Origin of the sequence: Variovorax paradoxus, from assembly GCF_030811855.1 — a bacterium.
GTDB classification, from domain to species: Bacteria; Pseudomonadota; Gammaproteobacteria; order Burkholderiales; family Burkholderiaceae_C; genus Variovorax; species Variovorax paradoxus_L.
Genome location: NZ_JAUSRN010000022.1, coordinates 1 through 86,843, shown reverse-complemented (window position 1 = coordinate 86,843; position 86,843 = coordinate 1). Strand labels below are relative to the sequence as shown.

Below are 86,843 nucleotides of genomic sequence, written 5' to 3'. Positions count from 1 at the left end.
AAGGGACGCAGACAGTAGGGGTCGCCTTTCTTTGCTTACTTTCTTTGGCGAAGCAAAGAAAGTGAGTCGCCCGCCGGGGCGAGACCCGGCCTCGGAAAAACAAGGGACTACCAATCCTCCTTAACAGCAAGAACCACATCCCTCCCAGCAGCCGCCCTCCCAGCCATCCAAGCAGTCACCGTCCCCGCAGCAACGACAGCAGCACAAAGAATCAACAGCCGACCCCAAGGCACCAGCAAATCCATCGTCCAGTGAAAGCTCTGCGGATTGACGACCTTCACCAGCACCACCGACACCGCAAGCCCGAGCAAGAGCCCGGCGACGGCACCAATCGCGGTCCATGCGGCGCCTTCGCCCGCGACCACCGCCAGAACCTGCCGCCGCGTAAAGCCCAAGTGCGCAAGCAGACCGAACTCCTTGCGCCTGGCCAGCACCTGCGCACTGAAGCTTGCTGCAATGCCGAACAGGCCAATGGCAATGGCCACGGCCTGCAACCAATAGGTCACGGCAAAGCTGCGGTCGAAGATGCGCAGCGAAGTCGCGCGAATCTGCCCGACCGACGAGATCTCGATGTTCGAACCGGATTCGCCGCTCGCGCCAACTCTCCGCGTCGCAAGCTCGCGAACCGCGGTCTGCACTGCGCCCTCGGATGCGCCCGGCGCAAGCCACAGCGCCACGTCGCTGACCTCGCGCTCGCCCGTCACGCGCTCGAAGTCGCGCGCGTCCATGGTGATGGCGCCGAACTGCCGCGCATAGTCGCGCCACACGCCCGCCACGAAGAATTTCGCCGGCCCGGAACCGCTGCTGCTGCCCAAGGCCGACGAAAGCGGCGCGAACAGATCGCCCGGCTTCGCGCCGTACAGCTCGACCATTGGTTCGCTCACGTAGATGCCGACCTGCCCCGCCGGCACTGGCAGTGCGGGCCCGACCAGCGGCAGCGCCTGCGCCGCGCCGCTTTCGAGGCTCCGCGAAATCAGCGTGACCGAAGGCTGCGCCGGATCCAGCTGGAGCGAGCGCGTGCGCAGCGTACCGGTGCGTGCCACGCCGGGCAGTTGCGCAAGCGCCTGCACGAAGGCCGGCGAGAAGGTGGCGGTGTCGCTACTGCTCTGCGTACCTGAATTGCCGGAGCGGCCGCTCGACGTGGCGCGAAGATAGAGATCGGCCGGCAGCACCACGTCGAGCCAGCGCGTCACTGAATCGCGAAAGCTCGCGACCATGACCGTGAGCGCCACCGCGAGGCTCAGGCTCGCGACCACGCCGCTGACCGCCACGGCCGCGGTGCCGCGCATGCGCCTTGCGCGCTCGATGGCGAGCATCGGCAGCACCCGCTGCGAAAACACGGGCGCCACACGGTCGTAGAGCAGCGCAATGAGCCAAGGCAGCGCGGTGATGCCGCCCACCAGCAGGCAGCCCACGGAGAGATAAGCGGCGATGGGGATGCCGCCGACAGCCGGCATGTTGGCGAGTGCCGCACTCGCGGTAATGAGGCCGAGGGCCAGCCAGTGGCTCCTGGTTTGGACTGGCGCGGCGCCCAGGCCCTTGAGGGTCTGCGCCTCGGGCAAGGCCTCTGCCGCGCGCGCGGGCCACCAGCCGCCCACCAGTGCCGCGATCACGCCAAGCCCGCCGTACAGCAAGGCCGATGCGGTGCTCCAGTGCAGTGCGGGCGCCACGCCTTCGAAGTAGCCGCCGCCCAGGTCGCCGCCGAGCACGCGCAATGCAAGGGCTGCGAGCGCCGTGCCCAGCGCCAGGCCGGCGGCGCTTCCTATCAGGCCCAGCACCAGCGATTCGAGCAGCACCAGACGCAGCCGCTCGCGCGGCGTCAGGCCGAGCACGCCGAGCAGCGCGAACTGCTGGGCGCGCTTGGCCACGCTCAGTGCCAGCACCGAGAACACCAGAAAGGCCCCTGTGAAAAGCGCCACCAGCGCCAGCACCGTGAGGTTGACACGGTAGGCGCGCGAAAGATTGCTTACGCGCTCCGCCGCGTCGCCCGGCTCGGCAAACTGCAAGCCGCCGGGCCAGCCTGGCGAACCCTGGAGCGATGCAATGAAAGCGGCCCGATCGGTGCCCAGTGCCAGCCTCAGGTCGACACGGCTGAGGCGCCCGAGCTTGTCGAACAGGTCTTGTGCGACGGCGATGTCCATCACTGCCAGAGCCGTGCCGCTGGCGGCGACATGGCCCGCGACCTCGAGCCGCTGCCATGCACTGCCGCTGCGCAACTGGACCGACTCCGCACCGCCTTCCGTCGCTTCTACCGGCAGACCGAGCAGGTTGCGCGCCGCGGTGTTGAGAAACACATGGCCCGGCGCCAGTATCGCGAAGCGGTCGGCGTTCTTACGTGGCTGCGGCATCAGCGCCGGTGCAATGGTGGGCAGCGCCAGCGCATCGATGCCGATCACGCGCATCGGCACTTGGCGCTCGCCGGCCAGCGCGAGGCCCTGGAACTCGAGCACAGGGCTCGCAAGCGTCACCTGCGGATGCTGCGCCAAGCGCGCGAATACGGCTTCGTCGAAGCTGCCTTGCACGGCGCGCACTTCGAGATCGGGCTGCCCATTGACCGAACGCACGGCGCTCGAGAATTCGTCTAGCGCCGAGGCGTTGATCAGCTGCACCGAGAACGCTAGCGCAACACCCAGCATCACGGCCAAAACGGCCGCGGCGTTGCGCCAGGGGTGGTGGCGCAGTTCCTGCCATGAAAAGGTGGTGAGCAAGGCGCGCATGACGTGATTGTGGCTGGCGCCCGATTGCCACGTTTTGGCGGGCTCTTGAAGAAGAGCCGAAATCAGAGCCGATCGGCCATCCCGTTGAGATAAGCGCGCACCACCGGGCTTGCGCTCAAGCCGATCGCGCGGTCGAAAGCCTGGCGCGCGGCCGCGTGCGCACCATCTGCCGCGAGCAGATGCGCACGTGCCGCCCAGAAGGGCTGATAGCTCGTCACCTCATTCGCGGGAATGGCATCGAGCGCCTGCAGGCCGATGCCGGGACCGCGCACTTTGGCCAGGGCGCAGGCGCGGCTCACCTGTGCGCCGATGCTGGGCCGAAGGGCCAGCAAGCCGTCGTACAGCGCAACCATTGCGTCGGGTGGTACCGGCGCGCCAACGCGGCGCTCGCAATGGGCCGACTGGATGGCGGCCTCCAACTGGTAGGCCCCGAGCATGTTCATGCCCGACGCGTGGTGCAGGCAGCGCTCGGCCTGCGCGAGCAGGTCCGGGTTCCAGCGCGCCATGTCCTGCAGATCGAGCGGCACGTAGGCGCCTGAATCGCTGCGCCGCGCCGTGGCCCGGCTCTCGCAGAACAGCATCAGCGCCAACAGCCCCAGGGGCTCCGGCTCGTTCGGCATCAGCGCGCAAAGAATGCGGCAGAGCGCAATGGCTTCCGCCGTGAGGCCGCGGGACAGGGGATCCGCGCCGTCGACGCCGTCCCAGCCGGTGCCATACGCCGCATAGATGCCGTCGAGCACGTCCTGCAGCCGCTGCGGCAGGTCACTGGCCTGCGGGTATTCGAAGGGAATCCCCGCGGCGCGGATGCGGGCCTTCGCGCGCACGAGGCGCTGGCCGAGCGTGGAAGGCGAGGTCAAGAAGGCGCCGGCCATGCGGGCCACGTCGAGACCGAGCACGGTCTGAAGCATCAGCGGTGCGCGCGCTGCGGCGTCGATGGCGGGATGCGCGCACACGAAGAGCAGCCGCAAACGCTCATCGGGCACGGCCGCACCATCGGCGGCGCTCGCATCCACTTCGCCGGCCAGCGGCAGCAGGGTTTGCGCGGCCGCATCTTGTACGCGAGTGTGGCGCCAAGAGTCGAGCGTGCGGTGTCGCGCCACGCTCAGCAGCCAGGCATCGGGCTGGTCGGGCACGCCATCGATGGGCCAGCGCTCGAGCGCGCGCGCAAAGGCATCGGCCAGCGCATCTTCGGATGACGCAATGTCGTGCGTGCGCGCCGAAAGGATGGCGAGGAGCCGCCCACACGACTCGCGTGCCGCCCGTTCGGCGGCCCGATGAGCCGCTGGGTCGGTCACGCAGTGGCTACCGCCGTCGCGGTGAAGACGGGGCGCACTTCCACGCCGCCGCTGGTAGCGCACGGCGCCCGCGCGGCCCATTCGAGCGCGGCATCCAGGTCTGGCACGTCGATCACGAAGTACCCGCCGAGCTGCTCCTTGGTGTCGGCGAAGGGGCCGTCCTGCACCTGGCGCTTGTCGCCGCGCACGCGCAGCGTGGTGCCGGTCATGGGCGGGAACAAGCCGTGGCCGCCCAGCGAAATGCCTGACGCGCGCACGGCGTCGGCATAGGCCATCCAACTGGCCCGCAAGGCTTGCGAAGACGCATCGTTGCGCTGCTCGAACTCGGCTGCGGGTTGGTAAAACATCAACATGTACTGCATGGTGTCTCTCCGTCATGGAAAAGGTGCTGAGCAGGATCGCTCACCCCAATGACGGCCCGCAGCCTGTCATTTCGACACGAGGCGGTGTCGCGCGGGATTATTTTTTACGCGATCGTCGTTCGGCGCAACGGTTCGCGCCAAATAACGGAACGGCCGGTCATCCGCGAGTACCGGGTTTTTGCCCATCGGGCTTCAACGAATCGCAAGCCGCCGCTAAGCTCGACCCATGCAACTACCTACCTACGACGACGTGATTGCCGCGGCTGCGCGGCTCGAAGGCCATGCCCACCGCACGCCCGTGCTGCGCTCGCAGACGGCCGACGAGCGCTGGGGCGCCAGGTTCTTCTTCAAGTGCGAGAACTTGCAGCGCATGGGTGCGTTCAAGTTTCGAGGTGCGTTCAATGCGCTGTCGAAGTTCAGCGCCGTGCAGCGCAAGGGCGGCGTGATCGCGTTCTCATCGGGCAACCACGCGCAGGCCATTGCGCTGTCGGCCCGGCTGCTGTCGATGCCGGCCGTCATCGTCATGCCCAAGGACGCGCCGGCCGCGAAGGTCGCAGCCACGAAGGGCTATGGCGCCGAAGTGGTGATGTACGACCGCTTCACCGAAGACCGCGAGGCGCTGACGAAGCGGCTGGCGCAAGAGCGCGGCATGACGATGATTCCGCCCTATGACCATCCGGACGTGCTCACGGGCCAGGGCACCGCGGTGAAGGAACTGATCGAGGAGACCGGCCCGCTCGACCAATTGTTTGTGTGCCTGGGCGGCGGCGGGCTGCTGTCGGGTTCGGCGCTGTCAGCGCGCGCACTGGCGCCCGATTGCAAGGTCTACGGCGTGGAGCCCGAAGCGGGCAACGACGGCCAGCAGTCTTTCCGCGCCGGAAAGATCGTGCACATCGACACGCCCAAGACCATTGCCGACGGCGCGCAGACGCAGCACCTGGGCGAGTACACCTTCGGCATCATCCGGCGCGATGTGGACGACATCTTCACCGTGACGGACGCACAGCTCGTCGAGGCGATGCGCTTCTTTGCCGAGCGCATGAAGATCGTGGTGGAGCCGACGGGCTGCCTCGCTTTCGCGGGAGCCATCGCGGCGGGCAAGGCCATTGCCGGCCGGCGCATCGGCGTCGTGGTGAGCGGCGGCAACGTCGACCTCGCGCGCTACGCCGCGCTGCTCGCGTAGCTCAGGCGCGGATTCCTTCCGCCGTCAGATGCAGCAGGCGGTCCGCGCGGGCCGCCGCGCTCTCGGAATGCGTCACCAGCACCAGCGAGGCGCCGTGCTCGCGCGTCTGGCCGATCAACAGTTCCATCACCTTGGCCGCGGTGCCGGGGTCGAGGTTGCCCGTGGGCTCGTCGGCCAAGAGCAGGGCGGGGCGGTGCACCAGCGCACGCGCGATCGCCACGCGCTGAAGCTGCCCGCCCGACAGCGTCTGCGGCAGGCGCGCGCCCATGCCGGGCATGCCCACCGCATCGAGCATGTGCGCGACGCGGCCATCGTCCTTTTGCCGGCCCAGCAGCATCAGCGGCAGCGACACGTTCTGCGCCACGTCGAGGTGCGGCAGCACGTGAAAGGCCTGGAACACGAAGCCCACGTGGCGCCGCCGCCAGAGCGCGCAGGCTTCGCCGTCGAGCGCGCCAATGTCGGTGCCCTCGTGCGTGACGGTGCCCGCGTCCCAGCTGTCGAGCCCGGCCATGCAGTTGAGTAGCGTCGATTTGCCCACGCCCGATTCGCCGACGATTGCGACGAACTCGCCAGGCTTGACGGTCAGCGTCACGTTCTCGAACACGGGTACGTCGCCGTAGTGCTTGGCGAGCTTGGAAATGTGCAGGGTCATGCGGCGGCCGCAATGCGTTGGACGGCGGTGTGCACGGCGTCGGGCGCATCGCAGGCAATGACGGTGCGCGCCGGCATGCTGCGCAGCCAGGTGATCTGCCGCTTGGCAAGCTGTCGCGTGGCCGCGATGCCGCGTTCGCGCAACTCGTTCATGGCCTCGGCGTCGGGATTGGCGCCGCCACAAGCGTCGAGCATTTCCCACGCCTGCCGGTAGCCCACGCAGCGCATCGAGGGGAGCTCTGTGGAGAGGTCGCCGCGCGCGCGCAGCGCCTTGACCTCTTCGAGGAAGCCGGCGGCCAGCATGGCGTCGAAGCGGTCGGCAATGCGCGCATGCAACCAGGCGCGGTCGGCGGGTTCGAGCGAGAAGAGCACGCCGCCCGTCAGGCCCTTCGCCGCCTTGTTCGCGACCGCATGAAAGCTCGACAAAGGCTGCCCGCTGCTCTCCCAGACCTCGAGCGCGCGCTGGATGCGCTGGCTGTCCTGTGGTGCAAGGCGCGCGGCCGTCACGGGGTCGACCTTGGCGAGCCGCGCATGCATGGTGGGCCAGCCCACCGCGGCCGCTTCGGCATCGATACGCGCGCGCACCGTAGCGTCCGCGGCAGGCATGGCATCGATGCCGTCGAACAGTGCCTTGAAATAAAGCATGGTGCCGCCCACCAGAAGCGGCAAGGCGCCGCGGGCGCGGATCTCGTCGATCAGCCGCGTCGCATCGGCCACGAAAGCCGCAGCGCTGTAGCTTTCGGCGGGATCGAGGATGTCGATCAGGTGGTGGGGAACGGCGGCCTGTTCGGCGAGGCTCGGCTTGGCGGTGCCGATGTCCATGCCGCGGTAGACGAGCGCGGAATCGACGCTGACGATCTCGACCGGCCGCTCGCGCGCCACGGCGAGCGCCACCGCGGTCTTGCCGGAGGCGGTCGGCCCCGCGAGCGCTATGAACTTCAGGTGATCAGGACGGCCGGTGGCGGCAACGGAGGGCGGCATAAGCGCCCGAGGGTAACAACAAAAACGAAGCCGGGCCTTGCCGTCAGATGGCCTGCGCGCTGGCGGCGGCCTTGGCGCGTGCTTCTTGCGGCAGAGCGGCCGAATCCGCGCCCTGAGGCGGCGGCAATACGGGCACCGGTTGCGCGGCGCGCGTCACGGGCATGGGCATGCCTTCCGTCTGCCGCGCGGCCAGCGTGGCCTCCGGCTTCATGCGGAACAGCTGCGAGAGCGCCGAGCGGTACTGGGCCTCGCCGACCGAATTGGTGTTGTGGTGCGACCCGCCTTCCACCAGCACGAACAGCTTTGGCACCGTGGCTGCGTTGTAGAGCTTGCGTCCCAGCGTGGGGTTGATGAGGCTGTCGGCGGTGCCATGCACCACCAGCAGCGGCGCGCCGATGTCCTTGACACGGTTGATGGCCTCGAAGCGCTGCGTGATGAGCGGGCCGAACGGCAGCCAGCCCCACTTGAAGCCGCTCACCACGTCGGCAATGGAGGTGAAGGTGCTTTCGACGATGGTGCCGCTCTCGTCGTTGACGCTCGCCGCCAGGTCGATGCCAATGGCGCCGCCCAGCGAGTGACCGAAGATGTAGCGGTGCTGCCTTGGGTGTCGGGCGGCCAGCCAGGTCCAGGCGGCGCGGGCGTCTTCCCGTGCCGATTCTTCGGACGGCAGGCCCTTGGAGCTCTTGCCGAAGCCGCGGTAGTCAATGGCCAGCACCGAAAAGCCGAGTTCGTGCATGCGCTGGATGCGCGGCGCAGAGCCGGCCACGTTGTATCGGGCTCCGTGCAGGTACAGCATCACGGGCCGGTCGGTGGTTTCGGGCTCGCCGCCCAGCCAGAGGCCGTGCAGGCGTGCCGGTTCGCCGGTGATGGACGACTGGAAGTCGATCCAGACGTCCTGCATGCCCTCGGTCATGGTGGCGGTGTTGCCCCAACTGCGGTCGCTGGGTTGAAAGATCCACTCGCGTTGCTGCTCGTCGAATGTGGAGCAGCCGGCGGCCAGAAGGGCGCACAGCGAAAGAACGGAGGCAAGCAGGGACCAGCGTTTCATGGGCTAGAGGGACAGCGAAGCCGGCAGAAAGTTCATATGCTTTCAGCTGAAACGCGCCGACACTGCGCCCCAGCACCCCTCCCGTCAGTGCTCACGCGGCACTTAGTTCTATACATGCAACGCCCGTGCCCGCTTCACGGATGACTGCAGAAAACTCCGGAAAAACCCTCAAAAGCGTGCGATTTACTATCTGCCGCGCATAAAAAGCGCATCCAACTCGCGAATGGACAGCTGCCGCCAAGTGGGGCGGCCGTGGTTGCATTGATCCGAGCGCTCGGTGGCTTCCATCTGACGTAACAAAGCGTTCATTTCGTCCAGAGTGAGCTTGCGGTTGGCCCGCACCGCGCCATGGCAAGCCATGGTGGAGAGCAATTCGTTCTGTGCGCGCTGCACAACGCTGCTCGCATCGTGCTGGGCCAGTTCGGCCAGCACGCTGCGCGCGAGCTCGACCGGGTCGCCATCGGCCAGGGTGCCCGGCACCGCACGCACCGCAAGGGTGCGCGGCGAAAAGGGAGTGATTTCCAGGCCGAGCGTGGGCAGCACCGCAGCGCAGGCCTCGGCGGTGGCTACTTCTTGGGGCGTCGCCGCGAAGGTGGCCGGAATCAGCAGGGGCTGGCTGGTGATGGAGGCACCGTCGAGCTGGGCCTTGAGCCGCTCGTAGACGATGCGCTCATGCGCTGCGTGCATGTCGACCACGATCAGGCCCTGGCTGTTCTCGGCCAGGATGTAGATGCCTTGCAGCTGCGCCAGTGCCCGGCCGAGCGGCCAGGCCTCTTCATTGGTGGCAGGGGCCTCGGGGGCGTCACCTGGCAGGCCGAGCGGCGCGCGGAACGGCGACGGCGCCATGCCAGCAGCCTGCCAGCCGGAGGCGGCCGGGGCGGGGGGTGCTTCCTCCGCGCGCGGCGGCCACATGGCGTCGAAATCTCCGGCGCCGCGCTCCCTGGCCGTGAAATGAATGGCAGGCTGGGACCAAGTGGCGCCCGATGCCGGCACGTTCGGTTTGAAGAAAGGCTGCTGCGCGCTGGCCGGCACCACGGCATCGCCGGCGCGCGGCGCCGCAAGCGCGTTTTCAATCGCGTGCCGCACCGCCTGGTGCACCTCGCGCCCATCACGAAAGCGCACCTCGATCTTGGTCGGGTGCACGTTCACGTCGACGCGCGACGGATCGATGTCGAGGTAGAGCGCGTACACCGGCTGGCGCTGGCCGTGCAGCACGTCTTCGTAGGCGCTGCGCACGGCATGCGAGAGCACCTTGTCGCGTACAAAACGGCCGTTGACGTAGAAGAACTGCTGGTCTCCCCGCGACCGCGCCGCGTCGGGAATGCCGGCCCGCCCGACCACGCGCACCGGTCCGCCGACGTGATCGACGGCCACGCTCTGTGCCACGAAGTCGTCGCTGAGCGCATCGGCCAGCCGCTGTTCGCGCTGGTCCGCGGCGCGCCACTGCTCAATCAGTTTGCCGTCGTGCCACACCGAAAAGCCGACTTCGGGCCGCGCCAGCGCATGGCGCCGCACGGACTCGATGCAGTGGGCCAGCTCGGTGGCGTCAGTCTTCAGGAACTTGCGGCGCGCCGGCGTTGCGAAGAAGAGTTCGCGCACCTCGACCGTGGTGCCCACCCCGCGGGCCACCGGCCGCAATTCGCCGGTGCGGCCGTCGAGCGCAAAGGCACCGTCGGCACCCGCAAAGCGCGAAAGAATGCTGAGCTCGGCAATGGCGTTGATGGCCGCGAGCGCTTCGCCGCGAAAGCCCATGGTGCCCACGGTTTCGAGGTCGTTCAGGCTGGCGATCTTGCTGGTGGCATGGCGGCGCAGCGCCACCGTGAGCTCTTCGCGCGGAATGCCTTGGCCATCGTCCTCGACCGAGATCAACCGCACGCCGCCCGAAGCCAGCCGAACCGTGACCTGGCGTGCCCCCGCATCGAGCGCGTTGTCCAGCAGCTCGCGCACCACCGATGCCGGCCGTTCGACCACTTCACCGGCCGCGATCTGGCTGATCAGCTCATCGGGGAGCTCGCGGATGGGACGTCGCTCAAGGGGGGGGATGGAAGAGGGAAGGGCGCTCACGCAATCATTCTAGAAGCCCCGACCGGATGTATCGATCTGTCATCCGGGGTCTCTGAATCCCTCACCGGAGGGCAGGTCGCACGCAGCACGGATAATCCGCCACCATGGAAATCATCAGCTTTCTCGTCGACTTCATCCTGCACGTCGACAAACACCTCGAGGCCTTCGTCGTCGCTTATGGCCCGTGGGTTTATGCGTTGCTCTTCCTGATCGTTTTCGTGGAGACCGGCGCGGTGGTGATGCCGTTCCTGCCCGGAGACTCGCTGCTTTTCATTGTGGGGGCTCTTTGCGGCGTGGGGCTCATGAGCTTTCCGATCGCGTGTGCGGTGCTCATTGCCGCGGCCATCTTGGGGGACCAGTGCAACTACAGCATCGGCCGCTACTTCGGGCCCAAGGTATTCAAGTGGGAGAACTCGCGCTTCTTCAACCGCAAGGCCTTCGACCAGGCGCACGCGTTCTACGAGCGTTACGGCGGCGTCACCATCATTCTTGCGCGCTTCATGCCCTTCATTCGCACCTTCGCGCCCTTCGTGGCCGGCGTGGCCGAGATGAGCCGCGCCAAGTTCACCATGTTCAACGTGGTCGGCGGGTTGATCTGGGTACTTGGCATTGCGACGGCGGGCTACTTCTTCGGCAACCTGCCCTTCGTGCGCGAGCACCTCGACAAGATCATCTGGGCGCTGATCTTCGTGCCTGGGCTGATTGCCATCTTCGGCGCCTGGCGTGCGTCGCGCGCTGAAAAGGTGCGCGCGCAATTGCCGTCGAAGGCCTGATCGGCACTCAAGAAAAAAGCGCGCCGGTGGTGGCGCGCTTCTCAGTAGAGGGATCAGAACGGGTCAGTAGGTCGGACCGTTGCGGGGATAGTAGGTGTTCGGCGGATAAACGCGCTGGCTCTCGTAGTAGTTGCGTTCGTCCACACTGCGGCCCACCTGGTTGCCGATCACGCCGCCAATGGCTGCACCGCCCAGCGTGCTGGCGGTGTTGCCGCCGATGGCGTGGCCCACTGCCGCGCCGCCGAGTGCGCCGACCCCGGTGCCCAGGTTCTGGTTGGGACCGGATGCGCAACCCGCCATTGCCATGACCGTGGTAGCCGCCGCAGCAGCCATCCAGATTCGTGTCTTCATCATGTCGTCCACCTTTCTAGAGTGATGGAGTCATGATGGGCAAAAGGGGGCTGTCAGCGTTGTAGGAGCCTGCCGCGCCTGGGTGTGCGGTGCCACGGGCCGCCCGGCGTGGGACAGCAGGGCGGCGCAAGGCAGTCAAAGCTGACGGCTGCGCGCCAGCGGCGGGTTCTGCGCAAAGTAGCGCTGGATGCCGCGCATCAGCGCGTCCGAGAGACTTTCCTGGTAACTCACGCTGCGCAGGTTGGCTTCTTCTTCGGGGTTGCTTATGAATGCCGTTTCGACCAGCACGCTCGGAATGTCGGGCGCCTTGAGCACGGCGAAACCGGCCTGTTCGACTTGCGGCTTGTGCAACCGCGCGCCGATGCCGCGGATCTCGCCGAGCATGGCGCCACCGAGCTTGAGGCTGTCGTTGATCTGCGCCGTGGTGCTCATGTCGAGCAGTGCGCGCTGCACCTGCGCTTCGTGGTTGCCGACGTTCACGCCCCCCACCTTGTCGGCTTCATTTTCCTTGTTGGCGAGCCAGCGTGCGGCGCTGCTGGAGGCGCCGCTCTGGCTCAGCGCGAACACGCTCGCGCCGCGCGCGGCGGGCGTGGTGAATGCGTCGGCATGAATGCTCACGAAAAGGTCGGCCTGCACGCGCCGCGCTTTTTGCACGCGCACGCCCAGCGGCACAAAAAAGTCCGCATCACGTGTGAGAAACGCTCGCATCGGATTGCCGTTGACACTGCTCGCGTTGATGCGGTCGCGAAGGCGGTGCGCGATTTGCAGCACGATGTCTTTTTCGCGCGTGCCGTTGGGGCCGATGGCACCCGGGTCTTCGCCGCCATGGCCGGGATCGAGCGCCACGATGATGATGCGGTCGGTGCGGCTGGCGGTAGCGTTGCCGCGTGCGGGCGCGGCAGGTGCGACAGGCGCCGCGGGCATGACTGGCGCAACAGGCGTTGGGGGCGCAACCGGGCCGGGCCGTGTCGACTGCTGCGCCATCAGCTCGCCGAGCGGATCGGGTGCGGGCGCGGCTGTTGCAGCAGGCGGCCGGGCAGGCGGCGCGCCGTTGCTGCCGGGCAGGGGACGCGGCGCGGGCACGCTGGGCGAAGGCCGCACGAGAATCGGCGGTCCGCCATCGGGCGCGACGGTGGAAGAGGGCGCGGCCGGCGGCGGCACCGCTGGTGCGCTGGCCACGGAGGTGTCGTTGCCGGTGCTGCTTCCGGTGCCGCTGCGCGGCGCCTCGCGCAGGCGCTCGGTGATCAGCGCTTCCATCGGATCGATGGCTTTCTCGGGGTAGAGGTCGAGCACCAGCCGGTGCCTGTACGCGGCGATCGGCGCCAGCGAAAAGACCTGCGGCACCACGGCCTGCTTGAGGTCGAACACGATGCGCACCACCTTCGGTGCGTTCTGCCCGACGCGCAGCCCGTTGATGTACGGATCGCCTGGCTTGATCTTTCCGACCAGCTCGCGCAGTTCGGGGTTGAGGTCGATGCCCTCGATGTCGACGGCCAGCCGCGGCGGGCTGCCGACCACGAGCTGCTGCGAATGAAGGCGCGCATCGGACTCGATGGTCACGCGCGTGTAGTCGGCCGCAGGCCAGACGCGCACCGCGAGAATGGTGGCGCCGCGCGCAATCTGGTGCACGCCGAGCATCAGCGCAATGCTGCCGCCCTGCAGCAGCACTCGCCGCTTGAGGCCAGTGGCCTTCATGCGCCGATGCGCGCCAGCAGATTGCTGCCGCGCGGAGTGTTGGCCAAAAGGGTCACGCTGCGTGTGTCGTCTGTCATTGCTTCTATTTTAATAGCGAGGTCGGCAATTGGTGTGCGGCCTGCGGCGTTCTCCGGCCATTCGGCAAGCTTGAGCCCCGGTCCGGCAAAGATGTCCCGGAAACCGGCGTCATCCCATTCGCGGGGATCGTTGAAACGGTAGAAATCGAAATGGAAGATCGCGAGCCCGTCGGGCGCCTCGTGCGGCTCGACCACCGCATAGGTGGGGCTCTTGATGCGGCCCTCGATACCCAGCGCGCGCAGCAAGTGCCGCACGAAGGTGGTCTTGCCGGCGCCAAGGTCGCCATGCAGCGCAATGAACGCATCGCGCAACGCGGGCGAGGCCGCGAGCGTGCGTGCGAAGGCCGCGGTATCGTCCTCGCTGCGCCAGTGCAGCGTGCGGCCGGCGTTCTTCGGAATTTCTACAATCGGCAAGTGATCGTCAGCCATCCACTCGTTGCTCGTATTCAGGCATTGGCCCGGGAACTCGGATTCTCCCAAATCGGAATCGCGGGCGTCGATCTATCGAGCGCCGAGGAAGGTCTGATGCAATGGCTGGCCCATGGGTTCCATGGCGAGATGAAATACATGGCAACGCACGGCACGCGCCGCGCGCGGCCCGCAGAGCTGGTGCCGGGCACGGTGAGCGTCATCACGGCCCGCATGGACTACCTGCCGCGTGACACGCCGCTGGACGATTGGCAGGCCGTCGAATTCGACCGTCTCACGCGCCCAGGCGAGGCCATCGTCTCGGTGTATGCGCGGGGCCGCGACTATCACAAGGTGCTGCGAGCGCGGCTCGCAAAATTGGCCGAGCGCATTGCCGAGGAGGTGGGGCCCTTCGGCCATCGGGCTTTCACCGATTCGGCCCCTGTGCTCGAAGCCGAACTCGCCTCGCGCAGCGGCCAGGGCTGGCGCGGCAAACACACGCTGGTGCTGGACCGCAATGCAGGCTCGATGTTCTTTCTCGGAGAGATTTACGTCGACATGGCGCTGCCCGCAAGCGAGCCGGTCACCGCGCATTGCGGCAGTTGCAGCGCCTGCATCGACGTGTGCCCGACGAAGGCCATCATTGCGCCTTATCGGCTCGATGCGCGGCGCTGCATTTCGTACCTCACCATCGAGCACGGCGGACCGATTCCACTGGAGCTTCGGCCCTTGATGGGCAACCGCATCTATGGGTGCGACGACTGCCAGCTGGTCTGCCCCTGGAACAAGTTTGCGAAGAAAAGCGCGCTGCCCGACTTCGATGCCCGCGAAGGCCTGACGGGTCAGGGGCTGGCTTCTCTCTTCGCCTGGAGCGAGGAAGATTTCCTGCGCTTTACCCAGGGCAGCCCCATCCGGCGCATCGGCCATGAACGCTGGCTGCGCAACATTGCCGTTGCGCTTGGCAATGCACTGCGTGCTGGCGAAAGCGGCACCGCAGAGGCATTGGCCACACGGGCTGCCCACCCCAGCGAATTGGTGCGGGAGCACGTGGCATGGGCGCTGGCGCAGCGGCCCGCGCGCGCTAGCGCGGCAACGCCAGAGCAAACGGCAGGCTCGCCATACCCAGCAACGTAGACAGGGTCACGAGCCCCGCCACATAAGGCCCGTTGTAGCCCATGCGCGCCGCCAGCACATAGGCGCTCGAGGCCGTGGGCACGGCTGAAAACGCCATCAGCACGGACGCTTGTGTGGCGTCCAGGCGCAGCGCCCACGACAGGCCCCAGGCGACCAGCGGCAGGATCAAATGCCGGATGGCCAGTATCGAAACCGCTAGCACCTTGCCGCGCCCCAGCGTAGCGAACTGCATGCCCGCTCCCGCCGCCAGCAGGCCGAGCGCAAGCGATGCGGCGCCGATGCGCGTGAGCGTCGGCGTGGCCCAGTTCGGAACGGTGAAGCCCAGCACGTTCGCAAGCAGCCCGGCCAGTGTGGCGACGATCAGCGGATTGCGCACCAGCTGCCGCGCGAAGCCGGTCTTGGCGTGCCGCGCCATCGGCCAGACGGCCGCGATGTTGAACATCGGCACGCACACGCCGATCAGCACCGCAATCAGCAACAGGCCTTGCGGGCCGGCCAGCCGTTCGGCCAGCGCAAGGCAGATGAAGGAGTTGAAGCGGAACGCGATCTGCGCGCTCGCGGCGTGATCGCGGGGGTCGATGTGCGTGCGCAGGCCCGGGATGAAGGGCAGAGCATAGGCCAGGGTGATGCCGCAGATGCCGATGCCCACACCCGCGGTGAGCAGGCTCGAGGTGGCGCCAAAATCGAGCGGGCTGCGCACAATCGAATGGAACAGCAGTACCGGAAAAAGAAAGTAGTACACCAGGCTTTCGACCTGGTCCCACACGCGGCGGTCGAGAGCGGTGTAGCGGCAAAGCAGCCAACCGATGGCAATGAGAGAAAAATCCGGAAAGAGCAGCTGGGCGAAGTTCACCGCTTCGAGCATAAACCGCGGCGGACCATGGGTATTCCACAGCACGGGCCCGGTGCGAAGCCGCTAGCATCCGGGGCTTTGCTTTTTCGACACAGTCAATCAAGGAGTTTTCGATGCAACGTCGTCAATGGGGCGCCATGATGGGTGCCGCCGCGCTGGTCGCGGTCGCTGGCCAGAGCTTCGCGCAGGGCTATCCCAACAAGCCGGTCGAACTAAGCGTGCCCTTTGCACCGGGCGGCACCACCGACATCGTGGCGCGCGTGATTGCCGATCCGCTGGGCAAGGTGCTGGGCCAACCGGTGGTGGTGATCAACCGCGCGGGTGGCGGCGGCATCGTGGGTGCGGCCGAAACCGCGCGCGCCACGCCCGACGGTTACAAGCTCGGCGTGGCCACGGTCTCGAGCACGGCGGCCAACCCGGCCATCAACCCCAAGGTGCCGTACGACCCGATCAACGACTTCACGCCGATCATCAACATCGCGGCCACGCCCAACATCATCGCGGTGAACCCAAGCTTCCCGGCCAAGAACTACGCGGAGTTCGTGGCCGAGCTCAAGAAGAACCCCGGCAAGTATTCGTATGCCTCGTCGGGCACCGGCGGCATCGGCCATCTGCTGATGGAGCTCTACAAGAGCCTCACCAACACCTTCGTCACGCACATTCCGTATCGCGGCGCGGGCCCCGCGCTCAACGACGTGGTGGCGGGCCAGGTGCCGATCATTTTTGACAACATTCCCTCGGCCATGCCGTTCATCCAGAGCGGCCGGCTGGTGCCCATCGTGGTGTCGGCGCCGCAGCGCCTGGCCGCGCTGCCCAACGTGCCGACCTTCAAGGAAGTGGGGCTCGAGCCGGTCAATCGCATGGCCTACTACGGCATCCTGGGCCCCAAGGGCCTGCCGAAGGAAGTGGTCGACAAGATCAACGCCGGCGTGAAGAAGTCCGTGGAAGATCCGGCCGTGAAGAAGCGCATCGAAGACACGGGTTCGCTGATCGTGGCCAATACGCCCGAACAGTTTTCCGCGCAGATCAAGGCCGAGTACGACGTCTACAAGCAGGTGGTTGCCAAGCAGAAGCTGAAGCTCGACTGAGTCGCTTTCCCCCGAGCAAAGCCGCCCGCAACCGGGCGGCTTTTTTCTTTTTGTTATCTTGCAGCGCATGACCGAGGCCGCCGCCACACAAACCCCCGAGATCGACGACTTCATCGATGCCCTGTGGCTCGAGGACGGGCTGTCTAAGAACACGCTGGCCGCCTATCGGCGCGACCTGGCGCTGTTCGCGCAGTGGCTGCGCAAGGAACGCAGCGGCGTGCTGCTCGACGCCGCGAAGGAGAACGACCTGCAGGCTTACATGGGCGTGCGCCTCTCCACCAAGGGCAAGGCCACTTCGGCCAACCGGCGGCTCACCGTTTTCAAGCGCTACTACCGCTGGGCGCTGCGCGAGCGGCGCATATCGGCCGATCCGAGCCTGCGGCTCGCGCCGGCGCGGCAGATGCCGCGCGCCATCAAGACCTTGTCCGAAAAGCAGGTCGACGACCTGCTGGCCGCGCCCGACGTCGAAACACCGCTGGGCCTGCGCGATCGCGCCATGCTTGAGCTCATGTACGCGAGTGGATTGCGCGTGAGCGAGCTCGTGGCGCTCAAGGCGATCGACATGAGCTTGAACGACGGCGTGCTGCGCGTTCTGGGCAAGGGCAACAAGGAGCGGCTGGTTCCGTTCGGCGGCGAGGCGCGCCGCTGGATCGAGCGCTACCTGGAGGAGTCGCGGCCCGCCATCCTCGACGGGCAGCAGACGCCCGACCTGTTCGTGACAGCACGGGGCGCGGGCATGACGCGCGTGATGTTCTGGATCATCGTGAAGAAGCAGGCCGCGGCGGCCGGCATTCACGTACCGCTGTCTCCGCACACCTTGCGTCATGCGTTTGCCACTCACTTGCTGAACCATGGCGCCGACCTGCGCGCGGTGCAGCTGCTGCTCGGCCACGCCGATATTTCGACCACCACCATCTACACCCACGTGGCGCGTGAGCGGCTCAAGCAGATGCACGCCAAGCACCATCCGCGCGGCTGAGGGTGCACGCAAATGAACCGTGCCATGTCGCCGTCGCTGCTGCGCATCGGTTGCGCGGGCTGGAGCCTGCCGCGGGTGTCGTGGCCCGATTTTCCTGCCGAAGGTTCGCATCTCGCGCGCTATGCGCAGCGCTTCGATGTGGTGGAAATCAACAGCTCGTTCTACAAGCCGCACCGGCGCGAGACGTATGAGCGCTGGGCTGCCAGCACGCCCATCAACTTTCGCTTCGCGGTGAAGCTGCCGCAAACCATCACGCACGAGAGCCGACTGGTCGACGCCATGCCGGCCTTCGAGACATTTCTTGCGCAAGTGCACGGACTGGGCGGAAAGCTTGGCTGCCTCGTCGTGCAGCTGCCGCCCAGCCTCGCGTTCGATGCACGCATTGCAAAGCGATTCCTGGCGGCGCTGCGAAAGAGGTTCGAAGGCGCGGTGGCTCTCGAGCCGCGGCATCGCAGCTGGTTCGTGCCGCAGGCGGAAGCCTTGCTCTCGCAGTTTCACGTGGCCCGCGTGCTGGCCGACCCGGTCCTGTTCGACGAGGCCGCGGCCCCAGGTGGATGGCCGGGGCTGGTGTATCTGCGCCTGCACGGTTCACCGCGCCGCTACTGGTCGGCCTACGACGACGCACTGTTGCAGCGGCTTGCGGTGCGCTTGCGCCAAGCCAGCGAGGAGGAAGGCGCCGCATGCTGGTGCATCTTCGACAACACGGCCAGCGGCGCAGCCGCGGGCAACGCGCTGACGCTCGTGCGCATTGCTTCAAAATCGGTGCCTCCCTCCATGGGACATCCATGAACTTCTCCAGATTCGACATGCATTTTTCGTTCAAGCCTACGTGGTTCCTTGCCGGTGCAGCACTCTGCGCGGCAGCGGCCGGTGCACAGGCCCAGACCGTTCCCAAGACCATCCGGCTCATCGTCGCGTACCCCGCAGGAGGCGTCAGCGACGTGGTCGCACGTGCGCTCGGCGACAAGCTCGCCACGCAGCTGGGAACCACGGTGGTGGTGGAAAACCGCGCCGGCGCCAGCGGCGCCATCGGCATGGACGCAGTGGCCAAGGCCACGCCCGATGGCGCCACGCTGGGCTTCTCGGCCATCAGCCCGCTGGTGCTGAGCCCGCACCTCGGCAAGCTGCCCTTCGATCCGCAGAAAGACATCGCGCCCGTGGCGAGCGTGATGTATTCGCCGGTGCTGCTGATCGCCACGCCGGCCAGCAAGTCAAAGGATTTCCGCGCGCTCATCGCCGATGCCAAAACGCAGCCGGGTGCGGTGCGCTGGGCCACTTCGGGTCCGGCGTCGCTCGGGCACATCGTGCTGGAGCAGGTGAGGGCGGCCGCGGGCGTGGACATCACACACGTGCCCTACAAGGGTGGTGGCCAGCAGCTCAACGACGCCTTGGGCGGACAGTTTGAAATTCTCTCTAGCAACGCGAGCCCCACGCTCACTTCGCACATCCAGTCCGGCAAGCTGCGTCCGCTCGCGGTGGGCGCCCCCGCGCGGCTTGACAGCCTGCCGCAGGTGCCCACGCTGGGCGAGCTGGGCTACAACGCAGCCAACATCAACTCGCTGTTCGGTGTCTTCGCGCCCGCGGCAACACCGCCCGCGCTCGTTGCAAAGTACAACGCGGAGATCAACAAGGCGCTGGCCAGCCCCGAGTTGCGGGCCAAGCTCACGGCCACCGACAACGTGCCGACCGGCGGAACCCCCGCGGCCTTTGCCAAGGAGATCGCCTCGGAATTCGAGAGCAACGGGCGCATCGTCAAGGCCGCGAACATCAAGGCCGATTGACCTGCGGTCTGGGGCTCTGAAAGTTCGAGAATGTGCGCAGGCACTACAAGGAACTCCCATGGTGGCACTCCCTGACGACACCGGCGCGAAGCGCGCGCTGTACCTGGAAGACCTGTCAATCGGCGATCGCTTCCAGAGCGGCGAGCATTTGCTGGACGCGGCTCAGATCAAGGCCTTTGCGCTCCAGTTCGATCCGCAGCCTTTTCACACCGACGAAGAGGCCGCGAAGAACACCTTCTTCGGCAGCCTTGCAGCGAGCGGTTGGCACACGGCGGCGCTCACGATGAAGCTGCTGGTGGAGAGCGGCATTCCGCTCGCCGAAGGCGTCATCGGTTCGGGCGGCGAGCTGCAATGGCCCAAGCCCACGCGGCCCGGCGACGTGCTGCACGTGGTGAGCGAGGTGCTCGACATCACGCCCTCGCGCTCCAAGCCCGGCCGCGCCATGGTGACGATGCGTTGCCGCACGCTCAACCAGCGCGGCGAGGTGCTCCAGTACTTCACGCCCAAGCTGCTGGTGCACGCCCGGCCGGCGTAGGGCTTTGTCTATTCAGCCTTTTCAGCCTTGCCGCCGGCAGAGAGCACGCGCAGTTCCTCGGCGCTGAAGCCGGCCCGTCCGCGGGCTTCGAGATTGAAGGGCGGCTTGAGCCGCGGCGCTTCGTAGCGCGCCACGAGTTCCGGATAAGTCGCCTCGGGATCGAGACCCTCGCGCTCGCAGAGCCAGCGGTACCAGTGGTTGCCGATGGCCACGTGGCCCACTTCGTCGCGCAGGATGATGTCGAGGATCTCGACCGCGCGCAGCGCGTCGGGCGTGTCGACGCGCTTCAGCTTGGCCTGGATCAGCGGCGTGGCGTCGAGCCCGCGGGCCTCGAGCGTGCGCGGCACCAGCGCCATGCGCGCCAGCACGTCGTCCCTTGTTTTCTCGCACATGCTCCAGAGGCCGTCGTGACCGGGAAAGTCGCCGTAGCGCCAGCCCATGTTCTGCAGGTGCGCATGCAGCAACGTGAAGTGCTGGGCCTCTTCATCGGCCACGCGCAGCCAGTCGCGGTAGTAAGCCTCGGGCATGCCGTCGTAGCGCCACATCGCATCGAGCGCGAGGTTGATGGCGTTGAACTCGATGTGGCAGATCGAATGGATCAGCGCGGCGCGGCCTTCGGTCGTGAAGGGCGAGCGCTTTTGCACAGCCGTGGCGGCCACGCGCACGGGCTTTTCGGGCCGGCCCGGCACGCCAAGATCGTCCCCTTCGGTGCGCAGGGGATCGATTGCTATGGAATCAGTAGCTGCCAGTGCAGCAACTGCGCGTGTCGCAGCGACCTTGGCTTCAGGATCTGTCAGTCGCAGCGCGGCCAGCGCGCTCAATCGGGGGTGCATCCCTACAATTCTAGTTTTTGCCCCCGGAGACTCCACGATGGCCCTCTATGAACTCGACGGCGTTGCGCCGCAACTCGGCACCGGCGCATGGGTCGCCGACAGCGCGGAAGTGATCGGCAACGTGCAGCTGGGTGAAAACGCGAGCATCTGGTTTGGTGCAGTGCTGCGCGGCGACAACGAGACCATGACCATCGGACGCAACAGCAACGTGCAGGACATGTCGATGCTGCATTCCGATCCCGGCAGTCCGCTCACCATTGGCGAGAACGTCACCATTGGCCACCAGGTCATGCTGCATGGCTGCACCATCGGCGACAACTCGCTGATCGGCATCCAGGCCGTGGTCTTGAATAACGCGAAGATCGGCCGCAATTCGATTGTCGGTGCCGGCAGCGTCGTGACTGAGGGCAAGGAGTTTCCCGACAATTCCCTGATCTTCGGTTCGCCCGCGAAGGTGATGCGCACGATCAGCGACGAAGACGCCGCCCGTTTGCGCCACGGCTCCGACCACTACGTCAACAACGCCATTCGCTACGCGAAGGGCCTCAAGAAGATTGCCTGACAGCGCGCAGGCCCAACAGAAAGAAGAATCCGTTTTGAGCGAGCTGCACAAATTCCTGTTCGATGGCCTGCCGGTGCGCGGCATGATCGTGCGCCTGACAGATGCGTGGCAGGAAATCCTGGCGCGGCGCGCCTCCAACACCGCCACCGGCGCGTATGCGCCGCCTGTGGCCGAGCTGCTCGGCGAGATGACCGCCGCGGCCACGCTGATGCAGGCCAACATCAAGTTCAACGGCGCGCTGATCCTGCAGATCTTCGGCGACGGTCCGGTGAAGGTGGCCGTGGCTGAGGCCAAGCCCGACCTGAGCCTGCGCGCCACCGCCAAGGTGATTGGCAACCTGCCGGCCGATGCGCGCCTGCCGGAGATGGTGAACGAGAACAACAAAGGCCGCTGCGCGATCACGCTCGACCCCAAGGACAAGCTGCCGGGCACGACGCCATATCAAGGCGTGGTGCCGCTCTTCGACGACGAGGGCGAGAAGCTGGGCAAGCTGAGCGACGTGCTGCAGCACTACATGCTGCAGAGCGAGCAGCTCGACACCACGCTGGTGCTCGCGGCCGACGACAAGGTGGCGGCCGGCCTCTTGATCCAGCGCCTGCCGGTGAAGGGCGAGGGCAACCTCGAAGGCCAGTCCGGCACCTCCGTCAGGGACCATGACCAGGCCAACCAGGACCAGATCGGCCTGAACGAGGACTACAACCGCATCTCGATTCTCGCTTCGAGCCTTACGCGCGACGAACTGCTCACGCTCGACATCGAAACCATTCTTCGCCGTCTGTTCTGGGAAGAAAAGCTGCTGCGCTTCGAGCCGCAAGCGGGCCTGCTGGGGCCTCACTTCGCATGCACCTGCGGGCGCGACCGCGTGGCGCAGATGATTCGCGGGCTCGGCGTGGAAGAGGCCGAGGAGATCCTCGCCGAGCGCGGCGACATCGAGGTGGGATGCGACTTCTGCGGCAAGCAGTACCGCTTCGATGCGGTCGATGCGGCGCAGATCTTCAGGCCGCCAGGCGACCAGGTTCCGGGCAGTACGGTCGTGCAGTAAAACGCGAGGCGGTTAGCGCGGCGCCTTGTCGTCGTCGAAGCCGCCGAACACGATGTCGGGTGCGCTGGTGTTGTGCCGCGAAGGCAGGCTGCGCCCGAAGCGCAGGTGCGCGCCGCTCAGCGTCTTCAGATCCGACAGGGACAGCACCTGCTCCGCGGCCTCGGGCGACTCCTGCCACCGCACCTCGCTCACGTCGGCGTTGTCGGGTGTCACGTACATCGAACGCAGCACCGCGAAGGGGCGCGCATTCGCCGTCGGCGAAGAGAGCCGCACGTCGAGTGCGGTTCGCGTGCGGCTGATCTCGGACACCTTGGCCACCGCGCTGCCGCCGCCCACAAAGCGCAGGTGGATGGCCAGCGGCTTCGGCACGATGCGGATCGACGCGATGTCGACCACCGGCCGGCTGCCCTGTTCGACCGGGCCGAGCAGAAACGACGAGCCGTACACCCCATCGCCGAAGCGTTCTTCCGGCAGCGGCTTGATGCGCCAGTAGCCGTCGGCCGGGTAGAGCACCAGTGCTTCAAGCGCCTTGCCGTCTTCCTTGCGGAAGATCTGCAGCATGTGAAAGCCGCGGTCCGTGCGCGCGCCGACCCGTACCGGCACCTGCTGCGGGCGCCAGAAACTCGGCAAGGTCATGCCGACGATGCGCCACTGCGCGTCGTCGAGCAGCACTACGCGGCGGGGCTTGAACTTGTGCGCCGGGTCGGTGGGATGCGCACCGCCGTCGAAGTTGCAGTTCGAGAAGTCGGGCGCAGTGGTGTCGTTGCCGATGCTGTCCAGGTAGGCCGGCTGCAGCGCCTCGATGCGCATGCGCCGGATGCCTTCGCCGCGCAGCACCAGCGAGACGTTGTCTTCCTCTGCACAGGCCGTGGGCGTGGTGGCGTTCTCCACGGTTGCGGCAACGGGCGCGGCCATGGTGGCGCCAGCCGCGAGCAGTGCGGAGACCAAAACACTGGTGCAGACAGAAAAATGAGAGAAGCGAAGCGGGAACATCAGATCTCCGAACTGGGTAGTGGCGTGTTGTCGCGGCGTCCGATCAGGTCGCTGAAAAGCCGATGTTCGCACTCCGGGTCGGAGCACTTCTCGCAAGGCCATGTCCACGCGGCCGGTTTCGAATCGAAGCGGCCTCGTGCCCTTGGCCGGCCTTCGCTGGCAGCAATGGAGTTGATGGCGTTCCAGGCACTGGAGAGCCTTTCGCTGCCGGTGCCGTGCACCACCGCGAAAGACAGCCCGGCGCCCCCCAATGCCGCGCGCAGCAGCGCGTCGGTGGGCTCTCGCGCGTGGTCGCCATCGCGCAATGCGTCGGCAACCCAGGGGATGTCGAGCGCCGTCAGCAGCGTGATGGCGTAGCGGGCTTGCGCCGCCAGTGCTTGGGCATGGAGCGAGGTGTCGCCGAACAGTTGCTCGCTGTAAACCGCGGTCATGAGGGCTGTGGTGTCGGCCACCACCACGCCCGTGGCCGCCGCGACATCGATGCGGCGCATCTGCTCGTCGGCGATCGCGCGCTGCTCGTCGGGCCGCGGCGTGCGGCCTTCGCGGTTGCACCATTCGCGCAGGTATTCGCCCACCATCGTGGTAGCGATTCCGCGCTCTTGCAGGCGCTGCGTGAGCGCGCGCGCGAGTTCGGTCTTGCCGGTGCTCTCGGCACCGAGCAGCGCGATGACGCATCCCGCCGGCAGCACGGGGGTCATGCGCGCGCCCCCTCGTGCATGCGCGTGCGCCATGCAAGAAAACCCGCCACGCTGAGCAGCGCGAACACCGCGTACAGGCCGACCGTGAGCCACAGGCCCTTGTGGATGAACAGGCCCACGCTCACGGTGTTCACCGCAAGCCACACCAGCCAGTTCTCGATGAACTTGCGCCCGAGCAGGAACTGGCCGACGAGGCTGAGCCCGGTCGAGAACCCGTCCCACCAGGGCACGTCGGTGTCGGTGAAGCGGCGCAGGAAGAGGGCGACAGCGGGCCAGGCCACAGCGCAGGCCAAGAGCGCCAGCGCGGTGCCTCGTGGCGACAGCTGACTGACCCGCAATGCACTGCCATCGGCACGATGGCCCCGCAGCCACTGAAACCAGCCCCAGAGCGCGACGATCGCGAAGAACACCTGGAGCGAGGCATCGCCGTAGATGCGCGCCTTTGCGAACACGGCCACGTAGAGCAGCGAGCTGACGATTGCAAGCGGCCAGCCCCAATGGACTTCGCGCATGTTGCAGCCGACCATCGCCAGCGCCAGCACGGCGGCCACGATTTCGAGCCAGCTGACGGGTGAGCCCCAGAGCGCGAAGGCGGGGGCCGAGAAGAACTCGGGCATCAGCGGCGCCGTTTCGTTCAGTGGGTGACTTGAACGAACACTTCGTTGGGCTTGACCATGCCCAGCTCTTGCCGGGCACGCTCTTCGACCATTTCGAGCCCGACCTTGAGGTCATTGACCTCGGAGGCCAGTCGCTCGTTGGTCACCGCGGCCTTGGCATTGGCCTCTTTCTGCTCGGCCAGCTTGGTCTGCAGCTGCGACACGTCGCGCACGCTGCCGCGCCCGTTCCACAGCTGCCACTGCAGGACGACCAGCAGCAGCAACAGCACGATGGGTGGAACGAGGCGCGAGCGCATTGCCGCCGGCTTCGGGCGCTACTTCAGGTTGTAGAAAGCGCCGCGGCCGGGGTAGCTGGCGATGTCGCCAAGGTCTTCTTCGATGCGCAGCAGCTGGTTGTACTTGGCGATGCGATCGGAGCGAGAGAGCGAACCGGTCTTGATTTGGCCGGCGTTGGTGCCCACCGCGATGTCGGCGATGGTGCTGTCTTCGGTTTCGCCCGAGCGGTGCGAGATGACGGCCGTGTAGCCCGCGCGCTTGGCCATCTCGATGGCGGCGAAGGTTTCAGTCAGCGTGCCGATCTGGTTGATCTTGATCAGGATCGAGTTGGCAATGCCCTTGTCGATGCCTTCCTGCAGGATCTTGGTGTTGGTGACGAACAGGTCGTCGCCCACCAGCTGAACGCGCTTGCCGAGGCGGTCGGTGAGCAGCTTCCAGCCGTCCCAGTCGCCTTCGTGCATGCCGTCTTCGATGCTGATGATCGGGTACTTGTCGACCCAGGTGGCCAGCATGTCGGCCCAGTTGCCAGCCGAGAGCGTGAGGTTTTCGCCGGCCAGCACGTAGTTGCCGTCCTTGTAGAACTCGCTGGCGGCGCAGTCGAGGCCGAGCGCAATCTGCTCGCCCGCCACGTAGCCGGCCTTGTCGATGGCTTCCAGAATCAGCTGGATGGCTGCTTCATGGCTCTCTACGCTGGGCGCGAAGCCGCCTTCGTCGCCCACCGCCGTGCTGATGCCGCGGTCGCCCAGGATCTTCTTGAGCGCGTGGAACACCTCGGCGCCGTAGCGCACCGCTTCGCGGAAGCTTGGCGCACCCACGGGGATGATCATGAACTCTTGCAGGTCGAGGCTGTTGTTGGCGTGCGCGCCGCCGTTGATGACGTTCATCATCGGCACCGGCAGCTGCATGCCGCCCATGCCGCCGAAGTAGCGGTACAGCGGCAGGCCCGACTCTTCGGCAGCGGCGCGTGCCACGGCCATCGAAACGGCGAGGGTGGCGTTGGCACCCAGGCGGCCCTTGTTGTCGGTGCCGTCCAGGTCGATCATCGTGCGGTCGAGGAAGGCCTGCTCGCTGGCGTCCAGGCCGAGCACGGATTCCGAGATTTCGGTGTTGATGTTCTCCACGGCCTTGAGCACGCCCTTGCCGAGATAGCGCTTCTTGTCGCCGTCGCGCAGCTCGATGGCTTCGCGCGAACCGGTCGATGCGCCCGAGGGAACGGCCGCGCGGCCCATGGTGCCCGATTCGAGCAGCACGTCGCACTCGACGGTGGGATTGCCGCGGCTGTCGAGGATTTCGCGGCCGACGATGTCAACGATTGCACTCATGCGTTTCTCTTTCTTTTCAGTTCAGTCTCGAATTCAAATGATCAAACACCTTCGACCGCAATCATGCGCATGACGGCGGCACCGGCACGCGCGTCGCGAGCCTTCAGGTATTCGGGTGATTCATAGAAGGCCTTGGCCTTCTCGAAGCTGGGAAATTTCAAAATGACGACGCGCGAAGGCGACCAATCGCCCTCGAGCACTTCGACCTTGCCGCCGCGCGCGCACACTTCGGCGCCATGCGCCTGCATGGCCGCGCTCGACCACTTCTTGTATTCCTCGTACTGCGCCGGGTTGGTGACCTCGACGTTGGCGATGACATACCCACTGCTCATGATTGGAAGACGTCCTCCAGGAATGCGTTTTTCTTGGTGACCCGGTCGAGCGCCACGAGCGTCTCGAGCAGGGCCTTCATGTGCTTGAGCGGCACGGCATTGGGGCCGTCGCTCAGTGCCTTGGCGGGGTCGGGGTGCGTCTCCATGAAGAGCCCGGCCACGCCCACGGCCACCGCAGCGCGCGAAAGCACCGGCACCATTTCGCGCTGCCCGCCCGAGCTCGTGCCCTGGCCGCCCGGCAGCTGCACCGAATGGGTGGCGTCGAACACGACGGGTGCGCCAGTCTCGCGCATGATCGCGAGCGAACGCATGTCCGACACCAGGTTGTTGTAACCAAAGCTGGCACCGCGTTCGCAGGCCATGAAGCTGTCTTCAGGCAGGCCGGCCTCCTTGGCGGCCGCGCGCGCCTTGTCGATCACATTCTTCATGTCGTGCGGTGCAAGGAACTGGCCCTTCTTGATGTTCACCGGCTTGCCCGACTGCGCCACTGCGCGGATGAAGTCGGTCTGGCGGCAAAGGAAGGCGGGAGTCTGCAGCACGTCGACCACCTTGGCGGCCTCGGTGATGTCGTCTTCGGTGTGCACGTCGGTCAGCACCGGCAGGCCGAGTTCGCGCTTCACCTTCGCCAGGATCTCCAGGCCCTTCTCGCGGCCGGGGCCACGGAAGCTGGTGCCCGACGAACGGTTGGCCTTGTCGAAGCTGCTCTTGAAGATGAACGGAATGCCGAGCGAGGAGGTGATTTCCTTCAGCGTGCCGGCCGTGTCCATCTGCAATTGCTCGGATTCGACCACGCAGGGCCCGGCAATCAGGAAGAAGGGCTGGTCAAGCCCGATGTCGAATCCGCAAAGTTTCATGCTACCGCCTTCAGGTTCTTTGCACCGCCCGCACTGCGGGCCTTGTGCTCGAGCGCCGCCTTGATGAAAGCGTTGAAGAGCGGATGGCCGCTCCACGGCGTCGACTTGAATTCGGGGTGGAACTGCACGCCCATGTACCAGGGGTGCACGTCCTGCGGCAGCTCGACGATTTCGGTCAGGTGCTCGCGCTGCGTCAGCGCGGAAATCACGAGGCCCGCGGCGCGCAGTTCGTCGAGATAGTTGACGTTGGCTTCGTAGCGGTGGCGATGGCGTTCGGTCACCACGTCGCCGTAGATGCTGTGGGCCAGCGTGCCGGCCGTAACGTCGGAGCTTTGCGCGCCCAGGCGCATGGTGCCGCCGAGGTCGGACTTCTCGTTGCGCGTCTTCACGGTGCCGTCGGCATCCTTCCACTCGGTGATCAGCGCGATCACGGGGCAGGGCGTCTCGGGGTCGAACTCGGTGCTGTTCGCGTTCTTCAGGCCCGCCACGTGGCGCGCGTATTCGATGGTGGCCACCTGCATGCCCAGGCAGATGCCGAGGTAGGGCACCTTGCCTTCGCGCGCAAAGCGGGCGGCCGAGATCTTGCCCTCGACGCCGCGCTGGCCAAAGCCACCGGGCACCAAGATCGCGTCGTACTTGGCAAGCCGCGAGACGTCTTGCGCCGAAATGGTTTCGGAATCGATGTAGTCGATCTTCACGCGGGCATGGTTCTTCATGCCGGCATGGCGCAGTGCTTCGTTCAGCGACTTGTAGCTGTCGGACAGGTCGACGTACTTGCCGACCATGGCGATGCTGACTTCCTGCTTCGGGTGTTCTACCTCGTAGACCAGATCGTCCCAGCGCTGCAGCTTGGCCGGCGGCGTGTTGATGCGCAGCTTGTCGCAGATGAGGCCGTCCAGGCCCTGCTCGTGCAGCATGCGTGGCACCTTGTAGATGGTGTCCACGTCCCACATGGAGATGACGCCCCATTCGGGCACGTTCGAGAACAGCGAGATCTTGGCGCGCTCGTCATCGGGAATCGGGCGGTCGGCGCGGCAAAGGAGGGCGTCGGCCTGGATGCCGATGGCGCGCAATTCCTTGGCGGTGTGCTGCGTGGGCTTGGTCTTGAGCTCGCCGGCGGCCGCGATCCAGGGCACGTAGCTTAGATGCACGAAGGCCGAGTTGTTCGGGCCCATGCGCAGGCTCATCTGGCGCACGGCTTCGAGGAACGGGAGCGACTCGATGTCGCCCACCGTGCCGCCGATTTCGACGATGGCCACGTCCACTTCATGCGCTGTGCCGAGGCCGGCGCCGCGCTTGATGTATTCCTGGATTTCGTTGGTGATGTGCGGAATCACCTGCACCGTCTTGCCGAGGTAGTCGCCGCGGCGCTCTTTTTCCAGCACGGTCTTGTAGATCTGACCGGTGGTGAAGTTGTTGGCCTTGCGCATCCGCGTGGTGATGAAGCGCTCGTAGTGGCCGAGGTCGAGGTCGGTTTCGGCGCCGTCGTCGGTGACGAAGACTTCGCCATGCTGGAAAGGCGACATCGTGCCGGGATCGACGTTGATGTACGGATCCAGCTTGATGAGGGTGACTTTGAGGCCGCGCGATTCGAGGATCGCAGCGAGAGAGGCGGAGGCGATTCCCTTGCCAAGGGAAGATACGACACCACCGGTGACGAAGACAAATTTGGTCATGCCAGTTCCGGACGCGAGGACCGGGCAGTGGGAAATGCTGATTGTATATGGCCCGACTGCGTGCTCCGCGCACCTGCGCGCTTCTCCTTCGCTCTTCTGGGGGCGCATTGGCGGCTTCGGACGGCCGTGCACGCGGCCCCTGCGTGGGGGCTGTGTCATTACACTTCTGCGATATGCAAGATCTCGCCGGCAAACACATCGTCCTGGGCCTCACTGGCGGCATCGCCTGCTACAAATCGGCCGAGTTGTGCCGCCTGATCGTGAAGGCTGGCGGCACGGTACAGGTGGTCATGACCGAGGCAGCCGAGCAGTTCATCACGCCGGTCACGATGCAGGCGCTGTCGGGGCGCGCGGTCTACACCTCGCAGTGGGACGCGCGCGAGCCCAACAACATGCCGCACATCAACCTGAGCCGCGAGGCCGATGCCATCGTGCTCGCGCCGTGCAGCGCCGACTTCATCGCTCGGCTGGTGCAGGGAAGGGCAGACGAACTGCTGAGCCTGATGTGCCTGGCCCGTCCGGTGGACCGCGTGCCTCTTTTGATCGCACCCGCCATGAACCGCGAGATGTGGGCGCATCCCGCCACCCAGCGCAACCTGATGCAGGTGGCAGCTGACGGTGCCACGGTGCTGGGCGTGGGCAGCGGCTGGCAGGCCTGCGGCGAAACCGGCGACGGGCGCATGCTGGAGCCGGCGCAGCTGCTCGAGGACATCACGACCTTCTTCGCACCCAAGCTGCTTGCGGGGCACAAGCTGCTCGTGACCGCCGGACCCACCTTCGAGCCGCTCGATCCGATTCGCGGCATCACCAACCATTCATCCGGCAAGATGGGTTTTGCCATTGCGCGCGCCGCCCACGAGGCCGGCGCCGAAGTGACGTTGGTGGCTGGCCCGGTGCACCTGCCCACCCCACGCGGGGTGAGCCGCATCGACGTGCTTTCCGCAGCAGACATGCTCGAAGCGACCCTGCGGGCGGCGCGCTCCGCTAGCATTTTCATAGCGACGGCAGCTGTCGCGGACTGGCGGCCCGCAACCCACAGCGAACAAAAGATCAAGAAGGACGGCAGCGGCAAGACGCCGGTGCTCAGCTTCGTCGAGAACCCAGACATTTTGCTGGCCGTGGCCAAGAGCGAGCGCGCACAGGCGCGCAAGCTGTTCTGCGTGGGGTTCGCGGCCGAGAGCGAGAACCTCGTCGAGCACGCCAAGGCCAAGCGCGAGCGCAAGGGCATTCCGCTCCTGGTCGGAAACATCGGGCCGCTGACATTCGGCCAGGACGACAATGCGCTGCTGCTGGTGGACGCAAAGAGCACGCGCGAATTGCCGCGTGCGCCCAAGCTCACCTTGGCGCGCGAACTCATGACCGAGATCGCCGCCCGCCTGCCCGACTGGAGGGTCTGATGAATCCCCAATGGAACACCCCGCCCAATGGCGATTTCGCCAGCTACGTGGAACGGCTTTCGGCCCAGGCGGCATTGCCCAAGCGGGCGGCGCACGAAGGCGACCATGGGCTCGACGTAGGCATGACCCCTGCGCCGGGTGCACCGGGCGCGCAGGGCCACGCAGCTGCGGCGGCGCAACGACGCGAATCCTCGAATGGCGATACCTCGGCACCAGGTTTAGGAGCGTTCCCGCCTGCGGTGCTCAAGATCATGGGCGTGGTGGGCGCGCTCGTCCTCCTGGCGCTGTGGTCGGCCGGCGTGTCTGCCGTCGTGCTGGTGTTCCTGGCTGGTGCGGCCCTCTGGCTCGCAAGCAAGTTGAAGGGCCTGAAGCTTTCACCTGGTGTCGCCAAGTGGCAGCAGGTGCTCGAGGAAGCCGCCCGCAAGCAAAGAGAACAGCAACACAAGCAAGGCAAGTAGAAGTGAAAGTAGACGTCCGAATCCTCGATCCACGCATGGTGGATCAATTGCCCGCCTATGCCACCCCCGGCAGCGCGGGCCTCGACCTCAGGGCCTGCCTCGATGCACCCATCACGCTGGAGCCCAACGGCTGGCAGCTCGTGGGCACCGGCATCGCGATCCACCTAGGCGACCCGGCCTATGCGGCAATGATCCTTCCGCGCTCGGGCCTTGGTCACAAGCACGGCATCGTGCTCGGAAACCTCGTCGGCCTGATCGACAGCGACTACCAGGGCGAACTGAAGATCAGCGCCTGGAACCGCAGCGACACGCCTTTTGTGCTCCAGCCGATGGAACGGCTCGCGCAGCTCGTCATCGTGCCGGTGGTGCAGGCGCAGTTTCGAGTGGTCACAGAATTTGCAGCCTCGCAACGCGGCGAAGGCGGCTACGGGTCCACAGGCAAGCACTGACCGATTGCCCTCGTATCGGGCCGGTAAAGATCGGAACCGCGAAGTTCGCGGCCTGCTCCTACGTTTCGGTGTGTGTCAGGCGTCATCCCCGCTGCGGGAAAGGCGTTAGACACAGGCTTGGTGCATCTGGATGCACCCCAATTCTCGAGGAGCCTTCAACATGAAAATTTCAACGCGCTTCATTTCCATCGGCGCTTCCGCGCTGGCGATCGCCACGCTCACGGCCTGCGTCGCTCCCGCGCCGGTCTACCAGACCACACGCTACCCTTACCAGGCGCCGCCACAGGCCGTGCAGTACCAGGAAGCGGCGTATGTCGAATACGGCCACGTTGCCAACATCGAAGTGCTGCGCAGCGAGACCGGTGGCACCGGCACCACGGGCGGTGGCGCCGTGGCGGGTGGTGTCGTCGGCGGCGTGGTGGGCAACCAATTCGGGCATGGCAGCGGCCGCGCCGCGGCCACCGCCCTGGGCATCGTGGGTGGTGCACTGCTGGGCAACACCATCGAGGCACAGCGCAACGGCCCCCGCGCCTACGAGAGCTATCGCATTTCGGTGCAGACCGACCGCGGCGGCTATCGCGCCTTCGACGTGCAGAACCCGGGCGACCTGCGCATCGGTGACCGCGTGCGCATCGACAACGGGCAGATCTCGCGCATGTAATCTGCCCACGGGCAGCTATCGCAAGCAACAAAAAGCCGGGCAGTGCCCGGCTTTTTGTTGTTGGCTGTCGCGGTTTGCCCGCCTTGAGGTCAGTGCAGCAGATCGTTGCCGGGCGCCGTTGGAGGCACCTTGAAAAAAGCTGTACCGGCCGTACCGCTGCCGACCTCTTCTTCGGTCGCCTCGCGAACAGAGCGCACCGTGATGTCGAGCCGGATTGCGATGCCCGCGAGCGGATGGTTGCCGTCGAGCACCAGGTGCTCCGGGTAGATTTCGGCCACGGTGTAGATCACGTCCTTGGGCATGGCGTCGCTCACGCCCTGGGGCAGTGCGGCGCCGTCGAAGGTCATGCCTTCCTCGGTGCCTTCGGGAAACAGCGAGCGCGGCTCCAGAAAGAGCAGCTGGTCGTTGAAGTCGCCGAAGCCTTGCTCGGGCTCGAGCTGCAATTGCACCCGGGCGCCGGGCTCGTGGCCCTGCAGGGCGGCTTCGATCACGTCGAAGAGGTCATCGCCCCCAACCATGAATTCCACCGGTTCGTCGAGCACGTCCAACACTTCGCCCAGAGTGTCTTTCATCGTCCAGGTCAGGCCGACCACGCATTGTTCAGAGATTTCCATTGCAGAATTCTCCCATGGAGACTACACAACCGCTGCCGTTGCTCGGCGGCCTGAGCGCCGCGCAGTTCATGCGGCGGTATTGGCAGAAAAAACCGTTGCTGGTGCGCCAGGCCATTCCCGCCATGGTGCCACCGATCGATCGGAGCGCGCTGTTTGCCCTGGCGGAGCGTGAGGACGTGGAATCGCGCCTCATCCGACATGGCAAGGCCGGTTGGACGCTCAAGCACGGGCCGCTCGCACGGCGTGCGCTGCCGCCGCTGAAGCAGCCCGCATGGACCCTGCTGGTGCAGGGCGTCGACCTGCATCACGATGGCGTGAATGCATTGCTGCAGCAGTTCCGCTTTCTGCCCGACGCACGGCTGGACGACCTGATGATCAGCTACGCGAGCGATCAGGGCGGCGTAGGGGCGCATTTCGACAGCTACGACGTGTTTCTGCTGCAGGCGCAGGGCACGCGGCGCTGGTCGATCGGCAAGCAGAGCGACCTGCGCCTGCAGCAGGGCGTGCCGCTCAAGATCCTCGAGCATTTCGAGCCCGAGCAAAGCTTTGTGCTGGAGCCGGGCGACATGCTCTATCTGCCGCCACGCTATGCGCACGATGGCGTGGCGGTCGGTGACGACTGCATGACCTGCTCCATCGGCCTGCGGTCGTCGGCAGTGGGCGAGCTTGGCGCCGACCTGTTGTCCCGCATGGCGCAGGCCTATTCGGAAGCGCTCGAAGATGCGGGCCCGGCCGAGCTGGCTCGCTATCGCGATCCGTCGCAGCCCGCGGTCGACGCGCCAGCCGCCATGCCGGCCGCGCTGCAGGCCTTTGCGCGCAAGGCCGTCGATGCCGCGCTGCGCGACCCCGATGCAATTGACCGTGCCTTGGGCGAATCGCTCACGGAGCCCAAGGCCAATGTCTGGTTCGACGAGGGCACCGAAGCGCCGGATGCATTGAACCGCGTGATGCTCGACCGGCGTACGCGCATGCTTTACGACGCGCGGCACCTCTACATCAATGGCGAGAGCTTTCGCGCGGGCGGGGCCGATGCCACGCTGATGCGGCGGCTGGCCGACCGGCGCGCGCTCGGTCCGCGCGAGCTCTCGCGCGCGAGCGAAGGCGCGCTCGCGTTGCTGGCCGAGTGGTGCGAAGCGGGGTGGGTGCATGCCGAGTGACACACCAGTGCCTGTGGAGCCCGCCTTGCCCGAAGGCCGCTTCGATGGCCGCGAGGCCTTCGACGGCATCGTGCGCATCGCGCTCGAGAACGCGGCGCGGCAGGGCTGGAAAGAACTGGTTCTCAGCGACCCAGACTTTGCCGACTGGCCGCTAGGGGACCGGGCCAGCATCCAGGCGCTCCAGGCCTGGTCGGCCACGGGCCGCCGCTTCCTTCTGCTGGCGCAGCGCTTCGACGTCATCGAGCGTGCCCACACGCGCCTCGTGCCGTGGCGGCGCATGTGGGACCACATCATCGAATGCAGGGCGGTCCGGCCGGCAGCGGGCAGCCCGGGGGTGCCGAGCGCCATCTGGACCCCCGAGTGGTTTGCCCACCGTGCCGATCCCGAGCGCAGCCGCGGCGTGTGCGGCTTCGATCCGCGTGCGCGGCGCGAACTCCGCGAAACCATCGATGAGACGTGGCGGGCGGGGCGGCCGGCGTTTCCGGCATCGACACTGGGCTTGTAAGCCAATGCCGCGAATGGGGCTGTGAGACATAAACCAGCGGTGATGCGGGTCTAGAATTTTTTCGTTCAGATATCCATTGCCAAAGGAGTTTCCATGAAAAAGTCGTCATCCGTCCTGCTCGCTTCGTTGATCGCCGCCGCCGCACTCGTGGCTTGCGGCAAGAAAGAGGATGCCGCGCCGGTCGTTGTGACCCCTCCGCCCGCTCCGGTGACCGAGCCTGCGCCTCCGCCGCCGCCTGCTGTTGTGGTGACACCGGCGCCGTCGACCGGTTCCGCGGCCACGGCGCCTTCGCCGGCGGCCTCATCGGCCCTGGACGCGGCCAATGCGGCGACCGAGGCTGCCAAGAAGAACGAAGCGCCCAAGCAGTAGGCGAGGTCAGCTTAGGGCGTTTCGTGCGTTTCGTGCGTCCGGCAAAAAGCCGCCCTCGGGCGGCTTTTTGCATGGTGCTCTGAAGAAGCAGGGCGGACCGCGCCCTCAGACGTCCAGCCAGGGCGAGCCTTCCGACGCACTGGCCGTGAGCATCTCGGCCTCGTGCCCGCCAAGGGCGTCGGCCATCAGGCGCCGCACGATCTCGGGACGGTTGTTCTGTTCGCTCAGATGCGCCGCGACCACATGGCGGAGACCCTCGTGGCGCACCGCGCGTGCAATGTCCGCGGCCGCCATGTTCGATAGGTGGCCATGCTTGCCGCCAACGCGCAACTTGAGAAATGCCGGATAGGCCGAGTTGGCCAGCAGCTCGCTGTCGTGGTTGAACTCGAGCAGCAGCGCATGCACGCCGCTGAGCCTGGAAAGTACGTGGGCCGTGGCATGGCCTAGATCGGTGAGCACGCCCAGGGTGCGGGCGCCGTCGGAGCATCGCAGCTGCAGCGGCTCGCGCGCATCGTGCGGCACGGTAAAGGGCTGCACCGCGATATCTCCGACTGCGAACTCCGAATCGTCTCGAGCCAGATTGAGTCGGCCTTCGAAATCCCGGCCGCCCGTGGCGAGCCATGTGCCTTCGCTCATCCAGACCGGAATGCGGTTGCGGCGTGAGAGCGAATGGGCGCAGCCGATGTGGTCGCCGTGCTCGTGGGTGACGAAGATCGCGTCGATGTCGCTGGCCGCGAGACCCGCCTTGGCGAGCCGCAGATCGAGCTGCCGCAAACCAAAGCCGCAGTCGACCAGGAGCCGCGAGGTGCGCCCGCCGCTGGTCGCTTCGACCAGCGCGGCGTTGCCCGTGCTGCCGCTGCCGAGGCTTCGGAAGCGGAGCATGCGGGTTACTTCAGGTCGTCGGCAATGACCTGGACGATGCGCTGTGCGTTGGCCGAGGTTTCGGGCGCGCCGGATTCGTTCAGGACCGAGACGGTGGTGCTCTCGCCCTGGCCGCCCTTCACGAGAATGCGGAACTTGATCGGCGCCTCGTTCTTGCTCGAGCTGCTGAACAGCTTGCCGAAGAAGCCGGGTTCCTTCTTGTCGGGGTTGGGGGTCACGTAGCGCACGTAGTAGATGCCGGCGGTGCGGTCGCGGTCTTCCACGGTGAAGCCGGTGCGGTCGAGTGCCAGGCCCACACGGCGCCATGCGCGGTCGAAGCCTTCGCTGATCTGCACCACGGGCTGGCCGCTCACGGAAGCGACGGTGGCGGTCTTGGTCGGCGCGGTGGTGGCGGCCAGGATCTTCGACTGTTCTTGCGAGACGCCTAGCTTGACCATCAGGCGGCGCAGGAATTCGGTTTCGAGTTCAGGATCGCTCGGGCGGGGCTGCCACACGGTCTGGTCCTGGCGGCTGTTGTTGTAGACCTCCTGCATGCCGCGGTGGCTGATGAAGATCTCGGTGCCAGTGGGCGTGCGCTCCAGGCGGGTGCGGAAGCGGTCGAGTTCGCCGGTCGAATAGACCGAATCGACCAGCTTGCCCAGCGTGCCGCGGATGATGTCCTGCGGCAGCTTGGCGCGGTTCTCGGCCCAGTCGGTTTCCATGATGCCGAGATTGCGCTGCTCGGTGGTCAGGAGAAAGCCGCTTTCCTGCCAGAAGTCTTTCACCGGATCCCAGAGCTGGTCGGGTGCGCGGTTGATGACGATCCAGCGCTGTGTGCCCGAGCGCTCCATGCGCACGTCGCCGATGTTGGCCACCGCGGTCGGAACGCCCGGGGCGTTGGCAACGCCGGCCTGGTAGGCGTTGGCCGTGACCGCGCCGCCCGGCACCGCATAGCGGTTTTCGCGCGAGAGCTGCGAGAGGTCAGGCGGAACTTCGAGCGTCGGTGCCTTGCCGGCGCTCTTGTAATCGATCTTGTCGCTCTCGAGGACGGAGCAGGCGGCGAGGCTGACAACGATTGCCAGCAGTGCGAATCGCGAGATGTGCGAAAGGTTCTTCAACGTCGTCTTCCTTGTTGGAATGGGTTCGGTCTATCTAGGGGCCGCATTGCCCGCACTCTCTGAGCACGGTTCGGGCAAAAGGTTGCTTGACCTTGATGCGGCAGGCGAAAAAGAGGTGGGGGTTGGAGGAGCGGCGGAACGGCTCAGCCCTTGAGCAGGCCGGTGGCGCGGAGGGCAGCCTCGACCACGGGCCGGTTGGATTCGGCCAGCTCGGTGAGCGGCAGCCGCAACGTGCCGCCGCAGAGTGCGAGCCTGGACATGGCCCACTTGACCGGGATCGGGTTGGGCTCGACGAACAGGTGGCGATGCAGCGGCATGAGCTCGAACTGGATCTCCATGGCGCGCCGCACGTCGCCCGCAATGGCCGCAACGCACAGCTCGTGCATCTTGCGCGGCGCGATGTTGGCCGTGACGCTGATATTGCCCTGGCCGCCGCAGAGCATGAGGGCCACGGCGGTGGGGTCGTCGCCCGAATACACGGCAAAGTGCTTGGGCAGATCGCGAATCAGCCACTGCGCGCGTTCGATGTTGCCGGTGGCTTCCTTGATGCCGATGATGCCCGGCACCTGCGCGAGGCGCAGCACGGTGTCGTGCGCCATATCGGCCACGGTGCGGCCGGGCACGTTGTACAGCACGGTGGGCAGGTCGCCCACGGCTTCGGCAATGGCCTTGAAGTGCTGGTACTGGCCTTCTTGCGTCGGCTTGTTGTAGTAGGGCACGACCTGCAGCTGCGAATCGGCGCCCACGCCCTTGGCGAAGCGGGCGAGCTCGATGGCTTCCTTGGTCGAGTTGGCGCCGCAGCCGGCCATCACGGGCACGCGGCCCTTGGCCTGCTCAACCGCCACGCGGATGATTTCGCAATGCTCTTCCACGTCGACCGTGGGCGATTCGCCGGTGGTGCCGACCACGCCGAGGCAGTCGGTGCCTTCGTCGATGTGCCAATCGATCAGCCGGCGCAGGGCGGGATAGTCGACACTGCCGTCGTCGTGCATCGGCGTGACGAGAGCGACGATGCTGCCTGTCAGTTGCTCCAAGGGGGAATCTCTCTGTCGGTGGACGAAAGCGCCGATTCTACTGACTCCGGGGTCGGCGGAAACCGGCCCCCCGGTGGGGTCAGTTTCCCCGCAGCGGATGGCGTGCGGGCTGGGCCGGATCGGCCGCGCCGGCACGCACGGCGGCAATGCGCTGGACGAAGCGTGGCGGCTCGTCCAGAAAGCCGTCTTCATAGGCCACCACGCGCAGCTCCCGGCAGGCGGCCAGCAGTTCGCCCGGCTGCAGCAGGAAGTCCGGCCGCGAGGGCTTGCCCACGCTTTCGTTGCCGGCCGCAAAGGTTTCGTAGAGCAGCACGCCACCCGGCGTGACCGCGGCCACGATGTCGGCCATGCGCGGCCGCCACAGGTAATTGGTGACGACCACCGCGCCGAAAGCCTGACCGGCAAAGGGCCAGGGGCCGGACTCGATGTCGGCGGTCAGGGTGCGGCCGTAGGCGCTCGCTGCTTCCGTGGCCTCTGGAGCGCGATCGACGCCCGTGACCGCGTGCCCGTGCGCCGCGAACCACTGCATGTGCCGCCCGTGGCCGCAAGCCACGTCGAGCACGGTGGCGCCAGGCGCCAGAAGGTGCGACCAACGCACGATCCATTCCGACGGCGCCAGGCCGGCGTGAAGGCTCGAGACGTCTTCTTTCGTGGCCATCAAAAGCAGGACCAGACCTGGTCAACCAGCGTCACGAGAAAGCTCGGATGGACGTAGAGCGCGAAAACGCCGCCCAGCACCGCCAGCGCCGCGGCGAGCGAGCCGGCGTGTAGGAGGCGATGGCGCGTCTGCGAAGTCATGTCAGTTTCCATTCTCTCTATGCTCAGCCGGGAACGGCGGCCGGCGCCGTGCCGCGCGCAATGGCACCTTCCTTGACCGGCAGATTGATCAGCGCCGCGAACACGCCCAGGGCGATGGCGATGTACCAGACGATGTCGTAGCTGCCGGTGGTGTCATACAGGTAGCCGCCGAGCCAGACCCCGATGAACGAGCCCACCTGGTGGCTCAGGAACACGAAGCCGCTGAGCATCGACAGGTGCGACACCCCGAAGATGCCCGCGATGATCGCATTGGTGGCAGGCACGGTCGAAAGCCAGAGAAAGCCCATGGCCGCAGAAAACACATACACGCTGAGCGGTGAAATCGGCACCAGCAGGAACAGCATGATGGACACCGCCCGCGCAAAGTAGATGGCCGCCAGGATCTTGCGCTTGGCCAGCTTCTGCCCTAGCAGCCCGACCGTGTAGGTGCCGAAGACGTTGAAAAGCCCGATCAGCGCCAGCGCGTAGCCCGCCACGTCGGCCGCCAGGCGCTGGTCGCGCAGGTAGGTCGGCATGTGGATGCCGATGAACGCGAGCTGGAAGCCGCAGACGAAATACCCGGCCATCAGCAGCCCGAAGCTCGGGTAGCGGAAGGCCTCGCCCACCGCCTGCAGCACCGATTGGTCACGGTGCCCAGCCAGTGCCTCGCGCTGCGGTTCGCGCAGGCCGAAGGCCAGCGGCACGATCACCAGCGCCAGCACCGCCACCACGGCCAGCGCGGTCTGCCAGCCCAGGTGGCCGATCAGGCGGCCCTCGATGGGCGCCATCAGGAACTGGCCGAACGAGCCTGCCGCCGCCGCCACGCCCATGGCCCACGAACGCCGCTCAGCCGGAATCTGGCGCCCGATCACGCCGTAGACGACGGCATAGGTGGTGCCCGCCTGCGCAGCGCCGATCAGCACGCCAGCGCTCAGCGTGAACAAGAGCGGCGTGGGCGAATACGCCATGCCCAGCAGGCCCAGCGCATAGAACGCCGTGCCCGCGATCAGGACCCGGAACGCGCCGAAGCGGTCGGCCACCATGCCCGCGAACACACCGAAGATGCCCCACGAGAGGTTTTGGACTGCCAGGGCGAACGAGAAGGTCTGGCGGGTCCAGTCCTGCGCCTGCGTGATCGGCTGCAGCCACAGGCCGAAGCCATGGCGAATGCCCATCGAGAGCGTGACGATCATGGCGCCGCAGATCAGCACCTGCTTGACCGAGAGAGTGGGAGCGGAGGCTTGCATGGCGTCGAATGTAGCGACTTGCATCCCTTGGCAGTCGAAGGGGCTCCAAGCCATTGATGATTTATGGCGGGTGCTTTGATGCGCTCCAGGCATCAAAGCGAACGAGAGTTGCGACCGCCGTCGAAATTCGATGGCATGGAGCTGCGGTCGGACGATGCTGCTGTATGGGTATCCAGTCATTTGGATTCGACTGACTACAATCCGCCCCCATGGCGACTCCCCTCAAGACTCCCCCCAGCCCATCGTCCGCGTCCTCGGGCTATTCGGAAGGTTCCATCCGCGTGCTCAAGGGCCTGGAGCCCGTGAAGCAGCGCCCGGGCATGTACACCCGGACCGACAACCCGCTGCACATCATCCAGGAAGTGCTCGACAACGCGGCCGACGAGGCGCTGGCGGGCTACGGCAAGAAGATCAAGGTCACCCTGCACACCGACGGCTCGGTGAGCATCGAAGACGATGGCCGCGGCATTCCGTTCGGGCTGCACCCCGAAGAAAAGGCCCCGGTGGTCGAACTGGTGTTCACCCGCCTGCACGCGGGCGGCAAGTTCGACAAGGGCTCGGGCGGCGCCTACAGCTTCTCGGGCGGCTTGCACGGCGTGGGCGTGTCGGTGACCAATGCGCTTTCAAAGCGGCTCGAGGTCGTTTCCCACCGCGAAGGCTCGGTGGCCAAGCTGGCCTTCAGTGCCGGCGACGTGATCGAGGCGCTCGAAATCCGCAAGCTCGAAGCCGGCGAGCGCCGCCAGGGCACCACCGTGCGCGCCTGGCCCGACGCCAAGTATTTCGAGACCGCCGCGTTGCCCATGAGCGAACTCACGCACCTGCTGCGCAGCAAGGCCGTGCTGATGCCGGGCGTGAGCGTCACGCTCACGGTCGAGAAGACCAAGGAAACGCAGCAGTGGCTCTACAAGGGCGGTCTGAGCGACTACCTGATGCAGACGCTGAGCGGCGACCCGGTGATTCCGTTGTTCGAAGGCAGCGGCCATGCCGACAAGAACGCCGACAACTTCGCCGAAGGCGAGGGCGCCGACTGGTGCGTGGCCTTCACCGAAGACGGCCAGCCGGTGCGCGAGAGCTACGTCAACCTGATTCCCACCAGCGCCGGCGGCACGCATGAAAGCGGCCTGCGCGACGGCCTGTTCACGGCGGTGAAGGGTTTCATCGAACTGCACTCGCTGCTGCCCAAGGGCGTGAAGCTCTTGCCCGAAGACGTGTTCGCGCGCGCTTCGTACGTGCTGAGCGCCAAGGTGCTCGACCCGCAGTTCCAGGGCCAGATCAAGGAACGGCTCAACTCGCGCGATGCGGTGCGGCTGGTGTCGAGCTTCGTGCGACCCGCGCTCGAACTGTGGCTCAACCAGCACGTCGATTACGGCAAGAAGCTCGCCGAACTGGCCATCAAGGCCGCGCAGACGCGCCAGCGCGCGGGCCAGAAAGTCGAGAAGCGCAAGGGCTCCGGCGTGGCAGTGCTGCCCGGCAAGCTGACCGATTGCGAGAGCAAGGACATCAGCCACAACGAAGTCTTTCTGGTCGAGGGCGACTCGGCCGGCGGCAGCGCCAAGATGGGCCGCGACAAAGAGAGCCAAGCCATCCTGCCCTTGCGCGGCAAGGTGCTGAACACCTGGGAGGTTGAACGCGACCGGCTCTTCGCCAACACCGAAATCCACGACATCTCGGTGGCCGTGGGCGTCGATCCGCACGGCCCCAACGACTCGCCCGATATGAGCGGCCTGCGCTACGGCAAGATCTGCATCCTCTCCGATGCCGACGTGGATGGCTCGCACATCCAGGTCCTGCTGCTCACGCTGTTCTTCCGACACTTTCCGAAACTCATCGAAGCGGGCCATGTGTATGTCGCAAAGCCGCCACTATTTCGGGTGGACGCACCGGCGCGGGGCAAGAAACCGGCTTCCAAGGTCTATGCGCTCGACGAGGGCGAACTGACTGCCACCCTGGATAAACTGCGCAAGGACGGCGTGCGCGAAGGCGCCTGGAACATCAGCCGCTTCAAGGGCCTGGGCGAGATGAGCGCGGAACAATTGTGGGAAACCACGCTCAATCCGGACACCCGGCGCCTGATGAAGGTTCAGCTGGGGCGCTTCGACTTCACGTCCACCCAAGGGGAGATCACCAAGCTCATGGGCAAGGGCGAGGCAGCGGCTCGGCGCGAGTTGATGGAACTGCGCGCCGACGATGTCGACATCGATGTTTGACCACTCTCGTGAAAATCTCAGATTTCATGCGTCCGTTGTTCCTGGCCTTGCTGCTGCTCTGCACGCAGCACGGGCTGGCGCACGCCGCTGACATCTACGGCTACATCGACAGCAAGGGCGTGGCCCATTTCGCCGCGGAAAAGATCGACGAGCGCTACCAGATCTTCTTTCGCCGCGGGCAGAGCTTTGACACCTCGCAGGGCGTGGCGCCGTTCGGACGCGGCGGGCGCAAGCTCGACGGAAAGGTGCCCCAAGCGTCGCAGACCTTGCTCGCTCTTTTCGAGGCCTCGCCCAGCTACAAGACCGCGAAGGCCGCGCTGCGCGATGCGGCGGACAAGCATTCGATCGACTACGAATTGCTGCAGGCGCTGATCGCCACCGAGTCGGGTTTCGACGCGCAGGCCGTTTCGCCCAAGGGCGCGATGGGGCTCATGCAGCTCATGCCGGGCACCGCGCAGCGCTACGGCGTCTCGGCGGACAAGCGCAGCAGCATCGAAAAGAAGCTGTTCGATCCGCGCATCAACATCGCCGCCGGCTCGCGCTACCTGCGAGACCTGATCGCCATGTTCCCGGGCCAGATCGAACTGGCGCTGGCCGCCTACAACGCCGGCGAGGGTGCCGTGCAGCGTGCAGGCAACAAGATTCCTAATTACAAGGAAACGCAGAACTACGTTCAGACGGTGCTGCAGCTCTATGCGTATCTCAAGCCTTCGGCGGGACTGGGCGGCGGCGGCAGCAACGCGCGCGGCGGCAAGGCGCCGGGGCGCATCCGCATGGAGCTCACGGTGCCGAAGGGCGGCGCTCTTGGCCGTGGCAACCTGCCGCCCGATTCGCCCACCGGCATGCCGACCATGCCCGAAATGCCCGAGCAGCCGACGGTATCGGACGGCGCGGCGGAAGTGCCGCTGTCCTGAACATGCCGCATCCGCGTTTTCGTCGCCGATCACTGGGTTGAGCGCATAAAAGGCGCGCGGCCCGACAACTGTTTTTCTTTTTCTCTTCTCCATGGACTCCCAACCTCCGCTCGATCTCCAGGGTCCCACCGACGGCGACACCACCCTCACGCTGGCCGACTACGCACAAACCGCCTATCTCGAATACGCGCTCAGCGTGGTCAAGGGCCGCGCGCTGCCCGACGTGTCCGACGGCCAGAAGCCGGTGCAGCGGCGCATCCTCTATTCGATGTCGCGCATGGGCCTGGGCTTTGGCGGCACCAACGGCACCGTGGGTGCCAAGCCCGTCAAGAGCGCGCGCGTAGTGGGCGACGTGCTCGGCCGCTTTCACCCGCACAGCGACCAGGCAGCCTACGACGCGCTGGTGCGCATGGCGCAGGATTTTTCGCAGCGCTATCCGCTGGTCGACGGCCAGGGCAACTTCGGCAGCCGAGATGGCGACGGCGCCGCGGCCATGCGCTACACCGAGGCGCGCCTGGCCCGCATCACCAGCCTGCTGCTCGACGAGATCGACGAAGGCACGGTCGACTTCATTCCCAACTACGACGGCAGCACCGAAGAACCGCGCCTGTTGCCCGCGCGCCTGCCGTTCACGCTGCTCAATGGCGCGAGCGGCATCGCCGTGGGTCTGGCCACCGAAATCCCAAGCCACAACCTGCGCGAGATCGCCGATGCCTGCGTGGCGCTGATCAAGGCGAACGGCAAGCTCAGCGACGAGGAATTGCTGCAGATCGTGCCCGGCCCCGATTACCCCGGCGGCGCCCAGATCATCAGCGGCCCGGCCGACATTGCCGACGCCTACCGCACCGGTCGCGGCTCGCTCAAGGTGCGCGCGCGCTGGAAGATTGAAGACCTTGCGCGCGGCCAATGGCAGCTCGTGGTCAACGAGCTTCCGCCCGGTGTCAGCACGCAGAAGGTGCTCGAGGAAATCGAGGAAATCACCAACCCGAAGGTCAAGGCCGGCAAGAAGGCGCTCAGCGCCGAGCAGACCCAGCTGAAGGCCGCGATGCTCTCGGTGCTCGACGTGGTGCGCGACGAATCCAGCAAGGACGCTGCCGTGCGCCTGGTGTTCGAACCCAAGACCTCGCGCATCAGCCAGGACGAGTTCATCACCACGCTGCTCGCGCAGACCTCGCTCGAAACCTCATCGCCCATCAACCTCACCATGGTGGGCATCGACGGCAAGCCCACGCAAAAGTCGCTGCGACAGATGCTCAACGAGTGGATCGCGTTCCGCGAGATCACCGTCGAGAAGCGCTCGCGGCACCGCCTGAACAAGGTGCTGGACCGCATCCACATCCTCGAAGGCCGGCAGCTGGTGCTGCTCAATATCGACGAGGTGATAGCGATCATCCGAGCGGCGGAAGATCCGAAGGCTGCGCTCATTGCGCGCTTCAATCTCTCCGAAGTGCAGGCGGAAGACATCCTTGAAATCCGGCTGCGGCAGCTTGCTCGGCTAGAAGCCATCAAGATTCAGCAGCAACTCGACGAGTTGCGCACAGACCAGAAAAAGCTTGAAGACATCCTCGGCAGTCCAGCGGCCCTGCGCCGCCTGCTGGTGAAGGAAATCGAAGCCGATGCCAAGACCTTCGCGGATCCGCGCCGCACGCTGATCCAGGCCGAAAAGCGCGCCGTGGCCGAAGTCAAGGTGGTCGACGAGCCGGTCACGGTGATCGTGTCACAGAAGGGCTGGGTCCGCGCGCAGAAGGGCTGGCCCAGCGAGAAGAACGGCGCCAACGGCGCGGCAGCGCCCGAGTACAGCTTCAAGTCCGGCGACGCCCTTTACGGCGCCTTCGAGTGCCGTAGCGTCGACACGCTGCTCGTGTTCGGCTCCGCCAAGGACAAGACGGTGCGCGTCTACACCGTGCCCGTGGCCTCGCTTCCCGGCGCGCGCGGCGACGGCCAACCCGTGACCACGCTCATCGAACTCGATGCCGGCACGCACGTCACGCATTTCTTCGCGGGGCCGGTGGGCGCGAGCGTGCTGCTGGCCAACACGGGCGGCTACGGCTTCATCGCCACGGTCGAGAACATGATGTCGCGCCAGCGCGGCGGCAAGGCCTTCATCGACGTGGGCGAGGGCGAGCAACTCTGCCGACCGTCGGTGGTGGGCGGCGCGAGCGGCGCGGAGCCGATGCCGGCGGCCACGCACGTGGCCTGCGCCTCGACTGGCGGCCGCATCCTGACCTTCGACATCACCGAACTCAAGAGCCTGCCCAAGGGCGGCCGCGGCCTCACCCTGATCGACCTGGAAGCGAAGGACACGCTGGCGGGCGCCGCGGCCTACACGCGCAGCGTGAAGATCGAAGGCATCGGCCGCGGCGGCAAGGAGCGCGACGAGACGCTGGAGATCCGCACGCTCAACAACGCGCGCGGCAGCCGTGCGCGCAAAGGCAAGGCGGCCGACCTCGGCTTCAAGCCGGCCAGCATCGTGCGGGTGCTGTGATGGGCGGCATCGACATCAGCGTCATCGGCCTCTTCATTGCGGTGGTCACCGGCCTTGCCAGCTTCTGGTTCGGCCGCCGCATGCGCATGAAGCGCGGGGCCAAGCAGCGCGAGAAGGACCGCATCGCGGCGCAGGCCAACGAAACCCGGCAGCAGCGCCGGGCGCGCGAGCGCAAAGAACGCAATTAGAGGCTGTTGCAGGCCTCAGTGCAGGCCCTGCCACCAGCGCTCGTTGGTGCGCGCCTTGCCTACAGTCAGCACTTCACCGATCACCGGCGTCGCCAGTTCGATCTTCTTGGCTTCTGACAGGTCCGCGATGCGATCGAGCGGATCGTGCCAAGTGTGGAAGGCGAGGTCGAAGGTGCTGTTGTGCACCGAATAGAGCACCTTGCCGCGCAGGTCTTCAAATGCTTGCACGCTCTGTTCGGGCGTCATGTGCACCGCGGGCCAGTAGGCGTCGTAGGCGCCGTTTTCCATCAGTGCCAGATCGAAGCCGCCGAAGCGCTCCCCGATCTGCTTGAAGCCCGAAAAATAGCCCGAGTCGCCGCTGTAGAAGATTCGCTGCTCGCCGCTTTGCACCACCCATGAGGCCCACAGCGTGCGGTCGCGGTCGGTCAGCGTGCGGCCCGAGAAGTGCTGCGCTGGCGTAGCGGTGAGCTTCACGCCGTCGTGTTCGCCGCCTTGCCACCAGTCGAGCTCGGTCACGCGCTCCGCGGGCACGCCCATGGCCACGAGCCGCGCACGCACGCCCAGCGGGACGAAGTAGCGTTGGACGCGCTGAGCCAGGTACTCGATGGTGGCCACGTCGAGGTGGTCGTAATGGTCGTGCGAGAGGATCAGGCCTTCTATTGGCGGCAGCTGCTCCAGCGTGAGCGGCGGCTTGTGAAAGCGCTTGGGCCCGGCGAAGCTGAACGGCGACGCCCGCTCGCTGAACACCGGGTCGATCAGCCAGTATTTGCCCTGCAGCTTGAGCAGGTGCGACGAATGGCCGAGCCGCACCACGTGGTTGGCCTTGGTGTCGAGCGCGTCCAGGTCGGCCGTGCTCAGCATGCGCACGGGAATCGGATCGACCGGCACGGTGTCGACCTTGCTGCCGACGATGAAGCGCGACCAGATGCGCCATGCGCTGGCGGAGGGCTTGACTTCCGGGTTCGGCAGATTTTGAAAGGTGCAGCCCTTGAACTGCGGCGATGCGTCGTAGCGTGCTCCGCATCCACTGTTGCTTGTGCAGGCGGCCACCAGCGTGCAGCTGGCCGCGAACAGCAAGGTGCCGCAGCGGCGGAAGCCGCGCTGGAGGAGATTCGAGGGCTGGGCAACGTCGTTCATGGCTCGTGCGTGTTCTGGTTTTTGCGGCGCGAGCTTAGCCCGCGCGCCGCGCCGAATGGTTTCAGCGGCAGAAACATTCGGCGCAAAGGGGCATTTGCGCGGCCCGCCACCTGTCGTATGCCATGCGTTCTATGGATGGCGGCGGCATGGCCCGGCACACTGCGAAGCGCCACGCTTCGCGGGCTACGGAAAGGCGCACATACCATGAGCAGCAACCGCTATCCCATCATCTACGTGCGTGGCTACGCCATGACGGAGGCCGAGCGCGACGACACGGCGGCCGACCCGTTCTGCGGCTTCAACGTGGGCTCCACCGTGTACCGCGCCACCGTCAAGAAGGAGGCGCCCGCGCAGAAGTTCGTCTTCGAGTCCCCGGTGGTGCGCCTCCTGGCCGACTACCAGTACCAGAGCGTCTACCAGAACGGCCTGGACATTCTCGACAACGACTGGAAGCCGTCGCCCGACGAAACCGGCAAGGACGTGGACGGCATTCCGGCCGCATCCATCGTGATCTACCGCTACTACGACAGCGGCTCGGAGTTGCTGGGCGATGGCAAGTCGCGCGACGTGAAGATTTACGCGCAGGGTTTGAGCAAGCTGATCCTTCGCGTGCGCGACCTGGTGGCGCAGCGGGAGGGCGCCGCCTTCTCGCCTGCGGACTTCCGCTGCTACCTGGTGGCGCATTCGATGGGCGGCCTCGTGGTGCGAGCCTTCCTGCAGAACCCGGCGCTCGGCGATGCGGCGGCGCGCGCCTGCGTCGACAAGGTGTTCACCTATGCCACGCCTCACAACGGCATCGACATGGGCGGCGTCAATGTGCCGGCCTGGCTCACGGCCAATGAGATGAATACCTTCAATCGCGAGAGGATGTCGGAATTCCTGGACACGGCCCCCGTCGACGGCCGCATGGACTACCTGCCGGCCTCGGCCTTCCCGGCCGAACGCTTCTTCTGCATGGTGGGCTCCAACCGCGGCGACTATGAAGCGGCCAAGGGCCTGTCGCGCATGTTCGCAGGTCACGGCAGCGACGGGCTGGTGCGCATCGAGAATGCCTCGCTCTGGTCCATCGACGAGCTGAAACGCAGCAAGCCCGTGGCCACGGCCTACGCGTTTCGTTCGCACTCGGGCTACTTCGGCATCGTCAATTCCGAGGAGGCCTACCAGAACCTCGTGCGTTTTCTGTTCGGCGACGTGCGCGTCGATCTCTGGTTCGAAGTCGACGGCGTCACCTTGCCGCCCGACCTGCCGAAGGATGCCGACGTGGACGCGCTCTACCAGATCGAGCTGCTCGCCTCGCCACGCGGCAAGCGCTGGTACCTGAGCCGCCGCGTGGCCGAAGAGGACTCGCCCGCCTGCCGCACGCACAAGGAGCTGACCGACCCGCAAAAGCCCGAGCGCCGCTCGATCTATCTATCGACCGTGTTCCTGGCCAACAAGGCCCGCGTGAAGCAGGACCGACCCACGCTGGCCTACGCCATGACGCTGGGCGTGCGCGTGCCGGACTACCAAGTGAACAAGAAGTTCTGGCTCGACGGCCACTACGAAGGCAGTTCGCTGTTCCGCGACACGCTGGTCGTCGAGATCGCGCCGCCGCGGGCGGACGACCCGGCGCAGAACTGGAACGTCAAGTACGGCTGGCAGACTGACACCGCGGGCCAGGCGTCGCTTCCGATCAGCCCGAAGCAGCTGGCCAACGGCAAGCTACAGTTCATCGTGCCGCTTTCCAGCCTGGGCGCGGCACCGGCGGCGCCGGGCATCAGCGGCAAGGTGCGGCTCGAGGTGAGCGCCTGGAGTTGAAAGGGCACCCCGAAAGCGGGCCGCGGGGCCATACTCGGCCATCCAAGGTCCTGCTTTCCATCCATCATGAAAACTGCCGTTCTCGTCATCGACATGCAGCGTGGCCTCTGTGACGATCCGCCTCGCCCTCATGAGGCCGGCGAAGTCGTGCAGCGAATCAATGCGCTCACCGAACGGGCACGCGCTGCGGGCGTGCCGGTGGCCTTCATCCAGCATGAGAACGACGTCGACCTGGAGTTCGACTCGGAACGCTGGCAGTTGGCCGATGCGTTGCACGTCGATGCGGGCGACACGAAGATCCGCAAGACCACACCCGACTCTTTCCTGCGCACGCCGCTCGAAGCCTTGCTGGCTGGGCAAGGAGTGCAGCGCGTGGTGATCTGCGGCTACTCGTCGGAATTTTGCGTGGATACCACCGCGCGCCGCGCCGCCGCGCTGGGTTTTGAAGTGGTGCTCGCGGCCGATGCGCACACCTCGCATGACAAGCCGCACGCCACGGGCGCCTTCATTCGCGCGCACCACAACACTACGCTGTCGGACATCGCGAGCTTCGGCGTGCCGATCCGCGCGGTTCCCTCGGCCGACATCGCTTTCTGATCGATCAGTCCGAGCCCGGCCGCCACACCCGCGCCAGCGCGGCCAGCTTGCCCTTGAAGCTCAGCCGGTCGTTCGACAGCGCATCGATGAAGTCCGACAGACGCTGCGACTTCACCATGGTGTAGATGGTGAGCCAGGTGGTGAAGACGAAGACGACGCCGAACCAGAGTACCTTGCGCCACAGCGGCGCCTCGGCTTCGGCCAGCAGGTTCATGCCGAGAAAACCCGTCGTCACGGTGCCGATCAGGCCGAACAGCGTAACCACCGTGAGCCGCACCACGGTGCTGGCTTGCCGGCGCAGGCTGTCTGCATCGAGATAGGTGTTCATGTCGGCGATGCGTGCCTTGACCTCGTCGTAGAGGGGATCGAGCCCGAGATGCGCGGTGCACATGTGGGACAGCGCGCGCACCTGCGCCTGTTCCGAGATCTCGTGGAACCAGTAGCGGTGCGTGAAGCGCAGAAAGCGCTCGAAGCTTCCGCGAATGGCGCGCTTGAACTGCTTCACGCTCGGCGTGCTGCGGATGTCGAGCCGCTTGAGTGCTTCCACCAGCTGGTCCGAGAACATCAGGAGCGAGGCCTTCTGGAAGTGCGCGATGAGGAACAGCAAGAAGTGCTGGTGCCTGAACTGCGCGAGCACGCCGCGGTCGCGGCAGCAAAAGAACTCTGAGCGCGCATCGCCCACCACGATCAGCGCGTGGCCGTTGCACAAATAGCGCGTGTTGGGCGCCGCGCCCGCATCGACCCAGAAGCGGTCGTAGCAATAGCGCTTTTCGAAATCGGCCAGATGCTGGTCGGCATAGGGCAGGTGCGCCTGCTGCGCCGCATCGGCCTCGGCAGCGCCTGTGACCAGCCCGAGCCGGATGAAGTCGTTGCGCGAGAGGCGCTTGGGATCGTCCAGCGAAAGGTAGGCCATCACCGGCATGCGGTAGTACTCGATCTGGCGGAAGCGCAGCACGCCCGGGTCCTCCGAATGATCGCTCACCAGCGGCTGCATCAGGTAGGCCCAGTGGGCCGAGATGCGCGGCGCGCGGTGCTGGGCCACGTGCGAAAGAAAAGCTTCTCGCTGCTGCGCATCCGAACGCGCGAGCACGCTGCCGTCGGCAGCCAGCCATTCGACGCTGGACATGCAATGCAGCGCGCCGCCATCGGCGTTCCAGCCGGCCGGATATGCGCGGCCGAAACGATAGAGCAGGTCTTGCGCCTGCGCGAGGCTCAGGTGGTCCGCGCCGACTTCGAGGTTGAGCATCACCACGTCGATGTCGAAGAAGAAATACAGGTCGCAATGCACCACGTCGAGCGTGATGGGTGCATCGCCGGCCTGCGCCACCACGCGCACCGCCGCAATGTCGTGGCGGCGAAAGACGCGCATCGGCGAATCGCCGCCGTGGCCGTCTTCATTGCCGCCCTTGCTCTTGGAGCGGCCCTCGCCGTAGAGAAAGCGCTGCACATACGGCAGGAAGCTCACGAACTCGTTGTAGTGCCGTTCATGAAAGCGGCTGCTGTCGCCGGTGTATTCATCGATCTCTTCGCGCCATGGCGAGGCATCGCCCATCTCGCGCAGCACGTGCCAGGGACCGTGGTGCGAGGGCTTGTCGTCCGGCGCCGGCATCAGCCGCAGGGGCCAGAGCAGAGCCTGCCTGAAATGCTGCACGGCAGGCGGCGCATAAGCGCCCGCCAAGGATGCGTTTGCCTCTGCGCGGACGGGAGCCTCGGAAGTATTCAGCATCGCGTGAGTGTAGGCAGAAGGGCTGTCAAAAGACTGACCTAGGGGAATCCCTAGGTAGGGCTGAAACCGGTTTCATATAAGCTGCAAGCCTTGCTTTCGAGGCATGCGCGCGGCCACTGCCGTGGCTGTCGCGCCCGATGCCGCACCCATGAACTACCAGTTTCAATTCGACGCCGTATTCGCTGCCTGGCCGCTGCTGCTCAAGGGCACCTGGATCACCATCCAGCTCTCCCTGGTCGCCACGCTGCTGGGCCTGGTGGTCGCCATCTTTTGCGCCTGGGGCAAGACATCGGGGCCAGGCTGGCTGCGCTTCATCGTCAATGCGTACATCGAGGTGATCCGCAACACGCCATTCCTCGTGCAGCTGTTTTTCTTCTTCTTTGCATTGCCGGCCATCGGCCTCCGCTGGTCGCCGCAAACAGCTGCGCTGGTGGCCATGGTGGTGAACCTGGGCGCATATGCGACCGAGATCATCCGCGCGGGCATCGAGTCGATTCCCAAGGGGCAGATCGAGGCGGGCAGGGCGCTCAACCTGAAGCCCTGGGAAATCTTCCGCTTCGTGATCATCAAGCCCGCGCTCAAGGCCATCTACCCCGCGCTCACGAGCCAGTTCATATTGCTGATGCTGAGCTCGGCCGTGGTGTCGGTCATCTCGGCCGACGACCTGACTTCGGTGGCCGCCAACCTGCAGTCGCAGACCTTCCGCAGCTTCGAGATCTACATCGTGGTGGCTGCCATCTACCTGGCACTGGCGCTGGCGTTCTCGGCGCTGTTCAAGCTCATCTACAAGCGCACGCTCAACTACCCGGACCGCCGGTAACAGGCCACGCGCGGAGCACAACAATCATGCGTACCTTCGGCTTTCCCGAATTCCTTTTCATTCTCGAAGCGGCCAAGTGGACACTGGCGCTGTCTGCCATTGCCTTCATTGGGGGCGCGGTCCTGGGGCTGGCCGTCGCACTCATGCGCACCTCCGATTCGCCCTGGGCACGCACCGTGTCGACGGTGTTCATCCAGATTTTCCAGGGCACGCCGCTGCTGCTGCAGCTGTTTCTGATCTTCTTCGGCGCGCCGGTGCTCGGGCTCGACATCAACCCGTGGATTGCCGCGGGCGTGGCGCTGGTTCTCAACAGCGCCGCCTTCCTGGGCGAGATTTGGCGCGGCTGCATCCAGGCCATCCCGCGCGGCCAATGGGAGGCGGCCGAGGCGCTGAGCCTCAAGTACAGCGCGCGCATGCGCGACGTGGTGCTGCCGCAGGCCTTCAAGATCGCGCTGGCGCCCACGGTGGGCTACCTGGTGCAGATCATCAAGGGCACTTCGCTCGCGGCCATCATCGGCTTTGCGGAGATCACCCGCGCGGGCCAGATCATCAACAACGCCACCTTCCAGCCGCTCGTCGTGTTCTCGGTGGTGGCCGCCATCTACTTCGCGATCTGCTGGCCGCTGTCGCTGCTTGCCGCCCGCATGGAGCGCAGGCGCGCGCAGGCCCTGGCCCGCTGATTCCTCTTTCTCGCCGCTTTCTTTCTTTTCCCGGAGACACATCATGACCCGTACCACCACCCGCCGCGTTGCGCTGGCAGCCCTTGGCCTTGGCGCCGCGCTCACCGTGTTCGCCCCCTTTGCCTCGGCACAGTCAGTCGCCGACATCAAGAAGAAGGGCGAGATCACCATCGGCATGCTGGTCGACTTTCCACCCTACGGCACCACCAATGTGCAGAACCAACCCGACGGCTACGACGCCGACGTGGCCAAGCTGCTGGCCAAGGAGTGGGGCGTCAAGGCCAACATCGTGCCCGTGACCGGCCCGAACCGCATTCCCTTCCTGCTGACCAACAAGGTCGACCTGCTGGTCGCCTCGCTGGCCATCACGCCCGAGCGCGCCAAGCAGGTGCAGTTCTCGCAGCCCTACGCCGCTGCCACCATCGTGCTGTATGGCGCCACCAAGACGCCCATCAAGGCGACGGGCGACCTGAAGGGCCTGCGCGTGGGTGTGGCCCGCGCCTCGACGCAAGATGTGGCCGTGACCAAGGCCGCGCCCGAAGGCACCGAGATCCGCCGCTTTGACGACGACGCCTCGGCCATGCAGGCGCTGATCTCCGGCCAGGTCGATGCGATCGGCTGCTCGGTGACGGTGGCCGCGCAAATCGCCAAGCGCGTGCCCGCCGGGACCTACGAAAACAAGTTCACGCTGGTGCAGCAATCGATGGGCATCGCGATGCGTCCGGGCCAGGACGACCTGCACAAGGCCGTCAATGAATTCGTTGCGAAGAACACTGCCAACGGCGAGCTCAACAAGCTCTACCAGAAGTGGCTGCAGGCCGACCTGCCCAAGATGCAGTGAGCCGCCAAGGCTGAAGAAGAACGAGGAATCCTGGCATGACGACGGAATCGATCATCCGCATGGAAGCGGTCAACAAGTGGTACGGTGAATTCCAGGTGTTGACCGGCATCGACCTGTCAGTGCGCCAGGGCGAGCGCATCGTGATCTGCGGGCCTTCTGGTTCGGGCAAGTCCACGCTCATCCGTTGCATCAACCGGCTCGAGACGGTGCAGAAGGGCCGCATCGTGGTGGATGGCATCGACCTCACGGCCGGCGGCAAGAACGTGGATGCGGTGCGCGCCGAAGTGGGCATGGTGTTCCAGCAGTTCAATCTCTTTCCGCACCTCACTATCCTGGAAAACTGCACGCTTGCGCCGATGCGTTCGCGCGGCATGACCAAGGCACAGGCCGAAGAGGTGGCCATGAAGTACCTCGCGCGCGTGCGCATTCCGGAGCAGGCCCACAAGTACCCGAGCCAGCTCTCGGGCGGCCAGCAGCAGCGCGTGGCCATTGCGCGCGCGCTGTGCATGACGCCCAAGATCATGCTGTTCGACGAGCCCACTTCGGCGCTCGACCCCGAGATGGTGAAGGAAGTGCTCGACACCATGATCGGCCTGGCCGAAGACGGCATGACCATGTTGTGCGTGACGCACGAAATGGGCTTTGCCCGCAGCGTGGCAGACCGCGTGATCTTCATGGCCGACGGAAAAATCGTGGAGCAGGCGCCGCCCGCCGACTTCTTTGGCCATCCCAAGGACGAAAGGACGCGACAATTCCTCGGCCAGATCCTCAGCTCCCACCAAGCACACTGAATGTCCTTTCCCGTTTTGATTTCTCTGTCGTCCTTCGGCGCGGCCGAGGTGGGGCGGCACGGCCAGCTATGGTGTGCGCAGCTGGCAATGGCAGCGGGTGCCAATTCCGTTGAAGTGCGCGGCGAGATGCTGCGTGATGCGGATGCCGAATTGCCCGCGCTGAAGGGTCTCGCTTCCGTGTACTCCAGCCCCGAAGGCCTGTGGGCCGAAGGCGGCTGGCTCGACAGCGCTGCGCTCAAGCGCGGCATCGCCGCAGCGACGCAAGTCGGTGCGAAGCGGCTCAAGATGTCCATCGGCGATTTCCAGCCTTCTTCGCACGGCTCGCTCTGGGGCCTGAAGGTGGAGCTTTCGCAAACCCGCGTCGAGCTGCTGATCGAGAACGACCAGACCGTGCGCGCCGGCACGCTTCCCGCGCTGCAGGCGTTCTTCGATGCGGCTGAGCGGGCCGGCGTCGAACTGGGCATGACCTTCGACATGGGCAACTGGCACTGGGTTGGCGAGTGTCCCTTGCAGGCCGCAGAGGTGCTGGGCCGCCGCGTGCGCTACGTGCATTGCAAGGGCGCGCAGCGCCTGCCGCACAAGTGGGTGGCGGTGCCGCTGGGCGACTCGGTTGCGCCGTGGCGCGCCGTGCTGCGTGCGTTGCCCGCCGACGTGCCGCACGCCATCGAATACCCCCTGGTGGGCGACGACCTGCAGGTCGCCACGCGCACGCAAATCGACTTCATCCGCGCCGCACGGGCGTAGGCAGAACCACACATGACAGAACCCATCGCTTTCGACGTTGCCCTGTTTGGCGAGGCCATGCTGCTGCTGGTGGCCGACCGGCCCGGTCCGCTGGAGAACGCAGAGGCGTTCCACAAGCGCACGGCTGGTGCCGAGACCAACGTGGCCATCGGCCTCGCGCGCCTGGGGCTCAAGGTGGGCTGGGCCAGCCGGCTCGGCACCGACTCGATGGGACGCTACCTGATCGCGGCGATGAAGGCCGAGGGCATCGACTGCTCGCACGTGATTTGCGACGGGTCGCAGCGCACGGGTTTCCAGTTCAAAGGCCGCGTCACCGATGGCAGCGACCCGCCCGTTGAGTATCACCGCAAGGGCTCGGCCGCCAGCCAGATGGGCCCGGCCGATGTCGATGAAGCCTGGCTGCGTTCGGCGCGGCACCTGCACGCCACCGGCGTCTTCGCGGCCATCTCGGACAGCAGCCTGCAGGCCGCGCTCAAGAGCATGGACGTGATGCGCGCGGCCGGCCGCACGATCTCGTTCGACACCAACCTGCGGCCCACGCTGTGGTCTTCGACCGAAGCGATGCGCCACTGGGTCAACGAGCTGGCCTCGCGCGCCGACTGGGTGTTGCCCGGCATCGAGGAGGGCTTGCTGCTCACGGGCCACACCAGGCCCGAAGACGTGGCGCGCTTCTACCGCGAGCGCGGTGCGAAGCTGGTAGTCGTCAAGCTTGGTGCCGAAGGCGCCTACTACGACAGCGACGTGGCCGGCACCGGCCGCGTCGACGGCTTTCCGGTGAAGGAAGTAATCGACACCGTGGGTGCGGGCGATGGCTTCGCGGCCGGCGTTGTAAGCGCATTGCTCGAAGGCAAGAGCGTGCCCGAGGCCGTGCGCCGCGGTGCCTGGATCGGTGCGCGCGCCGTGCAGGTTCTGGGCGACACTGAAGGCTTGCCCAGCCGCGCACAACTCGAAGAAGCAGGACTCTGACCATGACGACGAAAAAGAACGTGCTTGTTTTTCGGCCCTTGCCTGAAGACCAGCTTGCGCGCCTTCAGGCGGTGCACCACGTGACGGTGGCCGATCCGCGCAAGGAGCCGGAGGCTTTCGCCGCCGCGCTGCGCACGGCGAACGGCCTCATCGGTGCGAGCCACACGGTCGATGCGGCGCTGCTCGACGCGGCGCCTGTGCTCGAAGTGATTTCGAGCATATCGGTCGGCGTCGACAACTACGCGTTGGCGGAACTGCACAAGCGCGGCATCGTGCTGTGCCACACGCCCGACGTGCTGACCGAAACCGTGGCCGACACGGTGTTCGCGATTTTGATGGCCACGCAGCGGCGCGTGGTCGAGCTTTCGAACCTCGTGCGCGAAGGCCGGTGGACGAAGAACATCGGCGACGAACTCTTCGGCACTGACGTGCACGGCAAGACGCTGGGCATTCTCGGTTTCGGCCGCATCGGCCAGGCGGTGGCGCGCCGAGCGGCGCTCGGGTTCGGCATGCCCGTGCTCTATCACTCGCGCCGGCCGGTCGACTTGGCCACGCAGGCACCCGAGCTGCAGGGCCGTGCCATGCACACGCCCCTGGACGAACTGCTCGCGCGTTCGGACATCGTGCTGGCGATGCTGCCGCTGACCGACGCGACGCGCGGCATGATCGACGTCGCCTTCTTCGCGTGCATGAAGCCCGGGGCGGCCTTCATCAACGGAGGCCGCGGTGCCACGGTGAACGAAGCGGCCTTGCTGCACGCGCTCAACCACGGCACGCTGCGCGCGGCGGGCCTGGACGTGTTCGCGAAGGAGCCGCTGCCGGCGGATTCGCCGCTGCGCACACATCCGCGCGTGACGCCTCTGCCGCACATCGGCTCGGCCACGCATGAGACGCGGCATGCCATGGCGGAACTGGCAACCACCAACCTGCTGCAGGTATTGGCCGGCGAGAAGCCGACGGCGCCGTACGACACGGCGGCTGCATGAGCCCGCAGAGGATTATCTCCCTCCCCTCCCGGGGGAGGGCAGGGGTGGGGGCAAGCGGCGTATCTTCTGCGCGCTCTGCCTGCCCCCATCCCAGCCCTCCCCCGGAGGGGGAAGGAGCAAATCCATGAACCCCGCGGGCCGCGCCACCATCGCCGACGTCGCCCAGGCGGCAGGCGTTTCCAAGGCCACCGTCTCGCGCTTTCTCAACCACCGCGACCGACTCCTGAGCCGCGACATCGCGGCGCGCGTGGAGGCGGCCATTGCCAAGCTGGCGTACACGCCGAGCCCGATGGCGCAGGCGCTGAGCCATGGGCGCTCGCGGCTCATCGGCCTGATCGTGGCGGACATCACCAACCCCTATTCGGTGGCGGTGCTGCGCGGGGCCGAGAAAGCCTGCCAGGATGCCGGCTACCTCGTCATGCTGTTCAACCTCGGCAACGAGAGCGAACGCGAGCGCGAGGCCATCGACGCGCTTGCGGGCTACCAGGTCGACGGCTTCATCCTCAACACACTGGGCCGCGGCAGCAACGTGGTGGACGCCGTCACGCTGCATGGCAAGCCCGCGGTGCTGGTCGACCGCCGCCACGCCGGCATGCACACCGACTTCGTCGCGCTCGACAACCATTCGGCCATGCGCGACACCTGCGGCCACCTTGTCGAGGGCGGCTTTCGTGAGCTGCTCTACGTGACCGAGCCGCAGAAGGGCGTGAGTTCGCGGCATGAACGAACGGCCGCCTTCGGTGAATGCGTGGCTGCGCACGAGCCGCGGGTGGCGGGCGAGGTGTTCGAGAGCGTGGAGGGCGACAGCGATGCGCTGGACCAAGCCTTGCGCGCGTTGCGGCAGCGCGCCAAGCGAGGGCGCCGCGCGGCAGTGGTCGCAGGCAATGCGGTGGTCACGCTGCGCATCGCGCAATCGATGGCGCGGCTGGGCTGGCAGTTCGGACAAGACTTGGGCTTCGTCGGTTTCGACGATCCCGAATGGGCCTCGCTGATCGGCCCCGGCCTGAGCACTGTGGCACAGCCGACCGACGCGATCGGCCGTTCGGCCGCTACATGCTTGATCGAACGGCTGCGGGGGCTGGATGCAGCGCCGCGGCAACTACTGCTGCCGGGACAGCTGGTGGTGCGGGGCTCGTCCCGACCAGCATGACCGGTTGACTCGAAGCGCGGACGACGCCGGCCTCGACGCGCTCGGCAATCCAGCGCTGGAAACCGCGTTCGGCCTGCAGCTTGAACTCGTTTCGGGTCTGGTTGCAGATCGCGTGGGCGAGGCGCCTGTGCTTCTGCTTGCGCACACCGCCCAGCGTCGAGTCGTTCAGGTGCTCGATGGTGGCCGACTCCGGCGTGCTGCGAGGCTCGGCAAAGTCCATCGGCAGCCCGCACCAGTGGCAGTTGTTGCCGAAGGACGAGCGCAGGGCCTGCACGCTCATGGTGTTGTCGCCGGTGCGGGAGCGGGTCAGCCGACTTCGGCGATCAGTTCGATCTCGACGCAGGCGCCCATGGGCACTTGCGCCACGCCGAACGCGCTGCGCGCATGCGCGCCCTTCTCGGGGCCGAACACTTCGGCGAAGAACTCGCTCGCGCCGTTGGTCACCAGGTGTTGCTCGGTGAACGTGCCAACAGAATTGACCAGGCTCATGACCTTGACGATGCGCGTGACCTTGTTCAGGTCGCCCACGGCCGCATGCAGCGTGCCCAAGAGATCGATGGCAATGGCGCGCGCAGCCTGCTTGCCTTCTTCGGTGCTGATGCCGGCGCCGAGCTGGCCGGCCCAGACCTTGCCGTCCTTCTTGGCAATGTGGCCCGACAGAAAAACGAGATTGCCGGTGCGCACGAAGGGCACGTAGGCCGCGGCGGGGGCGGCGACGGGCGGCAGGGTGATGCCGAGGCTGGAAAGCTTGTCGTAAACGCTCATTGGAAGTCCTTGTCTGGGGTTTGCGAATGGATCTGCGATTGTGTCTGTGATTGTGACTGCGCCGCCTCCGCGGCCTGGGTCCGCAGCTCTTCGATGGGCCGCACCGTCACGCCCACCTTGAGCGTGTGCCGCGCGCCGCCGTGCAGCACGCCCCGCATGGGCGAGACATCGGAATAGTCGCGGCCAATGGCCAGTGCCACGTAGTCTTCGCCGGGCTGGCGGCCATTGGTGGGGTCGAACTCGGCCCATCCGCCGGCGCTGTCCCGTCCCTCGTCTTCGCTGGGCAGGTACACAGAAACCCACGCGTGAGAGGCATCGGCGCCCACCAGCCGCGGCTGGCCAGGCGGCGGTTGCGTGAGCAGATAGCCGCTCACGTAGCGCGCCGGCAGGCCCATCGCCCGGAAGCAGGCGATCATGATGTGCGCGAAGTCCTGGCACACGCCCTTGCGCTGCGCCAGGGCCTCCACGGCGGGCGTGTTGATCTCGGTGCTGTCGGCGTCGTAGGCAAAGTCGCGGTACATGCGCTCGGTGAGGTCCATTGCCACGTCGAAAGTTGGCCGCTCGGGCGCGAAACTCGCGCGCGCATAGGCCGCGAAGTCGCCGTGGCGCGGCACGTAGGGCGATGGAAAAACGAACTCCGAGGCCGGATCGAAGGTGGCGTCCTTGCGATAGCGGAAGCGCTCGCGCACGGCCTCCCAGGGCATGTCGAGCGCAATGCCCGCGGCCAGCAGGGGCGTCGACGTTTCAACCACGCTTTCGGCCGTGACGACGAGGCTGTCGTGCGTGGATTCGAGTGCGAAGAACGCGCGCGTGTTGCCATAGACATCGGGCTGCTCGCTGCGCTGCGCGGGCTGCGGCTCGATGGCGAGCTTGTGGCTCACGAGCCGCTGCGAGTCGGTGGCCAGCGGCTTCAGGTGTGCCAGATGCTGCGCCGTTTCGACTGGAGGCGAATACTCATAGCGGGTTTCGTGCGTGACGTGAAGAAGCATGGGGTTTCTCTTTGGCTACTTTGGCGCGCTGCCGAAATGCGCTGCGTAGATCTTGTCGTAACTGCCGTCGGCCTTGATCTCGGCAAGACCCTTGTCGATTTTGGCCAGCAGGTCGGAATTGCCCTTCTTCACCGCGATGCCATAGTGCTCGACGGGGAAGGACGCATCGCTCACGGTCTTGAAGCCGCCCGCGGTGTTATTGGCGAGATAGTGCACCACCACGCCGTTGTCGGCGACCACGGCCTGGACGCCACCGGCTTCGAGTTCCTTGAGTGCCAGCGGCGTGGATTCGAAGCGCTTGATGTTGCCGCTCGACTTGCCCTGCAGCTTGCCCACCACCTCATCGCCCGTGGTGCCGTTCTGCACCCCGACCTTCATGGCCTTGACGTCTTCGAACCGCGTCACCGGAACATCGTTGCGCACGGCGATCAGCTGCCTCGCTTCGAAGTAGGGCTTGGAAAAATCCATGGTCTGGCGGCGCTCGTCGGTGATGGTGATGGCCGAGACGAGCAGGTCACGGTCCCCCTGGCCGAGCGCGTTGAAGATCCCTTCCCACGGCGTGTTGACGAACTTCACCTCGATGCCGGCCTTGCTTGCGATGGCCTTCACCACGTCGATGTCGAAGCCGACGATCTCGCCCTTGTCGTTTTGCGATTCGAAGGGCGTGTAGGCGGCATCGGTGCCGACTACGTAGACGCGGGCAGCGGATGCGGCGGTCGGCGTGGCCACAGGCTCCTGCTTGCCGCAGCCAACCAATGCAAGGCTGGCGAGTAGGCTGGCGGCAATCAGCGTGAAGCGGCGGTTGACGAGCATGGGCTGCCTCCTGCAGAGAGGGATGGCGTCATCAGGCTCCGACGGAGCGCAGCGATTCGGACGTGAGCGTGAAGTAGCGTGTGCCGATGGCGTCGGACACATGGTAGGCCGCCGTCTCGCAACTGGCCAGGAGTTCAGCCAGTGCAGGGTAGTTTGCATCAGCTCCGGCGGCGCACAGATGCTCAAGCGTCCAGGTGGCCGGGTCGGGCAGTTCGTACGACAGTGCGGTGAGCTTGCCGGGCGCACTGCCAGCCAGCCGCGCAATGCGCCCGCGCAGCGTTTGCGTGACCCATGCGAGCGAACGCGGGTTCTCGGCGTCGAGCACCAGCAGGTCGACCAGCGTGGCCACGTCACGGCGCTGCTGGTAGCGGGCGTGGAAAGTGATGGTGCTGTCGAACAGCGCCACCATGGCTTCGAAGCCGCTCACTTCATGTACCGCGCCGTCCTCGAAACCGGCCTCGAGCGCGCTGGCAAGAAAGCCAAGGCGCTCGATGTGGCGGCCGATGGACAGCAGGCGCCAGGCGTCGTCGCGCGTCATGCGATCAGTCTGCGCGCCGGTCATGGCGGCGAGTGCGGTGCTGGCCGACTCGAGCGCGCGCAGCGCCGCGCCGGTGGCAAAACTGCCTTCGCCGGCCTGCTCGGCCGCGCGCCGCAGAAACTCGGCTTCGGCGCGCACGATCTGGTTCCAGTTGTCCTGCGAAAGCCGCTCGCGCACGGCGGCTGCGGCCTGCCGGATGCAGCGCAGGCTGAAGCCCACGCTGCCGCCGCGCTCTACATCGCCGAGCTCGGCGATCAGCACGCGTTCGAACACGCGGCGCGACTGCGGCGCGCTGGGCACGCCGGCCGGCACCAGCGCGTTGCGCAGCGCCATGCGATGCAGCCAGTCGAGCAGCGGGCGCGAAGACTGGTCTTCGCTGCCCAGAAGATTGATCGTGAGTCGCGCGAGGCGCACCGCGTTTTCGGCGCGCTCGGTATAGCGGCCGAGCCAGAACATGTTCTCGGCCGCGCGGCTGGTCACGGGCGCACGGTGCCGCGCCAGCGAGGCCGGCGTGGCGTGCGGCTGCAGCAGAGTGGTGCGGTCGACCTCGCCATGCGTCTGCACCCACACGTCGGCGCTGCTACCGCCGCGCTGCATGGAGGCGATCTGCGCATCGCGACCCGCGAGCCGTGCCAGCCCGCCGGGCAGCACGCGCCACGACTGCGCGCCGTCGCTCACCGCGAAGACACGCAGCAGCACCGCGCGCGGCGCGATGTGGCCCGGGCCCATGTCGTTGGCCCAGGTGGGCATTTGCGACAGCGGGAGGTAGCTCTGGATCGTGTGGGCTTCTCCCTCGCGCACGATGCGGCCGGCCCATTCGTCGAGCTGGCGCCGGCTCAGCTGGCTGCCCAGCACCGCGTCGAAGCTGGTCTGGCCGTCGGAGCCTGGATAGGTGGGCTTGATGGCGCAATCGCCCAGCTGCGGCAGCACCGCCTCGAGCGCGGCTCGTTCGCCGCACCACCAGGTCGGCAGCGCCGGCAGCTTGAGCTTTTCGCCGATGAGGCGGCGCGCGAGGCCGGGCAGAAAGCCCAGCAGCGCGGGCGATTCGAGAAATGCCGAGCCCGGCATGTTGGCCACCAGCACATTGCCGGCGCGGATGGCCTGTAGCAGGCCTGGAACGCCCAGTGTGGAATCTGGACGCAGTTCGAGCGGATCGAGGAACTGGTCGTCCAGCCGCTTGATGAGCCCGTGCACCGGCCGTAGTCCCTGCAGGGTCTTGAGATAGAGCCGCTGGTCGCGCACGGTGAGGTCGCTGCCTTCGACCAGCGTCACGCCCAGGTAGCGCGCAAGGTAGGCGTGCTCGAAGTAAGTCTCGTTGTACGGGCCGGGCGTCAGCAGCGCGATGTGCGGCGGCACGCCGGCAGGGCACATGTGCTGCAGGCCGTCCATCATGGCGCTGTAGGTGGCGGCCAGGCGCTGCACGTGCAGCGCCTCGAAAGCCTGCGGAAACTGGCGCGCGATGGCGAGCCGGTTTTCCAGCAGGTAGCCCAGCCCCGACGGCGCCTGCGTGCGCTGTGAGACCACCCACCAGTTGCCGTCGGGCCCGCGGGCGAGGTCGAAGGCCGCGATGTGCAGCCATGTGTCGCCGGGCGGCTTCACTCCGTGCAGGGCGCGCAGGTAGCCGGGATGGCCGCGCACCAGCGCCGCGGGCAAGAGCCCTTCGGCCAGCAGCTGCTGCGGTCCGTAGACGTCGGCCATGACGCGGTCGAGCACGCGCACGCGCTGCAGCACGCCGGCTTCAATTTGGCTCCAGCTCTCGGGCGAAACAATCAGCGGGAACAGGTCGAGCGACCAGGGGCGCTGCGGCCCGTTGGCGTCGGCATAGACGTTGTAGGTGACGCCGTTGTCCCGGATCTGCCGTTCCAGGCTGACCGCTCGCCTTGGCAGGTCGCCGAATCCGCCTTGGCCGAGCTGGTCGAAAAAGGCGTTCCAAGCGGGCGTGAGAGAGGGTGTTTCGCTGGAGGACTGCGGTTGCTGAGCAGCCGGAGCCGGTGTTTGCGTCTGGCTCTGCGACTGCGACTGCGACTGCGACTGCGACTGCGATTGGGACTGCGACGGGGCCTGTGTACCCGGCACCGCTGCCGGACGCTCCGCCGCTGCGTCGTACAGCAGGGGTGCCATTGGCGCCATGGGCGGCATGCCCATCGACGGCCGAGCTGGCGCCGCAGGCGTGGCCTGCCCGCGCAGCTCATCGAAGTGGCCGGGCAGGGCGGCCGGGGCGAGCGCCGACGCCAGGGCGGCTGGATATTCCAGCGCCTGGGCGTCGAACAGGGATTCGTTCAAGGGTTCCACAGTGTGTGGATTGTCACATTGCCGTCACCGATCGGGTGACGGGCTATGTGGCAAATGTCCCTTTGCGCCCTTTTTATGCCGGTGCTCAGCGCCGCAAGTCCAGCGTGAAGGGGAATTCGCGGCTGCCCGCGAGCTCGATGGTGGCCGGCGGCGTACGCATCAGGCCGGGCGTGTGGCCCATCTCGGTGAAGCGCGACATGCGCCGGCTTTCCGCTTCGTAGGCATTGACCGGGAAGGTGTCGTAGTTGCGTCCGCCCGGATGCGCCACGAAATACTGGCAGCCGCCCAGCGAGCGCTTCATCCAGGTGTCGACGATGTCGAAGGTCAGCGGCGCATGGGCGCCGATGCTCGGATGCAGCGCCGAAGGCGGATTCCAGGCCTTGTAGCGCACGCCAGCGACAAACTCGCCCACGGTCCCGGTAGGCTGCAGCGGCAGTACCTTGCCGTTGACGGTGATCACGTGGCGGCTTTCGTTCAGACCGGTGACGCGCACTTCGATGCGTTCGAGCGATGAATCGACATAGCGCACCGTACCGCCGGCCGAGCCCTCCTCGCCCATCACGTGCCACGGCTCGAGCGCGTTGCGCAGGGAGAGTTCCACGCCCATGGCCTGCACCTGGCCCACCAGCGGAAAGCGGAACTCGAAATGCGGCGCGAACCAGTCGATGTCGAATGCGAAGCCGGCCTGGCGCATCTCGCTGATCACGTCGTCGAAGTCCATCTTGACAAAGGTGGGCAGCAGGAACCGGTCGTGCAGCTCGGTGCCCCAGCGCGTGACGGGCGCCTTGTAGGGGTCGTCCCAGAAGCGCGCCACCAGCGCGCGAATGAGCAGCTGCTGCGCAATGCTCATGCGCGCATGCGGCGGCATCTCGAAGGCGCGCAGTTCCAAAAGGCCCAGGCGGCCGGTGCTGGAGTCGGGCGAGTAGAGCTTGTCGATGCAGAACTCGCTCCGGTGCGTATTGCCCGAGACGTCGATCAGGATGTTGCGCAGCGTGCGGTCGACCAGCCACGCCGGCATGTTCTGGCCATAGATCTCGCGGTTCTTCGCGATTTCCTTCAAGGCGATTTCGAGCTCGTAGACCTGGTCGTTGCGCGCCTCGTCCACGCGCGGCGCCTGGCTGGTCGGGCCAATGAACATGCCCGAGAACAGGTAGCTCAGCGACGGATGGTTGTGCCAGTAGAGCAAGAGGCTCGCAAGCAGCTCGGGCCGGCGCAGGAACGGGCTGTCCGCGGGCGTGGCGCCGCCCATCACGAAGTGGTTGCCGCCGCCGGTGCCGGTGTGGCGTCCGTCGGTCATGAACTTCTCGGCCGAGAGGCGGGTTTCGAACGCGGCGTTGTAGAGAAACTCGGTGTGGTCGACCAGTTCCTTCCAGCTGTGGGCCGGATGGATGTTGACTTCGATCACGCCCGGATCGGGGGTGACGGCCAGCATTTTCAGGCGCGGGTCGCGCGGCGGCGGGTAGCCTTCCATCACGATGCGCATGCCCAGCTGCCGTGCCGTGGCCTCGACGGCCGCGACCAGGTCGAGGTAGTCCTCCAGGCGTGCGAGCGGCGGCATGAAGACGTAGAGCACGCCCGAGGCACTGCCTTTTTTCTCGGCCGCGGGGCCATTGGCGCGCCGCGGATCGCGCACCTCGACGCATAGCGCCGTGCGCGTGACCCAATGGGCCGATTCGCCGCGCAGAGGCTGGCGGGTGGCCTGTGCCTTGAGGCCATCGGCTGCATCGGCCGCTGATGTCTTGCCCTTGCCATCGCCTGTGGCCGTTTCCGCAGCTGCGGTGCCGCCAGCGCCCGGCGCCTGCATGCGCACGGCCGCGGGCACCACGGGAGGTGCGCCAAATTCATAGGGCACGGTGCCGAGGTCGGCGCCCATGCCACCGCCACCGGCGGGCACGGCATACCGTGCGCGGTAGTCGGACGAACTCGGCAGGGCTGCGCGCGGCGCGGTCGGGTCGCGCTCGACCAGGTAGGGGTAGTCGCCCTTGCTGGCCCATGGCTGCGAATCGAGCGGCAGGCGATAACCCATGGGTGAGTCGCCCGGGATCAGATAGAGCCGGTCGTCGCGCAGGAACCAGGGGCCGGTTTTCCAGCCCGGGCCTTCGAGCGCCGGTGCGTCGACATCGGCATTGGCGGGTTCGAGCGGCAGCATGTAGCCGATGACCGCATCGAGCTTTTGCGTGAACACGCGGCGCAGGCGAACCCGTTCGAGCTCGTCGTCGAGCTTCGATTCGAAGGGGTCTACGTTGACCGGCAAGCGGCGTTCGCGCCAGAGGTAGTAATAAACGTCTTCGTAGCCGGCCTGCACATAGCGTTCGGTGATGCCGAGCTTGTGCGCCAGCACGGTGGTGAAGCGGCGTGCGTCTTCGCTCGTGTAGTGCGTGGGTACGCGCTCGTCGGCAAAGAGCTCGGCGTCGTGCCAGAGCGTCTGGCCGTCGGCGCGCCAGAAGATCGAAAGCGCCCAGCGCGGCAGCTGCTCGCCCGGATACCACTTGCCCTGGCCGAAGTGAAGAAAGCCGCCCTGGCCGTATTCGGCGCGCAGCTTGTGGACGAGCTCGGTGGCATAGCCGCGCTTGGTGGGGCCGAGCGCGTCGGTGTTCCACTCGGGCGCATCGCGGTCGCTGGTGGCCACGTAGGTGGGCTCGCCGCCCATCGTGAGCCGCACGTCGCCGGCCGTGAGGCGCGCATCGACCGCGTCGCCGAGCGCCAGCACCTCGGCCCACTGCTCTTCGGAGTAGGGCTTGGTCACGCGCGGCGATTCGTAGATCCGCGTGACCTTCATCTCATGGCCGAAATCGACCTCGGCTTCATCGACGCCGCCTTCGATGGGCGCGGCGCTCGAAGGCGTGGGCGTGCAGGCGAGCGGAATGTGGCCCTCGCCGGCCAGCAGGCCCGACGTGGCATCGAGCCCGACCCATCCCGCGCCGGGCAGGAACACTTCGCACCATGCGTGCAGATCGGTGAAATCGACCGTGGTCCCGCTCGGGCCGTCGAGCGCCTTCACGTCCGGCGTCAGCTGGATCAGGTAGCCCGAGACAAAGCGCGCCGCCAGGCCGCAATGGCGCAGCAGCTGAACCAGCAGCCAGCCCGAGTCGCGGCACGAGCCGCTGCCGTTGGTGAGCGTTTCTTCCGGCGTCTGCACGCCGGGCTCCATGCGGATCAGGTAGTTGACGTCTTGCTGGACTTGCTGGTTGATGCCGACCAGGAAGTCGATGGTGCGCTGTTCCTTGCGCTCGATCTTGTCGAGGTAGGCCGACAGCAGCGGCGTGGGCTCCTCGGTGACGAGGTAGGGCGCGAGTTCCTCGGCCTGCGAGGCGGTGTACTTGAACGGAAAGTTCTCGGCCTGCGGCTCGAGAAAAAAGTCGAACGGGTTGTAGACCGCCATTTCGACCACGAGGTCGACCGTGACCTTGAACTCACGCGTCTTTTCGGGAAACACGAGCCGCGCCTGGTAGTTGGCGAACGGGTCCTGCATCCAGTTGACGAAGTGATCGGCCGGCTCGACCTGCAGCGAATACGAAATGACCTTGCTGCGGCAATGCGGCGCGGGCCGCAGGCGCACGACCTGTGGGCCCAGCTGCACCAGGCGGTCGTATTTGTAGTGGGTGACGTGGTGGAGTGCGGCGTGAATGGACATGCGTTTTGTGTGCAGTACTGCGAGATTGCATCGAAAAGATGTCTCTTGTGAGACGCATACTAGCCGAGAAGCAAAGCAATTAACGCGCCATTGAGCGTGAGCTTGGGAGGGTTTGCATCATGTGTTCCGGAGTTTGCCGTTGATGGCGGCGCGTGCGTCTGGTGTCGTCTCGGCCGGGTCGTGGGCCTTCGTCGCGCTGGGCGGAACGCTGCTCGGCGCTGCATTGCAGTTGCAGCAGGCGCGGCTGTGGAGCGCGGGTGCTTATGCGGCGTTGTTCCTTGCAGGTCTCGCGGGGCTGGCCGTGCTTTCGGGGCGATGGCGTCCGAGGTTTCGAGGGCATCGTGCGTGGCGCATGCTGGCCTGGCTTCCGATGATCGCGGCCCTGGCCTGTGGAACTTTCGCTGGCAGCGGACTCGCGGGCTGGCGCGCGGCCGCCTATGCGAATGGCGCGCTGGACCCGGCCCTCGAAGGCCGCGACCTGCAGGTGGTCGGCGTGGTGGCACAGATGCCCCAGCGCAACGAGGGCGGCACGCGGTTTCGGCTCGATGTGGAATCGGCACGCTGGGCCGATGAATCCCGCGCACCGCCGTCGCGTGTGCCGGCGCGCGTTGCCCTCGGCTGGTATCGCGACGACACCAGCCTTTGGGGGCGCGCTCCCGAAGGGCGAGCCGAGGCCGGGCGAGACGCGGCCGCTCCGCTGCACGCGGGCGAACGCTGGCGCCTCACAGTCCGGCTCAAGGCGCCGCATGGCAATCTCAATCCGCATGGCTTCGACAGCGAACTGTGGCTGTGGGAGCAGGGCGTGCATGCCAGCGGCTACGTGCGAACGGGTGCCCGCGACGCGGCGCCGGCACGTTTGCAGGCCACGTGGCAGCACCCGCTCGAACGTGCGCGCGAAGCGGTGCGAGACGCGGTGTTCGAGCGCGTCGCCGATCCTCGGCAGGCGGGCGTGATCGCTGCCCTCGTCACCGGCGACCAGGGCGCCATCGAGCGCAACGACTGGGACATTTTTCGCGCCACCGGAGTGGCCCACCTGATGTCGATCTCCGGCCTGCACATCACCATGTTTGCCTGGCTCGCGGCGCACGTGGTTAGCGCGTTGTGGCGCCGCAGCGGGCGGCTGATGCTGCGCTTTCCCGCACCGCAGGCCGCACTGGTCGGCGGCGTGCTGCTGGCCGGGATCTACGCGCTTTTCAGTGGCTGGGGCGTGCCCTCGCAGCGCACGGTCTGGATGTTGGCCACCGCGGCGCTGCTGCGCCTCACGGGGCGGCGCTGGCCGTGGCCGCATGTCTGGCTGTTGATTGCGGCCGTGGTGGTGGCCATCGATCCCTGGGCGCTGATGCAGGCCGGCTTCTGGCTCAGCTTTGTCGCGGTCGGCGTGCTGTTCACGACCGGCTTCATGCGGCCCGCCGACGAGAAGACCGGGCTGAGGGTTCGGCTGTTGGCGTTTTTTCGCGAGCAATGGGTGATCACGCTGGCGCTCACACCATTGAGCCTGCTGCTCTTCCAGCAGGTCTCCGTGGCGGGCCTCCTGGCCAACGCGGTCGCGATTCCGTGGGTCACGCTGGTGATCACGCCTCTGGCCATGCTGGGCACGGCGGTGGCGCCGCTCTGGGACCTTGCCGCTTGGGCCGTGCAGGCGCTGGCGGTGCTGCTGCGCTGGTTGGCCGCATTGCCCTATGCCACGCTGTCGATGGCTGCGCCACCCGTGTGGATGGCGGCCTGCGGGGTGGCGGGTGGCGTCCTGCTGGCCATGAGACTGCCGTGGTCGGTGCGCGCGCTGGGCCTGCCGTTCCTGCTGCCGGTGCTGCTGTGGCAGGCGCCACGGCCAGCCGCGGGGGAATTCGAACTGCTTGCCGCGGACATCGGTCAAGGCAATGCGGTCCTGGTGCGTACTGCCACGCACAGCCTGCTGTACGACGCGGGGCCGCGCTACAGCCTCGAAAGCGACGCCGGCCATCGTGTGCTCGTTCCCTTGCTGCGGGCCTTCGACGAGCGGCTCGACGTGCTCTTGCTGAGCCACCGCGACATCGACCACACCGGCGGCGCGGTCGCGGTGCTAGCGATGCAGCCGCAAGCCGCGCTTTTGAGCTCGATCGAGGCCGCACACCCGCTGCAGTCCGTGCGCCCGGCCAAGCGTTGCGAATCGGGCCAGCGCTGGACCTGGGACGGCGTGGATTTCGAGATCCTGCACCCCGTTCCGGCCGACTACCTTTCCTTCACCAAGCCGAATGCCGTCTCATGTGTGCTGCGTGCCACCAACGGCCGTGCCACGGTGCTGCTGGCCGGCGACATCGAGCGCCTGCAGGAAGCCGCGATGGTGTCGCGAACCCCTACGCTGCAGGCCGATGTACTGCTGGCACCGCACCATGGCAGCAAGACATCGTCGAGCGACGTGCTGCTTGGGGCGGTGCGCCCACGCATCGCTCTGGTCCAGGCGGGCTATCGCAACCGCTTCGGCCATCCAGCGCCCGAGGTGGTAGAGCGCTATGCGGCGCACGGCGTGCGGCTGGTCGAAAACGTGCCCTGCGGCGCCGCTTCATGGCGCAGCCAGTCGCCTGCCGAAGTCGGCTGCGAACGGGAGCGCAACGCCCGCTACTGGCACCACCGCCTGCCTTGAGGGCGCTCGCCGAACCCGAAATCGCGCCAACATAGGGCTTTCACTGGCCTCGAACTTGCTAAGCTATGGCTCAAGGAGATTGGTCGTTCCATGCACAAATTCGATGAGATGTATGAGCAGTTGCCCTATGCGGGGGCTGCGATCAGGCAACACTACAAGCGCTACGACCAATGGCTTGCGAAGCAACCCGGCGAGGTGATGCGGGCGCGTCGCGAGGAGGCGGAAATGATCTTCCGCCGGGTCGGTATCACCTTTGCGGTGTACGGCGCAAAGGACGAGGACGGTTCCGGTACCGAGCGGCTCATACCGTTCGACCTGCTGCCGCGCATCATTCCCGCTCACGAGTGGGAGAGCATGGAAAAGGGGCTTGTGCAGCGCGTCACGGCGCTCAACCGCTTCCTGCATGACGTCTACCACGACCAGGAAATCATCAAGGCCGGCATCATTCCGGCCGAACAGATTTTGAACAACGCGCAGTTCCGCCCTGAAATGATGGGCGTCAGCGTGCCGCACGACGTCTACTCCAACATCTCGGGCATCGACATCGTCCGGGCGCCCGACGCACAGGGTAACGGCGAATATTACGTGCTCGAAGACAACCTGCGCGTGCCCAGCGGCGTGAGCTACATGCTGGAAAACCGCAAGATGATGATGCGGCTCTTTCCCGAGCTGTTCAACCAGAACCGGATCGCGCCGGTGGCGCATTACCCCGACCTGCTGCTCGAAACGCTGCGCGCCAGCGCACCGGCCGCCACGGCCGAGCCGACCGTGGTGGTGCTGACCCCCGGCATGTACAACAGCGCCTATTTCGAGCATGCCTTCCTCGCCCAGCAGATGGGCGTGGAACTGGTCGAGGGGCAAGACCTGTTCGTGAAGGACAACTTCGTCTACATGCGCACCACGCGCGGACCGAAGCGGGTGGACGTGATCTACCGCCGCGTCGACGACGACTTCCTTGACCCCGAAGTGTTCCGCCCCACGTCGACGCTCGGGTGCGCCGGCCTGATGCGCGCCTACCGCGACGGCAACGTCGTCATCTGCAATGCAGTCGGTACCGGCGTGGCCGACGACAAGTCGATCTACCCCTATGTGCCCAAGATGGTCGAGTTCTATCTCGGCGAGCAGCCGATCCTGAAGAACGTGCCCACCTACATGTGCCGCAACAAGGACGAGCTGCAGTACACGCTCGACAACATGAAGGACCTGGTCGTCAAGGAGGTGCACGGCGCCGGCGGCTACGGCATGCTCATCGGTCCGGCTGCCACGGTGGCCGAGATCGAGGACTTCAAGAAGGCCGTGATCGCCAAGCCCGACGGCTACATCGCGCAGCCCACGCTGAGCCTTTCCACCTCGCCGACTTTCGTCGACGCCGGCATCGCACCGCGCCACATCGACCTGCGTCCCTTCGTCCTCTCGGGCAAGGAAGTGCAGATGGTGCCCGGCGGCCTTACGCGCGTGGCCCTCAAGGAGGGCTCGCTGGTGGTCAATTCGTCGCAGGGCGGCGGCACCAAGGACACCTGGATCCTCGAGGCGGACCGCGGCGCCAAGCCGAAAGCGACGCAGTCGCAAAGTCAAACGCAATCGGCCTAGCGCAGCAGGCAAGCAAGCAAGGAATCAGGAGAACAAACGATGCTGTCACGCACTGCCGACCACCTCTACTGGATGTCGCGCTACACAGAGCGCGCGGAAAACACCGCGCGCATGCTCGACGTCAACTACCAGACCTCGCTCCTGCCCCAATCGGCCGAAGTGGCCAAGTACGGCTGGCAGGGCGTGCTTTCCATCAGCGAGCTGCTGCCGTCGTACAACAAGAAGTACGAGCAGATCACGCCCAACGAGGTGATGGAGTTCATGGTCAAGGACGAGAGCAATCCGTCTTCGATCGTCTCCTGCCTCAAGGCCGCGCGCGAAAACGCGCGCGCCGTTCGCGGCGCGCTCACCACCGAGGCCTGGGAAACGCAGAACACCACCTGGCTCGAAGTGAATCGCATGCTGCGCGCGGGAGATTTCGAACGCGACCCAGCGCAGTTCTTCGAATGGGTCAAGTTTCGCTCGCACCTGTCACGCGGCGTCACGCTGGGCACCATGCTGCAGGACGAGGCCTTTTACTTCTCGCGGCTGGGCACCTTTCTTGAGCGCGCCGACAACACCGCGCGGCTGGTGGACGTGAAGTTTCACGCCCTCAACAGCGAGTTCTTCGGCACTGCCACAGAGGAAGACCAGGAGTACGACTTCTATCACTGGAGCGCCATCTTGCGCAGCGTCTCGGCCTTCGAGGTCTACCGCAAGGTGTACCGCGACGTGATCAAGCCGGAGCGCGTGGCCGAGCTGCTCATTCTTCGCGCCGACATGCCGCGCTCGCTGCACGCGAGCCTGGTCGAGGTGGTGAACAACCTCGCCAAGGTGCAGAACGAGCAAAGCGCCGAAACCCAGCGCCGCGCCGGCAAGCTGCTGGCCGACCTGCAGTACGCGCGGGTCGACGAAATTCTTGCGACCGGGCTGCATGCGTACCTTACGCAGTTCCTCGATCGCGTGAACGAGCTCGGTGGGCGGATCAGCCAGGACTTCCTGGTTCCGGCGCAGTAGTAAAAGAACCGCGAGCCGCTGCGCCTCAGGTGGCGGTGGCCTGCCGCACCGCCCGCTCCCAGCGCGCCATCGACTCCTCGGCCTGCGCACGGCCCATGGTCGGCATGAAGCGCCGCTCCACCTTCCACAGCTTCGAGAGCTGGCGCGCATCGCTGTAGACGCCGGTCGAGAGGCCCGCGAGATAGGAGGCGCCCAGCGCGGTGGTTTCGATCACTTCGGGCCGCACCACGGGAATACCCAGCAGATCGGCCTGGAACTGCATCAGCAGGTCGTTCACGCTCGCGCCGCCGTCCACGCGCAGCTCGGCCACGGGGGTGCCGCCGGCGGCGACTGCATCGCGGCTCATGGCCTGCAGCAGTGCGGCGCTCTGGTAGGCGATGCTTTCCAGCGCGGCGCGCGCGATGTGCGCCACGGTAGTTCCGCGCGTGAGGCCGGTGATGGTGCCGCGTGCGTCGGCGTTCCAGTAGGGAGCGCCGAGGCCGGTGAAGGCCGGCACCATCATCACGCCGCCCGCGTCGGGCACGCTCTCGGCAAGCGACTGCACTTCGGCGCTGCCCTTGATGGCCTTGAGCCCGTCGCGCAGCCACTGCACCACGGCGCCGCCGACGAAGACGCTGCCTTCCATCGCGTACTGCGGCGTGGCGTCGGTTTGAGCGGCGCTGGTCACGAGCAGGCCGTTGTGCGAGGGCTGGAACGCGGCGCCCGTGTGCATCAGCAGGAAGCAGCCGGTGCCGTAGGTATTCTTGGCCATGCCGGCCGCAAAGCAGGCCTGGCCGAAGAGGGCGCTCTGCTGGTCGCCTGCCACGCCGCCGATTGGCAGTGCGCGGCCGAGCAGCGCGGCATCTGTGTCGGCAAAGTGCGAGCTCGAAGGCTGCACTTTCGGCATGAGCGCGGCGGGAATGTCGAGCGCCTTGAGAAGGTCTGCATCCCACTCGTTGCGGTGCACGTTGAAGAGCATCGTGCGAGAAGCGTTGCTCACGTCGGTCACATGCACCTTGCCGCCGGTGAGCTGCCACATGAGCCAGCTGTCGACGGTGCCGAAGGCGAGTTCGCCGCGCTCGGCCTCTGCGCGTGCGCCGGGTACGTTGTCGAGCAGCCAGCGCAGCTTGGTACCGGAAAAATACGCGTCGATGACCAGCCCGGTTTTTTCCTGGATGGTGCCGGTCATTCCTTCGTCGCGGAGCTTCGCGCACAGCGGCTCGGCACGACGGTCTTGCCAGACGATGGCGTGATGCACCGGCTGGCCGGTCTTGCGGTCCCACAGCACGGTGGTCTCGCGCTGGTTGGTGATGCCGATGGCATGGATGTCCGCGGGCTGGAGCTTGGCCTTGACGAGCACTTCGCGCGCGGTCGCAAGCTGGCTCTGCCAGATTTCCATCGGATCGTGCTCGACCCAACCGGGTTGCGGATAAATCTGCGTGAGTTCCTTCTGCGCGATGGCGACGATATGGCCTTCGCGGTCGAACACGATGCTGCGCGAACTGGAGGTGCCTTGGTCGAGGGCGAGCAGGTAGGTCATGGCTTGGGTGTTCCTTGGAGTCTTTTCATGGGGCTTGTCTTACCTTCTTGCCGCTGGAGTTGGGTGCCGCTGTTCAGGGCGCGTGCCCAGGCCACCGGGTACTCCCCTCCGCGAATGTCCCCCGGCTTCGCCTCCTCCTTTATTTCGCTGCGGGGAGCACCCGACGCCCTGTGCACACCAAGCGCTGCGCTTGTTCCGCTCGATCAGCGACCGCTCTGCCCAACGATCCCGTCGATGGGGTGCCTTGCGCAGCGAAATAAAGGAGGAGGCCGCAGGCCGGGGGACATTCGCGGAGAAAGGTACCCCGTCGGCGGGAGCGCCCCCCGAATGCCTTCCAGCGGGGCGAGCAAAATTAAAAGCTCTCATCTCAACCGCGCGCAATCTCAAGCCGAACCTGCGCCGCATGCAGCAGGTCGGCAAAGGGAGGCGGGGGCTCCGCATCAGTGAACAGCCGGTCGATCTGCGAGAGCGTGCCGAGCTGGATCATCGCCGGCCGGTTGAATTTGCTCGCATCCGCCGCGAGCCACACCTCGCGGGCCTGCGCGATGATGGTTTGTGCCACTTTCACTTCGCGCAAATCGAAGTCGCGCAATGACCCGTCGGCCTCGATGCTTGAAACACCGATCAGCGCGATGTCGACCTTGAACTGGCGGATGAAATCGATCGTCGCCTCGCCCACGATCGCACGGTCGCGCGGCCGCACCGAACCGCCCGCCACGATCACTTCGCACGACGTGTTGCCGCTCAGGATGGTCGCCACGTTCAGGTTGTTGGTGATCACGCGCAGGCCCGTGTGGCGCATCAGCGCCTTGGCAATGGCTTCGGTGGTGGTGCCGATGTTGAGGATCAGCGAGCAGTCGTTGGGCACCAGTTCGGCCACGCGCCGCGCGATGCGCGCCTTGCCTTCGGCATTCAGCGTTTCGCGCTGCTGGTAGCCGATGTTCTCGGTGGTGGAACTCGGCACGCGAACGCCGCCGTGAAAGCGCGTCAGCAGGCCTTCGTCGGCCAGCCGCTGCACGTCGCGCCGCACTGTTTGCAGCGTGACGCCCAGCATGTCGGCCAGCTGCTCGACGGTGACGGAGCCGCGCGTGCGCACGGTATCGAGAAGGTTGATCTGGCGCGGATTGGAGTTCACAGGGGCGTCGCAAAGAACGTGAAGACTCTTTGGAGAGTACAGGCCGTGCCACTTTAAAGCGAAAGAAAACGAAGATTTCTAAGGGAAAACTCGGAGGAAAATCGCGTCAAAAGGAACCCAAATGAAAAAACGCGAAAATACAATGGCGCCCTTCCGTGACCGAAGTCACGATCAACGGGCCCATTTTCTGTGAGCGATTTCTCCTCCAATCCGCCTCTGCCAGCCACCGATTGCGACGTGCTGATCGTCGGTGGCGGCATCAATGGCTGCGGCATTGCGCGCGACCTGGCGGGCCGAGGCTGGCGCGTGGTGCTGTGCGAGAAGGACGACCTCGCCTCGCACACGTCTTCCTCGTCGACCAAGCTCATCCACGGCGGGCTGCGCTACCTGGAGTATTACGAGTTCTCGCTCGTGCGCAAGGCGCTGCAGGAGCGCGAGGTGCTGCTCAAGAGTGCGCCGCACATCATGTGGCCGCTGCGCTTCGTCATGCCGCACGACCCGTCGATGCGGCCGGGCTGGATGATCCGCATCGGCCTCTTCATGTACGACCATCTTGCCAAGCGCGAAGTGCTGCCGGGCTCGCGCGGCATCGACCTCCGTAGCCATGTGGCCGGTGCGCCGCTCAAGCCGCAATTCAAGCGCGGCTTCGTCTATTCGGACGGCTGGGTCGACGATGCGCGTCTGGTGGTCCTCAACGCCATCGATGCCAGGGCGCGCGGTGCCGAGGTGCTCACGCGCACCCGCTGTGTTCATGCGCAGCGCGACGCCGACGGCTGGACCGCCACGCTCGAAGCCGCGGACGGCGGCATCCGCGTGGTGCGCGCCCGCGCCGTGGTCAATGCCGCGGGGCCGTGGGCCGAATCGTTTCTGCGCGGTGTAGCGCAATCGGCCAAGGGCGAAGTGCTGGCCACCCGCCACCTGCGGCTGGTCAAGGGCAGCCACATCGTGGTGCCGCGCCTGTTCGAGCATGACCATGCCTACATCTTCCAGAACCCCGACAAGCGGATCATCTTCGCGATTCCCTACCAGGACGAGTTCACGCTGATCGGCACCACCGACATCGAACTGAACGGCGACGATCCCGGCGCGGCGCGCATTGCCGAGGAAGAGATTGCGTATCTCTGCATGCAGGCGAGCCGCTATTTCGAGAAGCCGATCAAGCCGGTCGACGTGGTCTGGACCTATTCGGGCGTGCGCCCGCTGCTCGACGATGCGTCGGGCGACCCGTCCGCCGTCACGCGCGACTACATGCTCGAGTCCAACACGGCAGCCGCGCCGCTGTTGTCGGTGTGGGGCGGCAAGATCACGACCTTCCGCAAGCTGGCCGAAGACGCGGCCGACGAGGTCGGCAAGATGCTCGGCCAGTCGAGCGCGCAGCGTCCGCCATGGACCGACGGCGCCTTCCTGGCCGGCGGCGATCTGTCGGCGTGGATCGGTGCCGCCACGCGGCCCGACGACGATTTCGAACGCTTCGTGGCCGCGGTGCAGGCCCGCTATCCATGGCTCGATGCCAGGCTGACGCGGCGGCTGGCGCGCGCCTATGGCGCACGCGTGGCCGAACTGCTCGGCGATGCAAAGGTGATGGCCGACATGGGCGAAGCCGTGGCACCGGGGCTTCACGAGCGCGAACTGCGCTTTCTGCAGGAACAGGAATGGGCCATAAGCGCCGACGACGTGCTCTGGCGCCGGTCGAAGCTTGGACTGCACTACACGGCCGAAGAGCGCCAGCAGGTGGCCGACTGGCTGCAGGCGCGTGCAACCAACAACCTCTACATGATCAACGGGAAGCGCTGATGCAATTGACTCTGGAGCGCGTCACCAAGAAGGTCGGCGCGCAAACCTGGCTCTATGAACAGAGCATCGCGCCCAGGAGCGGTGCGGTCACCGTGCTGCTGGGCGCCACCCAGGCCGGCAAGACCAGCCTGATGCGCCTGATGGCGGGGCTGGACACGCCCAGCACGGGGAAGGTGCTGGTCGATGGCAAGGACGTGACCGGCATGCCGGTGCGCGAGCGCAACGTGGCCATGGTGTACCAGCAGTTCATCAACTACCCGTCGCTCAAGGTGGCGGACAACATCGCCTCGCCGCTCAAGCTGCGCGGCGAGAAGAATATCGATGCGCGCGTGAAGGCGCTGGCCGACAAGCTGCACATCGGCATGTTCCTCGACCGCCTGCCGGCCGAGCTGTCGGGCGGGCAGCAGCAGCGCGTGGCGCTGGCGCGCGCGCTGGCCAAGAACGCGCCGTTGATGCTGCTGGACGAGCCGCTGGTGAACCTCGACTACAAGCTGCGGGAAGGCCTGCGCGAAGAACTCACGCAACTGTTCGCCACCGGCGATTCGACGGTGATCTACGCCACCACCGAACCCGGCGAGGCGCTGCTGCTGGGCGGCTACACCGCCGTGATGGACGCGGGCGAGCTGCTGCAGTACGGCCCGACCGCCGAAGTGTTCCATGCGCCGCAATCGCTGCGCGTGGCGCGCGCCTTCAGCGACCCGCCGATGAATCTCTTGCCGGGTACGGCGACGGCCGGGCGCGTTCAGATGGCCGGAGGTCCTGCGCTGGCGCTCGCAATTCCGGAGAACGTCTCGGGCCCTGTCACGGTCGGCCTGCGCGCAAGCGCATTGAACGTGGACGCAGGAGAGGGCGACATTGCGTTGCCGGGCAAGGTGGAACTGGCCGAAATCTCGGGCTCCGACACCTTCGTGCACGTCGACACGGCGGTCGGCGAACTGGTGGCGCAGCTCACCGGCGTGCACCGCTTCGAATTGGGCACGCCGATCACGCTGTACTTCAGCGCGTCGCAAGCCTATGTGTTCGATGCCGGCGAAAAGCTGGCGCTCGCGCCGGCATGGCGCAAAGGAATCTAGCTATGGCACGCATCGATCTCGATCTGGCCCACGCCTATCGGCCCAACCCCACGCAGGACAGCGACTATGCGCTGCTGCCGCTCAAGATGAGCTTTCGCGACGGCGGCGCCTATGCCTTGCTCGGTCCCTCGGGCTGTGGCAAGACGACCATGCTCAACATCATCTCGGGCCTCCTGGTGCCTTCGCAGGGCACCGTGACGTTCGATGGCCGCGACATGACCCGCGCCACGCCGCAGGAACGCAACATCGCGCAGGTGTTCCAGTTTCCGGTGATCTACGACACCATGACGGTGGCCGAGAACCTCGCGTTCCCGCTTCGCAACCGAAAGGTGCCCGAAGACCAGATCAAAAAGCGCGTGGGCGAGATCGCTGAAATGCTCGACATGAGCGGCCAGCTCAATCAGCGCGCTGCGGGCCTTGCTGCAGATGCCAAGCAGAAGATCTCGCTCGGCCGCGGGCTGGTGCGCAGCGATGTGTCGGCCGTGCTGTTCGACGAGCCGCTGACGGTGATCGATCCGCACCTGAAATGGCAGCTGCGCCGCAAGCTCAAGCAGATCCATCGCGAGCTCAAGCTCACGCTGATCTATGTGACGCACGACCAGGTCGAGGCGCTCACCTTCGCCGAAGAGGTGGTGGTGATGACGCGCGGCAAGGCCGTGCAGGTGGGCAGCGCCGAGGCGCTGTTCGAGCGCCCCGCGCATACCTTCGTCGGCCACTTCATCGGCTCGCCGGGAATGAACTTTCTTTCAGCGAAGAACGCGAATGGCGCGCTCGAGGTCGCGGGCACGCCGCTGGTGCCCACACGCGAGCTGCCGCAGGGCGCGCTCAAGATCGGCATCCGGCCCGAATACCTGCGGCTCTCGAACGCGGGCGCCGCCGGTGCCGTGCCCGCCGTGGTGAAGCAGGTGCAGGACGTCGGCACGCACGCCATGCTGAGCGCCCAGATCGATGGCGTCGTGGTCAAGGTGCGGCTGCATTCGGAAGACCAGCCGCCCGCGGTGGGCGACACCGTTTGGCTGCGAGTGCTCGACACCCACACCTGCTACTACAAGGACGAGGAGCTGGTGGCATGAACACCCCGACCAAATTGGACCTGATGCCTTCGTCTTTCTCCCTCCCCTTGCGGCGGAGGGCTGGGGTGGGGGCAAGCGGCGCATCCATTGCGCGCTCTGCCCGCCCCCATCCCAACCTTCCCCCAGCGGGGGAAGGAGCCAAGCCATGAACGCTACCAACAAACCCATCAACCAGAAGGCCTGGTGGCTCGTGCTGCCGGTGCTGATCTGCGTCGCCTTCTCGGCCATCGTGCCGCTGATGACGGTGGTCAACTACTCGGTGCAGGACATCATCTCGCCAGACCGGCGCGTGTTCGTCGGCACCGAATGGTTTGCCTCGGTGATGCGTGACGACGAGCTGCACCAGGCGCTCTGGCGCCAGCTGGGCTTTTCGCTATCCGTTCTGCTGGTCGAGATTCCGCTCGGCATCTGCCTGGCGCTGTCGATGCCGGCCAAGGGCTGGAAGTCGTCCGCGGTGCTGGTGGTGGTGGCCCTGTCTCTGCTCATTCCATGGAACGTGGTCGGCACCATCTGGCAGATCTACGGCCGCGCCGACATCGGCCTCCTGGGCCACGCGCTGCAAAAATTGGGCGTCGATTACAACTACACGGGCAGCGCGACAGACGCCTGGCTCACCGTGCTGGTGATGGACGTGTGGCACTGGACGCCGCTGGTGGCGCTCCTCTGCTTTGCCGGCCTGCGCTCGATACCTGACGCCTACTACCAGGCGGCGCGCATCGACGGCGCCAGCAAGTTCGCGGTGTTCCGCTACATCCAGCTGCCCAAGATGCGCGGTGTGCTGATGATTGCGGTGCTGCTGCGCTTCATGGATAGCTTCATGATCTACACCGAGCCCTTCGTGCTGACGGGCGGTGGTCCGGGCAATGCCACCACCTTCCTGAGCCAGTACCTCACGCAAAAGGCCGTGGGCCAGTTCGACCTGGGACCGGCGGCGGCGTTCTCGCTGATCTACTTTCTGATCATTCTCTTGTTCTGCTTCGTGCTCTACAACTGGATGCAGCGGGTCGGCACGCAAGAAGTGGAGAAAGAACAATGAATCCGTCGCTGAGCCGCCTCAAGGCGGATGCTCCCCCTCGGGGGGACGGCGCGCAGCGCCAAGGGGGTCAACATGTCTGAAAAGCGATTCCGCAAGCGCAGCATCTTCCTGGTGCTGTACATCCTGTTTGCGCTGTTGCCCATCTACTGGATGGTCAACATGAGCTTCAAGACGAACGAGGAGATCGTCTCGAGCTTCTCGTTCTTCCCGCACGAGCTCACCTGGGCCAACTACGCGCGCATCTTCACCGACGAGTCGTGGTACTCGGGCTACATCAACAGCCTGATCTACGTGGCGATCAACACGGTGATCTCGCTCACCGTGGCTCTGCCGGCGGCCTATGCGTTTTCGCGCTATTCGTTCCTGGGCGACAAGCACGTGTTCTTCTGGCTCTTGACCAACCGCATGACGCCGCCCGCAGTGTTTTTGCTGCCGTTCTTCCAGCTGTACAGCACCGTGGGCCTGATGGACACGCACCTTGGGGTGGCTCTGGCACACCTCTTGTTCAACGTGCCACTGGCGGTGTGGATCCTGGAAGGTTTCATGAGCGGCATTCCGCGCGAGATCGACGAGACGGCATACATCGACGGCTACAGTTTTCCGAAGTTCTTCGTCCGGATCTTCCTGCCGCTTATCAAGGCCGGCGTGGGCGTGGCGGCGTTCTTCTGCTTCATGTTCAGCTGGGTCGAGCTGCTGCTGGCCCGCACGCTGACCAGCGTGAATGCCAAGCCGATCGTGGCGACCATGACGCGCACGGTGAGCGCCTCGGGCATGGACTGGGCCACGCTGGCCGCAGCGGGTGTGCTCACGATCGTGCCGGGCGCGATCGTGATCTGGTTCGTGCGGCATTACATCGCGAAGGGATTCGCGATGGGGCGGGTGTGATGAACGGTTTTTCTCCCTCCCCTTCCGGGGGAGGGCAGGGGGGGGGGCAAGCGGCGTTTCCATCGGGCGCCGTTGCCCCCATCCCAACCTTCCCCCAGAGGGGGAAGGAGCAAGAAAAGGAGTTGAGAAATGTTTGATTGGATGGTCTGGACCACCCCTGTGGCCGTGTTCTTCACCTGCATCGCGCTCATGCTCGTTGGCATGACAGTGTGGGAGTTCAAGTCGCCCACCGCGATGCGGCGCGGCTGGCTGCCCATTGCCACGACGCGCGGCGATCGGCTTTTCATTGGGCTGCTTTCGGCGGCCTATTTCAACCTGGTCTTCATCGGCCTGGCCGGCAAGTTCCAGGAATGGCTGGGACTGCAGGCCGAGCCCTCGATCTGGGTCAGCTTCGTGCTGTCGATGTTTCTCCTGGCGCTGGTGATGCGCAAGGGCTAGCGCCACAAGAATTCGTTTTCAGACGCGACCGGCTCTCCGCCTCCCCGGAGCCGCGATCGAAAGAACCGGGGAAGCTTTCAACCGAGGAGACAGACTCATGAAGATGCGCTATACGGCATTGGCACTGGCAGCGGCGATGTTCGCCGCGCAGAGCGCTTCGGCAGGCGAAGCCGAAGCCAAGAAGTGGATCGACAGCGAATTCCAGCCGTCGACCCTGACCAAGGAGCAGCAAACCGCAGAGTTGAAGTGGTTCATCGATGCCGCCAAGAAGCTCCAGGCGAAGGGCGTCAAGGAGATTTCGGTGGTGTCGGAAACCATCACCACGCACGAGTACGAGTCGAAGACGTTGGCCAAGGCCTTCGAGGAAATCACCGGGATCAAGGTCAAGCACGACCTGATCCAGGAAGGCGACGTGGTCGAGAAGCTGCAGACCTCGATGCAGTCGGGCAAGTCGATCTACGACGGCTGGATTTCCGACTCCGACCTGATCGGTACGCACTACCGCTACGGCAAGATCATGAACCTGACCGACTACATGGCCGGGACGGGCAAGGAATGGACCAATCCGGGTCTGGACATCAAGGACTTCATTGGCACCAGTTTCACGACGGCGCCGGACAAGAAGCTCTACCAGCTGCCCGACCAGCAGTTTGCCAATCTCTATTGGTTCCGCGCCGACCTGTTTGACCGCAAGGACCTGAAGGACAAATTCAAGGCCAAGTACGGTTACGACCTGGGCGTGCCGCTCAACTGGAGCGCCTACGAAGACATCGCCGAGTTCTTCAGCGTCGACGTGAAGACCATCGACGGCAAGCCGATCTATGGCCACATGGACTACGGCAAGAAGGACCCGTCGCTCGGCTGGCGCTTCACCGATGCGTGGCTCTCGATGGCAGGCACTGCGGACATCGGAATTCCGAACGGCATGCCGGTGGACGAATGGGGCATTCGCGTGGGCGACGACAAGTGCACGCCAGTGGGCGCCTCTGTCTCGCGCGGCGGCGCCACCAATTCGCCGGCCGCGGTCTATGCGCTCACCAAGTACATCGACTGGATGAAGAAGTACGCGCCCAAGGAAGCCACAGGCATGACCTTCGGCGAAGCCGGGCCGGTGCCGGCGCAGGGCCAGATCGCGCAGCAGATCTTCTGGTACACGGCCTTCACGGCCGACATGACCAAGAAGGGCCTGCCCGTGGTCAACGAAGACGGCACGCCCAAGTGGCGCATGGCTCCCGGCCCGAACGGTCCATATTGGAAGCAGGGCATGCAGAACGGCTACCAGGACGTGGGCTCGTGGACCTTCTTCAGTGCTCACGACGCCAACAAGACTGCCGCAGCCTGGCTCTACGCCCAGTTCGTCACGGCCAAGAGCGTGTCGCTGAAGAAGACCATCGTCGGTCTCACGCCGATCCGCGAGTCGGACATCCAGAGCAAGGCCATGACCGACCTGGCGCCCAAGCTCGGCGGCCTGGTCGAGTTCTACCGCAGCCCGGCCCGCGTGGCATGGACGCCTACCGGTACCAACGTGCCCGACTATCCGAAGCTCGCGCAGCTCTGGTGGAAGAACGTGGCCGAGGCCGTGACGGGCGAGAAGACCCCGCAGAAGGCGATGGACAACCTGGCCGAGGAGATGGACAACGTGATGGCTCGCCTCGAACGCGCCGGCATGGCCCATTGCGCGCCCAAGCTCAATGCCAAGGGCGATCCGAACAAGTGGCTGAGCGACAAGAACGCGCCTTGGAAGAAGCTGGCCAACGAAAAGCCCAAGGGCGAGACCATCGAGTACAGCAAGATGCTCGCAGCCTGGAAGGAAGGCAAGGCGCGCTGACCGCCCACTTTTTTCAAAACAGCAGATCAGGGCCGCGCCGAAGGGTGCGGCCCTTTTTTCTTCCATCCGTGGGGCCGGCGCGACGCCATGACGAATGGCAGATGCGTGGGTCTCCTGGTTTGCCTTACATTCGACGGCCCCCGCTCAGCCCTAGCAAGTGACCTCAAGCAATTCCAGCCCTTCCGCGCGCCCCAAACGTGTCCTGGTGATTCACTATTCGCAGACCGGCCAGCTCGGCAGCGTCGCCGAGCAGTTCGTTGCGCCGCTCAAGGCCGATCCGCAGATATCGGTGCACGTCGAAATGCTGCGCCCGCAGGCGGAGTTTCCGTTCCCGTGGCCGTTCCTGACCTTCTTCGATGCGTTTCCGGAGTCGGCCCACCTGAAGCCGCCGCCGCTGGCGCCGCTTTCGCTCACCGGCGACGAAGACTTCGACCTTGTCGTCCTGCCTTACCAGGTGTGGTTCCTGGCGCCCTCGCAGCCGATCGTTGCCTTTCTGAAGCATCCACTGGCGAGCCGCCTGCTCGAGGGCAAGCCGGTCGTCACGGTCATCGCGTGCCGCAACATGTGGCTGCTCGCCCACGAGAAGCTCAAGGGCCTGCTCGATGCCGTGGGCGCGCGCCTGATCGACAACGTGGTGCTAACCGACCCCGGCCCGACGCTCGCCACCTTCTTCACCACGCCAGCCTGGCTCATCTGGGGCCGCAAGCGCGGGTTCTGGGGCATGCCCGATGCCGGCCTCGACGCCGAACAGATCCAGGGCGCCGGCCGCTTCGGCCGTGCACTGCGCGAGGCGCTGCACAAAGATCTCGAGCGCGGATCGCAACCTTTGCTCGCGGGGCTGGGCGCTGTGCGGGCCGATGCACGGCTCCTGATCAGCGAAAAAGCCGGCACCCGCAGCTTTTTCCTCTGGGGCAAGCTGATCATGGCGGCGGGGCGGCCTGGCGCTTGGCAGCGCAAGCCGCTGCTGCTGCTCTACGTGCTCTTTCTCCTCGTGCTGATTGTCACGGTCGTGCCGGTGAGCTTGACGCTGCAGGCACTGCTGAGGCCTTTGTTGAAGGGGTGGCTGACTAAAATGACGGCTCACTTCGAGCGCCCATCGGGCTCGGCCATGGACCGTTCTCCCCTCTATGACGACTGATGTCTTCCTGACCCGCACCGCTGCGTTTCTGCCCTTTTCCCCGGTCAGCAATGAAGACATCGAAGACGTCCTGGGTCGTATCGGCGGCAAGGCGTCGCGCGCGCGGCGGCTGATTCTTCGCAGCAACGGCATCCAGTCGCGTCACTACGCCATCGACCGGACCACCGGCCAGCTTGCCATGAGCAATGCGCAGCTCACCGCTTCGGCCATCCGGGCGCTGGGTGACGACATCGGACCCGTGGACTGCCTTGTCACCGGCACTTCGCTCCCCGACCAGCTCATGCCGAACCACGCGGTGATGGTGCACGGCGAGCTCGGCTGGCCGCGGCTCGAGGTGGTGGCTTGCGCGGGCATCTGCCTTGCGGGCACCACGGCGCTCAAGCATGCGTGGCTGTCGGTTCGCGCGGGCGATGCGCGCCGTGCGGTGGCTACCGGCTCGGAACTGGCCTCGGCCGTGATGCGCGGCTCCCGGTTCGAGGCCGAACTCGAACACCGGCTCGAAGCGCTCGAGGAACGGCCCGAGATCGCTTTTGAAAAAGACTTCCTGCGCTGGATGCTCTCCGATGGCGCCGGCGCCATGCTGCTCGAGCGCGAACCGCGCGGCCCGCTGTCGCTGCGCGTGGAATGGATCGACCTGTCTTCCGCCGCGCACGAGCTGCCGGTGTGCATGTATGCGGGTGCCGACAAGAACGCCGAAGGAGGGCTGGACGGCTGGGGCCGCACCGCGCCGGAGGACTGGCAGCGCGCCTCCACCTTCGCCGTCAAGCAGGACGTGCGCCTGCTCAACGAGAACATCGTGCGCGCCACGCTGGGCGAGCCGCTGGCGGCCATCGTCGAGAAGCGTGGCCTGAGGGCGTCTGACGTCGACTGGTTCCTGCCGCACCTGTCTTCCAGCTATTTCTTCGAGCCCGTGAGCCGCTGCCTCGAGGCGATGGGCTTTGCAATTCCGCGCGAGCGCTGGTTCAGCAACCTTGCGACCAAGGGCAACACCGGATCGGCGTCGCCCTACATCATGCTCGACGAGCTGTTCCGCTCAGGCCGAATCAAGCCCGGTCACAAGCTGCTGATGTTCGTGCCCGAAAGCGGCCGCTTCTCGAGCGGCTTCATCTATATGGAAGCAGTCTAGCCATGGATATTGACTCCGTTCCCCAAGAAGGCAACGCCACCCTCGACGGCCACGCCAAGCTCATGTACGCGCGCGACGCGCAGGGCCGCGTCGTGACCACGCGTTCGCGCGGCTGGGAGGCGGAAGAAATCGTCACCAGCCATGCGGTCGACGTGCTCGTCGAGCAAGCGCAGGCGGCCAAAGAGCGCGTGGTCAAGGGGCTCGCCTCGCCGCTCGAATACTGGATGTACGAGCGCCGCATGGACGTGGCGCTGCTCTCGCAAACCAGCGGCTTCTGGCAATGGCGCGTGCGGCGCCACCTGCAGCCGAAGCATTTCGCCGCGTTGACGCAAAAGCATCTGGCGCGCTATTCGGAGGCGCTGGGCCTGCCCGTCTCCACCTTGCAAAGCCTCCCGTCGTGAACTTCGAACACCAACAAGCGGCGCACTGCGAGAGCGGCGTCATCTCGAGCCTGATGCGCCACCATGGCGCGCCCATGACAGAGAGCATGGCGCTCGGTCTCTCGTCGGCGCTGTCGTTCGCCTACCTGCCGTTCATCAAACTGTCGGGCCTGCCGCTCATCTCGTACCGCATGCCGCCCAAGGCCATCATCAAGGGCCTGCTTACACCCATGGCTGCGCGCTTCCGTTTCGAGACCTTTCGCAGCCCCGAAGCCGGTGCCCAGCGTCTCGACGCGCTGCTGGCCGATGGGCAGATCGTGGGGCTGCAGACTTCGGTTTATTGGCTGCCGTACTTTCCTCCCAACATGCGCTTCCACTTCAATGCGCACAACCTGCTGGTGTACGGCAAGGACGGCGACGACTACCTGATCAGCGACCCGGTATTCGAAGAGCCGGTGCGCTGCGCCAGCGCCGACCTGTCGCGTGCGCGCTTCGCCAAGGGCGTGCTCGCGCCCAAGGGGCTCATGTACTACCCGCAGTCAATCGAGCAGAAGACGGTCGATGCAGCATCGGTGACGAAGGCGATTCGCAAGACGGTGCGAAACATGCTCGCGCCTATTCCCATCGTCGGCGTGCGCGGCATGCGCACGCTGGCCAAGCGCATGCAGAAGCTGTCGCCGGCCGACCCACGCAGCGTCGATTTCATCGGCCACGTGGTGCGCATGCAGGAGGAAATCGGTACCGGCGGGGCTGGCTTCCGCTTCATCTACGCAGGTTTCCTGCAAGAAGCGGCGCAGTTGCTCGACAAGCCGCAGCTGTTGCAGATGTCCGACCGCCTGACCGCCATCGGCGACGGCTGGCGCGCGTTTGCGCTCAAGGCAGCGCGCATGGTGAAGGGGCGCGAGCCGGTCGATCCGGCGGCGCTGGCCGAGCGTCTGCGCGAACAGGCGCAGCAGGAGGAAATGTTCTTTCGCGACCTGAAGGCTGCTGTTGCCTGAGATGACGCCTTGTTCTTCTGTTCGTCACGCAGTCTTTGACGGGCGCTGTTCGGGGCGCTCCTGTTCAGGGCGCGTGCAAAGGCCGCCGGGTACTCCCCTCCGCGAATGTCCCCCGCCTTCGGCTCCTCCTTTATTTCGCTGCGGGGAGCACCCGACGCCCTGTGCACACCAAGCGCTGCGCTTGTTCCGCTCGATCAACCACCGCCCCGAGCAACGATCCCGTCGATGGGGTGCCTTGCGCAGCGAAATAAAGGAGGAGGCCGCAGGCCGGGGGACATTCGCGGAGAAAGGTACCCCGTCGGCGGG

Annotated in this window: 82 protein-coding genes; 45 read left to right on the top strand and 37 right to left on the bottom strand. The window is 66.1% G+C overall.

What is annotated here, in order from left to right; translation table 11 throughout:
• Positions 1-107 precede the first annotated feature (107 nt).
• From J2X92_RS28110 to J2X92_RS28100, 3 genes are all read right to left on the bottom strand, one after another.
• On the bottom strand, positions 108-2,717 hold the full coding sequence (locus J2X92_RS28110; RefSeq protein WP_307580937.1) for an FtsX-like permease family protein: 2,610 nt from the start codon (positions 2,715-2,717) through the stop codon (positions 108-110).
• A gap of 62 nt (positions 2,718-2,779) precedes the next feature.
• Positions 2,780-4,012: an RNA polymerase sigma factor gene (locus tag J2X92_RS28105; RefSeq protein ID WP_307580935.1), complete on the bottom strand. Its 1,233-nt coding sequence runs from the start codon at positions 4,010-4,012 to the stop codon at positions 2,780-2,782.
• Positions 4,009-4,374, bottom strand: coding sequence for a YciI family protein (locus J2X92_RS28100; protein WP_307580933.1), 366 nt, complete (start codon positions 4,372-4,374; stop codon positions 4,009-4,011). The genes J2X92_RS28105 and J2X92_RS28100 overlap by 4 nt, the downstream gene beginning before the upstream one ends.
• A gap of 226 nt (positions 4,375-4,600) precedes the next feature.
• On the opposite strand from J2X92_RS28100, the gene J2X92_RS28095 reads away from it, so the two are divergent.
• Positions 4,601-5,557 (top strand): threo-3-hydroxy-L-aspartate ammonia-lyase, encoded by a 957-nt coding sequence (locus tag J2X92_RS28095; protein WP_307580931.1) that lies wholly within the window; start codon positions 4,601-4,603, stop codon positions 5,555-5,557.
• 1 nt (position 5,558) lies between these two features.
• On the opposite strand, the gene J2X92_RS28090 is transcribed toward J2X92_RS28095, so the two are convergent.
• The 4 genes from J2X92_RS28090 to mutL form a co-directional block, all read right to left on the bottom strand.
• On the bottom strand, positions 5,559-6,209 hold the full coding sequence (locus J2X92_RS28090) for an ABC transporter ATP-binding protein (RefSeq protein ID WP_307580929.1): 651 nt from the start codon (positions 6,207-6,209) through the stop codon (positions 5,559-5,561).
• Positions 6,206-7,189, bottom strand: coding sequence for a tRNA (adenosine(37)-N6)-dimethylallyltransferase MiaA (gene miaA / locus J2X92_RS28085; RefSeq protein ID WP_307580927.1), 984 nt, complete (start codon positions 7,187-7,189; stop codon positions 6,206-6,208). Before miaA ends, J2X92_RS28090 begins: the two co-directional genes overlap by 4 nt.
• A gap of 43 nt (positions 7,190-7,232) precedes the next feature.
• On the bottom strand, positions 7,233-8,237 hold the full coding sequence (locus J2X92_RS28080) for an alpha/beta hydrolase (RefSeq protein ID WP_307580925.1): 1,005 nt from the start codon (positions 8,235-8,237) through the stop codon (positions 7,233-7,235).
• 186 nt (positions 8,238-8,423) lie between these two features.
• The gene (gene mutL / locus J2X92_RS28075) at positions 8,424-10,301 is read right to left on the bottom strand and encodes a DNA mismatch repair endonuclease MutL (RefSeq protein ID WP_307580923.1); all 1,878 of its coding nucleotides are present in this window, start codon (positions 10,299-10,301) and stop codon (positions 8,424-8,426) included.
• 104 nt (positions 10,302-10,405) lie between these two features.
• Here mutL and J2X92_RS28070 point away from each other — a divergent pair, with 104 nt between their 5' ends.
• Positions 10,406-11,074, top strand: coding sequence for a DedA family protein (locus J2X92_RS28070; protein WP_307580922.1), 669 nt, complete (start codon positions 10,406-10,408; stop codon positions 11,072-11,074).
• 63 nt (positions 11,075-11,137) lie between these two features.
• Here J2X92_RS28070 and J2X92_RS28065 read toward each other — a convergent pair whose 3' ends face one another.
• From J2X92_RS28065 to tsaE, 3 genes are all read right to left on the bottom strand, one after another.
• On the bottom strand, positions 11,138-11,428 hold the full coding sequence (locus J2X92_RS28065; RefSeq protein ID WP_307580920.1) for a glycine zipper domain-containing protein: 291 nt from the start codon (positions 11,426-11,428) through the stop codon (positions 11,138-11,140).
• Positions 11,429-11,560: 132 nt separating this feature from the next.
• Entirely contained in the window at positions 11,561-13,120 is a 1,560-nt protein-coding gene (locus tag J2X92_RS28060; protein WP_307580918.1) for an N-acetylmuramoyl-L-alanine amidase, read from the bottom strand.
• Positions 13,117-13,626 carry a tRNA (adenosine(37)-N6)-threonylcarbamoyltransferase complex ATPase subunit type 1 TsaE gene (gene tsaE / locus J2X92_RS28055; RefSeq protein WP_307580917.1) on the bottom strand — a complete coding sequence of 170 codons (510 nt, stop codon included), beginning with the start codon at positions 13,624-13,626 and terminating at the stop codon, positions 13,117-13,119. Before tsaE ends, J2X92_RS28060 begins: the two co-directional genes overlap by 4 nt.
• Here tsaE and queG point away from each other — a divergent pair.
• Entirely contained in the window at positions 13,612-14,739 is a 1,128-nt protein-coding gene (gene queG, locus J2X92_RS28050) for a tRNA epoxyqueuosine(34) reductase QueG (protein WP_307580915.1), read from the top strand. The two genes, tsaE and queG, sit on opposite strands and share 15 nt — an antisense overlap.
• Here the strand turns inward: queG and J2X92_RS28045 are convergent.
• Positions 14,687-15,604, bottom strand: a complete 918-nt coding sequence (locus J2X92_RS28045) for an AEC family transporter (RefSeq protein WP_307580913.1) — start codon at positions 15,602-15,604, stop codon at positions 14,687-14,689. The genes queG and J2X92_RS28045 overlap by 53 nt on opposite strands.
• Before the next feature lie 101 nt (positions 15,605-15,705).
• On the opposite strand from J2X92_RS28045, the gene J2X92_RS28040 reads away from it, so the two are divergent.
• The 5 genes from J2X92_RS28040 to J2X92_RS28020 all read left to right on the top strand — a co-directional run bounded on the left by J2X92_RS28040 (position 15,706) and on the right by J2X92_RS28020 (position 19,975).
• Positions 15,706-16,680 carry a tripartite tricarboxylate transporter substrate binding protein BugE gene (locus J2X92_RS28040; RefSeq protein ID WP_307580912.1) on the top strand — a complete coding sequence of 325 codons (975 nt, stop codon included), beginning with the start codon at positions 15,706-15,708 and terminating at the stop codon, positions 16,678-16,680.
• Positions 16,681-16,747: 67 nt separating this feature from the next.
• Positions 16,748-17,659 (top strand): site-specific tyrosine recombinase XerD, encoded by a 912-nt coding sequence (gene xerD / locus J2X92_RS28035; RefSeq protein WP_307580910.1) that lies wholly within the window; start codon positions 16,748-16,750, stop codon positions 17,657-17,659.
• A gap of 12 nt (positions 17,660-17,671) precedes the next feature.
• On the top strand, positions 17,672-18,448 hold the full coding sequence (locus J2X92_RS28030) for a DUF72 domain-containing protein (RefSeq protein ID WP_307580908.1): 777 nt from the start codon (positions 17,672-17,674) through the stop codon (positions 18,446-18,448).
• Complete coding sequence (locus tag J2X92_RS28025; protein WP_307580907.1) at positions 18,445-19,440, top strand: Bug family tripartite tricarboxylate transporter substrate binding protein; 996 nt, start codon at positions 18,445-18,447, stop codon at positions 19,438-19,440. Before J2X92_RS28030 ends, J2X92_RS28025 begins: the two co-directional genes overlap by 4 nt.
• 58 nt (positions 19,441-19,498) lie before the next feature.
• Complete coding sequence (locus J2X92_RS28020) at positions 19,499-19,975, top strand: MaoC family dehydratase (RefSeq protein ID WP_307580905.1); 477 nt, start codon at positions 19,499-19,501, stop codon at positions 19,973-19,975.
• Between the two features lie 8 nt (positions 19,976-19,983).
• Here J2X92_RS28020 and J2X92_RS28015 read toward each other — a convergent pair whose 3' ends face one another.
• The gene (locus J2X92_RS28015) at positions 19,984-20,808 is read right to left on the bottom strand and encodes a ferritin-like domain-containing protein (RefSeq protein ID WP_307580903.1); all 825 of its coding nucleotides are present in this window, start codon (positions 20,806-20,808) and stop codon (positions 19,984-19,986) included.
• Positions 20,809-20,845: 37 nt separating this feature from the next.
• On the opposite strand from J2X92_RS28015, the gene J2X92_RS28010 reads away from it, so the two are divergent.
• Both J2X92_RS28010 and hslO read left to right on the top strand, forming a co-directional pair.
• The gene (locus J2X92_RS28010) at positions 20,846-21,370 is read left to right on the top strand and encodes a gamma carbonic anhydrase family protein (RefSeq protein WP_307580901.1); all 525 of its coding nucleotides are present in this window, start codon (positions 20,846-20,848) and stop codon (positions 21,368-21,370) included.
• A gap of 34 nt (positions 21,371-21,404) precedes the next feature.
• Positions 21,405-22,412 (top strand): Hsp33 family molecular chaperone HslO, encoded by a 1,008-nt coding sequence (gene hslO, locus J2X92_RS28005; protein WP_307580899.1) that lies wholly within the window; start codon positions 21,405-21,407, stop codon positions 22,410-22,412.
• A gap of 12 nt (positions 22,413-22,424) precedes the next feature.
• Here the strand turns inward: hslO and J2X92_RS28000 are convergent, their stop codons facing one another.
• The 8 genes from J2X92_RS28000 to J2X92_RS27965 are packed head-to-tail and all read right to left on the bottom strand — an operon-like array spanning position 22,425 to position 29,180.
• Positions 22,425-23,405 (bottom strand): hypothetical protein, encoded by a 981-nt coding sequence (locus J2X92_RS28000; RefSeq protein WP_307580897.1) that lies wholly within the window; start codon positions 23,403-23,405, stop codon positions 22,425-22,427.
• A complete protein-coding gene (locus tag J2X92_RS27995) occupies positions 23,405-24,103 on the bottom strand; it encodes an ATP-binding protein (protein WP_307580895.1) in 699 nt (232 codons plus the stop codon). The genes J2X92_RS28000 and J2X92_RS27995 overlap by 1 nt, the downstream gene beginning before the upstream one ends.
• A complete protein-coding gene (pnuC, locus tag J2X92_RS27990; protein ID WP_307580892.1) occupies positions 24,100-24,720 on the bottom strand; it encodes a nicotinamide riboside transporter PnuC in 621 nt (206 codons plus the stop codon). The genes J2X92_RS27995 and pnuC overlap by 4 nt, the downstream gene beginning before the upstream one ends.
• Before the next feature lie 17 nt (positions 24,721-24,737).
• Positions 24,738-25,016 carry a cell division protein FtsB gene (ftsB, locus tag J2X92_RS27985; protein WP_307580890.1) on the bottom strand — a complete coding sequence of 93 codons (279 nt, stop codon included), beginning with the start codon at positions 25,014-25,016 and terminating at the stop codon, positions 24,738-24,740.
• Between the two features lie 18 nt (positions 25,017-25,034).
• Entirely contained in the window at positions 25,035-26,318 is a 1,284-nt protein-coding gene (gene eno, locus J2X92_RS27980; protein ID WP_307580888.1) for a phosphopyruvate hydratase, read from the bottom strand.
• Between the two features lie 41 nt (positions 26,319-26,359).
• On the bottom strand, positions 26,360-26,650 hold the full coding sequence (locus J2X92_RS27975; protein ID WP_307580887.1) for a DUF1330 domain-containing protein: 291 nt from the start codon (positions 26,648-26,650) through the stop codon (positions 26,360-26,362).
• A complete protein-coding gene (gene kdsA, locus J2X92_RS27970) occupies positions 26,647-27,504 on the bottom strand; it encodes a 3-deoxy-8-phosphooctulonate synthase (protein WP_055805303.1) in 858 nt (285 codons plus the stop codon). The genes J2X92_RS27975 and kdsA overlap by 4 nt, the downstream gene beginning before the upstream one ends.
• Positions 27,501-29,180 carry a CTP synthase gene (locus J2X92_RS27965; protein WP_307580884.1) on the bottom strand — a complete coding sequence of 560 codons (1,680 nt, stop codon included), beginning with the start codon at positions 29,178-29,180 and terminating at the stop codon, positions 27,501-27,503. Before J2X92_RS27965 ends, kdsA begins: the two co-directional genes overlap by 4 nt.
• 173 nt (positions 29,181-29,353) lie before the next feature.
• Between J2X92_RS27965 and coaBC the strand changes: the two genes are divergently transcribed.
• From coaBC to J2X92_RS27945, 4 genes are all read left to right on the top strand, one after another.
• Entirely contained in the window at positions 29,354-30,577 is a 1,224-nt protein-coding gene (gene coaBC / locus J2X92_RS27960) for a bifunctional phosphopantothenoylcysteine decarboxylase/phosphopantothenate--cysteine ligase CoaBC (RefSeq protein ID WP_307580882.1), read from the top strand.
• Positions 30,577-31,035, top strand: a complete 459-nt coding sequence (locus J2X92_RS27955; RefSeq protein WP_307580880.1) for a hypothetical protein — start codon at positions 30,577-30,579, stop codon at positions 31,033-31,035. Before coaBC ends, J2X92_RS27955 begins: the two co-directional genes overlap by 1 nt.
• A 2-nt stretch (positions 31,036-31,037) precedes the next feature.
• On the top strand, positions 31,038-31,484 hold the full coding sequence (gene dut / locus J2X92_RS27950; protein WP_307580878.1) for a dUTP diphosphatase: 447 nt from the start codon (positions 31,038-31,040) through the stop codon (positions 31,482-31,484).
• 160 nt (positions 31,485-31,644) lie between these two features.
• Positions 31,645-32,145 (top strand): outer membrane lipoprotein, encoded by a 501-nt coding sequence (locus J2X92_RS27945; RefSeq protein WP_307580876.1) that lies wholly within the window; start codon positions 31,645-31,647, stop codon positions 32,143-32,145.
• Positions 32,146-32,234: 89 nt separating this feature from the next.
• On the opposite strand, the gene J2X92_RS27940 is transcribed toward J2X92_RS27945, so the two are convergent.
• Positions 32,235-32,759, bottom strand: coding sequence for an FKBP-type peptidyl-prolyl cis-trans isomerase (locus J2X92_RS27940; protein ID WP_055805319.1), 525 nt, complete (start codon positions 32,757-32,759; stop codon positions 32,235-32,237).
• A 14-nt stretch (positions 32,760-32,773) separates the two neighbouring features.
• On the opposite strand from J2X92_RS27940, the gene J2X92_RS27935 reads away from it, so the two are divergent.
• The 3 genes from J2X92_RS27935 to J2X92_RS27925 all read left to right on the top strand — a co-directional run bounded on the left by J2X92_RS27935 (position 32,774) and on the right by J2X92_RS27925 (position 34,790).
• Positions 32,774-33,916, top strand: coding sequence for a cupin domain-containing protein (locus J2X92_RS27935; protein WP_307580874.1), 1,143 nt, complete (start codon positions 32,774-32,776; stop codon positions 33,914-33,916).
• On the top strand, positions 33,906-34,421 hold the full coding sequence (locus J2X92_RS27930; protein WP_307580872.1) for a hypothetical protein: 516 nt from the start codon (positions 33,906-33,908) through the stop codon (positions 34,419-34,421). Before J2X92_RS27935 ends, J2X92_RS27930 begins: the two co-directional genes overlap by 11 nt.
• Positions 34,422-34,514: 93 nt before the next feature.
• Positions 34,515-34,790, top strand: a complete 276-nt coding sequence (locus J2X92_RS27925; RefSeq protein WP_307580870.1) for a hypothetical protein — start codon at positions 34,515-34,517, stop codon at positions 34,788-34,790.
• 105 nt (positions 34,791-34,895) lie between these two features.
• Here the strand turns inward: J2X92_RS27925 and J2X92_RS27920 are convergent, their stop codons facing one another.
• From J2X92_RS27920 to J2X92_RS27895, 6 genes are all read right to left on the bottom strand, one after another.
• Entirely contained in the window at positions 34,896-35,672 is a 777-nt protein-coding gene (locus tag J2X92_RS27920; RefSeq protein WP_307580868.1) for an MBL fold metallo-hydrolase, read from the bottom strand.
• 5 nt (positions 35,673-35,677) lie between these two features.
• Positions 35,678-36,769, bottom strand: a complete 1,092-nt coding sequence (gene bamC / locus J2X92_RS27915) for an outer membrane protein assembly factor BamC (RefSeq protein ID WP_307580866.1) — start codon at positions 36,767-36,769, stop codon at positions 35,678-35,680.
• A 143-nt stretch (positions 36,770-36,912) separates the two neighbouring features.
• The gene (gene dapA, locus J2X92_RS27910; protein ID WP_370878318.1) at positions 36,913-37,839 is read right to left on the bottom strand and encodes a 4-hydroxy-tetrahydrodipicolinate synthase; all 927 of its coding nucleotides are present in this window, start codon (positions 37,837-37,839) and stop codon (positions 36,913-36,915) included.
• A gap of 43 nt (positions 37,840-37,882) precedes the next feature.
• Positions 37,883-38,461, bottom strand: a complete 579-nt coding sequence (locus J2X92_RS27905) for a class I SAM-dependent methyltransferase (protein ID WP_307580862.1) — start codon at positions 38,459-38,461, stop codon at positions 37,883-37,885.
• Entirely contained in the window at positions 38,461-38,601 is a 141-nt protein-coding gene (locus J2X92_RS27900; RefSeq protein WP_307580860.1) for a hypothetical protein, read from the bottom strand. Before J2X92_RS27900 ends, J2X92_RS27905 begins: the two co-directional genes overlap by 1 nt.
• Positions 38,602-38,624: 23 nt before the next feature.
• The gene (locus J2X92_RS27895) at positions 38,625-39,848 is read right to left on the bottom strand and encodes an MFS transporter (RefSeq protein WP_307580857.1); all 1,224 of its coding nucleotides are present in this window, start codon (positions 39,846-39,848) and stop codon (positions 38,625-38,627) included.
• A 209-nt stretch (positions 39,849-40,057) separates the two neighbouring features.
• Here J2X92_RS27895 and J2X92_RS27890 point away from each other — a divergent pair, with 209 nt between their 5' ends.
• The 4 genes from J2X92_RS27890 to J2X92_RS27875 all read left to right on the top strand — a co-directional run bounded on the left by J2X92_RS27890 (position 40,058) and on the right by J2X92_RS27875 (position 45,642).
• Positions 40,058-42,055: a DNA topoisomerase IV subunit B gene (locus J2X92_RS27890; protein ID WP_307580855.1), complete on the top strand. Its 1,998-nt coding sequence runs from the start codon at positions 40,058-40,060 to the stop codon at positions 42,053-42,055.
• 26 nt (positions 42,056-42,081) lie between these two features.
• Positions 42,082-42,969, top strand: a complete 888-nt coding sequence (locus J2X92_RS27885; protein ID WP_307580939.1) for a lytic transglycosylase domain-containing protein — start codon at positions 42,082-42,084, stop codon at positions 42,967-42,969.
• Between the two features lie 91 nt (positions 42,970-43,060).
• Positions 43,061-45,454, top strand: a complete 2,394-nt coding sequence (gene parC, locus J2X92_RS27880; protein ID WP_307580853.1) for a DNA topoisomerase IV subunit A — start codon at positions 43,061-43,063, stop codon at positions 45,452-45,454.
• The gene (locus tag J2X92_RS27875; protein WP_055805346.1) at positions 45,454-45,642 is read left to right on the top strand and encodes a hypothetical protein; all 189 of its coding nucleotides are present in this window, start codon (positions 45,454-45,456) and stop codon (positions 45,640-45,642) included. Before parC ends, J2X92_RS27875 begins: the two co-directional genes overlap by 1 nt.
• 15 nt (positions 45,643-45,657) lie before the next feature.
• On the opposite strand, the gene J2X92_RS27870 is transcribed toward J2X92_RS27875, so the two are convergent.
• Entirely contained in the window at positions 45,658-46,779 is a 1,122-nt protein-coding gene (locus J2X92_RS27870) for an MBL fold metallo-hydrolase (protein ID WP_307580851.1), read from the bottom strand.
• A gap of 204 nt (positions 46,780-46,983) precedes the next feature.
• Here J2X92_RS27870 and J2X92_RS27865 point away from each other — a divergent pair, with 204 nt between their 5' ends.
• Both J2X92_RS27865 and J2X92_RS27860 read left to right on the top strand, forming a co-directional pair.
• Positions 46,984-48,576: an esterase/lipase family protein gene (locus tag J2X92_RS27865; RefSeq protein ID WP_307580849.1), complete on the top strand. Its 1,593-nt coding sequence runs from the start codon at positions 46,984-46,986 to the stop codon at positions 48,574-48,576.
• Positions 48,577-48,642: 66 nt separating this feature from the next.
• Entirely contained in the window at positions 48,643-49,173 is a 531-nt protein-coding gene (locus J2X92_RS27860) for a cysteine hydrolase family protein (RefSeq protein WP_307580847.1), read from the top strand.
• Between the two features lie 4 nt (positions 49,174-49,177).
• Here the strand turns inward: J2X92_RS27860 and J2X92_RS27855 are convergent, their stop codons facing one another.
• Entirely contained in the window at positions 49,178-50,899 is a 1,722-nt protein-coding gene (locus J2X92_RS27855) for a hypothetical protein (protein WP_307580845.1), read from the bottom strand.
• Between the two features lie 148 nt (positions 50,900-51,047).
• Here J2X92_RS27855 and J2X92_RS27850 point away from each other — a divergent pair, with 148 nt between their 5' ends.
• The 8 genes from J2X92_RS27850 (at position 51,048) to J2X92_RS27815 (ending at position 57,877) form a co-directional block, all read left to right on the top strand.
• A complete protein-coding gene (locus tag J2X92_RS27850; RefSeq protein ID WP_021008077.1) occupies positions 51,048-51,719 on the top strand; it encodes an amino acid ABC transporter permease in 672 nt (223 codons plus the stop codon).
• A gap of 26 nt (positions 51,720-51,745) precedes the next feature.
• Positions 51,746-52,399, top strand: coding sequence for an amino acid ABC transporter permease (locus tag J2X92_RS27845; protein ID WP_307580843.1), 654 nt, complete (start codon positions 51,746-51,748; stop codon positions 52,397-52,399).
• Positions 52,400-52,442: 43 nt separating this feature from the next.
• Positions 52,443-53,240, top strand: a complete 798-nt coding sequence (locus J2X92_RS27840) for a transporter substrate-binding domain-containing protein (RefSeq protein ID WP_307580841.1) — start codon at positions 52,443-52,445, stop codon at positions 53,238-53,240.
• A 35-nt stretch (positions 53,241-53,275) separates the two neighbouring features.
• Complete coding sequence (locus tag J2X92_RS27835; RefSeq protein WP_307580839.1) at positions 53,276-54,031, top strand: amino acid ABC transporter ATP-binding protein; 756 nt, start codon at positions 53,276-53,278, stop codon at positions 54,029-54,031.
• Positions 54,032-54,775 carry a sugar phosphate isomerase/epimerase family protein gene (locus tag J2X92_RS27830; protein ID WP_307580837.1) on the top strand — a complete coding sequence of 248 codons (744 nt, stop codon included), beginning with the start codon at positions 54,032-54,034 and terminating at the stop codon, positions 54,773-54,775.
• A 12-nt stretch (positions 54,776-54,787) separates the two neighbouring features.
• On the top strand, positions 54,788-55,741 hold the full coding sequence (locus tag J2X92_RS27825) for a sugar kinase (protein ID WP_307580836.1): 954 nt from the start codon (positions 54,788-54,790) through the stop codon (positions 55,739-55,741).
• Between the two features lie 2 nt (positions 55,742-55,743).
• Positions 55,744-56,727 carry a 2-hydroxyacid dehydrogenase gene (locus J2X92_RS27820; protein ID WP_307580834.1) on the top strand — a complete coding sequence of 328 codons (984 nt, stop codon included), beginning with the start codon at positions 55,744-55,746 and terminating at the stop codon, positions 56,725-56,727.
• 124 nt (positions 56,728-56,851) lie between these two features.
• Positions 56,852-57,877, top strand: coding sequence for a LacI family DNA-binding transcriptional regulator (locus J2X92_RS27815; RefSeq protein ID WP_307580832.1), 1,026 nt, complete (start codon positions 56,852-56,854; stop codon positions 57,875-57,877).
• On the opposite strand, the gene J2X92_RS27810 is transcribed toward J2X92_RS27815, so the two are convergent.
• The 6 genes from J2X92_RS27810 to J2X92_RS27785 form a co-directional block, all read right to left on the bottom strand.
• The gene (locus tag J2X92_RS27810) at positions 57,777-58,157 is read right to left on the bottom strand and encodes a hypothetical protein (protein WP_307580830.1); all 381 of its coding nucleotides are present in this window, start codon (positions 58,155-58,157) and stop codon (positions 57,777-57,779) included. The genes J2X92_RS27815 and J2X92_RS27810 overlap by 101 nt on opposite strands.
• A gap of 26 nt (positions 58,158-58,183) precedes the next feature.
• Positions 58,184-58,642 carry a RidA family protein gene (locus tag J2X92_RS27805; protein ID WP_307580828.1) on the bottom strand — a complete coding sequence of 153 codons (459 nt, stop codon included), beginning with the start codon at positions 58,640-58,642 and terminating at the stop codon, positions 58,184-58,186.
• A complete protein-coding gene (locus tag J2X92_RS27800; RefSeq protein ID WP_307580827.1) occupies positions 58,639-59,631 on the bottom strand; it encodes a transglutaminase family protein in 993 nt (330 codons plus the stop codon). Before J2X92_RS27800 ends, J2X92_RS27805 begins: the two co-directional genes overlap by 4 nt.
• Positions 59,632-59,646: 15 nt before the next feature.
• Complete coding sequence (locus J2X92_RS27795) at positions 59,647-60,444, bottom strand: basic amino acid ABC transporter substrate-binding protein (RefSeq protein WP_307580825.1); 798 nt, start codon at positions 60,442-60,444, stop codon at positions 59,647-59,649.
• Between the two features lie 31 nt (positions 60,445-60,475).
• Positions 60,476-63,274, bottom strand: a complete 2,799-nt coding sequence (locus tag J2X92_RS27790; RefSeq protein WP_307580823.1) for a circularly permuted type 2 ATP-grasp protein — start codon at positions 63,272-63,274, stop codon at positions 60,476-60,478.
• A gap of 85 nt (positions 63,275-63,359) precedes the next feature.
• Complete coding sequence (locus J2X92_RS27785; protein ID WP_307580821.1) at positions 63,360-66,908, bottom strand: transglutaminase family protein; 3,549 nt, start codon at positions 66,906-66,908, stop codon at positions 63,360-63,362.
• Between the two features lie 142 nt (positions 66,909-67,050).
• Between J2X92_RS27785 and J2X92_RS27780 the strand changes: the two genes are divergently transcribed.
• The 3 genes from J2X92_RS27780 to J2X92_RS27770 all read left to right on the top strand — a co-directional run bounded on the left by J2X92_RS27780 (position 67,051) and on the right by J2X92_RS27770 (position 72,114).
• Entirely contained in the window at positions 67,051-69,528 is a 2,478-nt protein-coding gene (locus J2X92_RS27780) for a DNA internalization-related competence protein ComEC/Rec2 (RefSeq protein WP_307580819.1), read from the top strand.
• Positions 69,529-69,618: 90 nt separating this feature from the next.
• Positions 69,619-71,118: a circularly permuted type 2 ATP-grasp protein gene (locus J2X92_RS27775; protein ID WP_307580817.1), complete on the top strand. Its 1,500-nt coding sequence runs from the start codon at positions 69,619-69,621 to the stop codon at positions 71,116-71,118.
• Positions 71,119-71,157: 39 nt separating this feature from the next.
• Positions 71,158-72,114 carry an alpha-E domain-containing protein gene (locus J2X92_RS27770; protein WP_055805393.1) on the top strand — a complete coding sequence of 319 codons (957 nt, stop codon included), beginning with the start codon at positions 71,158-71,160 and terminating at the stop codon, positions 72,112-72,114.
• Between the two features lie 25 nt (positions 72,115-72,139).
• Here J2X92_RS27770 and glpK read toward each other — a convergent pair whose 3' ends face one another.
• Positions 72,140-73,633 carry a glycerol kinase GlpK gene (glpK, locus tag J2X92_RS27765; RefSeq protein ID WP_307580815.1) on the bottom strand — a complete coding sequence of 498 codons (1,494 nt, stop codon included), beginning with the start codon at positions 73,631-73,633 and terminating at the stop codon, positions 72,140-72,142.
• A 367-nt stretch (positions 73,634-74,000) separates the two neighbouring features.
• Positions 74,001-74,768: a DeoR/GlpR family DNA-binding transcription regulator gene (locus J2X92_RS27760; protein ID WP_307580813.1), complete on the bottom strand. Its 768-nt coding sequence runs from the start codon at positions 74,766-74,768 to the stop codon at positions 74,001-74,003.
• Between the two features lie 189 nt (positions 74,769-74,957).
• Here J2X92_RS27760 and glpD point away from each other — a divergent pair, with 189 nt between their 5' ends.
• From glpD to J2X92_RS27705, 11 genes are all read left to right on the top strand, one after another.
• Positions 74,958-76,562, top strand: a complete 1,605-nt coding sequence (glpD, locus tag J2X92_RS27755) for a glycerol-3-phosphate dehydrogenase (protein WP_307580811.1) — start codon at positions 74,958-74,960, stop codon at positions 76,560-76,562.
• Complete coding sequence (locus J2X92_RS27750) at positions 76,562-77,635, top strand: ABC transporter ATP-binding protein (protein WP_307580809.1); 1,074 nt, start codon at positions 76,562-76,564, stop codon at positions 77,633-77,635. The genes glpD and J2X92_RS27750 overlap by 1 nt, the downstream gene beginning before the upstream one ends.
• 2 nt (positions 77,636-77,637) lie before the next feature.
• Entirely contained in the window at positions 77,638-78,708 is a 1,071-nt protein-coding gene (locus J2X92_RS27745) for an ABC transporter ATP-binding protein (protein ID WP_307580807.1), read from the top strand.
• Positions 78,709-78,853: 145 nt separating this feature from the next.
• Complete coding sequence (locus tag J2X92_RS27740) at positions 78,854-79,744, top strand: carbohydrate ABC transporter permease (RefSeq protein ID WP_055805408.1); 891 nt, start codon at positions 78,854-78,856, stop codon at positions 79,742-79,744.
• 72 nt (positions 79,745-79,816) lie between these two features.
• Positions 79,817-80,629, top strand: a complete 813-nt coding sequence (locus J2X92_RS27735) for a carbohydrate ABC transporter permease (RefSeq protein ID WP_307580805.1) — start codon at positions 79,817-79,819, stop codon at positions 80,627-80,629.
• Positions 80,630-80,758: 129 nt separating this feature from the next.
• On the top strand, positions 80,759-81,067 hold the full coding sequence (locus tag J2X92_RS27730; protein ID WP_307580803.1) for a DUF2160 domain-containing protein: 309 nt from the start codon (positions 80,759-80,761) through the stop codon (positions 81,065-81,067).
• Between the two features lie 97 nt (positions 81,068-81,164).
• On the top strand, positions 81,165-82,895 hold the full coding sequence (locus J2X92_RS27725; RefSeq protein WP_307580801.1) for an ABC transporter substrate-binding protein: 1,731 nt from the start codon (positions 81,165-81,167) through the stop codon (positions 82,893-82,895).
• Between the two features lie 205 nt (positions 82,896-83,100).
• On the top strand, positions 83,101-84,033 hold the full coding sequence (locus J2X92_RS27720; RefSeq protein ID WP_307580799.1) for a dialkylrecorsinol condensing enzyme: 933 nt from the start codon (positions 83,101-83,103) through the stop codon (positions 84,031-84,033).
• Positions 84,023-85,159, top strand: a complete 1,137-nt coding sequence (locus J2X92_RS27715; RefSeq protein WP_307580797.1) for a beta-ketoacyl-ACP synthase III — start codon at positions 84,023-84,025, stop codon at positions 85,157-85,159. The genes J2X92_RS27720 and J2X92_RS27715 overlap by 11 nt, the downstream gene beginning before the upstream one ends.
• A gap of 2 nt (positions 85,160-85,161) precedes the next feature.
• Positions 85,162-85,560 carry a hypothetical protein gene (locus J2X92_RS27710; protein WP_307580794.1) on the top strand — a complete coding sequence of 133 codons (399 nt, stop codon included), beginning with the start codon at positions 85,162-85,164 and terminating at the stop codon, positions 85,558-85,560.
• Positions 85,557-86,537 (top strand): BtrH N-terminal domain-containing protein, encoded by a 981-nt coding sequence (locus J2X92_RS27705; protein WP_307580792.1) that lies wholly within the window; start codon positions 85,557-85,559, stop codon positions 86,535-86,537. Before J2X92_RS27710 ends, J2X92_RS27705 begins: the two co-directional genes overlap by 4 nt.
• Positions 86,538-86,843 lie beyond the last annotated feature (306 nt).

Coding starts and splice junctions, on each gene's coding strand:
- J2X92_RS27725 (WP_307580801.1), top strand. CDS start 81,165: ATGAAGATGCGCTATACGGCATTGGCACTGGCAGCGGCGATGTTCGCC.
- tsaE (WP_307580917.1), bottom strand. CDS start 13,626: ATGGCTGACGATCACTTGCCGATTGTAGAAATTCCGAAGAACGCCGGC.
- xerD (WP_307580910.1), top strand. CDS start 16,748: ATGACCGAGGCCGCCGCCACACAAACCCCCGAGATCGACGACTTCATC.
- J2X92_RS27770 (WP_055805393.1), top strand. CDS start 71,158: ATGCTGTCACGCACTGCCGACCACCTCTACTGGATGTCGCGCTACACA.
- J2X92_RS27715 (WP_307580797.1), top strand. CDS start 84,023: ATGACGACTGATGTCTTCCTGACCCGCACCGCTGCGTTTCTGCCCTTT.
- ftsB (WP_307580890.1), bottom strand. CDS start 25,016: ATGCGCTCGCGCCTCGTTCCACCCATCGTGCTGTTGCTGCTGCTGGTC.
- J2X92_RS27815 (WP_307580832.1), top strand. CDS start 56,852: ATGAACCCCGCGGGCCGCGCCACCATCGCCGACGTCGCCCAGGCGGCA.
- J2X92_RS27885 (WP_307580939.1), top strand. CDS start 42,082: ATGCGTCCGTTGTTCCTGGCCTTGCTGCTGCTCTGCACGCAGCACGGG.
- J2X92_RS28000 (WP_307580897.1), bottom strand. CDS start 23,405: ATGTTCCCGCTTCGCTTCTCTCATTTTTCTGTCTGCACCAGTGTTTTG.
- J2X92_RS27925 (WP_307580870.1), top strand. CDS start 34,515: ATGAAAAAGTCGTCATCCGTCCTGCTCGCTTCGTTGATCGCCGCCGCC.
- J2X92_RS27895 (WP_307580857.1), bottom strand. CDS start 39,848: ATGCAAGCCTCCGCTCCCACTCTCTCGGTCAAGCAGGTGCTGATCTGC.
- J2X92_RS27830 (WP_307580837.1), top strand. CDS start 54,032: ATGTCCTTTCCCGTTTTGATTTCTCTGTCGTCCTTCGGCGCGGCCGAG.
- J2X92_RS27840 (WP_307580841.1), top strand. CDS start 52,443: ATGACCCGTACCACCACCCGCCGCGTTGCGCTGGCAGCCCTTGGCCTT.
- J2X92_RS28025 (WP_307580907.1), top strand. CDS start 18,445: ATGAACTTCTCCAGATTCGACATGCATTTTTCGTTCAAGCCTACGTGG.
- J2X92_RS27835 (WP_307580839.1), top strand. CDS start 53,276: ATGACGACGGAATCGATCATCCGCATGGAAGCGGTCAACAAGTGGTAC.
- coaBC (WP_307580882.1), top strand. CDS start 29,354: ATGCAAGATCTCGCCGGCAAACACATCGTCCTGGGCCTCACTGGCGGC.
- J2X92_RS28080 (WP_307580925.1), bottom strand. CDS start 8,237: ATGAAACGCTGGTCCCTGCTTGCCTCCGTTCTTTCGCTGTGCGCCCTT.
- J2X92_RS27780 (WP_307580819.1), top strand. CDS start 67,051: ATGGCGGCGCGTGCGTCTGGTGTCGTCTCGGCCGGGTCGTGGGCCTTC.
- J2X92_RS27890 (WP_307580855.1), top strand. CDS start 40,058: ATGGCGACTCCCCTCAAGACTCCCCCCAGCCCATCGTCCGCGTCCTCG.
- J2X92_RS27805 (WP_307580828.1), bottom strand. CDS start 58,642: ATGAGCGTTTACGACAAGCTTTCCAGCCTCGGCATCACCCTGCCGCCC.
- J2X92_RS28065 (WP_307580920.1), bottom strand. CDS start 11,428: ATGATGAAGACACGAATCTGGATGGCTGCTGCGGCGGCTACCACGGTC.
- parC (WP_307580853.1), top strand. CDS start 43,061: ATGGACTCCCAACCTCCGCTCGATCTCCAGGGTCCCACCGACGGCGAC.
- J2X92_RS27740 (WP_055805408.1), top strand. CDS start 78,854: ATGAACGCTACCAACAAACCCATCAACCAGAAGGCCTGGTGGCTCGTG.
- pnuC (WP_307580892.1), bottom strand. CDS start 24,720: ATGCCCGAGTTCTTCTCGGCCCCCGCCTTCGCGCTCTGGGGCTCACCC.
- J2X92_RS27735 (WP_307580805.1), top strand. CDS start 79,817: ATGTCTGAAAAGCGATTCCGCAAGCGCAGCATCTTCCTGGTGCTGTAC.
- J2X92_RS28045 (WP_307580913.1), bottom strand. CDS start 15,604: ATGCTCGAAGCGGTGAACTTCGCCCAGCTGCTCTTTCCGGATTTTTCT.
- J2X92_RS27750 (WP_307580809.1), top strand. CDS start 76,562: ATGCAATTGACTCTGGAGCGCGTCACCAAGAAGGTCGGCGCGCAAACC.
- J2X92_RS27955 (WP_307580880.1), top strand. CDS start 30,577: ATGAATCCCCAATGGAACACCCCGCCCAATGGCGATTTCGCCAGCTAC.
- kdsA (WP_055805303.1), bottom strand. CDS start 27,504: ATGAAACTTTGCGGATTCGACATCGGGCTTGACCAGCCCTTCTTCCTG.
- J2X92_RS28060 (WP_307580918.1), bottom strand. CDS start 13,120: ATGAAGGCCACTGGCCTCAAGCGGCGAGTGCTGCTGCAGGGCGGCAGC.
- J2X92_RS27850 (WP_021008077.1), top strand. CDS start 51,048: ATGAACTACCAGTTTCAATTCGACGCCGTATTCGCTGCCTGGCCGCTG.
- J2X92_RS27710 (WP_307580794.1), top strand. CDS start 85,162: ATGGATATTGACTCCGTTCCCCAAGAAGGCAACGCCACCCTCGACGGC.
- J2X92_RS28015 (WP_307580903.1), bottom strand. CDS start 20,808: ATGCACCCCCGATTGAGCGCGCTGGCCGCGCTGCGACTGACAGATCCT.
- J2X92_RS27875 (WP_055805346.1), top strand. CDS start 45,454: ATGGGCGGCATCGACATCAGCGTCATCGGCCTCTTCATTGCGGTGGTC.
- J2X92_RS27940 (WP_055805319.1), bottom strand. CDS start 32,759: ATGGAAATCTCTGAACAATGCGTGGTCGGCCTGACCTGGACGATGAAA.
- J2X92_RS27865 (WP_307580849.1), top strand. CDS start 46,984: ATGAGCAGCAACCGCTATCCCATCATCTACGTGCGTGGCTACGCCATG.
- J2X92_RS28020 (WP_307580905.1), top strand. CDS start 19,499: ATGGTGGCACTCCCTGACGACACCGGCGCGAAGCGCGCGCTGTACCTG.
- J2X92_RS27965 (WP_307580884.1), bottom strand. CDS start 29,180: ATGACCAAATTTGTCTTCGTCACCGGTGGTGTCGTATCTTCCCTTGGC.
- J2X92_RS27745 (WP_307580807.1), top strand. CDS start 77,638: ATGGCACGCATCGATCTCGATCTGGCCCACGCCTATCGGCCCAACCCC.
- eno (WP_307580888.1), bottom strand. CDS start 26,318: ATGAGTGCAATCGTTGACATCGTCGGCCGCGAAATCCTCGACAGCCGC.
- J2X92_RS28030 (WP_307580908.1), top strand. CDS start 17,672: ATGAACCGTGCCATGTCGCCGTCGCTGCTGCGCATCGGTTGCGCGGGC.
- miaA (WP_307580927.1), bottom strand. CDS start 7,189: ATGCCGCCCTCCGTTGCCGCCACCGGCCGTCCTGATCACCTGAAGTTC.
- J2X92_RS27820 (WP_307580834.1), top strand. CDS start 55,744: ATGACGACGAAAAAGAACGTGCTTGTTTTTCGGCCCTTGCCTGAAGAC.
- J2X92_RS28110 (WP_307580937.1), bottom strand. CDS start 2,717: ATGCGCGCCTTGCTCACCACCTTTTCATGGCAGGAACTGCGCCACCAC.
- J2X92_RS27860 (WP_307580847.1), top strand. CDS start 48,643: ATGAAAACTGCCGTTCTCGTCATCGACATGCAGCGTGGCCTCTGTGAC.
- J2X92_RS27870 (WP_307580851.1), bottom strand. CDS start 46,779: ATGAACGACGTTGCCCAGCCCTCGAATCTCCTCCAGCGCGGCTTCCGC.
- J2X92_RS28010 (WP_307580901.1), top strand. CDS start 20,846: ATGGCCCTCTATGAACTCGACGGCGTTGCGCCGCAACTCGGCACCGGC.
- J2X92_RS27905 (WP_307580862.1), bottom strand. CDS start 38,461: ATGGCCACGAAAGAAGACGTCTCGAGCCTTCACGCCGGCCTGGCGCCG.
- J2X92_RS27855 (WP_307580845.1), bottom strand. CDS start 50,899: ATGCTGAATACTTCCGAGGCTCCCGTCCGCGCAGAGGCAAACGCATCC.
- J2X92_RS27730 (WP_307580803.1), top strand. CDS start 80,759: ATGTTTGATTGGATGGTCTGGACCACCCCTGTGGCCGTGTTCTTCACC.
- J2X92_RS28095 (WP_307580931.1), top strand. CDS start 4,601: ATGCAACTACCTACCTACGACGACGTGATTGCCGCGGCTGCGCGGCTC.
- J2X92_RS28100 (WP_307580933.1), bottom strand. CDS start 4,374: ATGCAGTACATGTTGATGTTTTACCAACCCGCAGCCGAGTTCGAGCAG.
- J2X92_RS27775 (WP_307580817.1), top strand. CDS start 69,619: ATGCACAAATTCGATGAGATGTATGAGCAGTTGCCCTATGCGGGGGCT.
- J2X92_RS28070 (WP_307580922.1), top strand. CDS start 10,406: ATGGAAATCATCAGCTTTCTCGTCGACTTCATCCTGCACGTCGACAAA.
- J2X92_RS27930 (WP_307580872.1), top strand. CDS start 33,906: ATGCCGAGTGACACACCAGTGCCTGTGGAGCCCGCCTTGCCCGAAGGC.
- J2X92_RS27975 (WP_307580887.1), bottom strand. CDS start 26,650: ATGAGCAGTGGGTATGTCATCGCCAACGTCGAGGTCACCAACCCGGCG.
- J2X92_RS27935 (WP_307580874.1), top strand. CDS start 32,774: ATGGAGACTACACAACCGCTGCCGTTGCTCGGCGGCCTGAGCGCCGCG.
- J2X92_RS28090 (WP_307580929.1), bottom strand. CDS start 6,209: ATGACCCTGCACATTTCCAAGCTCGCCAAGCACTACGGCGACGTACCC.
- J2X92_RS27920 (WP_307580868.1), bottom strand. CDS start 35,672: ATGCTCCGCTTCCGAAGCCTCGGCAGCGGCAGCACGGGCAACGCCGCG.
- J2X92_RS27825 (WP_307580836.1), top strand. CDS start 54,788: ATGACAGAACCCATCGCTTTCGACGTTGCCCTGTTTGGCGAGGCCATG.
- J2X92_RS27795 (WP_307580825.1), bottom strand. CDS start 60,444: ATGCTCGTCAACCGCCGCTTCACGCTGATTGCCGCCAGCCTACTCGCC.
- J2X92_RS27810 (WP_307580830.1), bottom strand. CDS start 58,157: ATGAGCGTGCAGGCCCTGCGCTCGTCCTTCGGCAACAACTGCCACTGG.
- J2X92_RS27900 (WP_307580860.1), bottom strand. CDS start 38,601: ATGACTTCGCAGACGCGCCATCGCCTCCTACACGCCGGCTCGCTCGCC.
- J2X92_RS28040 (WP_307580912.1), top strand. CDS start 15,706: ATGCAACGTCGTCAATGGGGCGCCATGATGGGTGCCGCCGCGCTGGTC.
- J2X92_RS27785 (WP_307580821.1), bottom strand. CDS start 66,908: ATGTCCATTCACGCCGCACTCCACCACGTCACCCACTACAAATACGAC.
- J2X92_RS27995 (WP_307580895.1), bottom strand. CDS start 24,103: ATGACCCCCGTGCTGCCGGCGGGATGCGTCATCGCGCTGCTCGGTGCC.
- J2X92_RS27845 (WP_307580843.1), top strand. CDS start 51,746: ATGCGTACCTTCGGCTTTCCCGAATTCCTTTTCATTCTCGAAGCGGCC.
- glpK (WP_307580815.1), bottom strand. CDS start 73,633: ATGACCTACCTGCTCGCCCTCGACCAAGGCACCTCCAGTTCGCGCAGC.
- J2X92_RS27800 (WP_307580827.1), bottom strand. CDS start 59,631: ATGCTTCTTCACGTCACGCACGAAACCCGCTATGAGTATTCGCCTCCA.
- J2X92_RS27945 (WP_307580876.1), top strand. CDS start 31,645: ATGAAAATTTCAACGCGCTTCATTTCCATCGGCGCTTCCGCGCTGGCG.